Source organism: Mycobacterium triplex, assembly GCF_000689255.1.
In the GTDB taxonomy this organism is placed as follows: domain Bacteria; phylum Actinomycetota; class Actinomycetes; order Mycobacteriales; family Mycobacteriaceae; genus Mycobacterium; species Mycobacterium triplex.
This window is the reverse complement of sequence record NZ_HG964446.1, coordinates 2752197-2867539: the sequence shown is the minus strand read 5'-3', so window position 1 is coordinate 2867539 and position 115343 is coordinate 2752197. Positions and strand designations below refer to the sequence as shown.

Below are 115343 nucleotides of genomic sequence, written 5' to 3'. Positions count from 1 at the left end.
CGTTGCGGTCTTGGTCGCTCTCACACTCACGCCGGCGTTGATTGCCGTCGGAAGCCGGTTCGGCCTGTTCGAGCCGAAGCGGAAGCTCCAGGTGCGCGGTTGGCGGCGAATAGGCACGGCGATCGTTCGCTGGCCCGCGCCCATTTTCATAGCCACATTGGCCGTTGCCCTGGTCGGGCTACTGACGCTCCCGGGATACAACCCGAGTTACGACGACCAGAAGTTCATTCCCGAAGATATTCCCGCCAGCGTCGGAAATGCGGCCGCGGCCCGACATTTTCCCGAGTCGCGAATGATGATGCCGGAAATCCTTTTGGTCGAAGCCGATCACGACTTGCGGAACCCGACCGACATGTTGGTATTGAACCAATTGGCCAAGGGCATCCTCGCGGTGCCGGGCGTGTCGACGGTTCAGAGCGTGACTCGGCCGGAGGGAACTCCGCTCGCGCACACCAGCATTCCCTACATCATGAGCATGTCGCAGTCGTCTCAGCTGACAAATATGGCGTTCCAAAAAGACCGCATGAACGACATGATGAAGCAGGCCGAAGAACTGACCAAGATGATCGCGCTGATGCAGCACATGCTAGGCCTGATGAAAGAGCTCACGGCCACCACCCATGACATGGTCGGCCAGACGCATGAAATTCAAAAAGCCGTTGCGGAGTTGCGAAACAGGGTTTCGGATTTCGAGGATTTCTTTAGACCGTTCCGCAGCTATTTCTACTGGGAAAAGCATTGTTATGATATTCCCGTTTGCTACGCAATCAGGTCGGTATTCGACGCAGTCGATGGCGTCGACGAGGTCAATGACAAATTCACCGAGTTGGTGGCGGACCTCGATAAGCTAGATCTGCTCTTACCGCAGATCCTCGTACAAATCCCACAAATGATCGAGACCATGCAGAGCATGCGAACCATGATGCTGACAATGCACAGCACCATGGAAGGAACCATCGGCCAGATGGAGGTCAACGGCGGCCAAAACCCGAATGCCATGGGCCAAGCATTCGACACCTCCAAGAACGACGATAGTTTCTACATCCCGCCGAGCATTATTGACGGCTCGGACACTTTCAAGCGGGTCATGAAGATCTTCCTGTCGCCGGATGGAAAGAACGCCCGCATGCTGATTTCGCAAAAGGGCGACCCGGCCACGCCCGAGGGCCTTTCGCGAGTCGAACCGATCAGGACGGCGGCAGAGGAGGCGCTCAAGGGCACGCCCCTAGAAGACGCGAAGATTTATCTGACCGGAACCGCCGCGGTAGTCAAGGACTTGGTCGACGGTGCCAAATACGACCTCTTGATCGCCGGAGTCGCCGCCCTCTGCCTCATTTTCATCATCATGCTGATCATGACGCGGAGTTTCCTTGCCGCGCTGGTCATCGTGGGTACGGTTTTGCTCTCACTGGGCGCTTCCTTCGGAATGTCCATCCTCGTTTGGCAGTATTTGCTGGGGCTGCAAATCCACTGGACCGTGCTATCCATGTCGGTGATCGTGCTGTTGGCGGTGGGTTCTGACTACAACCTGCTGCTGGTTTCCCGGATGAAAGAGGAATTGGCCGCCGGCATCCACACCGGCATCATCCGGGCCATGGCAGGGACCGGCAAGGTCGTCACCAACGCGGGCCTGGTGTTCGCATTCACGATGGCTTCCATGGCGGTCAGCGACCTGCGCAGCATCGCCCAGCTGGGCACCACGATCGGGATGGGCCTGCTCTTCGACACCTTGGTGGTGCGCGCCTTCATGACACCGTCCGTCGCGGCGCTGCTCGGGCGATGGTTCTGGTGGCCGCAACAAGTGCGCACTCGCCCCGCAAGCCAAATGCTGCGCCCATTGGGATCGCGTCCGTTGGTGCGCTCCCTGTTGCTGAAGGAAACGCGGTGAGGCGCGGATGACCACGGAACCGATAGCCACCCAACGCGCCGAAACTCCGGTCCAGAAGCCATTCGTCGCCAGAACGCTGCGCAATTTGTCGGTGGTCTTCATCCTCGGCTGGATAGCGCTGACGCTGTTGGTGACCTTCGCGGTTCCGTCCCTTGAGCGGGTGGGCCGGGAGCACTCGGTGCCGTTGGCGCCGCAAGATGCGCCGGCGGTGCAGGCCATGATGCGGATGGGCAAGGTCTTCAAGGAGTCCGACTCGGACAGCTTCGTGATGTTGGTGCTCGAAGGGCAGAACGAGCTCGGAGACGGCGCGCACAAGTACTACGACAAATTGATGCGCCTGTTGAAGGCCGACACGAAACATGTTGAGCACGTTCAGGATTTGTGGGGCGATCGGCTCACCGCGGCGGGCGCACAAAGCGCCGACAGTAAGGCCGTGTACGTCCAGATGAACCTGGCCGGTAACCAGGGCACGACGCAGGGCCAAAACTCCATTGCTTCCGTCCGGGACATCATCGCGAAAAACCCGCCACCCCAGGGCATCAAGGCTTATGTCACCGGTCCGTCGGCACTGTTCTCGGACATGCAGGAGGCCGGTGACAGATCGATTCTGAAGATGACCGCGGTCGGCGCGGTGATCATTTTCGTGGTGTTGCTGTTCGTCTATCGGTCGATCATCACGGTGATCCTGTTGTTGATCACCGTCGGGGTCGAGGTGCTCGCGGCCAGGGGAATAGTCGCCTTCCTCGGCGACCACAGCCTCGTGCAACTGTCGACATTTGCCGTCAACCTGTTGGTGGCGCTCGCGATGGCGGCCGGAACCGACTACGGGATCTTCTTCTTCGGTCGGTACCAAGAGTCGCGTCAGGCCGGTGAGGACCGAGAAACCGCGTACTACAACACCTTCCGCGGGGTCGTCCCCGTTGTCTTGGGTTCCGGTTTGACGATCGCCGGAGCGATGTTGTGTCTGAGCTTCACCAGGATGCCCATCTTCCAGACCATGGGCGTGCCGTGCGCCATCGGCTTGGTCATTTCCGTCGTGATCGCGCTGACGCTGGTTCCGGCCGTCCTTACCGTCGGGGGCCGCTTCGGGCTGCTCGATCCCACGCGAGCCATCCGGTTCGGTCGGTGGCGGCGCATCGGCACGGCAATCGTCCGCTGGCCGGTGCCCATCCTCGTCGCGACCATCGCCGTCGCGCTGGTCGGATTGGTCACCCTGCCGGGTTATCAGACCAGCTACAACAACCGGCTCTACATGCCCGACGACATCCCGGCGAACATCGGCTATGCCGCCGCCGACCGGCACTTCTCCCAGGCGCGGATGCTGCCGGAAATTCTGATGATCGAATCCGATCACGACATGCGCAATCCGGCCGATTTCATCGTGCTGCACCGGCTGGCCAGGGCCATTTTCAAAATTCCCGGAATTGCCCGGGTTCAGGGCATAACCCGGCCCGAGGGGACGCCGATCGAGCACACCTCGATCCCCTTCATGCTGGCCATGCAGAACTCGGCCCAGTCACAAAACATCAAATACATGAAGGCTCGCATGGACGACATGCTCGAGCAGGTCCGCATCATGGACATCCAGATCGCGTCGATGAAGCGCCTTTACGAACTTCAGAAGCAACTCACCGCTCTAACCCACGAGTCGATCACCAAGACCTACGACATGACCCAACTCTTGTATGAGTTGAGAAATCACTTCGCGGACTTTGAAGATTTCCTCAGACCGATCAAGAGCTATTTCTACTGGGAAAAGCACTGCTTCGATATCCCCATCTGCTGGGCCTTGAGGTCGATCTTTGACACTCTCGACGGGGTCGACGAGCTGAGCGACAAACTCGGGGACCTGCTGATCGATCTCCACAAGATGGATGTGCTGCTGCCGCAACTACTCGAGCAGTACCCGCAGCTGCTCGCGTCTATGCAGTTTTTCAAGACGACGACGCTGACGATGCACAGCACGATGTCCGGGATCATCGGCCAGGTCAACGTCGACAACAAAGACGCGACCACGATGGGTCAGGCGTTCGACAACTCGAAGAACGACGATTCCTTCTATCTGCCGCCGGAGATCTTCAAAAACGCGGACTTCCAGAAGGCAATGAATCAGTTCTTGTCACCCGACGGGAAAGCGGCGCGGTTCATCATTTCCCACAAGGGCGACCCGGCGACCCCCGAAAGTGTGGACCGGGTCGACAAGATCAAGACGGCGGCCGAAGAGGCACTCAAGACGACGCCGCTGGAAGACGCCAAGATCTATCTGGCCGGCACCGCGTCGACCTTCAAGGACTTCAAAGACGGGTCGAAATTCGATCTGTTGATCGCGGGAATAGGCGCGCTCTGCCTGATTTTCACGATCATGCTCATCATCACGCGAAGTTTCGTGGCCGCGCTGGTGATCGTCGGCACGGTGGCACTTTCGCTGGGCTCATCGTTCGGGCTTTCGGTGCTGATCTGGCAGTACATTCTGGGCATCAAGCTGTATTGGATGGTCCTGCCGATGTCGGTGATCGTGCTACTAGCCGTGGGATCTGACTACAACCTGCTGCTGGTATCCCGGATGAAAGAAGAAATAGGCGCGGGTATCAACACCGGCATCATTCGGGCAATGGGCGGCACCGGCAAGGTCGTGACCAACGCCGGTCTGGTGTTCGCTTTCACGATGGCCTCGATGGCGACCAGCGACTTGCGCATCATCGGTCAGGTCGGTACGACGATCGGCCTGGGTCTGTTGTTCGACACGTTGATCGTGCGCTCGTTCATGACGCCTACCATCGCCGCTATCCTCGGACGTTGGTTCTGGTGGCCGCAGGTGGTTCGTCCGCGCCCGGCCAGTTCAATGCTGCGGCCGGAAGGTCCGCGTCCGCTGGTGCGCGCTTTGCTGGGCCAGGAGCACCCGGACGACGCGCCCACGGCCGAGATCCCCAGGCAGTCGGTCTAGCCTGAATCATCTTGGCCTACAGGGTCATTCGAGTCGACCAGGCAGAGCTCGCGACCCGGCGTGGTTCAGACGCGGTCACTAGAACCACTGCTGCCCGGCCGATTCGGGGCCTAGGGGAAAGCGCAGCACGTTGGGCACTTCGGCCGTGAGCGGCTCACGCGTGAACAGCAGATCGGCGCCCGTGTAGACCTCGTTGACCACCGCGACGTATCTGAAGCCGTAGTGCTCGGCCGCAGGCAGAATACGTTGCACCCCCTCGAGATCGAGCCAAGTCACCTCGAGGAAGAGATACTGCACGCTCTGCAGTGAGGCTCGGGCGCCGCGCAGCACGGCGCCTTCGAGTCCTTGTACGTCGACCTTGAGTACATCGAGCGGAGGGATCGCGTGTTCGGCCATGAACGAATCAACCGACACGCACCGAATCGTCTCCTCCTCGATCTTGGTGGAATCGAGGAACGCTGTGACGGCGGAGATTTGGAGGCTGTTGGTCTGCTGCGACTGGGGATTCACGTAGAGTGTGGCGACCTCATCCCGCTCGCCCACCCCCAATTCGTGCACCGTGATGTTGGGTGCCGCGCAGTTGAGCGCGAGGATCGGTTGCAGCCCCTTGGCCGGCTCGAAGGCGTGGATGGTTGCCTCTGGAAACTTCCGGGCGCACAGCGCCGCGAAGATCCCGCAATTTGCACCCACGTCGAATATCGACCTGGCGTCGCTGAGCAACCCGACCATCCGCACCAGCTTCGACATCGAGTTGCGCGCGTGATACAGCGCGGTCGGCTCGGAGTTCAGATAGTAAGTTTCCCCATCGACCTTGATACGCAGCGGTTTTCCGCGTCGATTCAGCGAACGAAGCCTCAGCACATCGACCAACGCATTCGCATGATCGAGAAATTGCATCGTCCCTCCAACCGATTCCGCGTCACTTGAGGATAGAGCCCGAAGGCATCACGGTCCGGCGATCCGCTTTCCCAGGCGACGCAGTTCAGCCTTGCAGACCGCCAGCGCACCTGCCGCATCACCAAAGTTGCTCTGAGGGTGCACTTTCCCGTCACCCCATCCCCGCTGTCGCCGCAGCGCAGCAGGCCCGCAGCGCTCCCCGATGGTGTCATGTCCGGCTATTACGGCCAACTACCGGCACCCACCATGAAATACTCCCTTGTGTGAGCCCGCATGCAATAGAGGTTGATGGCCTGACGAAGACTTTCGGAAACGCCACGCCCGCGCTGCGTGGCGTGAGTTTCTCCGTTCCGACCGGGACGGTGTGCGGCGTGCTCGGGCACAACGGCGCCGGCAAGACGACCACCATCAACATCTTGTCGACGCTGATCCGCCCGGACGCGGGCCGCGCGCGCGTCAACGGCTACGACATCCTCAGCGAGCCCGCCCAGGTGCGTGCCAGCATCGGCATGGCCGGGCAGTTCAGCGCGATGGACCCGCTGCTCAACGGCTGGGAGAACCTGGTGCTGTTCGGCCGGCTGCGCGGGCTGGGCCGCAAGCAGGCGAAGGCCCGCGCCGACGAGCTGATCGAGCAATTCGAACTCACCGACGCCGCTCACCGCAGGGCGTCCACGTACTCCGGGGGCATGCGGCGGCGCGTCGACCTCGCCATCGCGCTGGTGGTGCTGCCCGAAGTGCTGTTCCTCGACGAGCCAACCATCGGACTGGACCCGCGCAGTCGCCGCGCCTTGTGGTCTCTGGTCAGCTCGATGGCCCTGCAGGGCGTTACCGTCCTGCTGACCACGCAATATCTGGAAGAAGCCGACCTGCTCAGCGACTCGGTCGTCGTGATCGACCAAGGCCAGGTAATCGCCAGCGGCACCGCCGAGGAGCTCAAGCGCCGGGCGGGTGCGGGCTACTGCCAGGTCACCCCGGCCAATCCGGCCGACCTCACCCAAGTCGCGGCGGCGTTGACCGGCCTGCACGGAATCGACGTCGACGCCGACACGAACTCGGTGTCGGTGCTGGCACCCGACGGAGTCGCCACCCTCAGCGAGGTGTTCCGCCGCGTCGACGCGCTCGGCATCGAGCTGATGGACATCTCGCTGCGCAAACCGTCCTTGGACGAAGCGTTCCTGCACATCACCGAACGCACCGTCACCCAATCATGAGCGCCCTGGGGGCCCTGACCGAACGTTCGCTGATGGGCGCGGCCCGCGACGGCGGGCTGATATTCGAGGTGCTCTCCCCCGTCGCATACCTGGCCGGCTTCAGCGTGGCACTGCACGGCCTGGTCGACACCGGTCACATCAGTTATTCGCAGTATTTGGTACCCGCGGTGGTCGTCCAGTCGGTCGTATTCGTCGGATTGCTGACCGCGGACCGCGCGGCGCGTGACCGCCTGACCGCGGTCGGCGAACGCTTCGCGACGCTGCCGATCTCTACGGCTGCCCCCGTGATCGCCCGCATTGTGGCCACCCTGATGCGGGCCGCGATGGCACTCGCCGTGGCGATCGTCGCGGGCTACGGGTTCGGGTTCCGGATGACCGGCGGGCTGGGCTATGGGCTGGCCTTCGTGTCGATGGCGCTGCTGCTGTGCCTGGCCGTTGCTCTGGGCGCTGACGCGCTGGGGTCGGGTGCGAGCAGTTTGCAGGCCGTCACCCCGCTGCTGTTCGTCCCGCAGGTGCTGCTGTTCATGTTGTCCACCGGAATAGCGCCCGAGAAGACCTTTCCCGGCTGGCTGCGGCCGTATGTGCGCGACCAGCCCGTGTCTCAGGCCGCCGAAACACTGCGCGGCCTCGCCACCGGGCATGTGCCGACCGGCAACCTGACGGCCTGCCTGGCCTGGTGCATCGGCATGGTGCTGGTCTTCGGCACGATCACGCTGAAGCTGCAAAGGCGGACCAAGTGACACCACTCCACCAAGCGACCCGCCCCTCCGCGATGCAAGGCTCACTGCTGACCCAGAGCTGGGTGCAGGCCGCGCAGCTGCTCACCCGCTGGCGACGCGATCAGGGAGTGCTGATGGGGTCGCTGATGCTCCCTATCTTCCTGCTGGTCGTCTACGAGGTGGTGTTGGGCGCACAAGTGCGCCGGGTCACCGGTGTCGACAGTGTGTACGGCCTTGTCCCGTTGTGCACCATATTGTCCGCGGTGTTCGGCGCGCTGGGTGGTGCGGTCGGCATTCAGATGGAGCGCGATTGGCACCTGCTCAGCCGGATGTGGGTGATGCCGATACACCGGGCCAGCGCCCTGATCGGTCGGCTGACCGCGGAGGCGGTGCGGGCGTCGGTCGGGACGGTGCTGATCACGGCCATCGGTGTGGGACTGGGTCTGCGCTTCGCTCATGGCTGGGCTACGGCACTGCTGTTCATCCTGATCCCGTCGGTAGCGGCGCTGGGATACACGGCCGTCGTGCTGGCGGTGGCAATCCGCAGCAACGGCCGCACCATCATGACCTGGCTGGTGGCCGCAACCGTCTCGCTGGCATTCCTCAACCCGGGCACCACCCCGATCAACCAGTTCCCCGAGTGGCTTCGACCGCTGGTCCACCTACAACCGATGTCCGCGCCCATCGAGGCGATGGGCGCGCTGGCTCGCGGCGGACCGCTTTTGTGGCCCATGACGTTGACACTGCTCTGGACGGGGACGCTGCTGGTGGTGTTCGTTCCGATGGCCGTGCGTGGCTACCGGCACGCCGCCGAATCCGGCACGTAACGCGTTACTGCGATTCAGCAGATGCCAAAGGTGTTGCGCTAGCGCAGCGTTGGTTTACCCGGTTTTGATGCCGATGAAGGTGCCGCGAAGATCCGTTTGGTAGCGACGGCCAAGCAGATTCTCCGCGATGGTGGGTTTCAAGTTGTCGAATTGCTCCATGACGAGATCGAATCCCGCGTCGTGCATGGCCTGCAGGAGGTGCTCACGCTGGACCCAGAATGACTTTCGGTTGTCCCACGAGGCCCATCTGTTGGAGTCCCGCTTGGCGAATGACCCCTTGGTCGGGAACTCCGTGAACCACCGTCCGCCAAGGCCTTCGTTCTCGGCGGGCGCCGAGAGGATGAATCTGGTCTTGACCTGGCGCCTCAGCAGCCGGTCGGCGAGCCATGGCAGCCCGGTCGACACCCGGAAAATTCGGTCTCGTCTGCTGACCAGCGCGAAATTCGTCTGAAGAATCAGAAGCTTTTTCGTCACCGCCGACAACGTGTGCAGGTATTCCTTCGGCCGCTCTAGGTGGTAGAACAGCCCACAGCAGAAGACCACATCAAAAAGCCCGTGGTCAGCGATGTTCAGCGCGTTGTCCTGGACGAATTCCAGCCGGGGCAGGTCGACCTTCGATTTCACGTAGTTGCAGGCGGCGATGTTCAAGTCGCGCACCTCGATCCCGAGTACCTGGAACCCCATGCGGGCGAACTCGACGGCGTATCCGCCTTCCAGACAACCGACATCCGCCAAGCGGAATTGACTCTTGTCCCCGGGAAACACGGTCTCCAGAAGTCCGCGCGACGATTTGAACCACGAGAGGTCCACCATCGAATGCGGCGAGTCGGGCATCGTGTACGTTCCGTCATCGAGGCGGATGTTGTGCGCGGTGAATACCGCTGCGGTCTCGGTCTTTTCCACTACCGTGTCACCCTCACGTGCATTGTGCGCTTCCGTCCTTGTGGTGTCCGACGTCCGCGAACAGCGTCGTCGCTAAACCAAATCACTTCTTCGGAGCCGCCGCAATCCGCGATCATTGCCGCGCCGCGTCGGCGTTGGCGCGATACCAGGCAACCGTGGCCTCGATGCCGTCTCGCAGCGCGATCTTGGACTGCCAGCCCGCCTGCCGGAGGATGGAAACATCCAGCAGTTTGCGCGGCGTGCCGTCCGGTTTGCTTGGGTCCCAGCGCGTTTCGCCGCCGTAGCCGACGGCCGCGGCGACCATGTCGGCGATCTCGCTGATGGTGTGGTCGACGCCGGTACCAACGTTGACGTGAGTCGGACCGTCGAAGTGTTCCAGCAGATGCAGGCACGCGGCGGCCAGGTCGTCGACGTGCAGCAGCTCTCGCTGCGGCGTGCCGGTCCCCCAGTTGGTCACTTCCGGCGCGCCACTGGCCTTGGCCTCCTCGTAGCGGCGGATCAGCGCCGGCAGCAGATGCGAACCCGATGGGGAGAAGTTGTCACCGGGGCCGTAGAGGTTGGTCGGCATCGCCGAAATCCAGGACAGGCCATATTGGCGCCGAACCGCCTGCACCTGAAGGATGCCGGCGATCTTGGCGATCGCGTAGGCGTCGTTTGTCGGCTCCAGCAAGCCGGTGAGCAGCGCGCTCTCCGGGATGGGCTGCGGAGCGAATTTCGGGTAGATGCACGACGAGCCGAGGAACAGCAGCCGCGGTACCCGCGCGGCCACCGCTGCGTCGAGCAGGTTGACCTGGATCTGCAGGTTCTCGGACAGGAAGTCGGCGGGATAAGTGTTGTTGGCCATGATGCCGCCGACGCGCGCGGCGGCGTCGATGACCACCTGCGGTCGGGACTCCAGGATGAAGTCGAACGTCGCCGCCCGGTCCGTCAGGTCGAGTTGATCGTGGGACCGCACAACAAGATTGGTGAATCCTTCGGCCTCGAATTTGCGCAACAGCGCGGACCCGACGAGCCCGCGGTGCCCGGCGATGTACACCGGCAAGGCGCGGTCGAGGACGCCGATCGGCGAATTCATGCTCGCGCTCAGCTCCAACCGGGCAGCGTCGGCTTGTCGATCCAGGGTCGGCCGTCGCACTCCAATGCGGCGACGTCCGCGTCCACCATGATTCGCGCCAACTCGCCGGTGTGTACGGACGCCTTCCAGCCCAGCGTTTGGGCGGCCTTGGTGGCGTCGCCGATCAGTGAATCCACCTCGGTGGGCCGCAGATAACGGTCGTCGAATTTCACGTGCTTCTGCCAGTCCAGCCCCGCGTGCTCGAAGGCGGTCTGGGCGAAGTCGCGCACGGAGTAACCGCGACCGGTCGACAACACGAAGTCCTCGGGCTCGGCGGCCTGCAGCATGCGCCACATCCCTTCGACATATTCGGGCGCGTACCCCCAGTCGCGAACGGCGTCGAGGTTACCCAGGTAGACGTCCGCCTGGACGCCGGCTTTGATGCGCGCCACCGCTCGAGTGATCTTTCTGGTCACGAATGTCTCACCACGCCTTGGAGATTCGTGGTTGAACAAGATGCCGTTGACCGCGAACAACCCATAGGCCTCCCGATAGTTGCGGGTGGCCCAGTAGGAGTACACCTTCGCCGCGCCGTACGGTGACCGCGGATAGAACGGTGTCGCCTCGTTCTGGGGAGGTGGCGATGCACCGAACATCTCCGACGAGGACGCTTGGTAGAAGCGGCAGTCCACGCGCGACAGCCGGACGGCCTCGAGCAGCCGGATCGATCCCATGCCGGTGGTGTCGCCGGTGTGCACCGGTTCGTCGAAGCTGACCCGCACATGTGACTGCGCCGCAAGGTTGTACACCTCGTCGGGGTCGATGGTGCTCAGCAAGGTCACCAAGCGGGTTCCGTCGGTGAGGTCGCCGTAGTGCAAGAACAGCCGCGCGTCAGGTTGGTGAGGGTCGACATAGAGGTGATCGATGCGCGACGTGTTGAACGTCGAGGCCCGGCGGATGAGACCGTGCACCTCATAACCCTTGGCCAGCAACAGTTCGGCAAGGTACGAGCCGTCCTGTCCGGTGATCCCGGTTATCAGTGCCCGTTTCACAGAAGATTCCCGCCTCTATCGGTTCATTTGCTGGGACGTCGTTTGCTTCATCGTAGATGCCGAGCACAAGCACTTTGCAGACTGGGCCGCGCTGAGAGCACCTCGGACTTCCGCCCTAAACGGTAGAGTGCAGGCCGTGCGAATTTCCGGGAGGCGACGGCTCAAGTGAAATCGATTCGACAGGTTGCAGCGGGCGTAAAAACGCGCGTCAACGAGTATTTCTACAAGCGCCAACTGCCTATGGTGGTGACGCTGACTGATTTCGAAACCGCAGGTGTGCGATTCGAGATCAGCAATCTGGTGGAGACCTTCCGGGTCCTCGAGCACGGCGGAGAGACCGAATACACCGGCGCGATGCTCCAAGATCTTCGGAACGACGACGTTTTATTCGACATCGGTGCAAATATCGGCATGGTGGCGCTGCACGCCGCGAAGATTTGTCGCACAGTGGCTTTTGAACCCGATCCCGCTATCCAGCGTCGACTCAAAGTCAATAGTGCGCTCAACCCCGATCGCGCGTTCACCCTCGAACCAATCGCCATCAGCGACACCGACGGCAGCGTTGTTCTCTACACCGACGGCGACGACGGAAACAGCCCGAGCCTCGTGCACCAGCGCGGAGAAAGCGGCAGCGTAACCGTCACGGCACGAACGCTGGACAGCCTGTGCGCCGAGGGACGGTTGCCGCACCCGACGGTGCTCAAGCTGGATGTCGAGGGCGCCGAGATTTTGGCCTTGCGTGGCGCGCAACAGCTGTTGACCGGACCGCGACGACCGCGGGCCCTGTTCATCGAAGTCCACGACACATTCCTGCCGGGCTTCGGATCGTCCGCGGACGAGGTCAACAAGATGCTCGAAGACCTCGGTTACACCAACGCCGTCTACCGGGCCGAGCGATGGGACCAGACGCACCTGATCCTGCACGCCTCATGACTCGGCCCACCGCCGGATGCGCATCCGTCTGACCGCGGATTCGCCTGCGCGCTCAACGGATTCAAGCAGGGACGGCTCGACCGCGATGAGGTTGCCCCAGCTGTCGGGGCCAAGCTCCGTCGGGTAGCGCGCAAAACGGCGCCAGGTGTGCCGGACACCGTACTCGGTAATCGGCTCCCACTCGGAAACCAGCACCGCGTACCCACGCTCCTGGACGAAACGAGCGATGTCGTGCACATCGTGGCCAAGCCGGGTGGTCTTGTTGTCCTCGAACTCGCACACCACCGCCGTGGGATGCAAAGTGTCCCAAGGGAATGTACGCAGAGCGAACAGGTCGTAGCCTTCGGTGTCGATCTTCAAGAAATCGACCTGCTTGATGCCCTGCTCCCGAATGTAGGTGTCAAGCCGCACGGTGCGGACCGTCGTGGTCGCCTCGTGCGTTGCGTGGAACGGCGACAGCGTGCTGATGCCCGACGATACGTCGCTGGTGAACAGCGACACCTCGTCGCCGTCTTTCTCTGCGACCGCGCGCGGGTCGATGGTGATGTTGGGAAACCGGTTCGACAGGATCGCACGGTTGGCCGGATCGGGCTCGAACGCGTGAACCGTCCACTTACGCACCAAAAACGGTGCTGCGGAATAGCCTTGGTGTGCCCCGACATCGAGCATCGTCCCGGGCGCCGCGCCGATGACGTGATACACAATCCCGACCTCGTCGAGGTCCCACGGCGGCAATATCCGGCGCGCCAGTGATTTCAGAACCATCTCTCCACCTGCCTGCCGATAGGGTGTGCATTGGGTCTTTCGGGAGTCCCGATTGTCACTTGGCCAGCGCTTCCTCGAGAGACCGCTTGGGAAATATCGTCAACGCGCCATCGACGGTCGCGTCCACGATCCGCCGCCCGTCGGCCTCGAATGCCTGTCGGGCCAACCGATATGCCACCTCGGAATTCTCCAGGTCTGGCAGTTGCCACTTGAAGCCCTTCGGGAAATAGCGCGGGTCGAAATGGCTCGCGTCCGGTCCGGTGGACTCGACGAGTTGGTTGGGCGTTCCACTGACGGCGAAGCGGTGGTCGACGCCGATCAGCACGACCTCCGAAAATCCCATGTAATACGCGAGTTGCATCGCCACGTAAGTGACCGTGTAGCCCTCCCAGACTCCGCGGCTTGCGTCGGGCGAGAAGTACGGCCACAGCCCGACGATGGTGTTCAGGAAGGCGGTGTTGGTTGCGCCGTCCAAGAAGTCGCGGTTGGGGGCCGTCGTGAACAGCGGCGCGTTGATCTTCCGGAAATCGTCCGCGCACTGCTCGACCACGTGCCGGTTGATGACGACGTGGTAGGTGGTCTCGAAGCCGAGTTCGTCGAACATCAAATAGATGCGATTGAGGCCGAAGGTGCACTCGTCGCGCAGCAGGCTCATGTCGGTATTGCGAAGACTGGGGCCGTTACCGATGATCACGCAGCGTTCGCGGGCATGGGTGTTGCGGAACCGGCGTATGAAAGCGGAGTTGGCGCGACCGGCAGAGGTCAGGGTGTCGTTCAGCCACGTTTGGGTGCTGGCGATGGAACGGGTGAGTATGCGGGCCGAGCGGTCACCGAACGAACTCACTGCTTTGCGTCTCCCATCATGTCTCGGGTGCTGCGCGCCTCGGGTGCCTGCTTGCCCGACCTCCGCCACGGTGGGCGATTCTTGTAGCTCATTGCCGGCTTTTCGATCAGGAACCAACTGAGGCTCGCCACCACGTATGTTGCCAGGTAAGTCAGCAGCAGGTAGGTGAGCCAGTTCCAAAACCCGGTGCCATCACCGAACACGCGATGCAGGCCCAAGCACACGGACACGTTGAGCATCAGTGTGCCGTAGATGTAGATACCGTACGAACGGTCGTTGACCGCATTCACCTTGGTGATACGCAATCGCATGCCGAGATACAGTGTCGCGTAAGCCAATGGGATGGGCGCAACCGCATAGAAGACGCCGCCCGAGTACGCCGGCGTGAACGTTCCGACTATCGTGGCGGCCACGATGACGGCGAGCGACAGGGCAAAGAGTTGGCCCTTGACCGGGATCGACGTGCGATAGATGTAGAACAGCGTTCCCGCAAAGAAGAACGTGAATAGCCGCATGCCCGAGGTCACCGCGACGGACGTCTGTAATCCGGGGTGCGAGAAAATCTCCACGGCAAATTCCGCCCAACAAGCCACGAATACCGCCACGACCAACCATCCCCGCTTGAATGCGCCGAGGACGCCGAGGACGCCGAGAAGCAGATACGCCCGAAGTTCCCAGGGTAGGGTCCACAGCGCCCCGTTCACCGATGGGTACGGGTTGTTGGTGAACATCCCCGGAATCGTGTCGATGATGCCCGTGATGAGCGGGGCGTTGAATCCGACGTACGTCGGGTCGACCCCGGACCCGAAGATCGGCGCCAGTACAAAACCCGTCACGGCAATGCACACCCAGTATGCCGGGTAGATCCGCAGGAATCGGTGCCAAGCGTAGACGCGCCAGTCCGCGGTGCGTTCGAAACTCGCCGCGATGAGAAAGCCGCTCAGGACGAAGAAGATATCGACGGGAAAACGTCCTGTCGCGACTTGGTTGTGCGTCAGCTTCATCAACGGATCGGAGCTGCCGAATCCGCCGAAGGGGATGGAGTGGCCGACAATCACAAGTGACGCGGCAACTAATCGAAGAAATCCGATGCTATTCGTCCTGCCCACAGCAGCAAAGGTGGTCATAGCGGGTGCCTCTTCCGTGTAACCCCCGGCGTAGGACCCTAGCAGGACGCTTCCAGCAACCGCGGCCTTTTTGTGGCGTTCGACATCACCCGTTCTTGATGTGTTTCGTACAGCAAAATCCGTGCTGAGCAGTGCTGCACCCGGCCGTTTATACGACGCCGCGACGACGGCGGCGTCGTCCTCACTCATTCCGATCCCAGTCGCGCCGTTGCCCCACCGTCGACGACCAACACCGATCCGGTGATGAAGCGGGCATCATCGCCGATCAAGAACGACACCGCCCCGGCGACATCGTCCGGCTCCCCGATGCGCTGCAGCGCGGTGCGCTGGCGCAGCAACTCCTTGCGCTCCTCGGCGGTTTCTCCCCAGCGCGCGAACCCCTCGCGAAGCTTCGCGGTGTCGATCGCCCCCGGGGCGATCGCGTTGACCCGGATGCCCGGGGCGAGGTCCATGGCCGCCGAACGCACCCAGCCCTCCAGCGCCGCCTTCGTCGTGGCGTACGCCGTGATGCCGCCCGTCGTCGCGCGACCGTGGACGCTGCTGATCACGACGACCGAGCCATCGTTGGCGGCCAGGCTTTCACGTGTCCCCGCGACCAACGCATCCACGGCAAGGACGTTGACACGCAGCGCGTTCGCCCATTCGTCGAACGGTGTATCACCCGCTCCGGCAATGGGTTGCACGGCGCCGTTGTGCACGATGGCCTTCAGCTCGTGGTCCCTGGCCAGGTCCCTGCCCAGTTCCACCAGCAGCTCGGACTCGCTGAGGTCGACCTGAAGGTAGATATCGGCGGCCGGGGCGGCGTTGCGGTCGATCCCGATCGCAAGGTATCCGTCTTTGCGCACGCGCTCGCACAGCGCCGTGCCGATCCCGCCGGCAGCGCCGGTCACAATGATCGCGCCGGTCACCGCGTCAGCTCCTCGATCAGGAAGTCAACGGCCGCGTTGCTGGCCCGCACCACACCCTCGCGGGTGTTCGAACCGTTGTGCGCGCCCAGCACAACGTTAGGCAACGTGCGCAGCTCGCTGTCCAGCGGCAGCGGCTCGACCTCGAACACGTCGAGCGCCGCTCCGGCCAGCCGGCCGCCCTTGAGGGCCGCGATGAGGTCCTGCTCCGCCACGACGGGGCCCCGGGCCACGTTCACCAGGTAGGCATCCGGTCTCGCCAGGGCGAGGCGTTCAGCGTTGATCAGATGGAAGGTCTCCGGCGTCAGCGGACACGCCAGGATGATGAAACGGCTTATCGCCAAGAGCTTCTCGAGGTCGACGATCGGCACGTCGGTTTGCCCGGTGATGAAGGGATCGTAAGCGACGACATCCATGTCGAAACCCTTTGCGCGCTTGGCGATCTCGCGGCCGATCACACCGAAGCCCACGATACCGAGCTGCGCGCCGGCAAGTGTGATGCCCTCCGACTTGGGCCACTCACCGCGACGGACGGCCGCGTCGACCTCGATGTAGCCGCGGACCAGATTCAAGATGTAGCCGAACGCCGAGTCCGCGACTTCCCGACCGAAGACTCCCGGGGTGTTCCGCACCGTCACCCCGTGGTTTCGGGCAGCGTCGTGATCGACGGAGTCCATGCCGATCCCCCAGCGGATCACCGTCTTGAGCTTGGGGGCGCCGTCGAAAAAAGTGCGGTCAAGCTCGTCGTCGCCGGCGATGATTCCCACCAGCCGATCGCCGCCGTACGCGAGTAGCTCCGCAGCGGTGAACTGTTGGCGCCCAGCGAGATCCGGCGCGACAACCTCGTAGCCGAGTTTCTCGATGCGGTCCCGGTGTTGCGGGAGTTCGACCTGCATCTGCCGGCATGTCACCAGGATCAGCGGAACACTCATGTGCTGATCTCGGTGCGCTCGGCGATGGCGGCGGCCAGTGCGAAGTCCTCTTCGATGTCGATGTCAACGGCCTCCAGCGACGTCATTTCCACCATCAGCGGGCGGGCACCGATACGAGTGCCCTTCTCCCGCAACAGCTCCGGAGTAAAGATGAAGAAACAGGAGTTCTCGATGTACAGCGGTGCCAGATCCTGGGTCCGTAGCAGTACCGCCGGATCATGATTCACCGGCCGCGTCTCGGCGTCCCACAACCGCGCCTGCAGGCGCGTGACACTGAACACCGAGTCGAACTCGTTGTCGGGCGCGCTGAACAACTTCAGTGCGGCAGACACGGTGTCGGCCTTGAGAAATGGGTTCGTCGAGTGGGTCTGCAGCACCACATCGGCGGTTACCTGGTCGAGCGTATTGAGCAGCACATCGTTCATCGCGATGCTGCCGTCGCGTAAGTGCTCGGGCCGCAGCAGCACCTGCACCTGCGGGAAGTGCTCGGCGCAGTCGTTGATGATGAAGTCGCTGTCGGTATCGATCACGACGAGATCGATCTGGGGCACCGCGACCAACATCCGGACGACGTGGTGGTACAGCGGAATGCCGGCAAGCAAGCGGTAGTTCTTTCCGGGCACGCGCTCACTGTTGTGGCGCATCGGTACGACGGCGACGGTGCGGCTCATTGCTGCCTAACGGTGGGTGATTCAGGAGTCTTCGGTGTAGACGATCTTGCGGCCCGGGGCGGGCGGGACCTCATTGCTCTGCGTTTCGGCCGGATAGTAGAAGCGTTCCAACAACCGCGCAGATACGTGATCCGGCTCGCGGAAGCCCTGCCACGCCCCGATGAACTGCGCGAACCGAAACTGCGGGATGCTCAGCGCGTTGCTGCGCAACAGATTCGCCTTGATCGCGTCCCGGTAGTCGCTCGCGATGTTCGATAGAGCGAGCCCCAGGGCCCGCTGCAGGGACATGTCCGACCCCTTGACGATGCGGGCGTAGGCCATTGCCTCGCGCCGATAACGGTTTCGGATGGTGCTCCAGGTTTCCTCGTGCACATGGACCACCGGCGCATCCGCGACATAGGCGATCTTGTATCCCCGGTCGAGGGCCTTCTTGGCGAAGTCGAGGTCTTCGAGGCCGGTGAGCGTCTCGTCGTAAGGGTTGTCCTGCCACACCGATTTCAGTACCGCGGCGTTAGCGTTGTTGCTGAACGGGTGGCCCTGGTCCCAGATGTTCTGGTTCGGAAACCATTTCAGCATGACTCGCGATTCGGAGAACTTGGTTCGCTCGTCGCCGACCTGCCGGCCGTAAGCGATGGCCACCCCGTCGCGTTCGAACGCACCGACGATGTGCTCCACGTAGGTGTTGTAGACGGGATAGACATGCGCCGAGGCGAACAACAGGATGTCGCCGGTCGCTGCCGCGCAGCCTCTATTTAGCGCACGCCCAAAAGAGAACTCGCTCTTGGCGATGCGCACGATGGTGCAGCCGGCGGCCTCGGCGATCGCGACGGTGTCGTCGGTGGAACCCGAATCGACCAGGATGATCTCGTCGAGCTTGACGGTCTGCTGCTCGAGTCCCTTCAGCAACCGGCCGATGTGCTTGCCTTCGTTCAAGGCGCGGATGACCGCCGATACCCGGCGTGGCGATTGGTTCTCACTCATCGCTCGCGAGCCTGCCCCATCTCGGTCGACTGTGTGTCTTCTCGGGTGACGAAATCGCCGTTCCCTGAGGTGCTGTCGAGGCCGGACCACACCGAAGGCCGAGCGGGGGCACGTCCCCTGTTGCGGCGCCCGCAACTCTTGCGAAATCCTCCTCGAGCAGCATCGTGGCGTAACGATACCCGCAGGTGGCGGAATTGGAGGGCGTTGCGGACGCAGTGCCTACCATCGTTCATCGCCGCCTCAGCCGGCAAACTGCGGCGCGACGGCCCCCCGCGACCCGGTCTGCACTGCGAATATCGCACCGGCAGAAGGCTCCTGGTCGTCGGGCAGTCCCTGGCGCGATGTGGTGATGAACAGCACGTCACGCTCGTCGCCGCCGAACGCGCACGAACTGACCTGGGTCACGCCCGGCACACCGATGGTCTCGACAAGACATCCCGCCGCGTCGTAGTGGACGACGGCTTCACCGCCCCACAACGCGACCCAAACGCCGTCGTCCTCGTCGATGGCCATGCCGTCGGGATATCCCCGTGCGGAGTCGATATGGATATGGGCCCGGCGCCCAGACCAGGCACCGGTTTCGGCATCGACGTCGAATACATCGACCCGCCGCGTCGGGGTGTCAATGTAATAGGCCTGGGAACCGTCCGCCGACCACTGCACACCATTCGAGATCGACACCGGCGACAGCAGTTCGGTGACCTGATGCTCGGGCGTCACGCGGTAGACAGCTCCCCCGCCCGGCCGTTCGTCATAGGCCATGGTGCCGATGACGAAGCCGCCGAACGGGTCACAGCCTCCGTCGTTGGTCCGCACGTTCGGATCCTCGGTGAGGCCGACGATGTGCTCGAATTCCGACAATTGCTCGTCCGCGCCCAGGAGCCCGTGCTCGGTGGCGATCACGAATCCGCCCGACGCCCGGCGCCTGACCACCGCGGCGACCCGGCTCGGCACCTTGTGCCGGGAAATCCTGCCGGAGGTATCGAGCGCCACGATCTCGCCGGCGAGCACGTCCATCGACAACAGCCGGCCGGTGGGCGCATCCCAGTAGGGCCCTTCGCCATGGTGGGCCACCGGCACGGTCACCCGGTCGGCGGTACGCATCTCGGGCGGCGCCGTCTACAGCTCGTAGGCGAGGCGGATCGCATCCGCGACCGGGCCGCCGGCCCCGCGCCGCAGAAACACGCAGTCGTTCTGCGAGTCGAACGTCCCGTGTGGCGGAAACTCCTTAACCAGGCTGAACCCCAGGTCGTCGACCATCGCCTGGACCTCGGGCCGCAGCGTGATGCCCCGGTACAGCGGCAGCCGGAACAGCTCGAGGTGCAACGCAAGGCAATCGCCACCGGCCAGGTAGTTGGCCGCGCCTTCCAGGATCTGCCGCTCGGCACCCTGGGCGTCGATCTTGAGGACGTGGTAGGGCTCCACCCGGTCGGCCAGCACGGCATCCAGCGTGGTGCACTGGATCTCCTCGATGTGGTCCAGTTGCACTCGGTCGAACCATGTTTCGGCGAGCTGGGGCGGGCCGAGGGTGCGCAGCGTCTCGAAGTTCTGGCGGACGTAGTCCTGGTCCTCACGAAACAGCGACGATCCGTGGCCGGCCTGGCCGGAGTAGATGTAGAACGGCAGCGTCGCCGGTTCGCTCCACAGCGCCGCGTCGACGGTGACAACCCGAGGTTTCTCACCGCGCGGGTCGCGGGGCTCGAACTTCAGGACGTGGCTGACCAGGTCGGAGCGCTGATGCCAAGGATCTGGCAGGGGGCCAACCGAGCCGACGTCGATCAGGCCGACGACGCCGCGGCCGCCGCGGTTGATGACCCCATAACCGTGCACCCTGTCGATCGCGCGTCGCGCGAGTCGATACGCGGCCTCCACCGTCCCCATCCGTTCTCCCTCCGTCAACCCGGCTGGCACGTCACGGCCAAAGTTTGGCACGAACAGAAACTTTCTCGCAGGCAATGCGCGACACGCGCCCTGCCGGGAAACCCCGGTGCGCGGAATCCGGGATCCAGGCTACCGAAGCCACCGCGCCGCGATAGCGCTGATAAATTCTCGGCGTTGATGTTACGATCGCCGCGTGCGCCTGGCATACGTTGAAAATCACTGCCGCCCTGGGCAAATTGCTTTTTGTCGATCTGGCCAAAACGCTAGTTGACGATGCAAAAGTTTCAGAATTTCTGCTTCTCGCTGATTGATTTTGCGTTAGTTCCGGTCACGGCCGCTGCTACCTTTGCCCTCCGCGTGATCCGCCAGACGGGGTTCGGGCGCATGCCGCTGACGTTGCGGGTATTCAGAAAAGTGGGGATCTACCCGCTGCTCGATCATTATTACGAGCCGCTGTTCAACCCTGCTCACTTGCGAAAGCCGCTATCCGAAGACCGCGAACTGCTCGGCATCGACTGGAATGTCGACGAACAGTTGCATCTGCTGAAGAAATTCCATTTCAACGACGAATTGACGAGGTTTCCGCTCGACCAGCAAACCGATCATGAGTTCTTCTACCGAAACGGGTTCTTCGAATCGGGCGATGCCGAGTACCTCTACAACATCATCAGGCTATTCAAACCAAGGCGGATCTTCGAGATCGGCAGCGGTCGGTCGACCCTGATGGCGGCGAGCGCACTCCAAGCCAACCGCGACGAAGACCCCGGTTACCAATGCGAGCACCTGTGTATCGAACCCTACGAGGTCGGGTGGCTCGAGCAGCTCGGCGTACACGTCGTCCGCAAGCCGGTGGAGCTGATCGACACCTCGTTGTTCGGCCAACTAGAGGCCGACGACATCCTTTTCATCGACTCCTCCCACATGATCCGCCCACAGGGCGATGTTCTGTTCGAGTACTTTGAAATCCTGCCGATCCTCAAATCCGGTGTCTTGATCCATATTCACGACATCTTCAGCCCCAAGGACTACCTCGACGAGTGGATACAGTCCGGCTGCTTCTGGAATGAGCAGTACCTGCTAGAAGCCTTTCTCAGCTACAACTCTGAGTTCAAAATCATTGGCGCACTTAACTTCCTCAAGCATCACCATCCGGCTGAACTGACCGCGGCCTGCCCCGTGCTCCGCGAACAATTGGATTCCCGCGAACCGGGTTCGTTCTGGCTGCGACGCGCCTAGCCTGCCCCATTGCGGTCGGAAAATCGTCTGTGTACCAACGCCAAGAAGGCGAAGTAGTTTTCCCAGCCGCATAGGTAGGCGCGAGACAATCGCCGCCCACCCAGCGGATAACGCCCGTGCATGTCCCACATGCGGCGCAGGTCATTGAAGACCTCGCTCGGGGGCCGATTCGTTCCGACGCCGTTCGTGTCGAAATCGCACAGCACGCGCCGCAGCGTGACTGGCTCGCGTAGCAACGCGGCCCGCAGAATGAATTCCTGGTCAGCTGCGATGCCGAAGTCCAGGTCATAGCCGACCAGCTTTTCGACAAGCGATGCCCCGTAGAACGAGGCCTGGTGCGGGACCGTTTGCCAACCGGCGAGAAACTTCCGGATGTTGAAGGGCATCGCACTGCGCACGCGCCCGAGCCCGACGAGGTTGTCCATGCCGTAGCCCCACACCTCACGGGCCGGCCCTTTGCCCGAAATCGCCGCGACGGCGTCGGCCACCGCATCGGGGTCGGGAAAACAATCGCTGGAGTGCATGAACCACAACAGATCACCCGATGCATGGGCAATGCCCTGATTCATCGCGTCGTAACGTCCGCCGTCCGGCTCGGACTGCCAATACGCGAAGCCCGGCACGCACCCGGACAGATACGCCACGACATCGTCGCCGGAGCCACCGTCGATCACAATGTGTTCGATGCGGCCTTCATAGCGCTGGGCTCGCACGCTGTCGACAGTGCGCTTCAACCCGTCAAGGTCCTTGAAGGAAATCGTGATAACGGAGATGGTGGGAGGCCAACCGAGACGCCCCTCTGTGCCGGCGTTCGTCAAGTCGCGCACCATGATTCAATCCCTCCTAAACCCGCAATCCCCCCTTGAGCTGCGTCGCTCGAAGGCGCTCGCCTTTGTCAGCCCCCCGGCGAGCGTGCCGTGTCCCGGTGTCGATCACCTTAAACCCTGGTCGGCACTGGCAAGTCGGTTAGTTGATAGGTGGCGATTGACCATGAGTTCCAAACCCCGCTGTCCGCGCTTCCCGGCCTGTAGGGTGATCGCGTGGGCCGGATTACGAGGCTGCCAATCCAACAACGAGACGAGTTGTGCTCATCAGCCGGCTAATCAAACGATCAGGAGGTGTTGGAGTTCACAATGTTTGGTCTCTTTCGGAAAATCCTGCAAGATAAAGTCGATATTATAGATCAGGCATTCTCCTCCCTGGGTATCAAATCGTTTGCTGATCTCGGCGGTGTCTGGCGGGTGGAAGGCGGTTACACCTTCCACGCGCTCGACAAGCACAAAATCACAGATGCCGCGTTGGTAGATACGCACCCCACCGAGAAGGTGATCAACAAGGCGAAGTCGTATCCCCAACTCCGTCTGATCAAAGGCAACTTCGGTGACCCTGCCGTTGCCGGTGAAGTCGGCGCCGTTGACGCCGTGCTGCTGTTCGATGTACTCCTGCACCAAGTCAAGCCGGACTGGGATGCCATCCTCGAAATGTACGCAAAGAATGTGCGCGCGTTGGTGATCTACAACCAGCAATGGACCGGACCGGGACATAACATCAGGCTGCTGGATTTGGGCGAAGAAGAATACTTCCGCAATGTCCCGCACAATCCGCGTCAGGAAAACTACAAGAATCTCTACGGTCGACTCGACGAGATCCATCCCGACCACAACAGGCCCTGGCGCGACGTGCACCACATCTGGCAGTGGGGTATCACCGATGCCGACCTCGAGGCAAAGGTGGCCGAACTCGGGTTCAAACTGCTCCACAAGAAGAACTGCGGCAGGTTCGGCCGGCTACCGAATTTCGAAAACCACGCGTTTATTTTTGCGCGTCCATAACCTGATCGCCGAGGGGTCGCACGGGATCTCCGGTCGTGTCGGTCTGCCGGTGTTTAAGGCTGAACGGCCAGACATCCACCAGCCCTTTAGGCTTGGGCGCCACCACGGTTAACCTGCGCCACGACGCCTTGCGCCGGCGCGACCGGGAAGCCCAGCGGTGTTTCAGGGCCAGCTCCGCCATCCGGGGGTACTTCGCGATGGTGCCGTCCAGGGCGGCGCGGCCCTCCGGCCCCGGGACGCTGCCGATCTGACGCAAGATCCAGTCGGCCATGGCGGCGATGAGTTCCTCGCGCGCAGGGTCGTCAGGGAACAGGTCGAGCATCGCGTCGAACGTCGCCGCATGGCCGGGCCCTAGCGTCAGCCAGAACTTGGGCGGGTCCGCGACCTGGTTGTGCCACATCCCCTGCGAATGGCGGCGGTACACCGACATGGTGTCGGGCAGCATCGCGATGTCGCCGCGGGCCGCGTGCCGGACGTGCAGATACCAGTCCAGCGGCATGACGTCGGCGGGAATGTCGTCGTACCGCTCCAGACGGCGGTAGACGACCGAATTGGTCTGGATGAAGTTCATCAAGAGCAGCGCGTCGACCGTCAGGTTTCCCCGTAAATGGGGCGGCGGGAACTTCGAATCCTTGGCGTAGCCGTCTTCCCAAACCACGCGCACGGGATGAAAGCACACCGACGCATTCGGATGCCGGTCGAGGTAGGCGACCTGCTTGGTCAGCTTGAACGGATCGATCCAGTAGTCGTCCGCCTCGCAGAGCGCGACGTACTCTCCGCGCGCGGCCGACAGCGCGCCGGTCATGTTCTTGTTCAGACCGAGGTTCTCGGGCCGGAAGATCGGCCGAAACATGTGCGGGTAGCGGTCGGTGTACTCCTGGATGATCGACGGAGTCGAATCGGTCGACGCGTCGTCGGCAACGACGATTTCCACCGGAAAGTTGGTCTGCTGGGCCAGAAAGCTGTCGAAGGCCTGGCGAACGTAGCCCTCCTGGTTGTGGGTGGTCGCCACGATGCTCACCTTGGGCGAGTTCGCTGCCGTGCCTTCGGTCACTGCGAGCCTTCCTTTGCCGCGGCAATCGGGTGTGCGTCGGAGCCATCCGACCCGCAGTATGGCAGCAGGTTCGCCTCTCGGGCAGCAATACCGCCCGCGGACCGGCGAACCCCCAGCCGGCGATCGGCCGAGTAGAGATAATGGCCTCTGGCGTCGCCCACCGTACGGCACCCGAAAGGATCCGTTGTGAAGTTTGCCCTGGCAAGCTATGGGACCCGCGGCGATATCGAGCCCAGCACCGCCGTCGGTCGCGAACTGCGGCGCCGTGGGCACGAAGTCCGATTGGCCGTCCCGCCCAACCTGGTGGGACTGGTCGAGTCCGCCGGGCTGGAGGCGGTGGCCTACGGGCCCGACCAGCAGGAGGGGTTCTGGGACGTCGACTTCCTACGCAAGTTCTGGAAAGTCCGGGAGGTGATCGACTCCTGGCGCGAAGTTCAGGGCCTGTTGACGCAGTCCTGGGCGGAGATGAGTGCCACGCTGGTCGCGCTGGCGGACGGCGTCGACCTGGTCTTTTCCGGGCCGGGTTTTCCCGGGGTTCCCGCGAATGTCGCTGAGTACTACGGCATTCCGCTTGCGACAATGCATTATTTCCCGATGCTGCCCAACGGCCAGGTCGCTCCGGGCGTGCCGGCCCCGCTGGCGCGCGCCGCGGTTCGGGCGCTGGACTGGCCGCAGCGATTCGTGACGAAAAAAGCCGAGGACGCCCAACGGCGTGACCTGGGTCTGCCGAAGGCCACCGGACCTGCGCCTCGGCGGATCACCGCACGCGGATCGCTGGAAATCCAGGCCTATGACCAGGTGTGTTTTCCGGGCCTGGCGGCCGAATGGGCCAAGTGGGACGGCCAGCGGCCGTTCGTCGGCACGCTGACAATCGAGATGTCCACCGACGCCGACGCGGAGGTCGCGTCATGGATCGGCGCCGGCACTCCCCCGATTTTCTTCGGCTTCGGCAGCACGCCGGTGAAATCTCCGGCCGAGACGGTGCAGATGATCGCCGCCGCATGCGGGCAGCTGGGCGAGCGAGCCCTGGTGTGCTCCGGCTGGAGCGACTTCAGTGACGTGCCGCAGTTCGACCACGTCAAGGTGGCGGGCCCGGTGAACTACGCGACGGTATTCCCCGCCTGTCGCGCCGTCGTGCACCACAGTGGCGCCGGCACCACGGCGGCCGGCCTGCGCGCGGGCGTCCCGACGCTCAGCCTGTGGAGCCTGGGCGACCAGAGAATCTGGGCCGGCCAAATCAAACGATTGAAGGTCGGTACCGCCCGGCCCTTTTCGGCCACCACCCAGGAAACACTGGTCGGCGATCTACGCGAGATCCTCGCCCCGGACTGCGTCGACCGCGCTCGCGAGATCGCCACCCGGATGACCACACCAGCCGAGAGCGCCACCAAGACTGCCGATCTGCTGGAAAATTTCGCCCGCGCGCCGGCGACGAAGAACTAGACCACAGGAAGGCTAGGCTCCGGGATGAAATTTGCCCTGGCAAGCTACGGAACACGCGGCGACATCGAACCTTCGGCCGCCGTCGGGCGCGAGCTGCAACACCGAGGGCACGAGGTCTGCCTGGCCGTCCCTCCCGGGCTGCTGGACTTCGCCGCGGCGGCGGGGTTGGCGGCGGTGTCCTACGGACCGACGATCGAGGAGTTCCTCGACGAGGATTTCCTGCGCAACATGTGGACGAATTTCTTTCGCAGCGCCTGGACGATCAGCGGACCGATCAACCTGGTGCGCAAAATTTGGGAGCCCATCATCGTGCACTGGGCCGAGGTGAACACGACGCTGGTGTCGCTGGCGGACGGCGCCGACCTGTTGTCCACCGGCATCAATTTCGAGCAAGCCGCCGCCAATGTCGCCGAGTATTACGGCATTCCGCTGGCCACGCTGCATCACTTCCCGATGCGGGCCAACGGCCGGCTCGTCGGAACCATGCCGGCGCCCCTGGTGCGTTCCTCGATGACGGCGATCGAATGGTTGTTTTGGCGCTCGACGAAAAAGGTCGAGGATGAGCAGCGCCGCGAACTCGGCCTGCCGAACGCGACAAGTCGCTCGCAGCGGCGGATCGCCGACCGGGGATCGCTCGAGGTCCAGTGCTACGACGAGGTGTGCTATCCCGGGCTCGCGGCCGAATGGGCGAAGTGGGACGGCCGGCGACCCTTTGTCGGCGCGCTGACGATGGAGCTGGCCACCGACGCCGACGACGAGGTCACGTCGTGGATCGCCGCGGGAACGCCACCGATCTGCTTCAGCTCGGGCAGCATCCCCGTCGAGTCCCCGACCGAGTTGGTCGAAATGATCGGCGCGACGTGCGCGCAGTTGGGCGAGCGAGCCTTGGTGTGCTTCGGCGGCACGGACTTCACCGACGTGCCGCATCCCGAGCACGTCAAACTGGTGGGCCCGGTGAACTACGCGACGGTTTTTCCGGCGTGCCGTGCCGCGGTTCACCACGGCGGCTCGGGCACCACGGCGGCGAGCCTGCGCGCGGGGATCCCGACGGTGATCCTGTGGAGCTCGGCCGATCAGCCGTACTGGGGAGCTCAGGTCAAACGGTTGAAGGTCGGCGCCGCCCGGCGCTTCTCGACCGCTACCCGGGAAACGCTGATCGACGACCTTCGCGAGATCCTCGACCCGCAATACGCCAACCGAGCCCGCGAACTGGCCACCCGGATGACCACACCCGCGGAAAGCATTGCCCGTGCCGCTGATCTGCTGGAAGACGCGGCACGCAAGAAGGGCTAGGCGGACGAGTTCGCCGGCTTGATCAGCAGACCCTGGCCGGTGGGCAGCGCGACGATCGGCACGCCCAATTCGACGGCCAGAGCATCCATCGCGATGCGCTGTTCGTCGCGCCCCCGATTCGCATAATCGTCAAGGAGCACGAAGGCGCCCGGCGACAGCCGCGGCCAGAAATGGCGCAGTGCCGCGACTTCAGGTGGCGCACAGTTCATGTCGATGTGCAGATAAGCGACCGTGCGGGACTCGACCTGGTCGAGCGTTTCCGGCACGGCGCCGACAATGATGCGCTTGTTTTGCCACTGTTCGAAATTGGCCCGGACGCCGTCGACACCGCTGACGTACATCCCATTGCGCAGCTTCAACTTGCTCCGTTCAACCTCGCCCGATCGCAGTTCGGTGTCGGTGACGAAGCGGGGATCGATTCCCGCGAAGGTGTCGAGCAGATAGAAGGTTTTGCCCAGCCGGTCCCAGTCGAGGTGCTCCATGATGGCGCTGCTCAAGAACCCGTAGCTGACGCCGCACTCGACGAAATCGCCGTTCAGCTTGCTCGCGTTCTCGGCCGCCCAAAGCCCGACGTGCACCCGCCACTGCCACTGGTACCAGTCCGGGTCCGGCAGGGATTGCGCGCCGCGCTTGTACGCGCGCTGAAATGCGGGGTCGTCCAGGAACGCGTCGTTGTGGAAGCTGATCAACCCGTCGCTTGCGTAGACATCGGGCAGTATCGTGCGCGCGAGCCAATATTCGGCGCGCACCCACCACATCAGAAGGCGAGTCTTAGCGTCTAGACCGGTTGCCACGGCGGCAACCATAGCATTGGCGTGCCCCGCCGCTGCGCTAAATCGGATGGGTTAACCGCCAACTTATTTGACCTGTCGGGTGGTGCTATGGAAAAGCAAACCCCTTCGTAGGCATGGATTTACGCGAACGGCGTGCGCCGAACGCTGTGGTGGCGACCTACCGATCGAGCTGTTGCTTTCGGCCGCTTACGAATCCGTTTGTGTAATGGTTATGGCTTACGCCACAGCACACCGGTGCCGTCGATTTCCTCGATCTCAGCGGATATGTCGTGCTTCCCCCGGTAGTCGGCGACGGCTTGCGCACACGCATCCAGCGCGTGGTAGTCGTCGATGATGCAGAAGCCGCCGGAAGACAACCGCGGATACAGGGCATCCAGAGCCTGAATCGTCGATTCGTACAGATCGCCGTCCAGCCTCAATACCGAGATCTGGTCAATCGGCGCATCGGCCAACGTGTCCTTGAACCACCCCGGCAGGAAACAAACCTGGTCGTCCAAAAGCCCGTAGCGCTCGAAATTCGATCGAACCACAGCCTCGGGTACGCCAAGCACATTCGCGTGCCGGTCCAGCCGAATCCCTTTGTCCGCTTTGTACTTCGCGGTGTCGGGTGGCGGCACACCCGCGAACGAATCACACAGCCACACCCGGCGGGTGTCGTCGCCATAGGCAGCCAAGACGGCGCGCATCAAAATCGACGCCCCGCCGCGCCACACGCCGCACTCGACAAGATCGCCGGGGACACCGTCACCCAGCACCGTCTCGACACACTTCTGCAAACTCGTCAGCCGCTGCATCCCGATCATCGTCAACGCGTCGGCGGGCCAGTCCAGGCCCCGATCCCGCGCATATTCGTTGAACGGCCGCTTGCGCACCAGCATGAAATTGCGGGTGTTGAACACCGGTCGGCCCAGGCGGTACATCCCCACCGGCACCAGCTCGTCCTGGCCGTATCGGGTCAGGTCACGGCGGAGTAGGTCGAGGTACGCGGACCGCGAGTCGGTATCGGCCACGGTCAAAACTGCTCCTCTCCTTGCATGCCACCACTCCCAGTCATGGAGCCTAGACGCCGAACGACGTCACCAACGCGTTTCATAGTCTTTCGTCAATCCCCCGCTCGACCGGTCGTCCGATCCCGCACCACCAGGCATCGAGCAACCGTCCATTTCGATCCCAAGCATGCTAGCCCAGTACTCGGCGCCCGACTCCCGAATCGCGGCGTTGAAGTGCGGGATTGCCCGAAACCGCGGCTCCGGAATCGCCGATCAAGCGAACCGCCCAGTGTGCCCGAAATTTTCCAGCAGATCGGCGGCGCGATTGACGCTCTGTTCGGGTGTTGTCATCCGGGTCGAGAGTTCCCGGGCTCGGACGGCGTACTCCGGAGCGAGAATCTTGCGCAGATCCTCGACCAACGTCTCCTTGGTGGTCAATGAAAAACGGCGGCCGGCACCCACCTTCAGCTGCTTGAGATGGCCGCCCCAGAACGGCTGGTCACCCGCGGTCCACAGGATCAGTGCCGGGACTCCCGCACGCAGGGCGGCCGCCGTGGTGCCCGAGCCGCCATGGTGGACCACCGCGCGGCACAGCGGGAAGGTCGCCGCGTAGTTCACCGCGGGCACCACCTTGACGTGTTCGAAATGCGGCACGTCGCTGAAGTCGCTCCAGCCGGCACAAATCAGCGCCCGTTCCCCGAGTTCTTCGGACGCCGCGCTGATCATTTCGATCGTGTCGGCCGGCGATTCACTCACCGGCATGCTGCCGAAGCCGAAACAGATCGGCGGCTTTCCGGCGGCGATCCACGACGCGACCTCCTCGTCGGCGTCGGTCGTCAACCCCATCGTCAACGTGCCCACGAAGGGCCGCCGGTCGCCCCATTTGGCCCATTCGCGAGCCAGCCCGGGGAAACACTCCGCGTCGTAGGCCTGAAGCTCCAGCGACCCGCGCTCGGCGATGCGCTTCGGCGAGGAGGCCGTGGTCTTGGGCAGGCCCAGTTTGCGGCGCTGCTCGTCCTCGGCCCTCTTGTTCATTCGCCAGACCAGCCAGTCGTACGCCGTCATGCCGGCGCGGACCAACGGCGAAGGCAGGTTCGGAATGAGTTGGCCGTTGGGCCGCATCGGGATGTAATGCAGCACTGCCATCGGAATGTCGTAATACTCCGCGACGTTGATCGCGAGGTCCTGGTACAGCTGGCCGGTGAACAACACGTCCGCGCCGGCGGTGAGTGCCGTCAGCGTGGTACTCATGTCCGTCCAGGCGCGCAGCACCGGCTCCCACGCCTCGCGCACCATCTTGATCGGTCCCCGGATCGTCCAGAGTTCACGGCGCAGATCCGACCAGAAGTTGCGGAGGAACTCGTCGTCCCAGAAGGCCTGCATATCCGGCCCGTACGAGACCGCTGACAGCCCAGCGTCCTCCGCGAGGCCAATCAGGTTGGGCGGGATGGCCATGCGCACTTCGTGTCCTCTGCGCAGCAGTTCCCGACCCGCAGCGAGCGACGGCTCAACATCGCCGCGAGTTCCATAACATGCCAGAGCAAATTTCATCGCGAGGCTAGCTCTATCACTTCCCGCCGACCTAGGCAAGCCAAGGCTAGCGTGTTAACCCCTGGTTTACAGCGTTCCGACACGATTCGGCTCGGCACGAAATTCACCGTTGCCACCGATCCCCTCGTATTCACAGTCAGCGGGATAAGACGTCATCAGACGGTGTGATGGCAAGATCAAAACCGTTCTGCCGTTTGATATTCAATCGTCAGCGTATATGGCAACGGACGGCCCGCGCTCGATTAGGCGCAATGCTTCGCGCGCGCGAAGTTCTCGACCAGGTCGGCGGCGGCGCTGACGCTGTCGGCGGGTTTGGTCATCCGGGCGGCCAGCGCACGCGCTCTCGTCGCGTAGTCGGGGTCGAGGATCCGCCGCAGATCCGCGACCAACGATTCGCGGTTGGTGCTCGAAAAGCGCCGGGTGGTACCAACTTTCAGCTTCTTGAGCTGAGACCCCCAGATCGTCTGATTGGGGTCCATCGAGAGAATCAACGTAGGGACGCCTGCTCGCATGCTCGCAGCTGTGGTTCCTGAGCCGCCGTGGTGGACGACCGCGCGGCACGCGGGAAAGACCTTCGCGTAATTGACCGCGCCCACCACTTTGACGTGATCGGGGACTGCGACGCCGCTGAAGTCACTCCAGCCCGCGCACACCAATGCCCGCTCCCCTAACTCCGCGCAGGCGGCACTGATCATGTCGATCGTGTCTGCCGGCGATTCGACCGGCATGCTGCCGAAGCCAAAGCAGATCGGCGGCGTGCCCGCGGCGATCCACGATGCGACCTCGTCATCGACCTCGGTCGTCAACTCCATCGTCAACGTGCCGACAAAAGGCCGGTGCCCGTCCCATTTCGCCCACTCGGTTGCCAGCCCGGGAAAGCACGCCTCGTCGTAGCCCTGGATTTCCAGGGACTGCCGTTCGGCGATCCGGCCCGGGGAGGGCCCGGTCGCCTTCGGCAGACCGAGATCTCGACGCTGTGTGTCCTCGACCTTCTTGTTCAGCCGCCAGCAGAACCAATCGAATATCGTCATCGCGCAGCGGGCCAGCGGTGCCGGCAGAAACGACACCACCTGCCCGTTGGGCCGCATCGGGACGTGGTGCAGCGTGGCCAGCGGAATGTCGTAGTACTCCGCGACATTGGCCGCGGGCTCCTGGTAGCTCAGCCCCGCGAACAGCAGGTCGGCGCCTTCGGCCAGCGACACCAGCGTCGTGTTCATCTGGCGCCAGCATTGATCGCTGAGCTCCCACATCTCGTGCCACAGCCGCCGCAGCTGCCGGACCCGCCAGAACCTGCTGAAGAAAGATGTCCAGAAGTTGCGGTAGACGTCCAGCCACGTCCGTGTGTCCAGCCCGTACGGCACCGCCGGAAGCCCTGCCGCCTCGACGAACTCCATCAGGTCAGGCGCGACGGCCATCTGCACATCGTGGCCTCTGCGCTGCAACTCACGGGCGACAACGAGGGACGGCTCGACATCGCCTCTGGTGCCGTAGTTAGCCAGCACGAATTTCATTGCAAATCCAGGCCTTACGGTTATGCGGTGACTATGGCTTGCGCCAGAGCACACCGGTGCCGTCGATTTCCTCGATGTCCGCAGTTATTCCGTGCTTCGCGCGGTAATCTTTCACGGCCAGCGCGCACGCGCCGAACACGTGGTAGTCGTCGACGATGCAGTAACCACCGGAGGACAAGCGCGGATACAGCGCATCCAAGGCCTGAATCGTCGACTCGTACAGGTCACCGTCCAGCCTCAGCACCGAGATCTGGTCGATCGGCGCATCGGCCAACGTGTCCTTGAACCACCCCGGCAGGAAACAAACCTGGTCGTCCAAAAGCCCGTAGCGCTCGAAATTCGACCGGACCACGGCCTCGGAAACCCCGAGCACATTCACGTGGCGGTGCAGCCGAATCCCTTTATCCGCTTTGTAATTCGCCGTATCCGGCGGGGGCACACCCGCGAATGAGTCACACAGCCACACCCGCCGCTTCTCGTCACCGTAGGCCGCCAACACCGCGCGCATCAAGATGGACGCCCCGCCGCGCCACACGCCGCACTCGACCAGATCACCCGGAACGTCGTCCGCCAGAACAGTCTCCACGCAGTGCTGCAAACTCGTAAGCCGCTGCATCCCAATCATGGTCAACGCATCCGCGGGCCAGTCCAGGCCCCGATCCCGCGCGTACTCGTTAAACGGCCGCTTACGCACCAGCATGAAATTGCGGGTATTGAACAACGCCCGCCCCAGGCGATAGGACCCCACCGGTACTAGCTCGTCCTGACCGTAACGGGTCAGGTCACGACGAAGCAGATCAAGATACGCAGACCGCGAGTCGGTATCGGTCACGGTCAAAACTTTCCCTCTCTTCGGATGTCAGTACTCCCAGTCAAGGAGCCTAGACGCCGAGCGACGTCACCAAGGCGTTTCACAGTTTTCCATCAACCCCCCTTGACCGGCCAGCGCCTGGCCGGTCACCGACTTCGGCCAACCGTCAGAGACTATCGGCACCCAGACTCACCAGGGGCGTTGACCGCCCGCAATCGCGAGCAAGGCTGCGAACACCCGCGGGTTTGCCACCGCGAGACTAGCGAACCCGGGCGAGCTTGCCCAGACCGGTGATCTCCAGGCTGACCGACTTGCGTGAGCCGACGGCGCCGAGCAGGAAAAGTATGTCGCCTACCGGCGCGCCCAACCAGAAACGCCAGAATGGTTTGCGGAAACACATCGACGCAAAGCGCCCCTCACCCAACAGCCAGAAGATCGGGATCGTGACCGAGTAATACAGCATTCGCATCCAGCGGGACTGTACCTGTTCGATGTTCATTTCCATCATTTCGAGACCCCAGGCGCGGTAATTCCATTCGAGTTCGTAGCGGCTCTGAAATTCGTAAAACGCGCGCATTTCGCCGTTCGTGACCAGGTACTCGTCGAAGACGAGAATCGACCCCGGGACGAAGCGGTCCTTGCAGGTCTCGAGCGCGTGCAGGCAGCTCTCGTACGTGTCGAGGTCCATGTGGAAGAGCCTGATCGGTGCACCCGGGTGCTCGGCCAGGAAAGGCGCCAACGTGTCGTAGGTGCTGCCCTTGATGAACTGCACTTTCCGCCCGAGGGCGGCCGGCAGACCGTCCTCCTGGAACACCACGCCGGTGTCTTTGATGAACCGTTGCGCGAAGGGGTCCGACAGCGAAAAGGTTCCACGCTTGACGACCTGGTCCTCGAGTTTCCAGTCCTCGACCAGGCCCTCGAAACTGTCGAAGCCGTACACCATCCGGCCGCTCGCATCCGATATGAGCCGTGTCGACCAACCGATCCAGACGCCGAGATCCAGCAATAATTCGTCGGAATCTCCTAGGGACGGCCCGGCCAGACTCGACGCTTCCGTCAGCAATGTATGGTTGCGAATGCGGAGTCGCCGCAAATCCGACATTGTGCGGCGGATGAATGCGCGATATCCCTCGTCATAGATCCTGGTGTCGCGCGCATACAAGTTGGGAATGTAGCGGTCACGCTGTCCCAGATAAGCCAAGCGCGCAATTACGAGCGACAAAAGGATGACGCCGATGAGGGCGAGCAGGACCGGCACGTAGTAACACGCCGCAGCCACGATAAGCGCGCCGGCAACGACAATCGCTTTCCAGAGGCGATGGACGGTCGTCCGATCCACCGACTGTCCGCCGACTGCCACACCACCCACCGGATCACCTCCCTGTCCTCGGGCTACATTAGAGCGAATCACCCCGATTTACTGAATGAATCACTCGATTGCTTCGAATCGGGCGGCATTCCCATCGCGTCGTGGGCAAACGTTGCGACGCCGCCTCAGCGGCGGAAGTTGATCAGCGCCGCTCACTGTGGTGAGCGGGTAACTTGAGCGTCGACTCATGTTCACGGTCCTAAGACTCGAAGCGGAGATCCCCCGTCAGGGCCGTCCCGCACGCTGGGCTACCGGGTGGTCGGGCTTGAGCGTGGAATCATCTGCCGCCGAAGAGGATTCGAGCTGCTCGCCGATCCACTCGAGCAGTACCCGCAATCCGTCGTCCAGCGACCACTGGGGGCGCCAACGCAGAGCGCGCTGCGCCGGCTCGATGTCGCAGCTGGCGGCACGTACGTCGCCGTCGCGGAATTTCGCGGTGATAACCGGTTCGGGAGCACCGAAGTTGGCGGCGATCTTCGTGGCCAGCTGGTGGATCGTCGTTGCGACGCCCGACCCGATGTCGAGGCACCGTGCGCCCGTCGCGGGATCCTGCACGGTGGCGAAAAGCGCGTCGACGACGTCCTCGATATAGACGAAATCGCGCACGATGCGGCCGTCTTCGTATACCTCCGAGGCGCGTTTCTCGCGTGATACCTGCGCAAAGAACGGCACCACCCCGGTGTACGGATTGGTCAGCGACTGGCCCGGCCCGTAGACGTTCTGCAGCCGCAACACGCTGAGGTTTGTGTCACGCGCCGCAGCCCAGGCAGCCAAGATGTGTTCCTGGGCGAGCTTGGTGGCCGCGTAGATGTTGCTGGGCCGCGGCTCTGTCCGACCCGCGCAGCTGGCAAGTGGCACACCGGTTTCGCCGGTGGGTCCCTGGGCGTCCCACTGACCGGCCACCAGCTGCGCGTGGCTGCGCGGCCCCGGGTAGAAGATCTGCGTGCCGCATTGCCAGGCGCCCTCGCCGTAAACGGCCCGCGACGACGCCAGGACGAGCTGGTCAGGCACGTGTCCCGAGCGGCTCAGGGCATCGAGCAGCGCGGTCGTCCCCACCACGTTCACCGAGCCGTGCCGGGTGGCCTCGGACAGCGATTGCGCCGTTCCCGTCTCCGCAGCCAAATGGACGATCTGGGTGGGGCGGAACAACCGGAGCACGGCATCGCAGTCGGGCGCGTGCGTGACGTCACCGGTGAACACCCGCACGGACGGCGGCAGGTCGAGCGGTTTGCCCGCGGCGTGCACCTGCGGGTGCAAGACATCCATTACAGCGACGTCGTAACCGGCTTTGACCAGGGTATGCGACAGCGCGGACCCGATGAATCCTGCTCCGCCAGTGATGAGCACGGATGTTGACAAGAGCCGACGTCTCCCGTTCGTCTGCAGTGGCACTAGGTCACCGGCATTTTGCCGGGATGTGGTCCGCGTCGATCATATCGGTGACGGCTAGCGCAATAGCCCGGTTTGCGACATCGCCCGGCAATTGCCTTGTGGGTCCGGACGGACGCCGTTGCGGTTGACAAGCGGCCACCACGGGCTGTCAAACGCCGTTCGGCGTGCCCTATTCTCGACATCCTCGAACTAATTGTTGCGAAAAGCCAACGCCCTCAACAAAATTCCGGACGAAGACGCGACGAGCTGGAACTGCGACTCGTTATCGCTTGCGGGACAGAAACTTTCGCTCAAGAGCGAACGGGCCTCAACCGGCGACCGCACCCTGCTCGCTGAATGGCGCCCCGAATTCGGTGACCGGCCGGAAACCGCGCTTGCGGGCCTTGCCGACACCCACCCGGAGCAGATTGCCCAGCGTGGCCACTCCGGAATGATCGAGCACCAAAAACGGAGATAACAGCCGGTTGTGCACGAACGCGAAGGCGAGCCCCGACGCGGGGTCGGCCCACCCGAACGACCCGCCCATCCCGACGTGCCCGAAGCCCGGCATCACATTGCCGAACGGCACGCTGTGATATCCGAGGTGGAATGACAACGGCACCATGATGTTTCGGTCCCGCTTCAGGCTGCGTCGCCCGGTCAGCCCGGCGACGATCTCCGGCGACAGGAACCGGGTGCCGTCGATTTCACCACCGTTGGCGATGGCGCCGTACATCCGCGCCAACCCGCGAGCCGTCGCCACCCCGTTCGCCGCCGGCATCTCGGCGTCCAGCAGCGGAATGTCGCCCTGTACCGCCGCCATGACGCCTTGGAAGTACAGCGACCGGAAGCCACCGGACAGCTCCATGGCGATCTTGCGCGCCGCGTAGCCGATGACCGGATTGCCGATGACGTTCTGCGGCATGATGATTTCCGCGACCCGGGTCGGGGCGTCGGCGGGCGGGCGGCCCAGGTGTAAGCCATCGGTGCCCAACGGCTCGGCCAGTTCTTCGCGAATCAGCGTCCGCATACCCTTGCCGGTGACGGCCCGGGCCAGCCCGGACATCAGCCAGCCGAAGGTCAGCGCGTGGTAGGCCGGTTTACCCAGCAAGCGTCCGGGCGGCGCGGCGGCCAGCCGCTCTTCCATGACCAGGTGATCCAGCAAATCCTCCTGCGTTGCGCCGCGCAAGCCCGACAAACCGCCGCGGTGCCTCATCACCTCGCGAACGGTGAGCGTGGATTTGCCGTTGGCGCCGAACGCCCGCCAGTACTCGGCAACCGGGGCTTCGTAGTCGATCAGGCCCCGATCGGCGAGCCGGTGGATGACAGTCGCAGCCATGCCCTTGGTCGCGGAGAAGACCATCGGCGCGCGGTCGGCCGTCCAGGGCACCTGGCCCGCTCGGTCCGACCAGCCCGTCCACACGTCGACAACAGGTTGGCCATCGAGGTAGACCGCCAGCGCGCCACCGCCGAAGCGGCGGCCGGGGAACATGCTCGAAAAACCGCGTACAACGCAAGAGAAGTTTGGGTCCACCGCACCGAACACACGATGACCTGCGTCAGGGACATCGTGGGAGGGGTTCGTGCGGCGATCGACCCCGTTGTCTACCGTCACAATTTTGAATTTACTTCGGATCGGCCTATCGGATGCACAAATCCGGTTAATTTACCTTTCCGTTAGCGAGACGCGGCGTCCAGTATTTGCTGGGCCGCCATCGCGGGCGTCAGCTCGCCGGCTTTGACTTGACGCTCGAGCTCGGCGCGCATCTTGCGCACCGCCGGGTTGGACAACACCCGATCCAAGACCGTGTCCCGGACCATCTGCCAGGTCCAGTCGACCTGCTGCGCGCGGCGCCGCGCTTCGAACTCCCCGGCCTCGGTGAGTACCTGACGATGGCGTTCGACCGTCTCCCACATCTCGGTCAGACCGCTACCCTCCATCGCGCTCATCGTGAGAACCGGTGGACGCCAAAGGGTTTCGCGCGGGTAGATCAGTCTGATCGCCGACGAGAGTTCCCGGGCGGCCTTGCGCGCCTCGGGCAGGTGCTCACCGTCGGCCTTGTTGACCACCACGATGTCGGCCAGCTCCAGCACGCCTTTTTTGATGCCCTGCAGCTGGTCGCCGGCGCGGGCCAGGGTCAGCAGCAGGAAGGTGTCGACCATGTTGGCCACGGCCACCTCGGACTGGCCGACGCCGACGGTTTCGATCAAAATCACGTCGAAACCGGCCGCCTCCAGCAGCACGACCGTCTCCCGGGTAGCCTTTGCTACACCGCCCAGAGTCCCCGATGTCGGCGATGGCCGGATGTAGGCGTTCGGGTGCGCCGCCAACCGCGACATCCGGGTTTTGTCGCCCAGGATCGAGCCGCCGGTGCGCGTCGAGGAGGGGTCGACCGCCAGCACCGCCACCTTGTGGCCGCGGTCGATCAGATGCATGCCCAGCGCTTCGATGGTGGTGGACTTGCCGACCCCGGGCACCCCGGTGATGCCCACCCGGTGGGCGTTGCCGGAGTCGGGCAGCAAATCCAGCAGCAACTGCTGCGCCCGCTCGCGATGGTCGGCGCGGGTGGATTCCAGCATCGTGATGGCCCGCGGCAGCGCCGCACGGTCGCCGCCGCGAATGGCGTCGGCGAGGTCTCGGGAGCTCATCGCCCTCCCCACCCCGCGAGCCTGCAACTACCGACGCGTTTCGCGAGTGGCGGCGTTGGTAGTTGCAGTCTCGCGGCAGTTCTGCAGCCGGCCATCTAGCTGAGGTCGTAGCCCAACCGCTCGGCGAGCTTGTGCAGCAAGCCGATCGCGGCGTCGGCGATCACCGTCCCGGGCGGGAAGATGGCGGCGGCCCCCGCGGCGTAAAGCTCGTCGAAATCGCCGGGCGGAATGACGCCGCCGACCACGATCATGATGTCGGGCCGGCCCACCTCGGCCATCGCCTCGCGCAGCGCCGGCACCAGGGTCAGGTGTCCGGCGGCCAGCGAAGACACCCCGACCACATGCACGTCGTTGTCGGCGGCCTGGCGGGCCACCTCTTCGGGGGTGGAGAACAGCGATCCGACGTCCACGTCGAACCCGATGTCGGCGAAGGCCGTCGCGATCACCTTCTGCCCGCGGTCGTGGCCGTCCTGGCCCATCTTGGCCACCAGGATCCTGGGCCGGCGGCCGTCGGCCTCGGCGAACTTCTCGACTAGTTCGGTGGCGTCAGAGAAGGACGTCATGTTTCCGCCTCCCGATGCTTCGTCGCGGTAGACGCCGGCGATCGTACGGATCTCCGCCTGATGACGGCCGTACACCTTCTCCAGCGCGTCCGAGATCTCCCCGACGGTGGCCTTGGCCCGCGCCGCGTTGATGGCCAGGGCCAGCAGATTGTTGCCCAGGCCGTCCTCCCCGGCGCGGCCGTGCGCGGCGGCCGCCCGCGTCAACTCGGCCAGCGCGGCCTCGACGGCCTGCGAATCCCGGTTCGCCCGTAGGTCTTTCAACTTGGCCAGCTGCTCGGCGCGCACCCGGCTGTTTTCGACCTTGAGGACCTCGACCTCCTGGTCCTCCTCCACCTGATACTTGTTGACCCCGACCACCGGCTGGATCCCGGAGTCGATGCGGGCCTGGGTGCGCGCGGCGGCCTCCTCGATGCGCAGCTTGGGGATGCCGTCGTCGATGGCCTGGGCCATCCCGCCGTGCTCGGCGACCTCGGCGATGTGGGCGCGTGCCCGTTGCACGAGCTGATGGGTCAGCCACTCCACGTAGTAGGAGCCGCCCCACGGGTCGATCGGCCGCGTGGTGCCCGACTCCTGCTGCAGCACCAGCTGGGTGTTGCGCGCGATCCGGGCCGAGAAGTCGGTGGGCAGCGCCAGCGCCTCGTCGAGTGCGTTGGTGTGCAGCGACTGGGTGTGCCCCTGGGTCGCGGCCATCGCCTCGATGCAGGTGCGGGCGACGTTGTTGAACGCGTCCTGCGCGGTCAGCGACCAGCCCGAGGTCTGCGAATGTGTGCGCAACGACAGCGATTTCGCGCTCTTCGGGTTGAACTGGCTGACCAGTTCACTCCACAACAACCGGCCGGCCCGCAGCTTGGCGACTTCCATGAAGAAGTTCATCCCGATGCCCCAGAAGAAGGACAGCCGCGGCGCGAACTTGTCGATGTCCAGGTCGGCGTCCAGCCCGGCCTTGATGTAGTCGACGCCGTCGGCCAGGGTGTAGGCCAGCTCCAAATCCGCTGTGGCGCCGGCCTCTTGGATGTGATAGCCGGAGATAGAAATCGAGTTGAACTTCGGCATCTTGGCGCTGGTGTAGCCGAAGATGTCGGAGATGATCCGCATCGACGGCTTGGGCGGATAGATGTAGGTGTTGCGCACCATGAACTCTTTGAGGATGTCGTTCTGGATGGTGCCGGCCAGCTTCTCCGGGGGCACCCCCTGCTCCTCGGCGGCCACCACGTACAGCGCCAGAATCGGTAGCACGGCACCGTTCATCGTCATCGACACCGAGACGCTGGAGAGATCGATGCCGTCGAACAGCTGCCGCATGTCCAGAATGGAATCGATTGCCACACCTGCCATTCCGACGTCACCCTGCACGCGGGGATGATCGGAGTCGTAGCCGCGGTGGGTGGCCAGGTCGAAGGCCACCGACAGGCCCTTCTGCCCGGCGGCCAGGTTGCGGCGGTAGAACGCGTTGGACTCCGCGGCGGTGGAGAAACCGGCGTATTGCCGGATTGTCCACGGCTGGTTGACGTACATCGTCGGGTACGGGCCGCGCACGAACGGCGGTTCACCGGGGAAGCTGTGCAACGGGTAGCCGTCGGCCTCGACGGCGGCACGATCGGCGGCAATGTAAACCGGTTTGACGGCAATGTCTTCCGGCGTGTGCCACACCAGGTCCTCGGGCGTGTACCAGTGCGCCGCGGCCGCCGCGGCGACGTGCTCGTCCACGGCGGCCTCGGTGGGGCGGCGCCCCTCCCGATCGCCGTGCAGTGGGATGCCGGCGAAACTGCCGATCACAGGAGTAGACGTCGTCATCGTGTCAGGCCCCCAACCGAGTGAGCAGATCCGAAAGGGCTTCGATCGCATTGATTCTGGCCGTCAGGTATTCGTCGGGCCGGCGCTGCGGATCGGTATCGGCGACCGCCTTCTCCGGTCCGGCCAGATAGACCCGCGACACTCCGGCGTTGCGCGCGGCGTCTACGACCGCCGCCGCCTCGGTCGCGTAGCGCTTGTCGGTGCCGCAGATCACCACCGCCGCATGCGATCCCGCGTCGGACACCGCCGCGGCGACCCCGTCGGCGTCGAGCGTTCCCGGGTTGACCGCCTCGATGCCGCCCGACGCCAGCAGGTTCGCCGCGAATGTGGTGCGGATGTTGTGCTCGGCCAGCGGGCCCAGCGGCAGCAACAGCACCTTGGGGCGGGAATCGGTGCGGGCGAGGAAGGCATCCGAGCGATCGCGCAGCGCCTCGAATCCCGCGGCGTAGCGCCGCAGGTTTCCGACATCGGGCCGGCCGATCGAATCGCTGTGCGGCAGTGCGGGTTCGGAGAGGTTCGGAAATTCGTTGACGCCGGTGATCGCGGTGCGCCGATGCGCGATGTCGTCGGCACGCCGCGCGGCGACGTCGGCGATCGCCTCGGCGATGTGCTCACGCGCCTCGACGAATCCGCCGCGGCCCTCGACGGCCTGGAAATGTTCCCAGGCGCCCTCGGCGATCCGCTTGGTGAGGTCCTCGACGAACCACGATCCGCCGGCGGGGTCCAGCACCCGGCCGACGTGCGACTCCTCCAGCAACAGCAGCTGGGTGTTGCGCGCGATGCGCCGGGCGAAGCTTCGTGCCGTGCCGGGAAAACCGCCCGGGATCGCGATGTCGAACGGGTAGACCAGCACGGTGTCGACGCCGCCGACACCCGCGCCGAACGCGGCCAGCGTGCAGCGCAGCATGTTCACCCAGGGGTCGCGCTGGGTCATCATCGGCAGCGACGTCTCCGCGTGCACGATCGCCCTACCGGCGTCGGGCTCCCCGACGACGTCGGCGACCCGCGCCCAAAGTTGCCGCACGGCACGCATTTTGGCGATCGTCATGAACTGGTCGTCGTCGGCGGCCAGCCGGAAACTGATCTGACCCAGCGCCCGGCGGACCGGCATCCCCGACTCGGTGAGCACGCGCAGGTAGGCGACCGCGGCCGCGATACCGGCGGCCAGCTCCCAGGTCGCGTTGGCGCCCAGGTTGTGGAATGCGGGTCCGTTGACGGTGATCGCCCGGACGCCGTGCTCGCCGGTCACCCGGGAGGCGACCGCGACGACGTCGTCGATCGACGGCGCGGGGCGTCCGCTCAGCGCCGCCGTCAGCGGATCGGCGCCCAGGTCGATCGACAGGGTGGCGCGCTGATCGGATTCGACCTCGGCCACCAGGGACAGCATCGCGTCGGCCGCGGCCGCATAGTCGGCTCCGGCCTCGAGGATGATCGGCGCCATGCTCAGGTAGACGCCTTCGAGCAACACCCCGAGCTCCCGCGGCGCGACGCCGTCCTGCCCGACTCGCAGCAGCAGTGCGCTGACGCCGTCGCCGAGCGCACCCAGCACGGCCGCGTTGGTTTCGGCGGCGGCGGCTCCGGCGCTCGGGAACGCCTCGACCACCTTCCAGCCGGACTTGACGTCGCGCAACGGGTCCGCGCCCCGCAGGTACGGCCACACCCCGGGCAGTGATGGCTCGGGCAGCTCGTCGAACGCGGTGTAGAGCGGGCGGACGGCGAACCCGTCGTAGGTCGGGGTGTCCAGTAGTTGCTCGGGTTGGTCGCCCAACTCGGCGGGTTCCTTGCGGGTGCTCTTGGCAAGCACACCGGCAACCGCGGTGCGCCAGCGCTCACGAACCTGTTCGAGGTCGGCGAGCTCGGGTACATCAATGGACACCGACTGCTCCTGTTTTCGCAGCTATTGGCAACGTTGCGTGAAGTTGCGGAGGACACGCAACTCGCTAATCAGGCTAATTGATTGCCCCCGCCGCCAAAAAACCGCGCGGTGCGTCGATCGGGCCGGGGCAACCGCGAAACACCAGGCCTGGGATACAAGTAATTCATTTCTGGCCCGTAACGTTGGGTGGCGTGACGAGTCCCGCCACCGCCAAAACCACCAGCACGCTGCGCAGTCTCTCGCGCGCGCTGGTGATCAGCGTGCGCCAGCTGTCCCGGCCGCGCGCTCTGGCGGCAGTGGTCGTTATCACAGTCTTGGTTGCCGTGGCGCTGTGGATCCCGCTGCCCGGCGCGCTGCAGCTACGCGATTGGGCCCAATCGCTGGGCCCGTGGTTCCCGTTGGCATTTCTGGTCGCGCACGTCGTCGTCACCGTGGTACCGGTCCCCCGCACGGCGTTCACCCTGGCCGCGGGCCTGCTGTTCGGCCCGGCGCTGGGTGTGCTGATCGCGGTGGTCGCCAGCACGGCCAGCGCGGTGCTGGCGCTGCTGTTGGTCCGCGCCGCGGGATGGCGGCTGAACCGGCTGGTTCGTTACCGCGCGATCCACCGGGCCGACGAACGCCTGCGCGAGCGGGGCTGGGTGTCGGTCTTGTCGCTGCGGTTGATTCCCGTGCTGCCGTTCTCCGTCGTGAACTATGCGGCCGCGGCGTCGGCTGTCGGCATCCTGCCGTACACGCTGGCCACGCTGGCCGGCCTGCTGCCCGGTACCGCCGCGGTGGTCTTTCTCGGCGACGCGCTGGCCGGTCACCCCAGCCCGCTGCTGTTCCTGGTGTCGTTGGTCACCGGTGCCCTGGGGCTCACGGGGCTGTTCCTGGAAATACGGCATTACCGCCGCCATCACCACCGCCCGCAGCCCGACGAGCCCGCCCCCGAACCGGTCATTTTCGGCTAACCGCGCCGTTTTGTTGAGCGCGCCGCCCGTTGCCTGAAAGATCTATGCAATGGAGCGGGTCTACGCGCAGCAGCTGGCGAGCTTCAGCTTGCAGCCGTCGCGCGCCGGGCTCCTCATGCTCTTGCTGGGCGCCCTGGCATCGGTGGCCGTTGCGGTCCTGTCGTTCCTGCTCGACCGGATCAAGCTGTACCGCGTTCCGAACGGCGGCGTGTTCGCCTCGCCGGCGATCCGATACCCGCCGGCACCACGGGATCGCACGCGGGCCTCGTGGCTGACGATCGGCGCCGCGTTCGCAGCGGTGGTGTGTATGACGGCCATCTGGCTGGCGCCCAAGGACGTCGAGCACACTGCGGAGACCGCGCAGCCCGACCTGACGCCGATCGCGTTGCCGGCGTCCGCTGCCGTCGGGCCGGGAGCGGGCATCTACGTCGAATACGCCGACGGTTCCGGCGGAATGGGTTGTACGGCTGGTTTTTTGGTGCGCACCAGCGGCGGCGAGGCCGGCGTACTCACCGCCGGTCACTGCAATCGGCCCCGCAAGCCGACCAAGGTGGTGATGAACCTCGGCGGAATTCTGCCGTACGCAAAGCTGGGCACGTTCGTCCGGACCGTCAACGAGGGCGTCCACGACGAGCAGCACGACATCGGCCTGATCATGCTCGACGGCGACCACATCCCGCAGAGCCCGGCCGTCGCGGCCCGATTGCCGATCACCGGGGTCACCACGGCGCTGTCGGTCGGACAGCAGCTGTGCAAGTTCGGCATGAGCAGCGGTGAGGCCGAATGCGGGGCGATCCTCGACGTCACCGAGAGCAAGGTCTCGTTCGCGGCGGGCGGACAATGCGGGGATTCCGGCGGCCCGGTGTACCTCATGCAAGACGACGGCGCCGCCACCGCCGTCGGCATCGACATCCGCGGCAGCAATCCCGCCAACCCCAACGCGGGATGCCTGGCCCCGGCGAAATTCTCGGTTGCCGAGCTGGTACAGCCGTGGCTGGACCAATGGCATCTGACCGCCATGACCGCACAACCATCCGGACCGCCCTGACGGGAGCGACATGACCTCCGAGAAAACCGACACCGGCGCACCCGGTCGGCGATTTTCCACCGCCGCACTGGTCGCTGCCGGGCTGGCAGGCCTGATCGTCGGCGCGATCGCCGCCTTCGCGGTCACCGGTCTGGTGTTCACGATCCGCGTCCAGCTGCCCCCGCCGCCTTACCCGCCACCGTTCTCGTCCCAAACGCCGGGGTATCCCGCGCCGCCCGCCCCTTCGACGACCAGTTTCGCGCCGACGACCGCACCCGCGCCCAGCGTCGTGCCCGCGCCCCCGCTGCCGCCGGGCCCGCACGCGCAGCCGTCGTCGGCTCCTCTCGAGCCGCAGCCGTGACAACGTAAGTGGCACAAGTACATTCACTCCTCGCCCGAGCGGCCGGGTGGGTGCTGCGGTCCCGCCCGCTGGTCCGCGCGCCGATCTGGATCTATCGAGCCCGGGCGGGCGCGCTGTTCGGCTCACGCATGCTGATGCTCGAGCATCGGGGTCGACCACCGGAGGCCGGACACTTACGTCGTCGCCTCCGGATTCGGCCGAAAAGCGCAGTGGTTCCGCAACATTGAGGTCCTGCCGCTGGTCGAGCTGCGCCTCGACTAGGTGCGGTCCGGACCCTTCACCGTCATCGCGGCGACCAGGGCCAAGAACAGCGCGGCCGGCAGACCGTTGACGACCTTGTCGCGCACCCGAACGTGCGCACCCACCGCCAGCACGAAATACAGCGTCAGCATCGCCGTCGTCAGCCTCGCCAGGGCGGGAAAGCGGGTGACCGACAGCAAGCCGACCGCGGCGGCGGCCTTCACCACCGGCAGCACGGGCCTGACGTTCTCCGGGAGTCCGACGTCATCCAGGATTTTCCGGATCGGGGCGATCTGGACACCGCACAACACGGCGTCGACGGCGTGAAACGCGCCCAGCGCCGTATACGTCTTCGGTGAAGTCAAAACAGTCATCCGGCAATCCTATTGGGTCAATTCCGGCGGCTGGCCGTCGATCGGCTGGCGGGCGATCGCCTCGGCCTTGGCGACCGCCTGGGCGATCTTGGGATCGGTCTCGGTGGAGAACCAATCGGCCACCTCGGCGTCGTCGGCGTCGGCCGCGTGCTTGGCCACGTCCTCGACCGGCGACGGCTGGAAGCGGAACACCCCGTCCTCGCCCGGCGTGCCCAGCAGTCTGGTGAAACCCTGTAGCGCCGCGCTGAAGTCGCTGGGCACCACCCACACCTTGTTGGCGTCGCCGCGCGCCATCTCCGGCAGCGTCTGCAGGTACTGGTAGGCCAGCATCTCCGGGGTGGGCCGGCCGGCCTTGATCGCCGCGAACGTCTTCTCGATCGCCTTGGCCTGGCCCTGGGCCTGCAGGTAGGCCGCGGCGCGCTCACCCTGGGCGCGCAGCATCCGGGATTGCCGGTCGGCCTCGGCGGCCAGGATCGCGGCCTGCTTGGCGCCCTCGGCGGCCAGGATCTGCGCCTGCTTGGCGCCCTCGGCCTGCTTGATCGCCGCCTCCCGGGTGCCCTCGGCGGTCAGGATCATCGCCCGCTTCTCCCGGTCGGCCTTCATCTGCTTTTCCATCGAGGCCTGGATCGACGGCGGCGGGTCGATGCTGCGCAGCTCAACGCGGGCGACCCGCAGGCCCCAGCGGCCGGTCGCCTCGTCGAGCACACCACGCAACTGGCCGTTGATCTGGTCGCGGGAGGTCAGGGTTTGCTCCAGGGTCATGCCGCCGACCACGTTGCGCAGCGTGGTCGTGGTGAGCTGCTCGACGCCGACGATGTAGTTGCTGATCTCGTAGACGGCCGCCTGCGGCACGGTGACCTGGAAGTAGACGACGGTGTCGATGTTGAGCGTCAGGTTGTCCTCGGTGATCACCGGCTGCGGCGGGAACGACACCACCCGCTCGCGCAGGTCGACCCGCGCCCGGACGCGATCGATGAACGGCACCAGCAAGGTCAGCTGTCCGCTGACCGTGCGGCTGTACCGGCCCAGCCGCTCGATCACCGCGGCCTCGGCCTGCGGGATCAACGCGACGGACTTGGCCACCACGATGATCGCAAAGATCACCAGGACGGCCAGCAACACCAAACCTGCAACCGCACCTTCCACCGCAGTTCCTTTCTCTCGCAGCGTCTTCTAGTGCTTGAAGACCACCGCCGTCGCGCCGTCGATGTGCACGACGGTGACCGATTCGCCGGGCTCGTAGACGTCGCCGTCGTTGAACGGACGCGCCGTCCACACCTGCCCGTCGAGTTTCACCTGGCCCTCGTCGCGGGCCACCCGGCCGAGCACCAGGGCGCTTTTGCCCTCCAGCGCCTTGATGCCGGTCGGCAGCGACTTCGGCGTCATCCGCTGCCGCAACGCGGGCCGGACCAGCAGCACGAGCAGGACCGAGACCACCAGGAACACCGCGCCATCGGCCAGGATCGGCCAATCGGTGAACCACGCGGTGGCCGAGGCGGCGAGCGCGCCGCCGCCCAACATCAACAGGAACATATCGCCCGTCAGAGCCTCGGCACCGGCAAGGGCCAGCGCGAAGATCAGCCAGCTCAGCGCGATCGCCATGCCGTCAGAATACGCGTGATCCGCCTTTGCCGGACCGAACAACTACACTGCGAGATCATGTGGTGTCCGAGTGTTTCGCTGTCCGTGTGGGCCAACGCCTGGCTCGCGGGCAAGGCCGCGCCCGACGACGTGTTGGACGCGTTATCTCTTTGGGCGCCAAAACAATCCGTCACCGCGTATGATGCGGTCGCCGCCGGTCACACCGGGCTGCCATGGCCCGACGTCCACGACGCCGGGAGCGTCTCGTTGTTGCAGACGCTGCGCGCCGCGGTTGGCCGGGTGACGCTGCCGGGGGCGGCCGCTCCGTTGCGCGGGACGATCAACGTGGTGTTGCCGGTTCCCGGCGACGTGCGCGGCCTGGCCCCCGGGACCCAGTTCGAGCGCGACGCCCTGGCCGCCGGCGAGGCGGTGATCATCACCCACCCCGACGATCCCACCGCCGCGGTCGGCCTGGTGCCCGAGTTCTCCTATGACGATCTTGACGAGGCCGACGACGCTCCGCCGGAGCTGTGCGCGCTGTCCTGGACGGTGTACTCGCTGCCCGGCGCGCCGTTGTTCGACCATCACGAGCTGGGCGATGCCGAATACTCGCTGCGCTCGGCCGTGCGTTCGGCCGCCGATGCGCTTGGCGCCATCGGGCTGGGATCGGCAAGCGACATCGACGATCCGCGAGGCCTCGTCGAGCAGCTGCTGGAATCCACACGGCAACACCGGATTCCGGACCACGCGCCGTCGCGTGCGTTGCGGGTGCTGGAGAACGCCGCACACGTCGATGCCATCATCGCGGTGAGCGCCGGGCTCAGCCGGGCCGACTCCACCGCGCCGATCGCCGCGGGCCTGGAACCGCTCGGCACGCAATCCTCGTCGGAGGCACGGATCGCCGGCGACGCGCTGCGGCCACTCAACGCGGTGGTGCGTTCGGCGCGGATGGCCGCGGTGAACGCGATCCTGCACTCGGCCTGGACCGACTAACCGTCCGCGCGCGCAACACAATGCGGCGGGCAGCAGGCCGCGCCGTTGACGCTGGCCAGGCAGCCCGGCACCGGATCGGGGCCCGTCACCCGCTCGGGCGCGCGGCCTTCGCGCAGCTCGTCGATCAGGTCCGCGGCCAGCTGAGCGAATCGCGGATGCGCGTTGGGCGTCGAAGCCCGCACCAGCGCCACGCCGGCCGCTTCGGCCTGGGCCGCCAACTCGGTATCGAGATCCCACACCACCTCGATGTGGTCGGCCACAAAACCGACCGGACAGATGATGACCGACTTGGTGCCGGCGGCGGTCAGCGTCGTGAGATGGTCGGCGACATCGGGTTCCAGCCATGGCACCTGCGGCGGCCCCGAACGGGACTGCCAGGCCAGGTCGTACTCGGTGTACCCGGCGGCCGCCGCGACAAGGCTTGCGGCGTAAGCGACTTGGCGGCTGTACAGCCGCGGGCCGACGCGCTCGTCGGCGGCCACCGGAATCGAATGCGCGGTGAAGACCAGACGCGCGCCGGCCTGTTGCTCGGCGGTCAACGCGCCGGAGGCCGCACCGAGGGTGTCGGCGAAGATCCGCACGAAGCGCGGGTGGTCGAAATACGGCCGCAGCTTGACCAACTCAGGCGCATCCGGCCCCGCGGCCGCACGGGCACGGGCGATGTCTTCGCTGTATTGCGTGCAGCTGGAATACCCGCTCCACGCTGACGTAGTGAACACCGCGGCGCGACGAACACCGTTGTCGCGCATTGCCTTTACGGCGTCTTCGACGTAAGGCTCCCAGTTGCGGTTGCCGAAATACACCGGGAGATCAGAGCCGCGATTACGCAGCTCCGCTTCCAGCTGCGCGATCAGCGCCCGGTTGATGCCGTTGATCGGTGAGACGCCGCCGAAATGCAGGTAGTGCTCCGCGACGTCGTCGAGGCGTTCCGGTGGCACATTGCGGCCCCGGGTGACGTTCTCCAGGAAGGGGCGAACCTGCTCAGGCCCTTCTGGGCCGCCGAAGGACAGCAGCAGGACGGCATCGAAATCCATTGCCGGGCTACAGCAATTGGGTGCTGGCGCCGCCGTCGGCGTAGATGATGGTGCCGGTGGTGGCCGGCAGCCAGTCCGACAGCAGCGCGCACACCGTCTTGGCGACAGGCGTCGGGTCCTTCATGTTCCAGCCGATCGGGGCACGCTGATCCCAGCCCTCCTCGAGCAGCTGCATCTGGGCACCGGCCTCCTCGCCGAGCGCGCCACCGACGATCGCGCTCATCGCGAGCGTCCGGATCGGGCCGGCGGCAACGAGATTCGAGCGCACACCGACCTTACCGGCCTCGCGGGCCACGAACCGGTTGACCGATTCCAGCGCGCTCTTGGCGACCGTCATCCAGTTATACGCCGGCATCGCCCGGGTCGGATCGAAGTCCATCCCGACGATCGAGCCGCCCGAATTCATAATCGGCAGCACCGCTTTGGCCAGCGAAGCATACGAGTACGCCGAGATGTGGATGCCCTTCGACACATCCGCGTAGGGCGCGTCGAAGAACGGGTTGATGCCCATGCCGGTCTGCGGCATGAATCCGATGGAGTGCACGGCGCCGTCGAGCTTGTTGCCCTCGCCGATCTCGGCGGTGACCCGGTCGGCAAGGGAGTCCAGGTGCTTCTCGTTCTGCACGTCGAGTTCGATCAGCGGAGCCTTCTCCGGCAGCCGGTCGGCGATGCGCTGGATCAGCCGCAACCGGTCGAACCCGGTCAGCACCAGTTGCGCGCCTGCCTCCTGCGCCGCCTTGGCGATGTGAAACGCGATCGACGAGTCGGTGATGATCCCCGTGACGAGGATCCGCTTGCCTTCGAGCAGTCCTGACATTTCCGTCCTTCTCTCAGTGGCCCATGCCCATGCCGCCGTCAACCGGAATCACGGCACCGGCGATGTAGCTCGCATCTTCGGACGCCAGAAAGCTGACCGCCCCGGCGACCTCTTCCGCGGTGCCGACCCGCTTGGCCGGGATGAATTCCAGGGCACCCTCTTGGATCCGCTCGTCGAGCGAGCGGGTCATCTCGGTGTCGATGTAGCCCGGGGCCACCACGTTCGCGGTGACGCCGGCCTTGGACAGCTCCCGGGAGATCGAGCGGGCCATGCCGATCAGACCGGCCTTGGCCGCCGCGTAGTTTGACTGGTTGCCGATACCCCAGCTGCCGGAGACCGAACCGATGAAGATGATCCGGCCAAATCGGTTGCGCTGCATGCTGCGTGACGCGCGCTGGGCCACCCGGAACGCCCCGGTGAGGTTGGCGTTGATGACCTCCTCGAACCGTTCCTCGGTCATCCGGATGAGGAACGCATCCTTGGATATGCCGGCATTGGACACCAGCACCTCGACCGGACCCTGGTGCTCCTCGACCTCTTTGAAGGCGCGGTCGACGGCGTCGTTGTCGGTGACGTCGCACACGACACCGAACAGCCCCTCGGGCGCACCCGAACCGCGGTGCGTGATGGCGACCTTGTGCCCGTCGGCGGCCAGCCGCTGCGCGATCGCCAGACCGATCCCCCGGTTTCCGCCTGTCACCAGGACCGAACGGGATACGAATGGGGGTCTTCCGCCGGCGGTAGCGGCCTTGGTGGCTTTCTCAGTGGCCATGTCAGTCACCTGGCCAACTTATCGCCTCGGTGTTGGGGATGCTGGGGCCCCCCTCGTGCGACCCCCTTGGGTCGCGAGCGTAACGGCACGCTGCGATATCGCGGCGTACAGCAACGTGGCGCTACGCTCGCGCATTGGTGTCGGGGGTTGTCGGCACACTTCCGGCATGACTGACCCGTTTTTGGGTAGCGAAGCCCTCGCCGCAGGCAGGCTGTCACGCCATGAGCTCGAAAAGCGCTACATCGCCCTGCACAAGAACGTCTACGCGCCTCGGGATGCCCAGCTGACGTCGGTGTTGCGAGCGAAGGCATGTTGGCTGCGCTCGAGGCGCCGGGGCATCCTCGCCGGCTTCTCGGCGTCTGCATTGCATGGCGCAAAGTGGATCGATGCGGCTCTGCCCGCCGCGATCATCGACACCAACCGTCGTCGCACTGCCGGGGTGGACGTCTGGGAAGAGCGGATCGAGACCGACGAAATCGTCATCGTCGACGGCATGCGCGCGACAACGCCAGCGCGCACGGCTCTTGATTTGGCGCGACGCTATCGGTTAGGCATCGCCGTTGCAGCGGTCGACGCACTCACACAGGCAACCGATCTCAAGCAAGCCGATATCGATTTGCTGTTCGACCGCTATCGCGGCCGTCGGGGCATGAAAGCCGCGCGAACCGTCCTCGACCTCGTCGATGGCGGAGCGCAGTCCCCGAAAGAAACCTGGCTGCGTCTGCTGTTGGTGAGTTCCGGATTCCCACCGCCGCAGACTCAGATCGCGGTTCGCAACGAATGGGGTTGGGCAGAGGCGTATTTGGATATGGGGTGGGAGGAGATCAAGGTCGCGGTGGAGTACGACGGTGACCAACACCGGTCCAGTCGGGCCCAGTACGTCAAGGACATTCGCCGGCTGGAGATGCTCGAGCAGATGGGCTGGATCGTCGTTCGCGTCGTTGCCGAGGACCACCCCGACGAGATCAACCGCCGCGTTCGTGCGGCTCGAGCCCGTCGAGCGTAACGGCACGCTGCGAAATCAAGCGATCCAGCAGCGTGGCGTTACGCTCGCGGGCAAGAGGGCGCGCCGCTCGCGGGGCAAAGCCTCGCGAGGCCAGAGGGCTAGGTGGGCAGACGGCGGTTGATCAGCAGCGCCGCCAGCGCAGCGAGTGCCAACACCAGCGCACCCAGTCGCAGCCAGCCCACACTCGCGTCGCCCTTGATCGTCTCGTAGCCGATCTGCTGTTGCAGCGACGAGTAGACGGCCTTGAGCTCCTGCAGGGTCGCGGCGTTGTAGGACGTCCCGCCGGACAGCTGAGCGACCTTCTTCAGGGTTTCGTCATCCACCGGCACCGGCTGGCGCTGGTCGTTGATCTCGACGAAGCCGTACGGCGTGCCGAACGAGATCGTCGAGATCGGCACGCCCTGGTCCTTGGCGGTGCGCGCGGCGGTGAAGGCGCCCTTGGGGTTGTCCGGGTTGGTCGGCATCGTCTCCTTGCCGTCGGAGAACAAGACGATGCGCGCCGGGGGCGGCTTGTCGCCACCACCGATGACCGCGCCGACGGTCGCGATGGCCTGCAGCGCGGTGAAAATGCCCTCCCCGGTGGCGGTGCGGTCGGCGAACTGCAGCTTGTCCAGCGCGACCTTGGTCGCTTCGCGATTGGTCGTCGGCGACACCAGCACCGTCGCGGTCCCGGCGTAGGCGATCAGCCCGAGGTTGATGCCGGGGGTGAGCTCGTCGGCGAACTGCTTACCGGCCTCCTGCGCGGCGGCCATCCGGTTGGGCTCGACGTCGGTGGCCCGCATCGATTGCGACACGTCGATCACCAGCATCACCACCGCGCGGTTGCGGGGAATCCGGACGTCGTTGGTCGGCCCGGCCATCGCGACGGTCAACAACACCAGCGAGGCCACCAGCAGGATCGCGGGCACATGCCGCCATTTCGCGGGCCGCTTCGGGGCCACGCTTTCCAGCAGCTCCATGTTGGCGAACCGCAGCATCCGCCGCTGGCGGGCCAGCTGCATCAGCACGTACAGCACAGCCAACCCGACGACGACGAGCAGGAAGAGGAACCACCACGCGTGAGCGAACCCGGACAGCGACATCGCGCCGAGCAAAGGCATCGTCATAGCAGACCCGTCACCGCCTTGGAAGAAGCGCGAGTCACTGGCGCCCCGCCATAGCCCCACGCCGGCGGGACTCCACGAAGCGGACGATGTCGGCGATCCAGTCGCGGTCGGTGCGCAGCGTCAAAACCGGTGCGTCACAACCGCGAATCGTTCGGGCCACGTCGGCACGATGCGCCGCCGCCGCCTTGGCGAAGTCGTCCCGCAGTTGCGCATCGACGGTGAATTCGCGGGTCACACCCGTTTCGGTGTCCTGCAGCACGACATCGCCCACATCGGGCAGTTCGATATCGCGCGGGTCGAGCACCTCGATGGCCAGCACCTCGTGGCGGGCCGCGATCGCGCGCAGCGGGCGCATCCAGTTGATCGGGCCCAGGAAGTCGCTGATGATCACGGCCATGCCCCGGCGGCGTTCCGGCCGGCGCAGCGCGTCGATGGCCACCGCCAGGTCGCCGCGCACGCCCGTCGGGGCTTTGGGCATGGTCGCGATCGTGCGCAACAGCGTCTGCTCGTGTTGACGCCCAGACCGGGCCGGTACCCGAACCGTCGTCGCCCCATTGCTGATCAGCGCACCGAGCCGGTTGCCGCCACCGCTGTTGAGAAACGTGATCGCCGCGGCGGCGGCCACCGCCAGGTCACGCTTCTCGCAGACCGTGGTCCCGAAGTCCAGGCTGGCCGACATGTCGACCACCATCCAGGTTTCCAGCTCGCGGTCGGCGATCATCTGCCGGACGTGCGGGTGGGTGGTGCGCGCGGTGACCGCCCAGTCCATCCGCCGGACGTCGTCACCGGGCTGATATTCGCGCGACTCCCCCGGCTCCGAACCCGGCCCGGGGATCAGGCCGAGGTGGTCGCCGTGCAGGACGCCGTCGAGCTTGCGCCGGACCGTCAGCTCCAGGGTGCGCAGCGCCGCCGATAATTTCGGGTCGTCGATCTGCCCGCGCTGAAATGACGGCGGATGTAGCGCCGCGGGCTTGGCGGCGGGGTTTGGATCGGTCACCGATTGCTAGCCGCGCCCGCAGCCTGCATCACCGGCGGAACCGAATGCCCTTGTTGCGGAACGGCATTCACTTGCGGAAGGGAAACGGTCTGCAGGACCCTGTTGATCACGATCTCGGGCGAGATCTCGTCGGCCAGCGCGTCGTAGGTCAGCACCAACCGGTGGCGCAGCACGTCGGGGATGACCTCGACGACGTCTTGCGGGATCACGTAGTCGCGACCGCGCACCAACGCCAGCGAACGGGCCGCGGCGATGATGCCCAGCGAGGCGCGCGGCGATGCGCCGAACGAGATCCAGGTCTTGACGTCGTTCATGCCGAGCTGCTCGGGATGACGGGTCGCGGTGACGACGCGCACCACGTAGTCGACCAGCGCGTGGTGGACGAAGTTGTTGGCGGCGATCTCCTGCAGCCGCAGCAGGTCGCCGGTGTCCAGGATCTGCTTGGGCTGCGGCGGCTTGACGCCCATCCGGTAGATGATCTCGCGCTCTTCCTCGGGTGAGGGGTAGCCGACGTTGATCTTGAACAGGAAGCGGTCGCGCTGCGCCTCGGGCAGCTGGTAGACGCCCTCGTGCTCGATCGGGTTCTGCGTCGCCATCACCAGGAATGGGTTGGGCAGCGGGAACCGCTTACCACCGATCGACACCTGACGCTCGGCCATGACCTCCAGCAGCGCCGACTGCACCTTGGCGGGCGCCCGGTTGATCTCGTCGGCGAGCAGGAAGTTGACCACGACCGGACCGAGCTCGGTGTCGAACTCTTCCTTGCCCTGCCGGTAGATGCGGGTACCGATGATGTCGGTGGGCACCAGGTCGGGCGTGAACTGGATACGCGCGAACGTCCCGCCGACCACCTTCGCGAACGTTTCGACGGCCAGCGTCTTGGCGACGCCGGGCACACCTTCGAGCAGCACGTGCCCCTTGGACAGCAGACCGACCAGCATTCGCTCGACGAGCTGGTCCTGGCCCACGATGATCCGCTTGACCTCGAAAATGGCCCGTTCCAGGGTGTGCACTTCGGCAGCCAATCCGTCGGCGCCACCCGAGGGCGCCGCATGGGCTCCGGGGCCAGACTGTCCGCCCGGACCCGAGTAACCGCTGGCGCCCGGGGGCGGCCCACCTGCTGCTGTCATCTACTACAACCTCTTCTGTTCATCACGACGAATGTCGTGGGGCAGCGGCGCGCCCTCGTCCAACTATTCCAGGCCCCTGGGATTCCGTCGACGTCACGGTTCGCTGACGAGCAAATCAGGGTCAGTACTCGATGATCCTAGTCAGGTACGGCGTCATACCGGGCTTGCGCACGGGGCTCACCGTCACTTTGCCCGCGCTTCCGGATGCCTCCAACATCTGGCCGTTGCCCAGATACATCGTGACGTGCTGGCCGCCGCCGGGACCGTAAAAGATCAGGTCGCCGCGACGGGCCTCGCTGGGCGGGATGTGGCGCCCCGCGTTGTACTGGTCACCGGAGAACCGCGGGATCAGCACCCCGACCCCGGCGAACCCGTACCGCATCAGGCCCGAGCAGTCGAACCCGGTGATGTTGGCGCCTTCGTCGATGCCCTTGCTCGGGCCCTGCAGCGAGCCGCCGCCCCACGAATACGGCACACCCATCTGGGAGCCCATCCGCTTGATCACGTACTCGATGGCCTGGCGGCCGTAGACGCGCGGGATCTTGCCGCCCGGGTTGGTGGGCGTGGCGGCGGCGGGCGCGGGGTCACCGAGGATGTTGATCCCGAGACCGCCGAGGAATTGCCGGCCCAGGTCCATCGTGGTCTGGGTGGCCTGCGCGGTGGCTTGCAGCGAAGCGTTGGCGACCGCGAGCGGATCACCCGGGGCGCCGGCGCTGATCTGGGCGGGCAGCGTCGGATCCCAGGCGCCGGGGTCGGCGTCGGCCGGGGCGGCGACAGACAACATCAGCCCGGTCACCAGTGTGGTGATACAGGCCAAGTTGGTCAGGCGAAAACGCTTGTGCCGCATGGCTCCTCGTCAGTATTCGATGTAGCGGACCACGTAGGGGGTCATGCCGCTGGTGCGCACTGGCGCCACCCGCACCTTCAAGCCGACGTCAGGGGCCTCGAGCATCTGGCCCTGACCGAGGTAGATCGTCACGTGCTGGCTGCCGCCCGGGCCGTAGAAGATGACGTCGCCGCGACGCATCTGGGAGGACGGGATCTTGCGGCCCAAGTTGTACTGCGAGCCCGAATAGTGCGGCAGCTTGATGCCCACCCCGGCGAACGAGTACAGGACCAGGCCCGAGCAGTCGAAACCGGTGATGCCGGCACCGGAGTCGATGCCTTTACTCGGGCCGGCCGCGTTGCCACCGCCCCAGGAGTAGGGCACGCCGATCTGCGACATGCCGCGCCGGATCACGTATTCGGACGCCTGCCGCCCGTAGACACGCGGGATGCGTCCGCCGACCCCGTTCGGCGTGGCGTTGGTGATGCCGGTGTCGTCGGGCTTGAGAATGCCGATCGACTGCAGGAAGCCCTTGCCCATTTGCGCGGTGACCTGTGTCGAGGTCGCCGAGATGCCCAGCACCTGGTTGATCACCGCGATGGGGTCACCCGGCACGTTGGCACTCGGCACCATCGGCAGCGTGGGATCCCAACCGTCCCAGCGCCTTCCCCCGGACGGGGCCGTCCCGGCCGGCGCTCCCGGGTCCCAGCGGTCACCCGAGGCCGGCGCGCTTGCCCCGCCGCCGGTCGACCAATGCGCGGACGCGAGTTGGGCCTGCTGAAGTTTGGCCTGTGCCTCGTCGCGCTCGGCGGCCAGGCGGGCGATCTGCGCACGCTGTTCTTCGAATTTGTGCTTCGAGTTGGTCAGCGCGGCGACCGCGGCATCCTGGCTGGATTTCGCGTCGGCAGCGGCCTTTTCGGCCTTCTGCTTGGCCAGCCGCGCGGCCGACTCCTTGTTCACCTGCTCGGTGCGGGCCCGCTGCAGGTTGTCCATCACCGTCTGGGCGCTGGCCGCCAGGGTCCTCGAGGCGCTTTCGGTGGCGATGATGTCCTCGGGACTGCGCGCGGTCAGGTAGCTGCCCGACGGGCCGTTCATATAGGTGGCCGCCGCGAAGGTGTTGAAACGACGTTGTGCCGCAGCGATTGCCGCGTTGGCATCCTTGACCGATTGCCGACTGACCTCGAGGTCGTGCTCGGCCGCGGTCACGTTGTCCCGGGCGGTCTCCACATCGACGAGGGCCTTGTTGACGGCTTCTTGCTCGCCCTGGATTTCGGCGCTCAGGTCTTCCAGGCGCTGGTTGGCCTTGGCGACGTTGGCGATCAGCGCGCCGAGGCTGTCGGCGCTCGGATCGGCCTGCGCCAGACCCGGTGTGGTGAGGAGGACGACCACACTCAGGACCGACGGAAGGACCGGGCGGACCAGCCTGGCGAATGGTCGCGCAGCAGAGCCCCGGCGTGTGAGTCTCATTCGACTTAGCTCCCCTTGGGCTCAACGCGGACGGCGGCGCCAGCCCCTTTTTTCACTACAAGCGCCAAAGACAACACGAGCATCATTTGCACCGTACGTCACAGGGATCGACGAAGATATGCTCGTCACGAATCGCAACCGTCTACGTGCGTTTAATGTGACCGAACGGTGACCTACGGGATTTGCCGTGCCGAGTCGTGAATTCGCCCGGCCGAATCGGATGCGCTTGGTTAGCCGCCCTCAGCGGGCTTTTCCGAGGGCGAGTCGGCCGCCTCCGCCGAGGTTGCTGACCGCCTACTGCGCGACTGCAGGAACCGGGCGCCGACGGCGGCGGCGAGCACAGCGATCAGCAAGAAAATGGTCAGCCCGGTCCAGGGAAATTCGGGCGTCTGTAGCTCGTGCAGAAAGTGCTGCGCCGAGACCACCGGATTGCCCGTCTTGGCGATGTCCTCGCCGGCCTCCAGGGTGACGCGCGGGAACTGGGTGCTGTAGGTGCCGACGAAGTTCGGGCTGAGCGTCAAGACCGTCGCGTTGGGATAGTCGGCGCCGACCACGGTGGAGATGTCGCGTAGCGGTGTGTCGTTGGGCGGGTTGTGGTCGAGCAGCACGATTTTCAGGTCGATGCCGGCGGCATGCGCTTGGTCGACCACGACGAGCAGGGCCGGCTTGATGTTCGGGGGCGCGCTGACGCCGGAGGCGGCGACCTGCGCTTTGACCTCCGCCATGTCGACGTCTTGCGGGATGTAGGCCGGCAGGACCGGGTGCATGAAGAAGGTGTTCTGCGGCAACTGGTCGAACGAACCCTGCCCGGTCACTGTGTGCCTCCTCCCGCTAAACAGCCCAAGCGCTACAGGCACCGTACGCGAACAGTAGGGAAATGGGGTTTCGACCCGGCCCAGACCCGACAAGACTGAAAATTGATGTGCCGCTGTATTGCAGGACAAGCGTACTGTTAAGGTTGGCGATGCGCCGCCGACACGGCCCGTCGGCGGAAGAACTTAATCCGAGGGAGTTGATGTGACCAGCAAAGATTCTGTGAATTCGTTCGGAGCCCGCGACACCCTGAAGGTCGGCGACAAGAGCTATGAGATTTATCGCCTCGACGCCGTCCCCAATACGCAGAAGCTCCCCTACAGCCTGAAGGTTCTGGCCGAGAACCTGCTGCGCAACGAGGACGGCGCCAACATCACCAAGGACCACATCGAGGCGATCGCGAATTGGGATCCCAAGGCGGAGCCCAGCATTGAGATCCAATACACCCCCGCCCGCGTGGTCATGCAGGACTTCACCGGCGTGCCGTGCATCGTCGACCTGGCCACCATGCGTGAGGCGATCGGCGAGCTGGGCGGCAAGGCGGAGAAGGTCAACCCGCTGGCGCCGGCCGACCTGGTGATCGACCACTCGGTGATCGCGGACCTGTTCGGCACCCCCGACGCGTTCGAGCGCAACGTCGAGATCGAATATCAGCGCAACGGTGAGCGCTACCAGTTCCTGCGCTGGGGGCAGGGCGCTTTCGACGACTTCAAGGTCGTCCCGCCGGGCACCGGCATCGTGCACCAGGTCAACATCGAGTACCTGGCCAGCGTCGTGATGTCCCGCGCAGACGGCGCGGGAAAAGTCACCGCATACCCCGACACCTGCGTGGGCACCGACTCGCACACGACGATGGTCAACGGCCTCGGCGTGCTCGGCTGGGGCGTGGGTGGCATCGAGGCCGAGGCCGCGATGCTCGGCCAGCCGGTGTCGATGCTGATCCCGCGCGTCGTCGGTTTCAAGCTGACCGGCGAGATTCAGCCGGGCGTCACCGCCACCGATGTGGTGCTGACCGTCACCGAGATGTTGCGTAAGCACGGGGTGGTCGGCAAGTTCGTCGAGTTCTACGGCAAGGGCGTTTCGGAGGTGCCGTTGGCCAACCGCGCCACGCTGGGCAACATGAGCCCCGAATTCGGTTCCACCGCAGCGATTTTCCCGATCGACGAGGAGACCATCTCCTACCTGAAGTTCACCGGCCGCACCGACGAGCAACTGGCACTGGTCGAGGCCTACGCCAAGGAGCAGGGCATGTGGCACGACCCGGCCCACGAGCCGGCGTTCTCCGAGTACCTCGAGCTCGACCTGTCCACGGTGGTGCCGTCGATCGCCGGGCCGAAGCGCCCGCAGGACCGAATCGCCTTGTCGGCGGCCAAGTCCACGTTCCGCGAACAGATTCTGAGCTACGTCGACGGCGACGAGGACGGCAAGCAGGGTTACTCGAAACTGGACGAGTCGGTCGAGGAGACGTTCCCGGCCAGCGATCCGGGCGCGGTGTCCAACGGGCACGCCGACGACGTCCCCCAGGTGCATTCGGCGGCCGCCCATTCCAAGGGTCGACCCAGCAGCCCGGTGACGGTCAAGTCCGACGAGCGTGGCGAATTCGTGCTCGACCACGGCGCGGTGGTGATCGCGGCGGTCACGTCGTGCACGAACACCTCCAACCCCGAGGTGATGCTGGGCGCAGCGCTGTTGGCCCGCAACGCCGTCGAGAAGGGCCTGGCGTCCAAGCCGTGGGTCAAGACCACGATGGCGCCGGGTTCCCAGGTGGTCAACGACTACTACCACAAGGCCGGCCTCTGGCCCTACCTGGAGAAGCTCGGCTTCTATCTGGTCGGCTACGGCTGCACCACGTGCATCGGCAACTCGGGCCCGCTGCCGGAAGAAATTTCGAAAGCCATTAACGACAACGATCTTTCGGTGACGGCGGTGTTGTCGGGCAACCGGAACTTCGAAGGCCGCATCAACCCGGACGTGAAAATGAACTACCTGGCTTCACCGCCGCTGGTGGTGGCCTACGCACTGGCCGGGACCATGGACTTCGACTTCGAGAGTCAGCCGCTGGGCAAGGACAACGACGGCAACGACGTCTTCCTCAAAGACATCTGGCCGTCGCAGCAAGACGTCTCCGACACCATCGCCTCGGCGATCAATCAGGAGATGTTCACCAAGAACTACGGTGACGTGTTCAAGGGTGACGAACGGTGGCGCAATCTGCCCACCCCGAGCGGCAATACCTTTGAGTGGAACGCGGATTCGACGTATGTGCGCAAGCCCCCGTACTTCGAGGGCATGCCCGCCGAGCCCGAGCCGGTCGGCGACATCACCGGCGCCCGGGTACTGGCGCTGCTGGGCGACTCGGTGACCACCGACCACATCTCCCCCGCCAGCAGCATCAAGCCGGGCACCCCGGCCGCGCAGTACCTCGACGAGCACGGCGTGGACCGCAAGGACTACAACTCCTTCGGGTCGCGGCGCGGCAATCACGAGGTGATGATCCGCGGCACGTTCGCCAACATCCGGCTGCGCAACTTGCTGCTCGACGACGTGTCGGGCGGATACACCCGCGACTTCACCCAGGACGGCGGTCCGCAAGCGTTCATCTACGACGCGGCGCAAAACTATGCGGCAGAAAACATTCCGCTGGTGGTGCTGGGCGGCAAGGAGTACGGGTCGGGGTCGTCCCGCGACTGGGCAGCCAAGGGAACCCGGCTGCTGGGCGTGCGGGCGGTGATCGCCGAGTCCTTCGAGCGCATCCACCGCTCCAACCTGATCGGGATGGGCGTGATTCCGCTGCAGTTCCCCGAGGGCAAGACGGCCCAAGAGCTGGGGCTGGACGGCACCGAGGTGTTCGACATCACCGGCATCGACGCGCTCAACGACGGCAAGACGCCGAAAACGGTGCATGTCAAGGCCGGAGACATCGAGTTCGACGCGGTGGTGCGCATCGACACCCCCGGTGAGGCCGACTACTACCGCAACGGTGGCATCCTGCAGTACGTGCTGCGCAACATGCTCAAGTCCGGCTAGCCGAAGCCGCCGGTGCCCAAAGTCAGCGAGGACCATCTGGCGGCGCGCCGCCGCCAGATCCTCGATGGTGCTCGTCGTTGCTTCGCCGAACACGGCTATGACAGAGCCACGGTGCGGCGGCTGGAACAGGCGATCGGGATGTCGCGCGGTGCCATCTTTCACCACTTCCGGGACAAGGACGCGCTGTTTTTCGCGCTCGCGCACGAGGACGCCGAGCGGATGGCCGACGTCGCGTCGCGCGAGGGCCTGATCCAGGTGATGCGCGACATGCTCGCCGCGCCGGAGCAGTTCGACTGGCTGGCCACGCGGTTGGAGATCGCGCGCAAGCTGCGCAACGACCCCGCGTTCAGCCGCGGATGGTCGGAGCGTTCCGCGGAACTGGCGGCGGCGACACACGATCGACTGCAACGGCAGAAGGAAGCCCACCGGGTGCGCGACGACGTACCCGGTGACGTGTTGCAGTGCTATCTGGAACTGGTCCTGGACGGATTGGTGGCCCGGCTAGCCTCCGGCGAGGATCCGCAGCGGCTGGCTGCCGTCCTCGACCTGGTCGAAAACTCGGTGCGCCGCAACGATTCTGGGCCCGAGGCTAGGTCCGCAGAAGTCTAGCGGTGCCGAGCCGTGTGGTTGGGCCCGCCCCGGCTGCGCATCGTGGTACCCGACTCGCGCAGCATGCTGTGAATCGACCCGTACGACCTGCCGGTGTTGGCAACGAGCGTCCGGATGCTCGCTCCGCCCTCGTAGGCGTTGCGCAGCTCGTGCAACAACTCGGTGCGCATCTCTTTGGACTTTGACACTGACCCCTCCACGCTTGAAACACAAACTCAAGCACCAAGAGTAAGAAGCAGTTGTCATACGCGTGTCGATTTCGCCGAATTCGCGTGCGATGAGTTGTAGCGCTCAAGCGAGTTCGATCAGATCCCGATACTCCTCGGACCAATAGTCCTCGGTGCCGTCGGGCAACAGGACCACGCGTTGCGGGTCCAGGGCTTCGGCCGCCCCCGGATCGTGGGTCACCAACACCACCGCGCCCTGATAGCTCCGCAGCGCGTCGAGCACCTGTTCCCGCGACGCGGGGTCGAGGTTGTTCGTCGGTTCGTCGAGCAGCAATACATTCGCCGTGGAAGCCACCAGGCCGGCCAACGCCAGCCGCGTCTTCTCGCCACCGGACAGGGTGCCCGCCGGCTGGTCGAGCTGCGGGCCGCTGAACATGAACGCTCCGAGCAGCCCGCGCAGGTCTTGCTCCCCCGACTCGGGTGCGGCGTGCCGGGTGTTCTCCCACACAGTCGCGTCGTTGTCGATCGTGTCGTGCTCCTGCGCGAAATAGCCCAGCCGCAAACCGTGTCCGGGCTCCAGCCCGCCGGTGTCGGGCGTCTCGACGCCGGCCAGCAGGCGCAGCAGCGTCGTCTTGCCCGCGCCGTTGAGCCCCAGCACCACCACCCGCGAACCCCGGTCGATCGCCAGGTCGACCCCGGTGAACACCTCGAGCGATCCGTAGGACTTGCTCAGCCCCTTGGCCACCAGCGGGGTGCGCCCGCACGCGGCCGGGGTGGGGAACTTGATCCGGGCCACCCTGTCGGCGACGCGTTCCTCGTCGAGGGAGGCCATCATCCGATCGGCACGCCGCAACATGTTTTGGGCCGCAACGGCTTTGGTGGCCTTAGCGCCCAGCTTGGCCGCCTGCGTACGCAGCGCGGCGGCCTTGCGCTCGGCATTCGCGCGTTCGCGGCGACGGCGCTGTTCGTCCGTGGCCCGGGCGTCCAGATACTTCTGCCAGGTCATGTTGTAGACGTCGACCTCGCCGCGCACGGCGTCGAGAAACCAGACCCGGTTGACGACGTCGGCGAGCAATTCGACGTTGTGGCTGATCACCACCAGGCCACCGGTGTGCGACCGCAAGAAATCCCGCAGCCAGCCAAGCGAATCCGCGTCGAGGTGGTTGGTCGGTTCGTCGAGCAGCAGCGTGGTCGACGAACCCGCGCCGGTGTCGGAGGCGGCGAACAGGATGCGCGCCAGCTCCACCCGGCGGCGTTGACCACCCGACAGGGTGCGCAGTTGCTGCGTCATGACACGTTCCGGCAGACCGAGACTCGCGCAGATGCGGCCGGCTTCGCTCTCGGCGCCGTAGCCGCCCAGCGCGACGAACCGCTCCTCCAGCTGGCCGTAGCGCCGGATCGCGCGGTCGCGCGCTTCGTCGTCGGCGACCTCGGCCATCAACGCCTGCTGCTTCTCCAGATCGGTGAGCAGGACGTCCAACCCGCGGGCCGACAGTACCCGGTCGCGGGCCAGCACATCGAGGTCGCCCTCCTTGGGATCCTGTGGCAGGTAACCGATTTCGCCGCTGCGGGTGACCGATCCGGCGTACGGTTCGCTTTCCCCGGCCAGGATGCGCAGGGTCGTGGTCTTGCCCGCTCCGTTGCGCCCGACCAGCCCGATGCGGTCGCCGGGCTGGATCCGGAGGTCGGGGCCGTCGGGTGAGAGCAAGATGCGCGCGCCAGCGCGGACCTCGAGGTCCGTAGCCGTGATCACGATCGCTCTCCTTGTCGCACGCTATTTGTCGTCGGTGAACACCGGGGGCCGCCGCTCGGCGCGCGCGGCAACCGCTTCTTCGAAGTTGGCGGTGAGCAGACGGACGAAAAGCTGTCCCAAGCCTTCGGCTTGCATGTGTCCTTCCAGGCTACCGGCGTCCAGCCCACTCCACAGTGTGCGCTTGGTCAACTCGACTCCGGGCCGGGAGAACGCGGCGATCCGCGCGGCGATCGCGTAGCAGGTGTCCAGCAGCTGGTCGTCGGGCACCCGGCAGGACACCAGCCCGATGCGCTCGGCCTCCTCGGCGCTGACGTCGCGACCGGTGAGCATGATCTCGAAGGCCCGCGACGCTCCGATCGCCCGGGGCAGCAGGTAGGACAGGCCCAGCTCGCTGGCCGTCAACCCGTTGTTGATGCCGGCGGCCCGGAAATAGGCGCTGGTGGAGGCCACCCGGATATCGGCGGCCAGGGCCAGGCACAACCCACCGCCGATGGCCGCGCCGTTCACCGCGGCGATGACCGGCTGGTGCATACGCCGCAGCGCCAGGATCACGTCGTCGAGAACCTCCATGGAGCGCAGCGCGTACGTCGGGCGGGTCAGCCCGTCCACATTCGGCACCGTGCCCGCGGATTTGTGATCGGCGCCCGAGGAGAACCCCCGACCCGCCCCGGTCAGCACGACCACCCGCACGGAGTTGTCGTAGGTGACCTCTTCCAGGGCCGCTTTCAGCGGCACCATGACGTCGAACGCCATGGAATTCATCCGCTCGGGCCTGTTGAGGGTGATCAGGGCCACGCCGGGCCGCGCGTGTTCGACGAGTACCAAACTCACCCGTGCACGGTATCGCGACCGAAGCCGGCGACCTATTCGGCGGCGCGCGTCAGGATTGGTCTGGTTGAGCAGCCTCGACGTCGAAGTCCCTGATTTGCTGCACCAGATCCTCCAGGGCCGCCGGCGGCAGTGCGCCCGGCTGGTTGAACAGCAGCTTGCCCTTCTTGAACGCCATCAGCGTCGGGATGGAGCGGATCTGGGCGGCGGCGGCCAGCTGTTGTTCGGCCTCGGTGTCGACCTTGGCGTGCACGATGTCCGGGTGTTTCTCCGACGACGCGTGAAAAGTCGGCCCGAACTGGCGGCATGGCCCGCACCAGGAAGCCCAGAAGTCGACCAGCACGATGTCGTTGTTCTCGATGGTCGCGTTGAACTGCTCCGCAGTGAGATCCTGTGTTGTCACATTTGGCCTAACGCCCGGTCCTGCTCGGATGTTCCCGCGCGAATGTCGACCATTAGCGCACCCCCATACTGCTCCCGTCAGCGGCAATTGGCCAGTGCAACGGCTTCCCAATGAACAGTTGGGTTTTCGTTTGCGGGCCACGACCGCCGGTGCGCCGAGGTTACGGTTGCGGAGGTTTTCGGTGCTCGGACAGACTTAGGGCTGATGCACCAATCGAGGGAGATGTTTTGGGCCACTACATCGCTAACGTCCGTGATCTCGAGTTCAACATCTTCGAAGTTCTCGAGGTAGGCGAGGTTCTCGGTGCCGGGCAGTACAGCGAGCTGGACGCCGACACGGTGCGGACCATTCTGTCCGAAGCCGCTCGCCTGGCCGAAGGCCCGGTCGCCGAAACGTTCGCGTTCGCCGACCGCAACCCGCCGGTGTTCGATCCCGACACGCACACGATCAGCGTGGCACCGGAATTGGCCAAGACCGTGCAGGCGATCAAGGACGCCGAGTGGTGGCGGCTGGGCCTGGCCGAGGAGATCGGTGGCATGCCCGCGCCGCCCCCGCTGGCGTGGGCGGTCAACGAAATGATCTTCTGCGCCAATCCGTCCGCGAGCTTCTTCTGCCTGGGTCCCTTTATGGCGCAAGCGCTTTACGCGGAGGGCGACGAGGAGCAGAAGCGTTGGGCGGCAGAGGGCGTCGAACGCGGCTGGGCCGCCACGATGGTGCTCACCGAGCCCGATGCGGGTTCCGACGTCGGCGCGGGCCGCAGCAAGGCCATCGCGCAACCGGACGGCACCTGGCACATCGAGGGGGTCAAGCGGTTCATCTCCGGAGGTGACGTGGGTGACACCGCCGACAACGTGTTTCATCTGGTGCTGGCTCGCCCGGAGGGTGCCGGACCCGGCACCAAGGGGCTGAGCCTGTTCTACGTGCCCAACTACCTTTTCGACCCCGACACGTTCGAACTCGGCGCCCGCAACGGCGTTTTCGTCACGGGGCTGGAACACAAGATGGGCATCAAGTCCTCCCCCACCTGCGAGCTGACCTTCGGCGCCACGGATGTGCCCGCGGTGGGGTATCTGGTCGGCGGCGTGCACAACGGGATCGCGCAGATGTTCACCGTGATCGAGCACGCGCGCATGACGATCGGCGTCAAGGCCGCCGGCACCCTTTCCACCGGATACCTCAATGCGCTGGCCTACGCCAAGGAGCGGGTGCAGGGCGCCGATCTGACCCAGATGACCGACAAGGCCGCGCCGCGGGTCACGATCATGCACCACCCCGACGTGCGCCGCAGTTTGATGACCCAGAAGGCCTACGCCGAAGGGTTGCGGGCGCTCTACATGTACGCCGCCGCACATCAGGATGATGCTCTCGCACAACAAGTTTCGGGCGCCGATCACGAGATGGCGCACCGGGTCGACGATCTGCTGCTGCCGATCGTCAAGGGGGTCAGTTCCGAGCGGGCATACGAGATCCTGACCGAGTCGTTGCAGACGCTGGGCGGCTCCGGTTTCCTGCAGGACTACCCGCTGGAGCAGTACATCCGCGATTCCAAGATCGACTCGCTCTACGAGGGCACCACCGCGATCCAGGCCCTGGACTTCTTCTTCCGCAAGATCGTCCGCGACCACGGCGCGGCCCTGCAGTTCGTCACGGCGCAGATCAGCCAGACCATCGACGACTGCGACGAGGCGCTGAAATCCCAAGCGCAGGCGGTGCAATCCGCGCTCGACGAGGTCACGGCGATGACGGGCGCGTTGACCGGCTACCTGATGTCCGCGACGCAGCATCCGACGGAGATCTACAAGGTGGGGCTCGGTTCGGTGCGCTACCTGCTCGCGGTCGGCGACCTGCTGATCGGCTGGCGGTTGCTGGTGGGCGCCGGGGTCGCGCACGCCGCACTGGCCGACAATCCCGGCGACCAGGACAGGGCGTTCTACCAGGGCAAGATCGCGACGTCGGCGTTCTTCGCCAAGAACATGCTGCCGAAACTTTCCGCGCTGCGCCGGGTCATCGAATCCATCGACGACGACGTGATGCGGATTTCCGAAGAGGCGTTCTGAGCGCTACGGCGTCACGGGCCTGTTGACGTCGTTGAACCTGACGATCACCCGCTCGAGCCGTTTGACGCGTTCGACTTTCGCCCCCTTCGCGTAGGTCCGCCGATCGGCCGGGGTGAGTTCGGCGTCGTCGCTGAACGCGCCGAGCAAGGCCCGCGGGTACAGCCGCTCGACCAGGACGACGTTCAGCTCGGCGCACAGCACCAGCGCCGTCGACACCAGATACAGGAAGGCAAGCAGACCCAGCACCAACGCGAAAATGCTGTTGGTGGCGCTGGCCGTCTTGACGGTGTGCTGGATATAGCCGGCGCCGAACCACTGCAGTATCTGCCAAATGAACGCTGCCGCAACGGCTCCCGGTAGCACCTGCCGGTAGGTGAGTTCTCTTGCGGTGGTCACCCGGAAGGCCACCAGACAGATCAGCGCGTTGATCGCCACGGCGGTCAGCGTGACACCGATCTTTCCGAAGACACCCAATTCCGCGGTCGTCTGCGCGATCCCGGACAGCACGGTGGCCGCGATCACCGCCGAGCCGAGAACGAACAGCAAACCGAAACTGCGCACGCGGGCCCGAATCGGGTTGGGGCGCTTGTTCTTCGGCACGGCCCACACCGAGTCCATCGCGTTCTGCACGGACTGGCCGACGCCCAGACCACCGTAGAGCGCACCGAGGATTCCGACGACGACGGCGACCGTCCCCCCGCTCAGCCCCTCGGGCTGATGCAGCTGACTGCCGATCACCGGGAACTGGCTCAGCGCGCTGTGCAGCACCTGCTCTTGCAGATCGGGGCGGCCGGCGAGCACCACCCCCAGCCCCGTGGTCAACAGCAGCAGCATCGGAAATAGCGACACGAAGCCGTAGTAGGTGATCAGTGCGGCCAGGTAGCCGCCTTGGTCATCGAGGTATTTGTAGATGACGGCGACGGTCACACTCGCGCCGCGGTTGCGTTGCTGCAAATCGTCCAGCCAGCCGACCATCGCCGATCACTCATCCCCCCGGAAACCGACACCCAATCGAACGATGGGCGGGGCATACCCCGATTCGACGGCGGCCAACCGCCCGGGCGGCCGAATCCGTGCGGTCAGACGGTGAAGCCGAGGGCGCGCAGCTGTTCGCGGCCCTCCTCGGTGATCTTGTCCGGTCCCCACGGCGGGTTCCAGACCCAGTTGATCCGCAGGTCGCTGACCAGACCGCTGCCGACCAGCGCGCTGCGCGACTGGTCTTCGATCACATCGGTCAGCGGACAGGCCGCCGACGTCAGCGTCATGTCGATGGTCGCGACCTTTCCCCCGTCGCCGTCTTCGACGTCGAGGCCGTAGACCAGCCCCAGATCGACCACGTTGATCCCCAGTTCGGGGTCGACGACGTCGCGCATCGCCTCCTCGAGGTCGGCGATGAATTCCTGGTCGGGTGCGGTGGTTTCGCTCATCGTTGGTCCTCCTCGAAAGCATGGCTGGCCTGGGCCAGTGCGTCTTTGCACGCCATCCACCCCAGCAGAGCACATTTCACCCGGGCCGGGTACTTGGCAACTCCGGCGAAGGCGATGCCGTCGCCCAGGACGTCCTCGTCGCCTTCGACCGTTCCGCGCGAGGACACCATTTCGGTGAACGCGGTGATGGTCTTCAGCGCCTCCCCCACGCTCTGGCCGATCACCTGCTGGGTGAGCACCGAGGTGGCCGCCTGGCTGATCGAACAGCCTTGGCCGTCATAGGAAACGTCGGCGACGGTCTGGCCGTCGTCGGACAACGTCACCCGCAGCGTGACCTCGTCGCCACAGATCGGGTTGACGTGGTACACCTGCGCGCCGAACGGCTCGCGCAGACCGCGGTGCTGCGGGTGCTTGTAGTGATCGAGGATCACGTCCTGATACATCTGCTCCAGGCGCACGGCTCACACTCCGCCGAAGAATTCTGTCGCCCGACGCACACCGGCCACCAGCCGGTCGACCTCTTCGGCGGTGTTGTAGACGGCGAACGACGCCCGCGCCGTGGCGGCCACCCCGAACCGGCGATGCAGCGGCAACGCGCAGTGATGGCCGACCCGCACCGCGACGCCCTCGTCGTCGAGCACCTGCCCGACGTCGTGGGCGTGCACGCCGTCGACGACGAAGGCGACCGGGGAGCCACGGTTTTCCATCGACGTCGGCCCGATGATGCGCACGGCGTCGATACCGGACAGCCCCTCGAGTGCCGCGGCAACCAGCTCGTGCTCGTGGGCTTGCACGGCGTCCATCCCGATGGCGCCGAGGTAGCGCGCGGCCGCGGCCAAGCCGACGACCTGAGAGGTCATCGGGGTACCGGCCTCGAATCGCTGCGGGGGCGCGGCGTACGTGGTGGCCTCCATCGTGACCGTCTCGATCATCGAACCGCCGGTGATGAACGGCGGCAACTCCTCGAGCAATTCACGCCGCCCGTAAAGCACCCCGATTCCGTTGGGGCCCAGCATCTTATGGCCGGAAAACGCGCCAAAGTCGACGTCGAGGGCATGGAAGCCCACCCGCTCGTGCGGCACCGACTGGCAGGCGTCCAGCACGGTCAGCGCACCCACCGCCTTGGCCCGGGCGACCAACTCGGCCACCGGCGCCACCGCGCCGGTGACGTTCGAATGATGGCTGAACGCAACGACTTTGACCCGCTCGTCGAGTTCCAGCGAGTCCAGGTCGATGCGCCCGTCGTCGGTCACGCCGTACCAGCGGAGCGTGGCCCCGGTGCGCCGGGCCAGTTCCTGCCACGGAACCAGGTTGGCGTGGTGTTCGAGCTCGGTGATGACGATGACGTCACCCTCACCGACGGCGCGGTCGAATCGCTGGTCGCCCAGCACGTAGGACACCAGGTTGAGCGATTCGGTGGCGTTCTTGGTGAAGATCAGCTCTTGCGCGTCGGCACCGACGAATGCCGCGATGTCGGCCCGGCCCTGCTCGTAGGCGTCGGTGGCCTCTTCCATCAACTGGTGCGCGCCGCGGTGCACCGCGCCGTTGGACGTCAGCAGGAATTCCCGTTCGGCGTCGAGCACCTGCAACGGGCGCTGGGACGTCGCGCCGGAATCCAGGTACGCCAACTGGTTTCCGCTGCGCATGATGCGCTTCAGGATCGGGAAATCGGCACGGATCGCCGCGAGATCCAGTGGAGTCACGGAGGCCGACATCGTTACGCCCCCGTGGCAGCCGATTGTGTGAAGCGCTCGTAGCCATGCTCTTCGAGCTCGTCGGCCAGTTCGGGGCCGCCAGCCTCGACGATGCGCCCGCCGACGAAAACGTGCACGAACTGCGGCTGGATGTAGCGCAGGATTCGGGTGTAATGGGTGATCAGCAGGACACCGCCGTGCTCGGCTTCGGCGTAGCGGTTCACGCCCTCGCTGACCACCCGCAGCGCGTCGACGTCCAGCCCGGAGTCGGTCTCGTCGAGGATCGCGATCTTGGGCTTGAGCAGCGACAGCTGCAGGATCTCGTGGCGCTTCTTCTCACCGCCGGAAAAGCCTTCGTTCACACTGCGTTCGGAGAACGCCGGATCGATCCCGAGATCGTCCATCGCGCCCTTGACTTCCTTGACCCAGTGCCGCAGCTTCGGTGCCTCACCGCGCACGGCCGCGGCGGCGGTGCGCAGGAAGTTCGACATCGACACCCCGGGCACCTCGATCGGGTATTGCATGGCGAGGAACAAGCCGGCCCGCGCCCGTTCGTCGACGCTCATCGCCAGCACGTCGGTGCCGTCCAGCGTGATCGAGCCGGACGTCACCTCGTATTTCGGGTGCCCGGCGATCGCGTAGGACAGGGTGGACTTGCCGGACCCGTTCGGGCCCATCAGCGCGTGCGTCTCCCCCGACTTCACGGTGAGATCAACACCTTTGAGGATTCCGATGGCCTCGGCCTCATTGGCGGGCGAGACGCTGACGTGCAGATCCTTGACTTCGAGCGTGGTCATCAGTTCTTGATTCCTTCGGTTAACTCAAGTTCGTGTTCGATGGCCTCGGTCAGCCGATCCCGCACGGAAGCCACGGCGATCTTCTGGATGATCTCGGCGAAAAAGCCGCGCACGATCAGCCTGCGGGCCTGGTCTTCCGGGATGCCGCGAGCACGTAGATAGAACACCTGCTCGTCGTCGAATCTTCCCGTGGCACTTGCGTGTCCGGCGCCGACGATCTCGCCCGTCTCAATTTCGAGATTGGGCACCGAGTCGGCGCGGGCACCGTCGGTCAGCACCAGATTGCGGTTCGCCTCATACGTGTCGGTGCCGGTGGCCTCCGCGCGGATCAGTACATCGCCGATCCATACCGTGTGGGCGTCGGGCCGCTTGGAGTCCGGATCGCCTTGCAGCGCACCCTTGTACAACACGTCCGAGCGGCAGTTGGGGTACGCGTGGTCGACGAGCAACCGGGATTCGAAGTGCTGGCCGTCGTCGGCGAAGTAGGTGCCGAGCAGCTGCGCGTCGCCGCCCGGGGCGGTGAAACGCACCGTCGTCGAGGTGCGAACCAGGTCGCCGCCGAGCGTCACGTTGACGTGGCCGAGCACCGAATCCTTGCCCAGCCGTGCGTGATGCGCGCTGACGTGGACCATGTCGTCGGCCCAGTCGGCGATCCAGATCACCCCGAGGGCGGCCGCATCGCCGACGATGATCTCGACGTTGTCGGCATAGGTGCCGCTGCCGCGCAGGTCGATGACGACGATGGCGCGGGCGAGTTCCTCGACGCGGATCTGCAGGTGCCCGTAGGCGACCGCGCCCTCGCCGGGCCCGGTGACGGCGATCTCGATCGGCTTGGCGACCTCGGTGTCGCGCGCCACCGTCACCACCGTCGCGGAGTTGAACGACGAGAACGCTTGGGCCGCAACGCGGTCGGCGGGGACGCCGCCCTGCCCCAGTCGCTCGTCGCCGCGGCGCACGGTTTCGGTCCGCACGCCGGGCTGCTCGTCGACCGTGATCGTGGCCTTACCGTTGGCGACGGCAGAGCCGTCGTGCAGGCCGCGCAACCGCTTCAGCGGGGTGAATCGCCACAGCTCGTCGCGGCCGCCGGGCACCTCGAAGGCGTCGACATCAAACGAACTGAACTGCTCGCCCTTGTTCTTGATGATCCCTTCGGCAGCTTCAGTGAGATTCTGAACCACTATCCGACAGCACCTTCCATCTGCAGCTCGATCAGCCGATTGAGCTCCAGTGCGTATTCCATCGGCAGTTCCTTGGCGATCGGCTCGACGAAGCCGCGAACCACCATCGCCATCGCCTCGTCCTCGGTCATGCCGCGGCTCATCAGGTAGAACAGCTGGTCCTCGCTGACCTTGGACACGGTGGCCTCGTGACCCATCGTCACGTCGTCCTCGCGGATGTCGACGTACGGGTAGGTGTCGCTGCGGCTGACCGTATCGACAAGCAGCGCATCGCATTTCACGCTGGAGCGCGACCCGTGGGCGCCCTTGTTCACCTGCACCAGGCCGCGGTAGGACGCGCGGCCACCGCCGCGTGCCACCGACTTGGAGACGATGTTGCTCGACGTGTTGGGCGCCAGGTGCAGCATCTTGGCACCGGTGTCCTGGTGCTGGCCCTCGCCGGCGAACGCCACCGAGAGCACCTCGCCCTTGGCGTACTCGCCGGTCATCCAGACCGCCGGGTACTTCATCGTGACCTTGGAGCCGATGTTGCCGTCGACCCACTCCATGGTGGCGCCGGCTTCGGCGCGGGCCCGCTTGGTGACCAGGTTGTAGACGTTGTTCGACCAGTTCTGGATGGTCGTGTAACGGCAACGGCCACCGGGCTTCACGATGATCTCGACCACCGCGGAGTGCAGCGAGTCGCTCTTGTAGATCGGCGCCGTACAGCCCTCGACGTAGTGCACGTAGGCGCCCTCGTCGACGATGATCAGTGTCCGCTCGAACTGGCCCATGTTCTCGGTGTTGATCCGGAAGTAAGCCTGCAGCGGGATGTCGACGTGCACGCCCGGCGGCACGTAGATGAACGAACCACCCGACCACACAGCGGTATTCAGCGCGGAGAACTTGTTGTCGCCGGCCGGGATCACGCTGCCGAAGTACTGCTTGAAGATCTCCGGGTGCTCCCGCAGCCCGCTGTCGGTGTCGAGGAAGATGACGCCCTGGCTCTCCAGGTCCTCACGGATCTGGTGGTAAACAACCTCGGAGTTGTGCACCACCAGGCCTTCGGCGATGAAGTTGTGCGGGCCGTCGACCTCTATGTCGTAAACCGGCTCGACCAAATACGGTTCGACGGACTTGACCCGCTCAAAGCCGAGCCAATCGTTACAGTGCGCCCGGATGGTGGTTCCGTGCGCTCCGTTGGAAGAGTGCATGTAGCGGCGACGGCCGAAGCGCGCGGTCCGCTTGGGGTTACGGCATCCCAGGCGCTCGAAATCGCCGGAGATGCCTAGCCTCCAAGCGATTTGCATGCGCTCCGGAGCGTGCCGATAGGGCTGGGTGAACGACCACGGCCCACCCGCGCGCAAACCCGACAGTTCGGCCAATTCACGCGCCTGACCCAACAATGATTCGTTGGCGCACGTCAAAAGCACCGAACCGCTATTGGCAGGTCCCACATAGCCGTCGGCGTCGACCCATCCACCGAGAAAAGCCAGCCGCTGATCGATCGGCAATCCGTAGACCCAGTCCGGCACATGCTTAGTCAGCGACACGCCACCAAAGCCCACTTGCACTATCCACTCGGTCAGCGCTTTGGAGTTCACTACCACGCGGTACTCATCGGCGTCGATGCAGCGCAAGCCGAACAGGTCCTTGACCACCCGGGTCAACTCGGCCCGGACCTCGACATCCGTTGCGGGGATGGCGAACTGCACACGATACGTCTTTGTCGACAGATGCAGGTTCCCGTCGCCGATGTAAAGGCCGAGCAGCCACATCAGGTCGGTTGAACTGACCGTGGGGGAAGTCAATCCGGCAACACCCGGAAGTTGAGCGGCCACACCTGCGTCCGGAATTGCCCTGGGGACCGCGATGAAGTCGCCCGGGTTGAGCTCGCCCACCGTGACCCACCGCCGGACGTACCGGGCGCGCTGTCGACCCGGCTTGCGCTCGTCGCGCAGCACTAGCATCGGGTGGTTGTCGGTAGCGCGGATGCTGCGACGGGTCGTTTTGACAGCGTAGGTCAGCCGCGTGTCCGTCTGCGCCGACGCCTTGACCGGTGCCACGATGAATCGCTCGGCGTCCTCGTCGTACGCGAAGACCCGGTCACCCGACTCGATCTGCTTGATCGGGACCTGCCCACGATTGGCCGTCCACACCAGGGTTTCCCCCGCCAAGCACTCGTACTGCGCGGCCACACCGGCGACCAGGCGCTGCTTCTCCGCCTCGGGGATGCCCAGCCGGTCGTAGGTGTTGCGGATGTCCTCGGGCAGGTCCTCCCAGGAGGCCGCCTGCTTCTCGGTGGAGCGCACGAAGTACTTGATGTTGTCGAAGTCGATGCCCTCGAGGTTGGAGCCCCAGTGCGGCATCGGCTTGCGGTCGAAGATACGCAGCGCCTTCAGCCGGCTCTGCAGCATCCACTCCGGCTCGTTCTTCTTCGCCGAGATGTCGCGGACGACCGCCTCGGACAGGCCTCGCTGGGCGCTGGCACCCGCGACGTCGGAGTCCGACCAGCCGTAGCCGTACTTGCCCAGCGATTCGATCGCCTGCTCCTGGGTCAACGGCGCAGCGGGCGTGGCCTCTGGCGTGAGTGTCATTCGGACGCTCCTTCGGTGTCGGTGCTGGCGCGGGCTGGGCGCCGCTTGATGCTAGGTCTTGCTTGCTGCCTTGCTCGCAACCGGTGCGAGCGGCACATGGGTGGTACAGGCGCAGTCGCCGTTGACGATCGTCGCCAGCCGTTGCACGTGGGTACCGAGGACTTCGGCCATCGCCTCCCGCTCGGCTTCGCACAACTCCGGGAATTCCTCGGCGACATGCGATACCGGGCAGTGGTGCTGGCAGATCTGCACGCCGTGCAGCGGCGGACCCACCCGGGTCGTGGTGGCGACGTAGCCGGCCTTGGTCAGCGCGCCGGCCACCCGCTCGGCGGCGGCCTCGACGTCGGCGTCGGCGGCACTGTCGGCGGGCTCCACGTCGGCCAGGATCGTGTCGATGCGCCGTCGGGCGAACGTCTGCAGCGCGCCCTGTCCGCCGATCTCACGCAGTTGGCGCATCGCCGCGACCGCCAGGTCGTCGTAGGCGTGGTCGAGCTTGGCCCGCCCGGCCGCCGTCAACCGGAAACGCTTGGCGGGGCGCCCGCGTCCGGCCTGCTGCCATGCCGCGGCGGCGGCCGATTCCGCGTCGCCCGCTTCGATCAGCGCGTCCAGGTGACGGCGCACACCGGCGGCGGCCAGACCCAGCCGGTCACAGATCTCGCTGACGGTGATCGACCCGGATTCCAGCAGCAGCCGCACGATGGCGCGGCGGGTGTGACCATCCGGCAGCACGGTAGGAGCCACCGCGCCGGTTGCGGGCGCGGCGACGGCTTCCTCGGTGGTTCGGATTTTCACAACACCAGTGTGACGCAATTCCGGAATTCGGTCTAGCAAGGCTGCCCTCAGTGCCGCGTCGTGCCGAGCGCACCGCGAGCACCGGGCCGCGACTTCCCGACATGCCGCTACGCTGCACTGATGGCAGAGCGCCACCACTCGCTGAGCTCGTCGATCGCCGCGTTGCACGGCGACGAGAGGCCCGTGGGCTCACCGCTCAATGAGACCGAACTCACCGCACTACGGCGCACCCGGCTGTTCGGCGCCACCGGCACGGTCCTGATGGGGATCGGCGCGCTGGGCGCCGGGGCCCGTCCCGTCGTGCAGGACCCCACGTTCGGCGTGCGGCTGCTGAACCTGCCGTCCCGGATCCAGACGGTGTCGTTGACCATGACCACGGTCGGGGCGGTCATGATGGCGCTGGCCTGGTTGATGCTGGGCCGGTTCGCGCTGGGCAACCGGCAGATGTCGCGCGGCGAGCTGGATCGCACCCTGGTGCTGTGGATGCTGCCGCTGCTGATCGCGCCGCCGATGTACAGCAAGGACGTCTACTCCTACCTGGCGCAGAGCCAGATCTCGCTCGAGGGGCTCGACCCCTACCAGGTCGGTCCCGCGTCCGGGCTCGGTCTCGGCCACGTCTTCACCCTGTCGGTGCCCAGCGTGTGGCGGGAGACGCCGGCGCCCTACGGTCCGTTGTTCTTGTGGATCGGGCGCGGCATCTCGGCCCTGACCGGTGAGAACATCGTCGCCGCCGTGCTCTGCCACCGCCTGGTGGTGCTGGCCGGGGTGGCGATGATCGTGTGGGCCGTGCCGCGGCTGGCCCGGCGCTGCGGCGTCGCCGAGGTCAGCGCGCTGTGGCTGGGCGTGGCCAACCCGCTGCTGCTGATGCATCTGGTCGCGGGCATCCACAACGAGGCGCTGATGCTCGGGTTGATGCTGATCGGGGCCGAATATGCGCTGCGCGGCATCGATTCGCCCCGGCTGTGGCCCACCTCGTGGCGCCGGCTCGGCCCCGACTGGGAGCCGCTGGGCATGCTGCTGGCCGGCTCCATCCTGATCACGCTGTCCTCGCAGGTGAAACTGCCGTCGTTGCTGGCGCTGGGCTTCGTGACGATGGCGCTGGCCTACCGCTGCGGCGGCAACCTGCGGGCGCTGCTGCTGGCCGGCGGCGGGATCGGGTCGTTGTCGCTGGCGGTCATGGCCTTGGTGGGCTGGGCCAGCGGACTCGGATTCGGCTGGATGTTCACCCTCGGCACCGCCAACGTCGTGCGCAGCTGGATGTCTCCGCCGACGCTGCTGGCCCTGGCCACCGGGCAGGTGGGGATCCTGCTGGGTCTGGGCGATCACACCACCGCCGTGCTGGCCCTGACCCGTTTCATCGGCGTGCTGATCATCATGGTGCTGGTCAGCTGGTTGCTGTACGCGGTGTTCCGCGGCCGGCTGCACCCGATCGGCGGCCTGGGCGTCGCGCTGGGCATTTGCGTGATGCTGTTTCCCGTCGTACAGCCCTGGTATCTGCTGTGGGCGATCATTCCGCTGGCCTGCTGGGCGACCCGCACCGGCTTCCGCGAGACGGTCATCGTGATCACGCTCGTCGTCGGCATCTTCGGTCCGACGGCCAACGGCGACCGGTTTGCGCTGTTCCAGATCCTGGATGCCACCCTGGCCAGCGCCGCCGTGATGGCCGTGCTGATCGCGCTGACCTACACCCGGCTGCCCTGGCGACCGCTGCAGTCGAACGACAACGGCGACGGGGCGCCCGGCGCCGAGACCCCCGCGCCGGTCCAGGCCCCGCGGGCCACCCCTCGATCCGAGGCGGCACCCGACGCCTACGCTGACTCGACGTGAGTTCGGGCCAGCATGTCCCCCAAGCCCCCGAAACAGTGGTGCGGCTGCGCGGGGTGAGTAAGCAGTACGGCTCGACGACAGCTGTGTCCAACCTCGATCTGGAAGTGCACGCCGCCGAGGTGCTGGCGCTGCTGGGCCCCAACGGCGCCGGCAAGACGACGACGGTCGAGATGTGCGAGGGCTTCGTGCGCCCGGATGCCGGCACGATCGAGGTGCTGGGGCTCGACCCGGTCGCCGACAACGCCCGGCTGCGCGCGCGCATCGGGGTGATGCTGCAGGGCGGCGGCGGTTATCCGGCGGCCCGCGCCGGCGAAATGCTCAATCTGGTGGCCTCGTACGCGGCCGACCCGCTGGACCCGCAGTGGCTGCTGGCCACCCTGGGCCTCACGGATGCCGCCCGCACCACCTACCGGCGGCTCTCCGGCGGGCAGCAACAACGGCTCGCGCTGGCCTGCGCGCTGGTCGGGCGTCCCGAACTGGTTTTCCTCGACGAGCCCACCGCCGGCATGGACGCGCATGCCCGGCTGCTGGTCTGGGAACTGATCGACGCACTGCGCCGCGACGGCGTGACGGTGGTGCTCACCACGCATCAGCTCAAGGAGGCCCAGGAGCTCGCCGATCGGATCGTCATCATCGACCGCGGGGCGACGGTGGCGGAGGGCACCCCGACCGAGCTGATGCGCTCCGGCGCGAAGGACCAGCTGCGGTTCACCGCGCCGCCGCGACTTGACTTGTCGCTCTTGGCTTCTGCACTACCCGAGGACTACAAGGCCACCGAGGTGACACCGGGCGAATACCTGGTCGAGGGCCCGGTCGACCCGCAGGTGCTGGCGACCGTGACGGCATGGTGCGCCCAAATCAACGTGCTGGCAACCGATATGCGCGTCGAGCAACGCAGCCTCGAAGATGTGTTCCTGGAACTCACCGGCCGGAAGTTACGATCGTGACCGACACCAATACCCCGGCGTTCCCCCCGGGAACCTTCACCCCCGACCCGCGCCCGAGCGCGGTGCCCAAGATGCTTGCCGCCCAATTCGGGCTCGAGCTGAAACTGTTGCTGCGCAACGGCGAACAGCTGCTGCTGACCATGTTCATCCCGATCACGCTGCTGGTCGGATTGACGCTGCTGCCGTTTGGCTCGTTCGGCCACAACCGCGCCGCGACGTTCGTGCCGGCCATCATGGCGCTGGCGCTGATCTCGACGGCATTCACCGGGCAGGCGATCGCCATCGCGTTCGACCGCAGGTACGGGGCGTTGAAACGGCTTGGGGCCACGCCACTTCCGGTATGGGGCATCATTGCCGGCAAATCGCTGGCGGTGATCACCGTCGTGTTCTTACAGGCAATCATTTTGGGCGCCATCGGTTTTGCGCTGGGGTGGCGGCCGGCCCCGCTGGCTCTCGCCATGGGCGCGGCGGTCATCGCGCTGGGCACCGCGGGGTTTGCGGCCCTCGGGCTGCTGCTGGGCGGGACGCTGCGGGCCGAGATCGTGCTGGCCGTGGCCAACCTGATGTGGTTCGTCTTCGCCGGACTGGGCGCGCTGACCCTCGAGACGAACATGATCCCGACGGCCGTCAAGTGGGCGGCCCGGCTCACCCCGTCCGGCGCGCTGACCGAGGCGCTGTCGCAGGCGATGACGCTGTCGGTCGACTGGTTCGGCGTCGTCGTCCTGGCGGCGTGGGGCGCGGTGGCCGCGCTGGGCGCACTGCGCTGGTTCCGCTTCACCTGACGCCCTTTCGACCCCGCCGACCGCGACACATAAACCATGCACACGACCCGCCGCGGCGGATGTACGTGGGTTAAGTTTCGGCGCACATAGACCTGTACTACAGGTCGTAGTTGTCGTTGGCCTACGATCGGGCGGTGGCGAGACGAGTGCTGATGCGGCTGGTGGACCTGCTCCCCGACCCCAGCCTGCGCGTCCAGCGGATCATCGCCGCCACCGTGATTTTGTCCCAGGGCGGTATCGCCGTCACCGGCTCGATCGTGCGGGTCACCGCGTCGGGGTTGGGCTGTCCCACCTGGCCACAGTGTTTCCCGGGCAGTTTCGTCCCCGTCGCGGTCGCCGAGGTGCCGCGGGTGCATCAGGCCGTCGAGTTCGGCAACCGGATGTTCAGCCTCGCGGTGGTGGTCACCGCCGCGCTGGCCGTGCTGGCGGTCTACCGGGCGCGCCGGCGGGCCGAGGTGCTGGCCTACGCGTGGCTGATGCCGGTGTCGACGGTGGTCCAGGCCGTGATCGGCGGCATCACGGTGCGCACCGGGCTGCTGTGGTGGACGGTGGCCATTCACCTGCTGGTGTCGATGACGATGGTGTGGCTGTCGGTGCTGCTCTACGTCAAGGTCGGCGAGCCCGATGACGGCGTGGTGCACGAGCGCGTGGCCAAGCCGCTGCGCCTGCTCACCGCGCTGACCGGAATGAACCTGGCAGTGGTGCTGGTCACCGGCACGCTGGTGACCGCCGCCGGCCCGCACGCCGGAGACCGCAGCCCCAGCCGGACGGTGCCGCGGCTGAAGGTCGAGATCACCACGCTGGTGCACATGCACTCGACGCTGCTGGTCTCCTATCTCACGCTGTTGGTCGGGCTGGGCTTCGGGCTGCTGGCAGTCGGCGCGACGCGGGCCATCATGCTGCGGCTGGGCGTGCTGCTGGTGCTGGTGTGCGCGCAAGCCGCCGTCGGCACCACGCAGTACTTCACCGGTGTTCCCGCCGTTTTGGTCGCCGTCCACGTCGCGGGTGCCGCCGCGTGCACGGCCGCGACCGCGGCGCTATGGGCGTCGATGCGAGAACGGGCCGAGCCCGAACCGCTCGCAGGCTGACTCCACGCTTAGCGCGAACTCGCGCTGGGCCAGCTCGCGCTCGCCGGCGTCCAGCTGCCGCCAGCCCAGCGACGGCGCCACCACGTCCAGCCCGGCCACCCGGCCCCCGCTGAGCTCGACGCGCGCGTACAACAGCTCGCCGGTGACGATTCCGGCGTGTTGGGCCGCCACGGCAATGGCGGCGTAACCGAGGTCCCACGAATCGAACTCCGGCTCGACCGGCCAAGCGTGGGACTGCTGCCCTCCGAGAAAGATCAACACCGACTGTGCCGTCGCGCCGGGCAGCGTTGGCACACCCGCCTTCTCGATGTCGTCGAGGTACCGCGCATCGAGATTCCAGGCGATCACCGCGGGCGGATTCAGCAGGTTCTTGACGCGGCGGGTCCAGGCGAGGAACTCGTCGCGCCGCTCGGCGTCCGCGGTATCGCGCAGGATCACCAGGTCGGCGCCGACAGTCTCCGGGTCGTCCCACTGCAGCCAGCGCGCGTGCAGCCCGCGTGTTCGTAGCGCGGATACCAGGCCCGCGTCGTCGGGATGCCGGGGACATCCGGCCAGCACGATGCGGGGGTGGAAGACGTCCGGGCGGGCAAGCTTCATGCCCGGGCATGATATCCACATGCACGCAATCGAAATCAGTGAAACCGGCGGCCCCGAGGTCCTGCGCTACGTCGAGACGTCCCAACCCTCGCCGGGGCACGGCGAGCTGCTGATCCAGTCCGAGGCCATCGGCGTCAACTTCATTGATACCTATTTCCGATCCGGGCAATACCCGAGCGAGTTGCCGTTCGTGCTCGGTTCCGAGGTGTGCGGCACCGTCGCGGCCGTCGGCGAGGGCGTCACAGAGTTCCGGGTCGGTGATCGGGTGGTGTCCGCCGCGGCGTCCGGCGCCTACGCTGAATTTGTCACTGCGCCAGCATATTTGACCGCCAGCGTGCCCGACGGTGTCAGCTCCGAGGTGGCGGCCTCGGCGTTGCTGAAAGGCCTGACCGCGCACTATTTGCTGAAGTCGGTGTATCCGGTGCAGGCCGGCGACGTGGTGCTGGTGCACGCCGGCGCCGGCGGCGTCGGGCTGATCCTGACGCAATGGGCGCACCTGCTCGGTGTCCGGGTCATCACCACCGTCTCCACACCCGAGAAGGCCGCGCTGTCCAAGAAGGCAGGCGCCGACGAGGTGCTCTCCTACCCCGACGACCCTGCCCGGTTCGGGCAGCAGATTCGTGAACTCACCGGGGGTCTCGGGGTGGCGGCGGTGTACGACGGCGTCGGCGCCACCACGTTCGACGCCAGCCTGGCCAGCCTTGCCATCCGCGGCACCCTGGCGTTGTTCGGCGCCGCAAGCGGACCCGTGCCGCCGGTGGATCCGCAGCGACTCAACGCCGCCGGCTCGGTGTTCCTGACCCGCCCCACGCTGGCCCACTTCATGCGCACCGGCCAGGAATTCAGCTGGCGCGCCGACGAATTGTTCGAGGCGGTCGCCGGCGGGGCGATCAACATCGAAGTCGGAGGCCGCTATCCGCTGGCCGAAGCGACACGCGCCCATCAAGACCTACAGGGGCGCAAGACCGCCGGCCCGATTGTGTTGCTGCCCTAGAACCCCAACGGTCAGGGACACATGAACGAGATCGGTGGGCAGACGAACGTGCCCGGCGGCAGCGGCCCCTCAGCGTAATTCCAGCCCGATATCTGGTGGAATTCGTGGCAGGTGTTCATGTCCCAACGCGATGCCAGATCACGGATCTGGCCCCACACCGGATCTCCCGGGCACCAGGTGCCGTGGCAGACCGGGTCGCATCGGAAGTCGGCATGCGCGGTTGCCGTGCCCGGCCCCAAGGCAGCGAGCCACATAGCGGCCACCGCGCCGAAGCCTGAAATCGATGCTGCGGCCAAAGTCCGCTTCACCGTTGTGACCATCTGTGTTTCCTTTCCTCGGGTGCCCGTCGTCGGGCATCGGAATCGTTGCGGTCAAGTACACGTCCGGCGCACCGCTACCGATCCCAAGAAGCCGCGATCAGGCCTTGGGGCAGAAGATGCCCAGAATCTGCTGGCAGTTGTCCTTGTTGATCAGGCCCGGCGGCGGCGGTGGAGGCGGCGGCGGCGGATTCTCGCCGTCCCAAATGTTTTGGGCCACATTGCCTTGCCCGAAGTAGACGTAGTAATAGGTATGGCAAATGTTGTTGTCCCACACCACCGGGTTGGTGACGTGGTTGCCGGTCGGCGGCAATGGTTGCCCTGGGCACCAGTGGCACGGCCCCGCCGGGTGGTCGTTGGGGCAGCCGGGCCAGGCGTCCAGGGGCATCGGGACGGGCTGGGCCCCGGCGATGGCCGCGGTCAGGCCGAAATCGGACAATGCCAGACCGCCCGACAGCAGCGCCGCGGCGATCACCTTCCTGACGATGTGGGGGTGTGCCATGGCGCCACGTCCTTTTCTGCATGCTTTGCTGCTGAGGCTCAGTATTGAGCTGCGTCCTTTGCGCTGCATAGGTTTTGGCTATGTGAATCAGCCAAGCCATCACATCCGCGGCGGCCGGCTACCGATCCCAAGAAACGGTGCCCACTTCGGCGGTGCCGAAGTGGCGGATGTGATTTACGCCGACGGGATCAGAGCAGCGTCGGCAAGGCGATCACCGAGTCGATCGCCAGCGCGCAGAACACCACCGCGAGGTAGTTGTTCGATTGCAGGAACAGCCGCAGCGGCTTGACCGGCTCGCCGGCGCGGACCCCGGCGTACAGCTGGTGGGCCATCGCCAGGAACCAGACCCCGGCCACCACGGCGACCGCCGCGTACAGCCAGCCGGTGGCCAGCGCCAGCACCATGGTCGCCAGCACGGTCAGCCAGGTGTAGATCAGGATCTGCTTGGTGACCTGACGCTCGGTCGCAACGGCGGGCAACATCGGCACGCCGGCCGTCTTGTAGTCGTCCTTGTACCGCATCGCCAGCGCCCAGGTGTGCGGCGGCGTCCAGAAGAAGATGATCGCGAACATCGCCAGCGCCGGCCAGCCGATGGTGCCGGTGACGGCCGACCAGCCGATCATCACCGGCATGCAGCCCGCCGCGCCGCCCCAGACGACATTCTGCGAGGTGCGGCGCTTGAGCAGCAACGTGTAGACGAACACGTAGAACGCGATCGTGGCGATCGCGAGCAGGCCCGACAGCAGGTTGGTCGTCCACCAGAGCCAAAAGAACGAGCCGACGGTGAGCAGCAACCCGAGGACCAGGGCATTCCGCGTGGGCACCGCGGCCCGGGCCAACGGCCGACGCGCGGTCCGCTTCATCAACTTGTCGATGTCGGCGTCGGCCACGCAGTTGAGCGTGTTCGCCCCGCCGGCGGCCAGCATCCCGCCGATCAGCGTGTTGAGGATCAGCAACGGGTCGACGTGACCCCGGTGAGCCAGCAACATCGCGGGAATCGCCGTGACCAGCAGCAGCTCGATGACGCGCGGTTTCGTCAGCGCCAGGTAAGCCAGCACCGTGCCTCGTATTCGGCTCGGCGCTCGGGTTGGCTCTAGGCGCCCGCGAACGCTCACGCAATAACTCCTCGGGTCGCAGCGGGGCGCAGGATCTACTACGCACGATGGTAGACCGCGTTGGCACCGCGTTCCGCCTCCAGGGTCTATTCACACAGAATTTCCCGACGGCGGCACTGCTCGCAAGCTCGGCGACGCTCGGGTGTCATGTCCGCGGAAGCGCGCAGGAATACCCCCGATCCCGCACTGCAAACGCTGCCACTGGCGCACTAGGGTGAGGATTGATCAGCGCAACACGCCCGGCCATCCCCAAGGACTGACGTCTGTGACCACACTCGAAGAGATCTCCACGCTTACCGATCCCCACCACCCCGACGATTGGACCGAGCTCGATTCGGCCGCCGTCGACACCGTGCGGGTGCTGGCCGCCGACGCCGTCCAGAAAGTCGGTAACGGCCATCCCGGCACCGCGATGAGCCTGGCGCCGTTGGCCTACACACTGTTTCAACGCGCGATGGTCCACGACCCCAGCGACGAGCATTGGTTGGGCCGCGACCGGTTCGTGCTGTCGGCCGGCCACAGCAGCCTGACCCTGTACCTGCAGCTGTATCTCGGTGGGTTCGGCCTGGAGCTGTCCGACATCGAGGCGCTGCGCACCTGGGGATCCAAGACGCCCGGACATCCGGAGTTCCGGCACACCAAGGGTGTGGAGATCACCACCGGCCCGCTGGGTCAGGGCTTGGCGTCGGCGGTCGGCTTCGCGATGGCGGCGCGCTACGAGCGGGGCCTGTTCGACCCGGACGCCGCCCCCGGCGAAAGCCCGTTCGATCACTACATCTACGTGATCGCCTCCGACGGCGACATCGAAGAGGGCGTGACCTCCGAGGCGTCTTCGCTGGCGGCCGTCCAGCAGCTGGGCAACCTGATCGTCTTCTATGACCACAACGAAATCTCGATCGAGGACGACACCAACATCGCGTTGTGTGAGGACACGGCCGCGCGTTACCGCGCCTACGGCTGGCATGTGCAAGAGGTCGAGGGCGGCGAGAACGTCGTCGGCATCGAGGAGGCCATCGCCAACGCCAAGGCCGTCGTCGACAAGCCGTCGTTCATCTCGCTGCGCACCATCATCGGCTACCCGGCGCCGAAGCTGATGAACACCGGCAAGGCGCACGGCGCCGCCCTGGGCGACGAAGAGATCGCGGCCGTCAAGAAGATCCTCGGGTTCGACCCCGACAAGACCTTCGAGGTCCGCGACGAGGTCATCGCCCACACCCGCAAGCTGGTGGATCGGGGCAAGGAAGCCCACCAGAAGTGGCAGTCGTCGTTCGACGCATGGGCGCAGCGCGAACCCGAGCGCAAGGCACTGCTGGACCGGCTGCTGGCCCAAAAGCTGCCCGACGGCTGGGACGCGGACGTCCCGTACTGGGAGCCGGGATCCAAAGCGCTGGCCACCCGGGCGGCGTCGGGCAAGGTGCTGTCCGCACTGGGACCGAAACTCCCCGAACTGTGGGGCGGCTCGGCCGACCTGGCTGGCAGCAACAACACCACCATGGATGGCGTCAAATCGTTTGGGCCACCGTCGATTACGACGAAGGACTACACCGCCGACTGGTACGGCCGCACCCTGCACTTCGGGATCCGCGAGCACGCCATGGGCGCGATCCTGTCCGGCATCGTGCTGCACGGGCCGACCCGCGCCTACGGCGGCACCTTCCTGCAGTTCTCGGACTACATGCGCCCGGCGGTGCGGTTGGCTTCGCTGATGGACATCGACACCATCTACGTCTGGACGCACGACTCGATCGGTCTAGGCGAGGACGGTCCGACCCACCAGCCCATCGAGCACCTGGCGGCGCTGCGGGCCATCCCCCAGCTGTCGGTGGTGCGTCCGGCCGATGCCAACGAGACGGCTTACGCGTGGCGCACGATCCTGGCGCGCGGCAACGGCAGCGGCCCGGTCGGACTGATCCTGACCCGCCAGGGCGTGCCGGTGCTCGAGGGCACCAGCTTCGAAGGTGTCGGGCGCGGCGGCTACGTGCTGGGCGAGATCGACGACGAAGAGCCCGACGTCGTCCTGATCGGCACCGGCTCCGAGGTCCAGCTTGCGGTAGAGGCCGCAAAGCTGTTGGCGGACAAGGACATTATCGCGCGGGTCGTGTCTATGCCCTGTGTCGAATGGTTCGAGTCGCAGCCGGCCGAGTACCGCGACAGCGTGCTGCCGCCGTCGGTCTCGGCGCGGGTGGCCGTCGAGGCGGGCATCGCGCAATCGTGGCACAAGCTGGTCGGCGACACCGGCAAGATCGTTTCGATCGAGCACTACGGGGCATCCGCCGACGCCAAGACATTGTTCCGTGAGTTCGGCTTCACCGCGGAGGCCGTCGCTGCCGCCGCGGAAGAAGTAGTCGACAACTGAGAAAGGCTGATTCAGATGACCCAGAACGCCAACCTCGCCGCGCTGAGCGCCGCCGGGGTATCCGTGTGGCTCGATGACCTGTCGCGTCAGCGGCTACAGTCGGGCAACCTGCAGGAGCTGATCGACACCAAGAGTGTCGTCGGCGTGACCACCAACCCGTCGATCTTCCAGAAGGCGTTCGCCGAGGGCGACTCCTACGACAGCCAGATCGCCGAGCTGGCCGAGCGGGGCGCCGACGTGGACGCCACCATCCGCACCGTCACCACCGACGACGTGCGCACCGCGTGCGATGTGCTCGCACCGCAGTGGGAGTCCTCCGACGGGATCGACGGCCGGGTGTCCATCGAGGTCGACCCGCGGCTGGCCGGCGAGACCGACAAGACCGTCGCGCAGGCCGTCGAGCTGTGGAAGATCGTCGACCGGCCCAACCTGTTCATCAAGATCCCGGCCACCGAGGCCGGTCTGCCTGCCATCACCGCCGTTCTGGCGGAAGGAATTTCGGTCAACGTCACGCTGATCTTCTCCGTCGAGCGGCACCGCGCGGTGATGGACGCCTACCTGGCCGGGCTGGAGAAGGCCCGCGAGGCGGGGCACGACCTGTCCAAGATCCATTCGGTGGCTTCGTTCTTCGTTTCCAGGGTGGACACCGAGATCGACAAGCGACTGGAGAAGATCGGTTCGCCCGAAGCGCTCGACCTGCGCGGCCAGGCCGGTGTCGCCAACGCCCGGCTGGCGTACGCGGCATACCAGGAGGTCTTCGAGGGCGGTGCCCGTTTCGAGGCTTTGAAGGCCGACGGAGCCCGGGTGCAGCGTCCGCTGTGGGCGTCGACCGGTGTCAAGAACCCGGACTACTCCGACACCCTCTACGTCACCGAGCTGGTCGCGGCCAACACGGTGAACACCATGCCGGAGAAGACAATTGACGCGGTCGCCGACCACGGCGTGATCACCGGGGACACGATCCGCGGCACGGCCCAGGAGGCCCAGGGCGTGTTCGACAAGCTGTCGGCGATCGGCATCGACGTGACCGATGTGTTCGTCGTGCTGGAGAACGAGGGCGTGGAGAAGTTCGTCGAATCGTGGACCGAGTTGCTCGACGAGACACAGAAGCAGCTGAATTCCACCACCAAATGACGCCCGGCGCTGATGGCGCGCAATGGCGCAACCCATTGCGGGACAAGGACGACAAGCGGCTACCCAGGATCGCCGGCCCGTGCGCCATGGTGTTGTTCGGCGTCACCGGCGACCTGGCGCACAAAAAGGTGGTGCCCGCGGTCTACGACCTGGCCAACCGCGGGTTGCTGCCACCGACCTTCTCGCTGGTCGGCTTCGGCCGACGCGACTGGGATCACGACGCCTTCGCCCGGGTGATCCACGATGACGTCAAGCAGTACTGCCGCACCCCTTTCCGGCAGGCCATTTGGGAGCGGCTGGCCGAGGGACTGCGGTTCGTGTCGGGCGCCTTCGACGACGACGCCGCGTTCGCCCGGCTGGCCGAGACGCTGGACAAGCTCGACGCCGAGCGCGGTATCGGCGGCAATCACGCGTTCTATCTGGCGATCCCGCCGAAGTCGTTCCCGGTGGTGTGCGAACAACTGCACTCCTCCGGTCTGGCCCGCCCGCAAGAGGATCGGTGGAGCCGGGTTGTCATCGAGAAGCCGTTCGGCCACGACCTGAAGAGCGCGTGCGATCTCAACCACGTAGTGAACTCGGTCTTTCCGGAGGAGGCGGTGTTCCGCATCGACCACTACCTGGGCAAGGAGACGGTCCAGAACATCTTGGCCCTGCGTTTCGCCAATCAATTCTGGGACCCGATCTGGAACGCGCACTACGTCGACCACGTGCAGATCACGATGGCCGAGGACATCGGGCTGGGTGGACGGGCCGGGTATTACGACGGCATCGGCGCGGCCCGCGACGTCATCCAGAACCACCTGATGCAGCTGTTGGCGCTGACGGCGATGGAAGAGCCGGTCAGCTTCAACGCGAAAGCGCTGCAGGCCGAGAAGATCAAGGTGCTCTCGGCCACCCAACTCGCCCAGCCGATCGACGAGACCACCAGCCGCGGCCAATACGTGGCCGGCTGGCAGGGCGGCGAGCAGGTGGTGGGATTGCTTGACGAGGAAGGGTTTTCGAAGGAATCCAGCACCGAGACCTTCGCGGCGATCACGCTCGAGGTGGACACCCGCCGCTGGGCCGGGGTGCCGTTCTACCTGCGTACCGGAAAACGCTTGGGCCGCAGGGTGACTGAGATCGCATTGGTCTTCAAACGCGCCCCCCATCTGCCGTTCGACGCCACCATGACCGACGAGCTCGGCGCCAACGCGCTGGTCATCCGGGTGCAGCCCGACGAGGGCATCACGCTGCGGTTCGGTTCCAAGGTCCCGGGCGCGATGGAAGTCCGTGACGTCAACATGGACTTCTCCTACGGCTCGGCGTTCGCCGAAGACTCCCCCGAGGCGTATGAACGGCTGATCCTGGATGTGCTGCTGGGCGAGCCGTCGCTGTTCCCGGTGAACGAGGAGGTCGAATTGGCTTGGCAGATACTCGATCCCGTCCTCGATCACTGGGCAGCGGACGGAAAACCCGACCCGTATGAGGCGGGCACCTGGGGCCCAGCCTCGGCCGACGAGATGTTGCGCCGAACCGACCGGGAATGGCGGCGGCCGTGATCGTCGATCTGCTCGACACCACCACCACCGCGGTCAACAAGAAGCTCGACGCGCTGCGCGAAGAGGCCGGCGTGGTGATGATGGGCCGGGTCGGGACGCTGATCATCAAGTCGGACAACGACACTTTGCTGGAAGAGGCGATCGAGGCGGCCAACGCCGCCAGCCACGAACACCCGAGCCGGGTGCTGGTCGTGGCGGCCGGTGATACCGACGGCCGTGACGCACGCCTGGATGCTCAGGTTCGAGTCGGTGGTGACGCCGGCGCCGGGGAGGTCGTGGTGCTGCGCCTGTCCGGCCCGCTGTCCGGTCACTCCGCGAGCGTCGTCATCCCGTTCCTGCTTCCCGACATCCCGGTCGTGGTGTGGTGGCCCGATGTCGCTCCCGCGGTGCCCGCTCAAGATCCGTTGGGCAAGTTGGCGATTCGCCGCATCACCGATGCGACCAACACCGACGACCCACTTTCGGTGATCAAGAGCAGGCTCCCCGGATACACCGCCGGGGACACCGATCTGGCCTGGGCGCGGATCACGTACTGGCGGGCGTTGCTCACCTCGGCGGTCGACCAGAAGCCGCACGAGAAAATCGAATCCGCGCTGGTTTCGGGTCTGCGCACCGAACCCTCACTCGACGTGCTGGCCGGGTGGCTGGCCAGCCGGATCGACGGGCCGGTACGCCGGGAGGTCGGCGAACTCAAGGTCGAACTGGTGCGCAAGACCGAGACCATCACCTTGAGCCGCCCGCAAGAGGGAACGACGGCCACCCTGAGCCGGACCGGCCGACCGGATGCTCTGGTTCCGTTGGCGCGCAGGGAAACCCGCGAATGCCTGGCCGAAGACATGCGCCGCCTGGACCCCGACGAGGTCTACTTCAGCGCGCTCGAAGGAATCGATAAGGTGCAATACGCGTGAGCACAACCGTTGAAGTCTTCCCGGACAGCGACAAGCTGGTCGAAGCCGCAGGACGCCGGCTGGTCGAGACCATCCGCACCGCCGTGGCGGCGCGCGGACGCGCCCTGATCGTGCTGACCGGCGGCGGCAACGGCATCGGGCTGCTGAAGTACCTGCGCGCCCAGGCCGGCCAGGTCGACTGGTCGAAGGTTCACCTCTTCTGGGGCGACGAACGCTACGTCCCGTTAGCCGACGGCGAGCGCAACGAGAAGCAGGCCCGCGACGCCCTGCTCGACCACATCGACATCCCGTCGAGCAACGTGCACCCGATGGCCGCCAGCGACGGCGAATTCGGCAGCGATCTCGTCGCCGCGGCGCTGGCCTACGAACAACTGCTGGCGGCCAACGCCGAACCGGGCGAGCAGGTACCGAATTTCGACGTCCACCTGCTTGGCATGGGCCCCGAGGGCCACATCAACTCGCTGTTCCCCGACACCGCTGCGGTGCGTGAGACCACCCGCATGGTGGTGTCCGTCGACGACTCCCCCAAACCACCGCCGCAACGAATCACCTTGACATTGCCCGCTATTCAGCGGTCTCGCGAGGTGTGGCTGATGGTGTCCGGGGCCGCCAAGGGCGATGCCGCCGCCGCCGCCATCGGCGGCGCCCAGCCCGTCGACATCCCGGCCGCGGGGGCCGTCGGCATCGAGACCACGCTGTGGCTGCTCGACGAGGACGCCGCCGCCAAGCTTCCCGGGCAGTCGGCCTAGGACCCCGCCCGCTCCGCCTTCCGGTCGGCGTAGCCGGCCGCATACTCGCCCAACCGCCGCGTGACCTCGCACCCGCAGCCCCGGGTCAGGTGGCCACGCCAGCCACCGTCACAGTGATGTCTTTGCACATCCAATTCGATGCTTAGAGGTTTTCCCGAGTTCCGTCGCGGTCATAATTACCGTCATGGCGGACAGAACGGCGCGCGGCGGGCCCGAGCGAAACCGGATCAAGACGCTCACCCAGGCGGCGTTGAACGCCGACAAGACGGTCGAGCAGGTCGAGGACGTCCTCGACGGCCTCGGCAGAACCATGAACGAGCTGAGCAGTTCCCTGACCCGGTTGAACGGCACCGTCGAGCGCCTGGACGGCGGCTTGGACCACCTCGAGGGAACCATGGAAAGCCTCGATGAACTCGCCAAACGCCTGATCTCGCTGGTCGAGCCGGTGGAGGCGATCGTCAAGCGCATCGATTACATCGTCGGCATCGGCGAGACGGTGATGTCGCCGCTATCGGTGACCGAGCACGCGGTGCGCGGGGTGGTGGACCGGCTGCGCAACCGGCCGACGCGATAGGCCGCGACCGGCGCCGACCCAAACCCCAGTCGACTACGTCTCGTGGTCCACGGCGTCGAAAACCTCGAGCGCGTGCTGAAACGGCTCGGCCGTGATTCCCCGATCGGTTTCAAATGGATGGTCGAGGGTGAAGACGATGCACAACAGCAGGCCGAGGAGCACCGCGATGGTGCTGGTCACCACCGCATGACCGACGGTGCTCTGCATGCTCAGAAACGCCGTGAGCCCGACCAACACAATCCCGCCGAATATCAGGCCCGCCCAGAGCAGCGGGGGTATCCGCGGCTCGGTGTCGATGATGCGCTGGGTACGGTCGGCCGCCAACGTGCTCAACTCGCTGAGATACTCCGCGTTGATCGGGCTGGACGCGGTGCCGGTCGGTTGGGTGCCGACGATGCGGTACATGGTGGTGATCGCGGATCGCGCGGTGTCGCTGGGAGCGTCACCGCTTCGGGTAGTCGATTCGCTCGACGCCACCGCGCTCGCGTAACTGCGCAACAGCTGCCGAAGCTGGGACCGCTCCGGTTCTGGCATCGCGACGGTCTGGCGGTACATCGTCGTCAGGGCGGACGCCTCGTTGGCGGCCACCACCTCGGCGGAGGAGAACTGTTGCCACGCGACGACCACGGTGAATCCGAGCAGCGCGCCGTAAACGAGCCCGACGATCGCGATGAACGGCGACATCGTCGAATTATGGTCTTGACCAACCTGTTTCATCGTCCGATTGGCAAATACTATGCAGCCCACCGCGATCAAAATCGCGCCGCCGACGACACAGAGGAGAAGCAGCCAAAGTGGTAGTCCGAGTCCGTCCAACGATCTCCCTGCCAGCTATCGCTCCGATGCGAAGGGACCGCGAGTTGGTCGGCGCACTTCGGCGCAATTCGGCCCGGCGCCAGCGTATTCGCGACCGGTGCGGCACAGCGCTCGGTTCAGCTGCTGTTAACCGCTATTTCTCAGCGCGCTTGCCAGCCCGTTCATCGTCAGCAGGATGCCGCGCTGCACCAATTCGTCGTCGTCTCCCGAGCGGTACCGCCGCAGCAGCTCCACCTGCAGGTGATTCAGCGGCTCCAGGTAGGGGAAGCGGTTGAACACCGAACGGGCCAGCGCCGCGTTGTCGGCCAGCAAGTCTTCGTGACCCGTGATCAACCGGTGCATGGCAATCGTTCGCTGATGCTCCTCGGCGATCTTGTCGAACACCCTGCGCCGCAACGACTCGTCGGCCACCAATTCCGCATACCGTGCCGCCAGTCCCAGGTCGCTCTTGGCCAGCACCTGCGCCATGTTGGACAGCACGCTGCGGAAGAACGGCCACCGCTGATAGAGGTCGTGCAGGACTTCGACTCGCTCGCTTTCGCTTTCGGGCCCGGCCGCGATCCACTGCGCGAACGCCGATCCGGTGCCGTACCAACCGGGCAGCATGACCCGCGACTGGCTCCAGGCCAGCACCCACGGGATGGCGCGCAGGTCAGCGATCGACTCGGTGGGCTTGCGCGATGCCGGACGGCTGCCGATGTTCAGCGACCCGATCTCGCTGACCGGCGTGGACGCCTTGAAATACTCGACGAAACCCGGTGTCTCGTGCACCAATTCGGAGTAGGCGTCCCGGGCCAGCGTCGCGATCTCGTCGAGCACCGCGTAGGCCGGCTCGGCCGCGTGGCCGAGGCCCTCCACGTCCAGCAGCGTCGACTCCAGCGTCGCCGCCACCAGGCTTTCCAGGTTTCGTCGCGCCAACAGCGGTTCGGCGTACTTGGCGGCGATCACCTCACCCTGCTCGGTCAGCCGCAGCGAACCGTTCACCGCCCCGGGCGGCTGCGCGAGGATCGCCTGATAGCTGGGGCCGCCGCCGCGGCCGACGGTACCGCCGCGACCATGAAAGAGCCGCAACCGGATTCCCGTCTTGCGGGCCACCTCGGCCAGCGCCAGCTCGGCCCGGTAGACCGCCCAGTTCGCGGTCAGATAGCCACCGTCCTTGTTCGAGTCGGAGTAGCCGAGCATGACCTCTTGGCTGTCGCCCCGGGCGGTCACCACCGCGCGATAGATCGGGAGCTCGAGCATCGCGTGCAGGATCTGAGCCCCGTTGTGCAGGTCGTCGATCGTCTCGAACAGCGGGGAAATGCCTACCGGGCAATAGGGTTCGGACCCGGAGACATCCAGCAGTCCCGTTTCTTTGAGCAGCAGCGCGGCCTCCAGGACGTCGGAGACGGACTGGCACATCGACACGACGTAGTTGGGCACCGCCGCCGGGCCGTACCGCTGGACGGCGAACGCGGCGGCCTCGACCACACTCAATTCCTTATGAGCCAGTTCCGACAGCCGCGCGCGGTCGGACAGCAGTGGTCGCCGCGTGCTCAATTCGCCGGCCAACAGCTCGACCCGCTCGTCTTCGGGCAGCGAGCGATAGTCCGCATGCACGCCGGCCCAGGCCAGCAGCTCGCCGACCACTTCCTCATGCACGTCGGAGTTTTGCCGCATGTCCAGACCGCTCAGGTGAAACCCGAAGACGTGCACGCCTTCTCGTAACAGCCCCAGCCGGTCCTCGGCCAGCAGTGCGCTGCCGTGGGTGCGCAGCGAAGCGTCGACGATGTCCAGATCGGCCCGCAGGTCGTCCGGCGTGGCGTACGGCGCCAACCCCAGGTCGAGCAGGTGCTGCGGTTCGTCGTCCAGGATCTCGCCGGCCGTGGCGCTGAGCCGGGCACGTATCACCCGCACGGCCCGCCGATACGGTTCGTCGGCCCGGGCCCGTTCCGGGCAGCTCTGCTCCAGCTTCGTCAATTCCGTTGTGACACTGACCAATCGGGCGGACATCGAGAGCTCCTGCTCGAGATCGGTCAGCTCGGACAGGTAATGCGCCAGCGCGGTGAACGCGGCGCTGCCGGTGGCCCGCCGCACCACCTCGGCGGTCACGTTCGGGTTCCCGTCGCGGTCGCCCCCGATCCACGAGCCCGGCTGCAGGATGGGCGCCGACAGCAGCTCGGCGTCGGGCCAACGGGCGCGCAGCGCGTCGCGCACCTCGGAGTTGACCTGCGGGATCACCTCGAACAGCGCAGCCTGGTAATACCGCAGGCCGACGTCGATTTCGTCGGTGATCTGCAGCCGGTGCAGCCGGATCAGCGCCGTCTGCCACAGCGTGAGCACCTGGCGGCGCAGCTCGCGGTCGATGCTGCGGCCCTCGCTGGTCTCCCGGTGGCCCTCGGCGTGCAGCCGCATCAGCTCGGTGATCCGGTGCTGCGCGACGAAGACGGTGCGCCGACGGGTCTCGGTGGGGTGGGCGGTGATGACCGGAGAAACCAGCGCACCCCGCAGCGCCTCGGCCACGGTGGCCGAATCCAGTTCCGCGGAGTCGAGTTTCGCGTAGGTGGCGGCCAGGCTGCTGTCCTGCGGTGGTTCGCCCGCGTCGACGTGAACATGACGCCGGCGTTCGCGGTGGATGTCCTCGGCGACGTTGGCCAGCAGCGCGAAGTGGCTGAATGCCCGGATGATCGGGATCGCCAAGTTAATGTCGATGCCGTCGAACATGTGGGAGATCTCGGCCCGGTCGATCTCGGAGCGACGCACCCGGAAGGACTCCACCCGCGCGCGTTCGACCAAGTCGAATACCTCGTCGCCGTTCTGCTCGCGCACGGTGTCGCCGAGGATGCTGCCCAGCATCCTGATGTCGGCGCGCATCGGCTCGGTCGCCTCGCGCCCGACCCGGGTCCGCTGCACGGCACCGATCGGCGCCAGCGCGGCCTCAGAAACAGGCTCAGAAACAGGCTCAGAAACCTCAACCATGCGATCCAGTATCAGGGCGGATCGGCTGGCCCGCCTGCCGACGGGAATGCGTCAGCGGTACTTGATCTGCAGCGCCATGCCGATGATGCACACCAGCCAGATGCCGACCACGAACACCGTCAGCCGGTCCAGGTTCTTCTCCACCACGGTGGACCCGGACAGGCTGGACTGCACACCACCACCGAACAGCGTGGACAGCCCGCCACCCTTGGCGCGGTGCAGCAGCACCAGCAGCACCACCAGGATGCTGGTGACCACCAGGGTGATCTGTAGGGCCAAAACCATGACGGACAGCTTACCGGTTGCCGCTCGGCCGGCCGTAACCGACGCTCGGAGTGCTCAGGGCAGCGGACCACCGGCGGCGATGGCGGCGAGCGTCGCGAATTGCTCGCCCTCCAGCGACGCTCCCCCGACCAGCCCGCCGTCGACGTCGTCCTGCGCGACGATCTCGCCGACGTTCTTGGCGTTCACCGAGCCGCCGTAGAGCACCCGCACGGTCTCGGCGATCTGGGGTGACGCCAGCTCGCCCAGCTGCGCGCGGATCGCCGCACAGACCTCCTGGGCGTCCTCGGCACTGGCCACCCGGCCGGTGCCGATCGCCCACACGGGCTCGTAGGCGATGACGACCTGGCCGATCTGCTCGGCCGACAGCCCGGCCAGCGACTCGCGCACCTGCGCCGCACAGTGGCTGACGTGCTTGCCGGCCTCACGGATGTCGAGGTGCTCGCCGACGCACACGATCGGGGTCAGGCCGTTCTTGAGTGCGGCCGCGGCCTTGGCGGCCACCAGCGCGTCGTCCTCGTTGTGGTAGGTGCGCCGTTCGGAGTGCCCGACGACGACGAACGTGCAGCCCAGCTTGGCCAGGAAGGTGCCGCTGATGTCGCCGGTGTAGGCGCCGGACTCGTGCGGGGACAGGTCCTGGGCACCGTAGGTCAACCGCAGCTTGTCGCCGTCGACCAGCGTCTGCACACTGCGCAGGTTGGTGAACGGCGGCAGCACCGTGACGTCGACCTTGTCAAAGTACTTGTCCGGCAACGCGAATGCGATCTTCTGCACCAGCGCGATGGCCTCGAAGTGGTTGAGGTTCATCTTCCAGTTGCCGGCGATCAGCGGCTTACGGCTCACTTCTGCTCCCCTTCGCTCGGCTGCGGGCGACTCAACACCTCGATGCCCGGTAGCTGCTTGCCCTCCAGGTATTCCAGCGATGCGCCGCCGCCGGTGGATATGTGCGAGAAGTCGTCCTCGGGAATGCCGAGCGCGCGCACGGCCGCCGCGGAATCACCACCGCCCACCACGCTGAAGGCGCCCTTGCCGGTCGCCGCGACGATCGCCTCGGCGACACCGCGGGTGCCGGCGGCGAACCCCGGGAATTCGAAGACGCCCATCGGGCCGTTCCAGAACACCGTCTGGGCGTTGGACAGCAGCGCCGCAAAGCGTTTCACCGACCCGGGCCCGATGTCCAGACCCATCTGGTCATCCGGGATGGCGTCAGCCGCGACCGTTTGCGGTGACGCATCGGCGGCGAATTTGTCGCCGACCACGATGTCCATCGGCAGACGCAATACGTCGACGTAGGTGTCCAGCAGCCGGCGGCAGGTCTCGACCATGTCCTCTTCGAGCAGCGATTTGCCCACCGAAAAGCCTTCTGCGGCAAGGAAGGTGAAGCACATCCCGCCGCCGATCACGATGCTGTCGGCCTTGGTCGCCAGCGACTCGATGACGCCGAGCTTGTCGGACACCTTCGACCCGCCGAGCACCACCGCGTAGGGCCGGGTGGTCGAGCTGGTCAACTGCTCCAGCACCCGGATCTCGTCGGCCACAAGTGTGCCGGCGTAGTGCGGCAGCAGCGTGGCGACGTCGTAGACCGAGGCCTGCTTGCGATGGACCACGCCGAAGCCGTCGGAGACGAAAGCACCTCCCGGCCACACCAATTCGGCCAGTTTCTTGGCCAACACCAGCCGCTCGGCGTCGTCTTTACTGGTCTCGCGGGCGTCGAAGCGGATGTTCTCCAGCAACATGATGTCGCCGTCGGTCAGCCCCTCGGCACGCGCCAACGCGTCGGTACCGACGACTCCGGTTTGATCGAAGCCCGCCAGCTGCACGTGCCGGCCCAGTTGCTCGCCGAGTGCGGCCGCGACCGGCGCCAGCGACAGCTTCGGGTCGGGCCCGTCCTTGGGGCGACCCAGGTGCGCGGCCACCACCACCTTGGCGCCGCCGTCCAGCAGCGCCTTCAGCGTCGGGACCGACGCGGTGATCCGACCCGGGTCGGTGATCTCGCCGGTATCGTTGAGCGGGACGTTGAGGTCGGAACGCACCAGCACGGCACGGCCCGAAACACCCTCGGACAGAAGGTCTTCGAGGTTTGGGACGGCCACGATCTACAGCGACTTGCCGACCAGTGCGACCAGGTCAACGAGCCGGTTGGAGTAGCCCCACTCGTTGTCGTACCACGAGACCACCTTGGCCTGGTTGTCGATCACCTTGGTCAAGCCCGAGTCGAAGATCGAGCTGTGCGGGTCGGTGACGATGTCGCTGGACACGATCGGCGCGTCGTAGTACTTCAGGATGCCCTTCATCGGACCCTCGGCCGCCGCCTTCATCGCGGCGTTGATCTCGTCGGCGCCGGCGGACTTGCGCAGCTCGGCGGTCAGGTCGGTCACCGACCCGGTGGGAATCGGCACCCGCAGCGCGTAGCCGTCCAGCTTGCCCTTCAGCTCGGGCAGCACCAGGCCGATGGCCTTGGCGGCGCCGGTGGAGGTCGGCACGATGTTCAGGCCGGCGGCGCGGGCGCGGCGCAGGTCCTTGTGCGGGCCGTCCTGCAGGTTCTGGTCCTGGGTGTAGGCGTGGATGGTGGTCATCAGGCCCTTGACGATGCCGTACTCGTCGTTGAGGACCTTGGCGATCGGGCCGAGGCAGTTCGTGGTGCACGACGCGTTGGAGATGATGTTCTGGCTGCCGTCGTACTTGTCGTCGTTGACGCCCAGCACGATGGTGATGTCCTCGTCGCTGGCGGGTGCGGAGATGATCACCTTCTTGGCGCCGGCGTCCAGGTGGCCCTGCGCCTTGGCGCGGGCGGTGAAGATGCCGGTGGACTCGACGACGACGTCGACACCCAGGTCACCCCACGGCAGCGCGGCCGGGCCCTCGCGCACCGCCAGCGCCTTGATCTTCGCCGGACCCACCACGATGGTGTCCTCACCTTCGAGGCTGACGTCGTGCGGCAACCTGCCCAGGATGGAGTCGAATTTCAGCAAGTGCGCCAGGGTGCTGTTGTCGGTGATGTCGTTGACCGCCACCACTTCGATGTCAGCACCGCCCTGCTCCTGCTGCGCCAACAACGCACGGTAGAAATTGCGTCCGATTCGACCGAAGCCGTTGATGCCTACTCGGACCGTCACTTGTATCTCCCTCGGTAAGTCTGGTGTTGAACCCCTGGGCGTCAGCCTAGATCAGTAGGAGCAACGGTTGCTGGGCCGGTAACAGTCCCGAACCCCAGCGGGCCAAACGTCGAGCTAGATGGCCCCGGACCCGACCCGTGGCGCGATCGTTGGACGTAGTTGCGGTCCTAGCGGACCACAAGGCGCGGTCCCCGCGGAACCTCGGCTGTGGGCTGAACCACAAATCGGCGCTGCAGCTTCTCGATCAGGTCGTCGAGCGCCTTGCGTTCCTGCTCCTCGACGCGCGCCGTGCGCCGGAAGACGATTGCGCTTTCGCCGTCGCCTCTGGCTTCAGCGACGGCAATCGCCTTGCGGTAGCCGTCGATCCGTTGGTCGAGCAGCCGGCGGTTCGCGGTGAGCAGACGCAGAAAGTAGTCGGCCTGACGCTGATCGGCCGTGTCGGCCGCAACCGCGGAACGATCCAACCCAACGAGCGGACGGCCAGTCGTGATCGAGGATCCCGATTGTCGGACATACCCCGGACCGGGACGGACTGCGGCGCCGCGAGGGTGACGCCCGCGCCGGTCACGGGCACCACTTGATGTGTGCGCAGCGACCGAGCGTGCATCACGCTCGTCAGACAAACCAGCGAAGTCCATCATTTCTTCTCTCAACTGGCAGTTCACTGTTTAGCGCGGTAACCATAACCCCCCGAATCCGGCCAGCGCCATATGCTTCGGCGACTAACCGTATGTCGCTTTTGCTAGTACGGCATAATCGCCAGGTCAGCCGCTCGGAGGCCGTGACTACTTCAACGGGTCAGAGACGGTGGCTGCTAAGGACATTCGTGGGCCATGTGCAACACCGCCGGGGCCATCCACCGGCAGGCCTCCAGCGCGATCTGCAGTCGCAACGTCGCGTCGGGGTCGCCGAAACGCTGCCCGCACAGCTGCCCGGCCCGCGCCACGGCTTCCTGAATGATGTTGGGCGGCAACTGCATTGCGTCGGCTGTCGCTACGTGATCGCGATTGCGGGACAAGTACTCGCGCAACGTCTCGCGCAGCCACCCGGTGCGCTCGTCGTCGTGTCCGAGCTCGCCGAGCGCATCTGCGACGAAGGAGCGCAACTCGTCCAAGTCGCCTGCCATCAACGCAATTGGCGCGACCTCGCGGTAGAAAACCGCACGGGCATCGCCGCTGCCACCGCCGGCAAAAGCGACCGTCTTCACCCGCTCCGCCTGTTTCAGCGACGCCCGGAAGCCGACTTGCCCGTCTTCGACCCGACCGACCGCCAGACCGGCCCGTACGCCCGCGGACTCGAAAGCCGCGCGCACCCGCGCCTGGTCGATCTCCCGTTTGCCAGATTCGTCGAGCGCAAACCACAACCGCGCCTCGCGGTCACCCGTCGGCACCATCAGCGTGCCGTTGACCGCGCCCACCGCGGCCCCCACGGCGCGTCGCACCCGCTCGAACGACGTCACCACGTCCTGGATCGGTACCGTCTCGTGCACCCACAGCGCCGCGGCGACGTGCACACCGTCCAGCGGATAGGTCAGTACGCTGTCGGCCACCGCGGCGGCGACCGGAATGGTGTCCCGCACCTCGCCGCCCGCCAGCGGCCGCCGGCCGCTGTGATCGCTCGCGCATTCGTCGCGCTCCAGCTCGTAAGAGACCGTCAGCTGATCGGCCACGGCGTCGACGAAACTCGCCGAGCGAGACACCAGGTCGACGATCGTCGGCACCTGCCGGGCCGGGTCCACCAGCGCCACGAACCGTATCGCCGCTTCCAGGAACCGCGAGTGCACGATGCGGTGTGCCCGCACCAACACCGACAGCGGAACGTCGCGCCGCGCGGCCGCGCGCACGTAGGCCACCGACGCCGCCGGGGCCTCCAGCCACTCGGCCGTCGCGCCTTGGGCCAGGAATTCGATGCCGGCGAGCACGCTGTCGGTGAGGCTGGCCCGCCACAGATCCACCATTGCGGCGTCGTAATTGAGGTCGCGATTTTCGGCCTTGATCTCCTCGAAGACCTCGGCGATGAAGTCCTCCCGAATGCGATCCATCTCCCGCGCGATCACCGACATCGGGTCCACAATGACGTCGACCATGCCGCCACCTTCCATCCGGTTCTCCCCCACCCATCACTGTGCGCGACCGGAAGCCGCAAGGTAAGCGTGTTTGCCTGTTGGCCATCCAAATGAGAGCCCTGGCTACCATCGAGGGACTCAACACGGGACGGTCGAGCGACGCCAAAGGGGGCATCGGTGAGCGAAGTGGGCGATAGCGACGGCCGAGATGTGGGGGACCCCGAGATCGGCCAATTCGACCCGGGCCTGACCCAACGCCTGATGGGTGTGCTGCGCCCGGTCCTGAAGAGGTACTTCCGCTCGGAGGTGCACGGCCTGGACACCTTCCCGCCCGGCGGGGCGCTGGTGGTCGGCAACCACTCCGGCGGCATGTTCCCGATGGACGTCCCAATCTTCAGCGTCGACTTCTACGAGAAATTCGGCTACCAGCGGCCGGTCTACACGCTGAGCCACGACATCCTGTTCCTGGGCTTCACCGGCGGGCTGTTCCGGCGCGCCGGCTACATCCGGGCCAACCGGCGCAACGCCGCCAAGGCGTTGCGGTCCGGCGGCGTGGTCGTCGTCTTTCCCGGCGGTGACTACGACGCCTACCGGCCGACCGTCGCGGAGAACGTCATCGACTTCAACGGCCGCAAGGGATACGTCAGCACCGCGATCGAAGCGGGCGTGCCGATCGTTCCCGCGGTGTCCATCGGCGGCCAGGAGACACAGCTGTACCTGACCCGCGGCACCTGGCTGGCCGAGCGGCTGGGCATCAAGCGCCTGCTGCGCAGCGCCATCCTGCCGGTCTCGTTCGGCTTCCCGTTCGGGTTCAGCGCCGTCGTCCCGCCAAACGTCCCGCTGCCCACCAAGATCGTCACGCAGGTGCTCGAACCCATCGACATCGCCGCGCGGTTCGGCGAAGATCCCGACGTCGACGAGGTCGACGCGCACGTGCGAGCGGTCATGCAGGAGGCCCTCAACGACCTCGCCGCCAAGCGCCGCTTCCCGATTCTGGGCTGAGCCATGCCGTCTCCCCTGGATCAGGCTCGCGGCGCCTTGGGCGTCCTGGCGACGCTGCGACGCGCCCGGATGATCGCGCCGATGCGGCCCGACCGCTACCTCAAGATGGCCGCGGCGATGCGTCGCGAGGGCATGGGCATGACGGTCGGTTTCGCCGGCGCCGCGCAGCGCTGCCCGGACCGCCCCGCCCTGATCGACGAACTCGGCACGCTGACCTGGCGCCAGCTCGACGATCGGATCAACGCGCTGGCGGCCGCGCTGCAGCGGCTGCCGTCGGGCCGGCCGAAGGTGCTCGGAATCATGTGCCGCAATCACCGCGGCTTCGTCGAGGCGGTGGTGGCGGCCAGCCGGATCGGCTCCGACGTGGTACTGCTGAACACGTCGTTCGCCGGGCCGGCGATGGCCGAGGTGGTCAACCGCGAGGGCGTCGACGCCGCGATCTACGACGAGGAGTTCACCGCGACGGTGGACCGCGCGCTGGCCGACAAGCCGGACGCCACCCGGATCGTGGCGTGGACCGAAGGCCCGCATGACCTGACGGTGGAGCAGCTGATCACCTCGCATGCCGGACTGGGGCCGGAGCGCACCGGCGGCAAGGGCAGGATGATCCTGCTGACCTCCGGGACCACCGGAAGTCCCAAGGGCGCCAAGCAGTCTGGCGGTGGCGCCGGCATCGGCACGCTCAAGGCGATTCTGGACCGCACGCCGTGGCGGGCGGAGGAGACGATCGTGATCGTCGCGCCGATGTTCCACGCCTGGGGGTTCTCACAGCTGATCTTCGCCGCGTCGATGGCCTGCACGATCGTCACCCGTCGCAAGTTCGACCCGGAGGCGACGCTGGAGCTCGTCGACCGGCACCGGGCGACCGGCCTGGCGGTGGTGCCGGTGATGTTCGACCGCATCATGGACCTGCCCGACGACGTCCGGAACCGCTACAGCGGCAAGTCATTACGGTTCGCCGCGGCGTCGGGTTCGCGGATGCGGCCCGACGTCGTCACCGCGTTCATGGATCAGTTCGGCGACGTGATCTACAACAACTACAACGCGACCGAGGCGGGCATGATCGCCACGGCCACACCGGCGGACCTGCGTGCCGCACCCGACACCGCGGGCAAGCCGGCCGGCGGAACCGAGATCCGGATCCTGGACCCGGAATTCAACGAAATGCCCACCGGCGAGGTCGGCACCATCTACGTCCGCAACGACACCCAGTTCGACGGGTACACCTCCGGCACGACCAAAGACTTCCACGCCGGGTTCATGTCCTCGGGCGACGTCGGCTATCTCGACGAGGCCGGGCGACTGTTCGTCGTCGGCCGCGACGACGAGATGATCGTCTCCGGCGGCGAGAACGTCTACCCGATCGAGGTGGAGAAGACCCTTGCCGCGCACCCGGACGTGGCCGAGGCCGCGGTGATCGGCGTGGACGACGAACAGTACGGCCAGCGGCTGGCGGCGTTCGTGGTGCTCGCACCCGGCGCCACCGCCACGCCCGATACGCTCAAGCAACACGTCCGCGACAACCTCGCCAATTACAAAGTGCCGCGCGAGATCTCGGTTCTGCACGAGCTGCCCCGCAGCAGCACCGGCAAGATCGTGCGCGCCGAGCTGCAATCACGGGTGAACGACTGATGCGCCGCCGCAGGCCGCTGTTGCGCGCGGCCATCGAATTGGCCAACGCCGCCAACGGATTACGGCCGCTGGCCCGCAAGGGTTACCGGACCGTGCTGGTGTTCTGGTTCGGCTGGCCGACCTCGGAAGTGCCCGGCCTGTACTTCGCCGGTTCGTTGGCCGACGTCCTGCGGCGCGGCCGCCGCGGCGACTTCGCCGGACGCCGGGGCAAAGCGGCGCTGGCCCTGACGGCGGCGTCGTGGGCGATCCTCGCGGTGATCCGCCATCGCAACGTCACCACCCCGGGCCCGGTGCTGGAGGCGGGGCTGGCCGAACAGCTGGGTCCCGATTATCGCGAGGCGGTGGCCGCATTGCCGCAAACCGCGCCGGAGCGCCGGGGACGGCTCAGCCTGCCGCTGGGCATCACCGTGGCTCGGCGGCACTATGTCGAGAAGACCAACGTCGTGGCCTACGGGCCGCACCGCGCCAACCGGGCCGACATCTGGCGGCGCCGCGACCTGCCGCGCGACGGCAAGGCGCCCGTGCTGGTGCAAGTCCCCGGTGGCGCCTGGGTGATCGGGATGCGCCGCCCGCAGGCCTATCCCCTGATGAGTCATCTGGCCGCGCGCGGCTGGGTTTGTGTGTCGGTCGGCTATCGGGTTTCTCCGAAGCACACCTGGCCCGACCATATCGTCGACGTCAAACGGGCACTGGCGTGGGTGAAGGAGAACATCGCCGCCTACGGCGGGGACCCGAATTTCGTTGCCATCACCGGCGGTTCGGCGGGCGGGCACCTTTCCGCGCTGGCCGCGCTGACGCCCAATGACCCACAATTCCAGCCGGGTTTCGAAGACGCCGACACCTCGGTGGTCGCCGCAGTTCCGGTGTACGGACGCTACGACTGGTTCTCCACCAGCGGCGAAGGGCGCCGCGAGTTCGTCGAGTTGCTCGAAAAGTTCGTCGTGAAACGCAAATTCGCCTCCCACCGCGACGTCTACCTCGACGCGTCGCCGATCCGGCAGCTACGCGCCGATGCGCCACCGTTCTTCATCCTGCACGGCCACGACGATTCGCTGATCCCCGTCGGCGAGGCGCAGGAGTTCGTCGAGGAACTGCGCGCGGTGTCGAAATCCCCGGTCGCGTATGCCGAATTGCCATATGCGCAGCACGCTTTCGACATCTTCGGCTCCCCGCGGGCGCACAAATCGGCCGAGGCGGTCGCGCGGTTCTTGTCCTGGGTGTACGCGACGACCTACCTGCGCCGCGACTAACCCGCCTCCATCGCCTTCTCGAGTTCGGTCAGCGCCGGCTCGATGGCATCGGCCATGTCGTCGATGTCGCTGGCCACCTCCGGTGTCGTCACGAAACCGAAGTCCAGGTAGTCCGTGTAGGAGAAGCAGGTGATGTTCAGCGCGATGTCCATCACCGGCGGGCCCAGTGGCACCAGCGATTCCAGCTTCGCCCCGGCCATGTACAGCGGCATCGGCGGACCGGGAACATTCGACACAACCAGGTTGAGCGGAGCCAGGTTTCGCGACAGCCCGGTGGCGGTGTACGCGCGTGCGGCCAACTGCAACAGTCCGGGCGGGGTCGTCTCGGTGAGCCCCATGATCTGATGCGCCGACAGCGCCTCGGCCATGACCTTGGCGCTTTGCGTGCTTTCGTGGATGGCGCGCAGCCGCTCGGCCGGGTCCTCGATGTCGGTGGCAAGCGAGGCCGTCATCGAGCTGATCTTGTTGCCGACGTCGTCCTTGTCGGCGTCGGTGCGGGTGGAGACCGGGATCTGCGCGATCAGCGGTTTGGCCGGCAGCTCACCGCGCTTCTGCAGATATTCGCGGGCGGCACCGGCCACCAGCGCCAGTACGACGTCGTTGAGCTTGACGCCGTAGGCGTCCTTGACGACCTTGGCGCGCGCCAGCTCGACACGGGCCCCGGTGACGCGGCGGTGCGGCGAAACGGGTGCGTTGAACCGGGTTTTGGGTGCCTCGAAGAAGCGCGGCGGCCGACTGGCGAGACCCAGCGCGGCGACCTGCTGGCGCACCGTCTGCTCCACCAACCGGGCGATCCGGAACGGCGTCTTGACGCCGATGTTGACCAGCGCGCCCACCGCGCGGCGTTCGATCCCCGGAATCTGGATGCCGACCAGCGATCCGACCGTCTCCCGTTGCGGCGGACGAGGTTCCGGCGTGACGTCCAACAGGATTTCACCCAGCCCGGCCCCGGAGACACCGTCGACGATCGCGTGGTGCATCTTGGTCAGCGTCGCGATGCGGCCACCTTCGACCCCCTCGATCACCCACAGCTCCCATAGCGGGCGCGCGCGGTCCAGCTTGTACGACATCAGCCGGCCGACCAGCTCCTCCAGCTCGCGCCGACCCCCGGGACCGGGAACGCCGATGCGGCGGACATGGAAGTCGATGTCGAGCTCGGAGTCCTCGACGAACCACGGCCGGTCCAGCCCCAGCGGCGCCCCGGTGACCCGCCAGCGCAATTGCGGCAGCTCGGGCAGCCGCTCGATCAGCACTTCCCGAAGGCGCTGAAAGCTGAACTGCGGCGTATCGCTGGGATCGCACAGCGCCAGTGCACCGACATGCATATGCCAGCCCGCGGTTTCCGCAGACCAAAACGCCGCATCAACGCTCGAAAGCCGCTTCATGCGATGACCGTAGTCCTCGCCAGCAAATCAAGTCGAGCATTGGTCAACAAACCCGCCACGCGCCCCCCGTTTCCCCCGCCGCGTCGTGGCTAGTTAAGCATCCTCCAGCAGATCCGGCGTCACGGCCGACTCGGTGTCGGGGATGCCTTCGACCTTCGCCTTACGATCGGCCATCGACAGCAAGCGCCGAATACGGCCTGCCACAGCGTCTTTCGTCATCGGGGGGTCCGCAAGCCGGCCCAGCTCCTCCAGCGAGGCCTGCCGGTGCTCGACGCGCAGCTTGCCGGCCGAGGCCAGATGGTCGGGGACGGTGTCGCCGAGGATCTCCAGCGCCCGCTCCACCCGGGCCGCCGCGGCGACCGCGGCCCGTGCCGAGCGGCGCAGGTTGGCGTCGTCGAAGTTGGCCAGCCGGTTGGCCGTCGCGCGCACCTCGCGACGCATCCGGCGTTCCTCCCAGACCAGCCGGGTGTCCTGGGCACCCATCCGGGTCAGCAGCGCGCCGATCGCCTCGCCGTCGCGCACCACCACGCGATCGGCGCCGCGCACCTCGCGGGCCTTGGCGCTGACCCCGAGCCGGCGGGCCGCGCCGACCAGCGCCAGCGCCGCTTCCGGGCCGGGGCAGCTGACCTCCAGCGCCGACGAACGGCCGGGCTCGGTCAGCGACCCGTGCGCCAAGAAGGCGCCCCGCCACGCGGCCTCGGCGTCCCCGATGCTGCCGCCGACGACCTGGGCGGGCAGACCGCGCACCGGACGTCCGCGCATGTCGAGCAGCCCGGTCTGGCGGGCCAGCGCCTCGCCGTCGTTGGCCACCCGCAGCACATACCGGGTGCTCTTGCGAATCCCGCTGGCCGACAACACATGCACGACCGCGTTGTAGCCGTAGAGGTCGAAGATGTCCTTGCGCAGCCGGCGGGCGATGTTGCCCAGGTCCACCTCGGCCTCGACGACCACGCGGCCGCCCACGATGTGCAGCCCGCCGGCGAACCGCAGCAGGGAGGTGACCTCGGCTCGACGCGCGCTGACCGATTTCACTACCAAGCGGCTCAGTTCGTCCTTGACTTCGGTCGTCATCGCCACGCGTCGTCACCCCTTGGTCCGCTGCCAGCTGGTCCGTTCACGCCCGTCGTTGAACTTTCACCGTCGACCCGAATCTCTGCGGTGGCCTTGGCCGAAGGCGCTGCCGGACCCGTGCGGCCCGTTCGGACCCCGTCCAGGGCCGCCGCAAGCTTGCCCGGATCATGTAAAGGTGTACCAGGTCGGGACACGTCAGCGAACTGGACCTCGGCCTTCAGCAGGGTCGCGGTGCGGCGCAGTTGCTCGCGTTCGCGTTCGCTGGGCACCCGATCCGCGTCGATGATGATGTCGTTGACGGTGAATCCGGGCGCGTGCTGGGCCAATACGTGCAGATGACGCTCCACCGAGAACCCGGCGGTCTCCCCCGGCTCGGCCACCAGGTTCAGCACCAGGGCGCGGCGGGCCGAGGTGGCGCGCAGGGCAGCGACCAGTTCCGGGACCAGCACGTGCGGGATCACGCTGGTGAACCAGGATCCGGGCCCCAGCACCACCAGGTCGGCCGCCATGATCGCGTCGACGGCCTGCCGGGTCGCCGGCGGATCCGGGGGCAGCAGCCGCACCCGGCGCACCTTGCCCGGTGTGGTCGCGATGGCGACCTGACCGCGAATCAGCCGGAACATCCGCGGGTCGGCCTCCAGGCCGGACACATCGGCCTCGATCTGCAGCGCGATCGGGCACATCGGCAGCACCCGGCCCTTGACGCCGAGGATGCGCCCCAACTCGTCGAGCGCGGCGACCGGATCGGCCAGCACCTCGGACAGCCCGGCCAGCAGCAGGTTGCCGATCGGGTGTCCGGCCAGGGCGCCGGTGCCGCCGAACCGATGCTGCAGGATGGTCGCCCACAGCCTCCCGTATGGACTGTCAGATGCCAACGCCGCCAACGCCATTCGCAGATCACCGGGTGGCACCACGTCCAATTCGCTGCGCAGCCGGCCCGACGAGCCGCCGTCGTCGGCCACGGTCACCACGGCGGTGACGTAGGGCGTCAGCCGACGCGCCGCGGACAGCGTCGCATACAAGCCGTGCCCACCGCCCAGCGCGACGATGCCCTCGCTCCGTGGCGGATTCATTCGCGGCCCAGATCCCGGTGCAGCACCCGCACCGACAGTTGTGCTCCGGTCTCCGAGGCCCGCAACAACCGCATCAACGCCTCCGCGATCGCGACGCTGCGGTGTTTGCCGCCGGTGCAGCCGATCGCGACCGTCATGTAGCGCTTGCCCTCCCGGCGGTAGCCGTCGACAACCAGAGTTAGCAGTCGATGGTAAGCGTCGAGGAACTCCCCCGCCCCCGGTTGTCCCAACACATAGTCCCGCACGGCGGGGTGCTGGCCGGTGTGCGGCCGCAGTTCGTCGACCCAGTGCGGATTCGGCAGAAAGCGCACATCCATCACCATGTCGGCGTCCATCGGCAGCCCGTACTTGAAGCCGAACGACTCGACGGTGACGCTCGTCGAGGTGCTCGCGTCGCCGCCGAAGGCACGCTCGATGCTCTCCCGCAAACCCCGCACCGACAGCGTGGAGGTGTCGATGATCAGATCCGCCGTCGCGCGCACCGGTGCCAGCATCCGGCGCTCGGCGGCGATGCCCTCGGCCAGCGTCTGCTGGCCCTGCAGCGGGTGACTGCGGCGATTCTGTTCGTAGCGCCGCACCAGCATGTCGTCGGAGGCTTCCATGAACACCACGCGCGGGTTGATGTTGCGGGTGGCCAGTTCGCTGCGGACCTCGTCGAGGTCGCCGGTGAAGCCGCGCGACCGCACGTCCATCACGACCGCGAGCTGGGTGATCCGCGAGCCGGCCGCCAGCCCGAAATCCACCATCCGGGTGATCAGCTGGGGTGGCAGGTTGTCGGCGACGTACCAGCCGAGGTCCTCGAGCACCTTGGCGGCGGTACCCCGCCCGGCGCCCGACAATCCGGTGACCAGAACGACGTCGATCCCGGCGGCGTCGCCCGCGTGCGCGGACCGCTGCTCGCTGTCGTGACTGGTCATGCCGAGGCTCCGGGTTGTTCGGGCGGCTCGGGTCGCAGCGCCTCGAGGACGGCCGTGGCCGTCGCCACGCCGATGCCCGGCACGGCGGTGATCTGGTCGACGGTGGCCTCCTTGAGGCGGGCTATCGATCCGAAGTGAGTGACCAGCGCCTTGCGGCGATGTTCTCCCAATCCTGGCACCGAATCCAGCGCTGAGGCGGTCATTCGCTTGGATCGCTTGCTGCGATGGTAAGTGATCGCGAACCGGTGCGCCTCGTCACGGACCCGCTGCAGCAAATAAAGTCCCTCGCTGTTGCGCGGCATGATGATGGGATCCGGCTCCGACGGCACCCACACCTCTTCGAGCCGCTTGGCCAGCCCGATCACCGCGACATCGGTGATGCCGAGCTCCTCGAGGACGGCACTGGCCGCATTGACTTGCGGCGCGCCGCCGTCGACGACGAACAGATTGGGCGGATACGCGAACCGGCGTGATTTGCCTTCCGGGGAAAGCATATTCGGGTCGCTTTGGTCGGACAGATGGCGCAGGAAGCGGCGCCGGGTCACCTCGGCGATGGACGCGACGTCGTCGGAGCGGCCCTGCCCGGCGGCTTCCCGGATTCCGAAGTGCCGGTAGTCCGACTTGCGGGGCAAGCCGTCCTCGAATACCACCAGCGAACCCACCACGTCGGTGCCCTGCACGTGGCTGACGTCGACGCACTCGATGCGCAGCGGCGCATCCGCCAGACCCAGCGCGTCCTGAATGTTCTGCAGCGCCGCGGATCTGGCGTTGAAGTCGCCGGCTCGCTTCAGCTTGTGTTGCTGCAGCGCTTCTTTGGCGTTGCGCGCTACGGTCTCGGCCAGCGCCCGCTTGTCGCCGCGGCGCGGCACCCGCAGCGCGACCCGGGATCCACGCAGCCCGGTCAGCCAGTTGGCCAACTCGTCGGCGTTGGACGGCAGGCACGGCACCAGCACCTCGCGCGGAACCGGATTGGCGGCTTCGTCTGTGACCTCTTTCAAGGCGCCACCCAGCGCCGCCTGATCGCCGTAGAACTGCGTCAGGAACTGCTCGACCAACTGCTCTTCGCCGGAATCGCCTGGGTCGGCAGACTTTTCGACGATCCACCCGCGCTGGCCGCGGACCCTGCCGCCGCGGACGTGAAACACCTGCACGGCGGCCTCGAGCTCGTCGTCGGCGAACGCCACCACGTCGGCGTCGGTGCCGTCGCCGAGCACCACGGCCTGCTTCTCCATCGCCCGCTTGAGCGCACCGAGGTCGTCGCGTAGCCGGGCTGCCCGCTCGAAATCGAGTTGATCGGACGCGGCGTGCATCTGCTGTTCCAGCTCGCGGGCAAACCGGTCGGTCTTGCCGGACAGGAAGTCGCAGAAGTCGGTGACGATTTGGCGATGTTGGTCGGCACTGACCCGGCCGATGCACGGGGCCGAGCATTTGTCGATGTAGCCGAGCAGGCACGGACGATCGATCTGCTTGTGCCGCTTGAACACTCCGCCCGAGCAGGTGCGCGCAGGAAACACCCGGGTGAGCAGATCCAGCGTCTCGCGGATTGCCCACGCGTGTGAGTACGGGCCGAAATAGCGCACCCCCTTGCGCCGCGGGCCGCGATAGACCATCAGCCGGGGAAACTCCTCGTTGAGGGTCACGGCCAGCACCGGGTAGGACTTGTCGTCGCGGTAACGAACGTTGAAACGTGGATCGAATTCCTTGATCCAGTTGTATTCCAGCTGCAGCGCCTCGACTTCGGTGTTGACCACCGTCCACTCGACCTTGGCCGCGGTGGTCACCATCTGCCGGGTGCGCGGGTGCAGATTCGCGACGTCGGCGAAGTATGACGTCAGCCGGCTGCGCAGGCTCTTGGCCTTGCCGACGTAGATCACCCGCCCGTGCGTGTCCCGGAATCGGTACACGCCCGGCTCGACCGGAATGGATCCGGGAGCCGGACGATACGTGGCGGGATCTGGCACGTATCCAGGCTAGTAGCCGCCAAAGACGTCGACGCCGATCGGGATCGCGTGGTGCGAAATCGACCGCTTTTCGCCCGGCGCAAACACGGTGGACGGTTTGGCGGGCGCTCGTTCGGGCTAAGCACCCGGTTAGCTGTGACGCTACAGTGGGTGGCAACAGCTGAAGGGAGCTTACAAAATGAGCAGACGACCGTTGGCCGGACTGGCCGTGGGGGTTGGCTGTCTGGCATTGTCGGTGAGCGCCGGGGCGGGGATTGCATCAGCTACACCCGATATCGGTCCGATGGTGAACACGACCTGCACGTATGACCAAGCGATGCGGGCGGTGCACGCGGAAAACCCGATGGCCGCGCAGTACCTCGATCAGTCGCCGCCGAACCAGCAATTCCTGCAGCAGTTCATGGCTTCGACGCCGGACCAGCGGGTGAACCTGCTCAAGGCGATTCAGAACAACCCGGGAGCCGACCAGGCGTTCCCGATCTTCCGGCAGATGATGATCAGCTGCAAGAACTACTGAGCAAACCTCAGGTAGGCCGACTGTCCAACTGCGCGCGTCGTTTCGCCGCCCAGTCGGCCATCGGGAATCCGGGTTTGGCGTCGCAGGCCGAGAGCATCAGCGCGATGCGCGGGACCACGACCAGCCCGTAGTCGCAGGTCCAATCCGGTCGGGTCATCGTCCATACCAGGACACCGGTGGACGGTATGCCGAAGGAACCGAGCCGCATCGGCCGAAAGTCCCCTTGGGACGTATGGCCGATGGCATCGCCGTGGCACTTCGACACGGAGCCAAAGCCCTTCGACACCACCTCGTGGGGGTTCAGCTTCTTGTCGTAGACATCGGCCGATTCCGCGTACAGCGCCGGGCCGCTGAACGTGTAGCCGGATTCGGCATGGTCCGACGAGCGCGCCGGCGGCAGCGGTGAACCCTTGAACAGCAGCGCCGCCGAGCATTCGGGCGGCTGCACGCTGGTGAAGTAGGTGGTGCCCACCGGCACCGCCGTGGCCGCACCGAACGGCGTGGTGTCGCCGTCCTGCAGCAGCAAGTCGCGCGCCGGGATCCGCCCGGGCGACGCCGACGTCGGAGCGCCGGAGGCGGACTGCTCGGGAGCCCGCAGCGCGCGGCCGCCGACCGATGTGGTGCACGCGCATACCGTCGACGCGATCAGCAACGACGCGACGGCCCCCGGCAATTGACGTGCCATCGGGCGATCCTACGACAATGTCGTCGGTCCCGTTGTTCAGCGCGTGCGCAGGTCGGGCCGATAGCGGGCCAGCAGCGACCGCACGGAGTCCATCGCGTCGACGGCCCGCTCCTTGTCGACGGACTGGATCGCCATCACCGGGATGTACTCGTCATCGGGCAGGTCGATGTGGGCCCACCGGCTGCCGGCCGGAAACGACACGCCGACCAGCTCCGACCATGGAACTAGCCGGTCTCCCAACAGGTTTCGCACCGACAGCCCGGTGGGCCCGACGCGCAGCCGGGGCCGGGCGAACAGGAGTATGACGCCGGCGATGACCAGACCCAGAATTGCCATCGCCACCTGGTCGGCGGTTTGGAAGACCACGCCGCTGGCGCTCATCTTGAGTAGCAAGCCGACGGCAATGTGCGCCGCAGCGACCAGAAATGCTGCACCGTAAGCGAATAGCGGTGTCCAATGCGGACGCAGTTCGACATCCCATTGCTCGCGGGACGACGGTCGGGTCACGACCGAGCGCGCAAGTCACGCAAGGTCAGCGCGGCGGTCAACGCGGCGCCGGCCGCCTGAGCCCCCTTGTCCTCGGCGGACGTCGGCAGTCCGGCCCGGTCCAGCGCCTGCTCCTCGGTGTTGGTGGTCAGCACCCCGTTGGCCACCGGCGTCGAAGCGTCCAGGGAAACCCGAGTCAGGCCCTGGGTTACCGCGTCGCAAACATACTCGAAATGCGGTGTGGCACCCCGGATCACGACGCCGAGGGCGACGACGGCGTCGTGGTTGCGGGCCAGCTCCTGGGCCACCACCGGAATCTCGATCGCGCCGTGCACCCTGACCACCGTCGGGTTGTCGATGCCCGACTCCGCGGCGACTTTCTGGGCGCCGGCCAGCAGCGCGTCACAGATGGTGCGATGCCAACTGCTCGCCACGATGCCGAGCCGCAGGCCGGACGCGTCGAGCCCCGTCACCTCCGGGACGCCGACTCCGCTCATGCGCGCCGCTTCTCCGCGTCGTGGCCGGCGCGGCTCACAAAGCACCGCCGAATTCACCTGGCAGATGGACGGATTCGTGAAAGTCGTCCAGCCCGGCCAAATCGTGTCCCATCTTGTCCCGTTTGGTCATCAGGTAGCGGATGTTCTCGGCATTGGCCCGCACCGGCAGCGAGACGCGCTCGATGATGTGCAGCCCGTACCCGTCCAGCCCAACCCGTTTGGCCGGGTTGTTGGTCAGCAGCCGCATCGAGCGCACCCCCAGGTCAACCAGGATCTGCGCGCCGATTCCGTAATCCCTTGCATCGGCCGGCAATCCGAGCTTGAGGTTGGCGTCCACGGTGTCTTCGCCGGCGTCTTGCAGCTGATAGGCCTGCAGCTTGTGCATCAGGCCGATGCCGCGGCCCTCATGGCCGCGCATGTAGAGCACCACGCCGCGGCCCTCCCGCGCGACCATCGCCATCGCCGCGTCGAGCTGGGGTCCGCAATCGCATCGGCGTGAGCCGAATACGTCGCCGGTCAGGCACTCGGAGTGCACCCGCACCAACACGTCGTCGCCCTCGCCGTTCGGCCCGGCGATGTCACCGCGCACCAGTGCGACGTGCTCGACTTCCTCGTAGATGCTCGCGTAGCCGATGGCGCGGAACTCGCCGTGCCGGGTCGGGATGCGCGCCTCGGCGATGCGCTCGATGTGCTTTTCGTGCTTGCGCCGCCATTCGATGATGTCGGCGATGGTGATCAGCGCCAGGTCGTGTTCGTCGGCGAAGACGCGCAGCTCGTCGGTCTGGGCCATCGAGCCCTCGTCCTTTTGGCTGACGATCTCGCAGATCGCGCCCGCGGGTTGCAGGCCCGCCATCCGGGCCAGGTCGACGGCGGCCTCGGTGTGGCCGGGCCGGCGCAGGACGCCGCCGTCCTTGGCGCGCAACGGAACCACATGGCCGGGTCGGGTGAAATCCTCGGCGACGCTGGTGGGGTTGGCCAGCAGCCGCATGGTGGTGGCGCGGTCGGAGGCCGAAATCCCGGTGCCGACACCGTTTTTTGCATCGACGGTGACGGTGTAGGCGGTCCCGTGCTTGTCCTGGTTGACCGCGTACATCGGCAGCAGGCCCAGCTTGTCGCAGATCGCGCCGTCCAGCGGAACGCACAGGTAGCCCGAGGTGTAGCGCACCATGAACGCCACCATCTCCGGCGTCGCCTTCTCGGCGGCGAAGATCAGGTCGCCCTCGTTTTCGCGTTCCTCGTCATCGATGACGACCACGGCCTTGCCGGCGGCAATGTCGGCAACCGCCCTTTCGACGGAGTCCAACCTCGTCATCTGTGCTGCCTTGCTGTCGTGCCGAGCAACACGCGAAGCCCGCGCATTGCTTCAAGTATGAACCACGCCGGGCGCAGGGTTGTTGCCCGTTCTTTGGGCACCACCTGGATAGTGACATCAACGTTGCTGCCGGCTGCGCGAAACGGGTGCCGTCGTGCCTGCGTGCAGCGGGGTTCCGCGTCGTCAGCACCCGCACTGACCAGCGGTGACCGCCTGCCGGCCGGCCTGAAAGACAAGGCGCGTTGTGACGATTCTTACGGGAATCTGTTCGGCGCATGACGATCGATATCGTCGGCAGGCCTGGAAGCGGCAACGCGTGTGCATTCACGGCGTTCGGTGTGCCCCGGCGGCGGGATGTCTCGGCGTGTTGCCACCCTGAGTGCACACGCGACGCCGTCACTGCACACGCGGCCGGACTGAGGCCGGTGCCGGAACTGCTACACGCCGCGCCGCATCGGCATCTGGATCACCACACCGCCGCCGCAATCGACCGCGTAGTGGGCCAGCCACCGGCCGACCGAACCACCGGCCTCGATGAAGTGCGTCCACTTGCTGACCGCGGCGGTGGCCGCGGGGTAGCTGGAAAACCGCCCGAGCGACACGTCGCGCCCGTCGTCGCCGACCAACTCGTAACTGGTGTAGTCGCGCACCCGGTGCTCGACGATCGTCAGCATGGTGTCGTTGACTTCCCGGCTCCACACCGCTCGCGATTGCGCCTCGGCCTTGCGGCCGGCAAGCGTCGCCACCGCTTCAAATGCGAGGTCTTCGTAGACGGCCTCGGCCAACCTCTCGACGGACATTTCTGCAGCTCCTTCGCGTAGTACAGGCGGCCGGCCTATGCGATTGAGTATGGACCTGCAAACGGCTGCGCGGGGATTTAGAACAGGCGTGTCGCCATGGTGTAGTGGGATCGTGACTATTGTTACCAAAATGAAATCTTTCGCCCGGGGCAATATTGCGACCGGGGATCGCCCGAAAAGGGCATGAGGCCAACGGATCACCGCACCCGCGCCTGCTCTTCGGCAACCACCCACACCCCCACCGAAGCTCTGGATTCGCTTGCGGTAGAGCGGGTTTCGCTTCTTATCGCCAGCCGGCGGGCAGGTCGATGACGTGATTAGGGCAGAAATCCTGGGTCGCCAGCGAGATCACGTTTCGGGCCTCGCCGGCCGTCATCTTGGCGCGCAACACCATGAAGGCGTATTCGGCGGGCTGATAGCCCAAATCGTGGCCGGCGGGATCATCCATCAGCTGACACGCCTCTTGTTCCTGGTTCGCGTCGGCATGAGCGGCACCGGCGCCACATAGCGACGCCGCGCAGACCAAGGTGGCGACCGCGGCTATGGCCCTCATTGGTTTCTTGCGGTCATCAGTCGCTCGACGTATTTGGCGATCACGTCGACTTCGAGGTTCACCTG

General features: G+C 66.0%; 105 protein-coding genes and 3 pseudogenes (2 of these 108 cut by a window edge). 34 read left to right on the top strand and 74 right to left on the bottom strand.

What is annotated here, in order from left to right; translation table 11 throughout:
- A protein-coding gene (locus BN973_RS13450; RefSeq protein ID WP_036468743.1) for an MMPL/RND family transporter crosses the window boundary here: on the top strand, window positions 1–1888 show its 3' portion. Its footprint begins 1007 nt before the window's first position; only the last 1888 of its 2895 coding nucleotides appear in the window; the start codon falls outside the window, past its left edge; it ends in the stop codon at window positions 1886–1888.
- A gap of 7 nt (window positions 1889–1895) precedes the next feature.
- The gene (locus tag BN973_RS13445; protein WP_036468741.1) at window positions 1896–4832 is read left to right on the top strand and encodes an MMPL/RND family transporter; all 2937 of its coding nucleotides are present in this window, start codon (window positions 1896–1898) and stop codon (window positions 4830–4832) included.
- Window positions 4833–4910: 78 nt separating this feature from the next.
- On the opposite strand, the gene BN973_RS13440 is transcribed toward BN973_RS13445, so the two are convergent.
- Window positions 4911–5729, bottom strand: a complete 819-nt coding sequence (locus BN973_RS13440) for an FkbM family methyltransferase (protein WP_036468740.1) — start codon at window positions 5727–5729, stop codon at window positions 4911–4913.
- 263 nt (window positions 5730–5992) lie between these two features.
- Here BN973_RS13440 and BN973_RS13435 point away from each other — a divergent pair, with 263 nt between their 5' ends.
- From BN973_RS13435 to BN973_RS13425, 3 genes are read left to right on the top strand one after another with little or no spacing between them, the layout of a single operon-like run.
- Window positions 5993–6940 (top strand): daunorubicin resistance protein DrrA family ABC transporter ATP-binding protein, encoded by a 948-nt coding sequence (locus BN973_RS13435; RefSeq protein WP_036468739.1) that lies wholly within the window; start codon window positions 5993–5995, stop codon window positions 6938–6940.
- Window positions 6937–7680: an ABC transporter permease gene (locus BN973_RS13430; protein WP_036468738.1), complete on the top strand. Its 744-nt coding sequence runs from the start codon at window positions 6937–6939 to the stop codon at window positions 7678–7680. Before BN973_RS13435 ends, BN973_RS13430 begins: the two co-directional genes overlap by 4 nt.
- Window positions 7681–7712: 32 nt before the next feature.
- Window positions 7713–8486, top strand: a complete 774-nt coding sequence (locus BN973_RS13425; protein WP_036468737.1) for an ABC transporter permease — start codon at window positions 7713–7715, stop codon at window positions 8484–8486.
- Between the two features lie 54 nt (window positions 8487–8540).
- Here BN973_RS13425 and BN973_RS13420 read toward each other — a convergent pair whose 3' ends face one another.
- The 3 genes from BN973_RS13420 to gmd form a co-directional block, all read right to left on the bottom strand.
- On the bottom strand, window positions 8541–9389 hold the full coding sequence (locus BN973_RS13420; RefSeq protein ID WP_036468736.1) for a class I SAM-dependent methyltransferase: 849 nt from the start codon (window positions 9387–9389) through the stop codon (window positions 8541–8543).
- 112 nt (window positions 9390–9501) lie between these two features.
- Entirely contained in the window at window positions 9502–10464 is a 963-nt protein-coding gene (locus tag BN973_RS13415) for a GDP-L-fucose synthase family protein (protein ID WP_051641584.1), read from the bottom strand.
- A gap of 8 nt (window positions 10465–10472) precedes the next feature.
- On the bottom strand, window positions 10473–11495 hold the full coding sequence (gmd, locus tag BN973_RS13410) for a GDP-mannose 4,6-dehydratase (RefSeq protein ID WP_036468734.1): 1023 nt from the start codon (window positions 11493–11495) through the stop codon (window positions 10473–10475).
- A gap of 246 nt (window positions 11496–11741) precedes the next feature.
- Here gmd and BN973_RS13405 point away from each other — a divergent pair, with 246 nt between their 5' ends.
- Window positions 11742–12428 (top strand): FkbM family methyltransferase, encoded by a 687-nt coding sequence (locus BN973_RS13405; RefSeq protein ID WP_036472375.1) that lies wholly within the window; start codon window positions 11742–11744, stop codon window positions 12426–12428.
- On the opposite strand, the gene BN973_RS13400 is transcribed toward BN973_RS13405, so the two are convergent.
- The 9 genes from BN973_RS13400 to BN973_RS31680 all read right to left on the bottom strand — a co-directional run bounded on the left by BN973_RS13400 (window position 12423) and on the right by BN973_RS31680 (window position 20534).
- Window positions 12423–13193 (bottom strand): FkbM family methyltransferase, encoded by a 771-nt coding sequence (locus tag BN973_RS13400; protein ID WP_051641244.1) that lies wholly within the window; start codon window positions 13191–13193, stop codon window positions 12423–12425. The genes BN973_RS13405 and BN973_RS13400 overlap by 6 nt on opposite strands.
- 55 nt (window positions 13194–13248) lie before the next feature.
- Window positions 13249–14037, bottom strand: coding sequence for a 6-hydroxymethylpterin diphosphokinase MptE-like protein (locus BN973_RS13395; RefSeq protein ID WP_232232075.1), 789 nt, complete (start codon window positions 14035–14037; stop codon window positions 13249–13251).
- Window positions 14034–15353 carry an acyltransferase family protein gene (locus BN973_RS13390; RefSeq protein ID WP_084163385.1) on the bottom strand — a complete coding sequence of 440 codons (1320 nt, stop codon included), beginning with the start codon at window positions 15351–15353 and terminating at the stop codon, window positions 14034–14036. Before BN973_RS13390 ends, BN973_RS13395 begins: the two co-directional genes overlap by 4 nt.
- Window positions 15350–16072, bottom strand: a complete 723-nt coding sequence (locus BN973_RS13385; protein ID WP_036468730.1) for an SDR family NAD(P)-dependent oxidoreductase — start codon at window positions 16070–16072, stop codon at window positions 15350–15352. Before BN973_RS13385 ends, BN973_RS13390 begins: the two co-directional genes overlap by 4 nt.
- Window positions 16069–17001: a phosphoglycerate dehydrogenase gene (locus BN973_RS13380; RefSeq protein WP_036468728.1), complete on the bottom strand. Its 933-nt coding sequence runs from the start codon at window positions 16999–17001 to the stop codon at window positions 16069–16071. The genes BN973_RS13385 and BN973_RS13380 overlap by 4 nt, the downstream gene beginning before the upstream one ends.
- Window positions 16998–17672 (bottom strand): acylneuraminate cytidylyltransferase family protein, encoded by a 675-nt coding sequence (locus BN973_RS13375; protein ID WP_036468725.1) that lies wholly within the window; start codon window positions 17670–17672, stop codon window positions 16998–17000. Before BN973_RS13375 ends, BN973_RS13380 begins: the two co-directional genes overlap by 4 nt.
- A gap of 21 nt (window positions 17673–17693) precedes the next feature.
- Complete coding sequence (locus tag BN973_RS13370; RefSeq protein ID WP_036468724.1) at window positions 17694–18653, bottom strand: glycosyltransferase family 2 protein; 960 nt, start codon at window positions 18651–18653, stop codon at window positions 17694–17696.
- Between the two features lie 240 nt (window positions 18654–18893).
- Window positions 18894–19757 (bottom strand): SMP-30/gluconolactonase/LRE family protein, encoded by an 864-nt coding sequence (locus tag BN973_RS13365; RefSeq protein ID WP_036468722.1) that lies wholly within the window; start codon window positions 19755–19757, stop codon window positions 18894–18896.
- A 15-nt stretch (window positions 19758–19772) separates the two neighbouring features.
- Window positions 19773–20534, bottom strand: a complete 762-nt coding sequence (locus tag BN973_RS31680) for an FkbM family methyltransferase (protein WP_232232074.1) — start codon at window positions 20532–20534, stop codon at window positions 19773–19775.
- Between the two features lie 273 nt (window positions 20535–20807).
- Between BN973_RS31680 and BN973_RS13355 the strand changes: the two genes are divergently transcribed.
- The gene (locus tag BN973_RS13355) at window positions 20808–21770 is read left to right on the top strand and encodes a class I SAM-dependent methyltransferase (protein WP_036468721.1); all 963 of its coding nucleotides are present in this window, start codon (window positions 20808–20810) and stop codon (window positions 21768–21770) included.
- Here the strand turns inward: BN973_RS13355 and BN973_RS13350 are convergent.
- Window positions 21767–22600, bottom strand: a complete 834-nt coding sequence (locus tag BN973_RS13350; RefSeq protein WP_084163384.1) for a glycosyltransferase family 2 protein — start codon at window positions 22598–22600, stop codon at window positions 21767–21769. The genes BN973_RS13355 and BN973_RS13350 overlap by 4 nt on opposite strands.
- Window positions 22601–22903: 303 nt before the next feature.
- Between BN973_RS13350 and BN973_RS13345 the strand changes: the two genes are divergently transcribed.
- A complete protein-coding gene (locus BN973_RS13345; RefSeq protein ID WP_036468719.1) occupies window positions 22904–23602 on the top strand; it encodes a hypothetical protein in 699 nt (232 codons plus the stop codon).
- Here BN973_RS13345 and BN973_RS13340 read toward each other — a convergent pair.
- Window positions 23583–24656 carry a glycosyltransferase gene (locus BN973_RS13340; RefSeq protein WP_139830211.1) on the bottom strand — a complete coding sequence of 358 codons (1074 nt, stop codon included), beginning with the start codon at window positions 24654–24656 and terminating at the stop codon, window positions 23583–23585. The genes BN973_RS13345 and BN973_RS13340 overlap by 20 nt on opposite strands.
- A 186-nt stretch (window positions 24657–24842) precedes the next feature.
- Here BN973_RS13340 and BN973_RS13335 point away from each other — a divergent pair, with 186 nt between their 5' ends.
- Together BN973_RS13335 and BN973_RS13330 are read left to right on the top strand one after the other, a co-directional pair.
- Window positions 24843–26099, top strand: coding sequence for a glycosyltransferase (locus BN973_RS13335; protein ID WP_036468717.1), 1257 nt, complete (start codon window positions 24843–24845; stop codon window positions 26097–26099).
- Window positions 26100–26123: 24 nt separating this feature from the next.
- Window positions 26124–27392 carry a glycosyltransferase gene (locus BN973_RS13330; RefSeq protein ID WP_036468716.1) on the top strand — a complete coding sequence of 423 codons (1269 nt, stop codon included), beginning with the start codon at window positions 26124–26126 and terminating at the stop codon, window positions 27390–27392.
- On the opposite strand, the gene BN973_RS13325 is transcribed toward BN973_RS13330, so the two are convergent.
- The 11 genes from BN973_RS13325 to mutA form a co-directional block, all read right to left on the bottom strand.
- Window positions 27389–28186 carry a TylF/MycF/NovP-related O-methyltransferase gene (locus tag BN973_RS13325; RefSeq protein WP_407067579.1) on the bottom strand — a complete coding sequence of 266 codons (798 nt, stop codon included), beginning with the start codon at window positions 28184–28186 and terminating at the stop codon, window positions 27389–27391. The two genes, BN973_RS13330 and BN973_RS13325, sit on opposite strands and share 4 nt — an antisense overlap.
- A 209-nt stretch (window positions 28187–28395) precedes the next feature.
- Window positions 28396–29202 carry a TylF/MycF/NovP-related O-methyltransferase gene (locus tag BN973_RS13320; RefSeq protein WP_036468712.1) on the bottom strand — a complete coding sequence of 269 codons (807 nt, stop codon included), beginning with the start codon at window positions 29200–29202 and terminating at the stop codon, window positions 28396–28398.
- A gap of 246 nt (window positions 29203–29448) precedes the next feature.
- On the bottom strand, window positions 29449–30726 hold the full coding sequence (locus tag BN973_RS13315) for a glycosyltransferase (RefSeq protein WP_139830212.1): 1278 nt from the start codon (window positions 30724–30726) through the stop codon (window positions 29449–29451).
- Between the two features lie 242 nt (window positions 30727–30968).
- Window positions 30969–32237 (bottom strand): glycosyltransferase, encoded by a 1269-nt coding sequence (locus BN973_RS13310; RefSeq protein ID WP_036468710.1) that lies wholly within the window; start codon window positions 32235–32237, stop codon window positions 30969–30971.
- 31 nt (window positions 32238–32268) lie between these two features.
- Window positions 32269–33075 carry a TylF/MycF/NovP-related O-methyltransferase gene (locus BN973_RS13305; RefSeq protein WP_036468709.1) on the bottom strand — a complete coding sequence of 269 codons (807 nt, stop codon included), beginning with the start codon at window positions 33073–33075 and terminating at the stop codon, window positions 32269–32271.
- A 232-nt stretch (window positions 33076–33307) separates the two neighbouring features.
- Window positions 33308–34408 carry a class I SAM-dependent methyltransferase gene (locus BN973_RS13300; protein WP_051641581.1) on the bottom strand — a complete coding sequence of 367 codons (1101 nt, stop codon included), beginning with the start codon at window positions 34406–34408 and terminating at the stop codon, window positions 33308–33310.
- 234 nt (window positions 34409–34642) lie between these two features.
- A complete protein-coding gene (locus tag BN973_RS13295; RefSeq protein WP_036468707.1) occupies window positions 34643–35764 on the bottom strand; it encodes an NAD-dependent epimerase/dehydratase family protein in 1122 nt (373 codons plus the stop codon).
- Between the two features lie 352 nt (window positions 35765–36116).
- Window positions 36117–37403, bottom strand: coding sequence for an esterase/beta-lactamase LipL (gene lipL / locus BN973_RS13290; RefSeq protein ID WP_036468706.1), 1287 nt, complete (start codon window positions 37401–37403; stop codon window positions 36117–36119).
- Between the two features lie 62 nt (window positions 37404–37465).
- A complete protein-coding gene (meaB, locus tag BN973_RS13285; protein ID WP_036468704.1) occupies window positions 37466–38437 on the bottom strand; it encodes a methylmalonyl Co-A mutase-associated GTPase MeaB in 972 nt (323 codons plus the stop codon).
- A gap of 95 nt (window positions 38438–38532) precedes the next feature.
- On the bottom strand, window positions 38533–40794 hold the full coding sequence (gene scpA / locus BN973_RS13280) for a methylmalonyl-CoA mutase (RefSeq protein ID WP_036468702.1): 2262 nt from the start codon (window positions 40792–40794) through the stop codon (window positions 38533–38535).
- Window positions 40795–40798: 4 nt separating this feature from the next.
- A complete protein-coding gene (gene mutA / locus BN973_RS13275; RefSeq protein ID WP_036468700.1) occupies window positions 40799–42670 on the bottom strand; it encodes a methylmalonyl-CoA mutase small subunit in 1872 nt (623 codons plus the stop codon).
- Window positions 42671–42861: 191 nt separating this feature from the next.
- On the opposite strand from mutA, the gene BN973_RS13270 reads away from it, so the two are divergent.
- The 4 genes and pseudogenes from BN973_RS13270 to BN973_RS30490 all read left to right on the top strand — a co-directional run.
- On the top strand, window positions 42862–43620 hold the full coding sequence (locus BN973_RS13270; protein ID WP_036468698.1) for a TVP38/TMEM64 family protein: 759 nt from the start codon (window positions 42862–42864) through the stop codon (window positions 43618–43620).
- Between the two features lie 49 nt (window positions 43621–43669).
- Window positions 43670–44668, top strand: a complete 999-nt coding sequence (locus BN973_RS13265; protein WP_036468696.1) for a S1 family peptidase — start codon at window positions 43670–43672, stop codon at window positions 44666–44668.
- A 10-nt stretch (window positions 44669–44678) separates the two neighbouring features.
- On the top strand, window positions 44679–45008 hold the full coding sequence (locus BN973_RS13260; RefSeq protein WP_051641243.1) for a hypothetical protein: 330 nt from the start codon (window positions 44679–44681) through the stop codon (window positions 45006–45008).
- Between the two features lie 8 nt (window positions 45009–45016).
- Window positions 45017–45257, top strand: a pseudogene (locus BN973_RS30490) (PNPOx family protein); the annotation flags it as partial.
- A gap of 8 nt (window positions 45258–45265) precedes the next feature.
- Here BN973_RS30490 and BN973_RS13255 read toward each other — a convergent pair.
- From BN973_RS13255 to BN973_RS13245, 3 genes are read right to left on the bottom strand one after another with little or no spacing between them, the layout of a single operon-like run.
- Window positions 45266–45622, bottom strand: coding sequence for a DoxX family protein (locus BN973_RS13255; protein WP_036468694.1), 357 nt, complete (start codon window positions 45620–45622; stop codon window positions 45266–45268).
- A gap of 9 nt (window positions 45623–45631) precedes the next feature.
- A complete protein-coding gene (locus BN973_RS13250; RefSeq protein ID WP_036468692.1) occupies window positions 45632–46768 on the bottom strand; it encodes an SPFH domain-containing protein in 1137 nt (378 codons plus the stop codon).
- Between the two features lie 27 nt (window positions 46769–46795).
- Entirely contained in the window at window positions 46796–47224 is a 429-nt protein-coding gene (locus tag BN973_RS13245; protein ID WP_036468690.1) for an NfeD family protein, read from the bottom strand.
- A gap of 57 nt (window positions 47225–47281) precedes the next feature.
- On the opposite strand from BN973_RS13245, the gene BN973_RS13240 reads away from it, so the two are divergent.
- Window positions 47282–48196 carry a hypothetical protein gene (locus BN973_RS13240; protein WP_036472367.1) on the top strand — a complete coding sequence of 305 codons (915 nt, stop codon included), beginning with the start codon at window positions 47282–47284 and terminating at the stop codon, window positions 48194–48196.
- On the opposite strand, the pseudogene BN973_RS13235 reads toward BN973_RS13240, so the two are convergent.
- The 3 genes and pseudogenes from BN973_RS13235 to fabG1 form a co-directional block, all read right to left on the bottom strand.
- A pseudogene (locus BN973_RS13235) lies at window positions 48126–49230 on the bottom strand (ferrochelatase). The gene BN973_RS13240 and the pseudogene BN973_RS13235 sit on opposite strands and share 71 nt — an antisense overlap.
- A 7-nt stretch (window positions 49231–49237) precedes the next feature.
- Window positions 49238–50047, bottom strand: coding sequence for an NADH-dependent enoyl-ACP reductase InhA (gene inhA, locus BN973_RS13230; RefSeq protein ID WP_036468686.1), 810 nt, complete (start codon window positions 50045–50047; stop codon window positions 49238–49240).
- Between the two features lie 13 nt (window positions 50048–50060).
- Window positions 50061–50819: a 3-oxoacyl-ACP reductase FabG1 gene (fabG1, locus tag BN973_RS13225; protein WP_036468685.1), complete on the bottom strand. Its 759-nt coding sequence runs from the start codon at window positions 50817–50819 to the stop codon at window positions 50061–50063.
- Between the two features lie 166 nt (window positions 50820–50985).
- On the opposite strand from fabG1, the gene BN973_RS13220 reads away from it, so the two are divergent.
- On the top strand, window positions 50986–51825 hold the full coding sequence (locus BN973_RS13220) for a DUF559 domain-containing protein (protein ID WP_036468683.1): 840 nt from the start codon (window positions 50986–50988) through the stop codon (window positions 51823–51825).
- A gap of 98 nt (window positions 51826–51923) precedes the next feature.
- Here the strand turns inward: BN973_RS13220 and BN973_RS13215 are convergent, their stop codons facing one another.
- The 6 genes from BN973_RS13215 to BN973_RS13190 form a co-directional block, all read right to left on the bottom strand.
- Window positions 51924–52931 (bottom strand): VWA domain-containing protein, encoded by a 1008-nt coding sequence (locus tag BN973_RS13215; protein WP_036468681.1) that lies wholly within the window; start codon window positions 52929–52931, stop codon window positions 51924–51926.
- A gap of 34 nt (window positions 52932–52965) precedes the next feature.
- Complete coding sequence (locus tag BN973_RS13210) at window positions 52966–53928, bottom strand: DUF58 domain-containing protein (protein WP_036468680.1); 963 nt, start codon at window positions 53926–53928, stop codon at window positions 52966–52968.
- Window positions 53925–55058, bottom strand: a complete 1134-nt coding sequence (moxR1, locus tag BN973_RS13205) for a chaperone MoxR1 (RefSeq protein ID WP_036468678.1) — start codon at window positions 55056–55058, stop codon at window positions 53925–53927. The genes BN973_RS13210 and moxR1 overlap by 4 nt, the downstream gene beginning before the upstream one ends.
- A 121-nt stretch (window positions 55059–55179) precedes the next feature.
- Window positions 55180–55905 carry an NlpC/P60 family peptidoglycan endopeptidase RipB gene (ripB, locus tag BN973_RS13200; protein ID WP_036468677.1) on the bottom strand — a complete coding sequence of 242 codons (726 nt, stop codon included), beginning with the start codon at window positions 55903–55905 and terminating at the stop codon, window positions 55180–55182.
- Between the two features lie 9 nt (window positions 55906–55914).
- Window positions 55915–57351 (bottom strand): NlpC/P60 family peptidoglycan endopeptidase RipA, encoded by a 1437-nt coding sequence (gene ripA, locus BN973_RS13195; RefSeq protein ID WP_036468676.1) that lies wholly within the window; start codon window positions 57349–57351, stop codon window positions 55915–55917.
- A 230-nt stretch (window positions 57352–57581) separates the two neighbouring features.
- Window positions 57582–58118, bottom strand: a complete 537-nt coding sequence (locus BN973_RS13190) for an Rv1476 family membrane protein (RefSeq protein ID WP_036472366.1) — start codon at window positions 58116–58118, stop codon at window positions 57582–57584.
- A 250-nt stretch (window positions 58119–58368) separates the two neighbouring features.
- Between BN973_RS13190 and BN973_RS13185 the strand changes: the two genes are divergently transcribed.
- A complete protein-coding gene (locus BN973_RS13185; RefSeq protein ID WP_139830213.1) occupies window positions 58369–61191 on the top strand; it encodes an aconitate hydratase in 2823 nt (940 codons plus the stop codon).
- Window positions 61192–61203: 12 nt separating this feature from the next.
- Entirely contained in the window at window positions 61204–61800 is a 597-nt protein-coding gene (locus BN973_RS13180; protein ID WP_036468675.1) for a TetR/AcrR family transcriptional regulator, read from the top strand.
- Here the strand turns inward: BN973_RS13180 and BN973_RS13175 are convergent.
- From BN973_RS13175 to trxA, 4 genes are all read right to left on the bottom strand, one after another.
- Complete coding sequence (locus tag BN973_RS13175) at window positions 61797–61988, bottom strand: helix-turn-helix domain-containing protein (RefSeq protein WP_036468674.1); 192 nt, start codon at window positions 61986–61988, stop codon at window positions 61797–61799. The genes BN973_RS13180 and BN973_RS13175 overlap by 4 nt on opposite strands.
- Before the next feature lie 103 nt (window positions 61989–62091).
- Complete coding sequence (locus tag BN973_RS13170; protein WP_036468673.1) at window positions 62092–63720, bottom strand: ABC-F family ATP-binding cassette domain-containing protein; 1629 nt, start codon at window positions 63718–63720, stop codon at window positions 62092–62094.
- Window positions 63721–63741: 21 nt separating this feature from the next.
- On the bottom strand, window positions 63742–64587 hold the full coding sequence (locus tag BN973_RS13165) for an enoyl-CoA hydratase (RefSeq protein WP_198048987.1): 846 nt from the start codon (window positions 64585–64587) through the stop codon (window positions 63742–63744).
- A gap of 13 nt (window positions 64588–64600) precedes the next feature.
- On the bottom strand, window positions 64601–64951 hold the full coding sequence (gene trxA, locus BN973_RS13160; protein WP_036468669.1) for a thioredoxin: 351 nt from the start codon (window positions 64949–64951) through the stop codon (window positions 64601–64603).
- Between the two features lie 227 nt (window positions 64952–65178).
- Between trxA and BN973_RS13155 the strand changes: the two genes are divergently transcribed.
- Window positions 65179–67008, top strand: coding sequence for an acyl-CoA dehydrogenase (locus BN973_RS13155; RefSeq protein WP_036468667.1), 1830 nt, complete (start codon window positions 65179–65181; stop codon window positions 67006–67008).
- Between the two features lie 3 nt (window positions 67009–67011).
- Here BN973_RS13155 and BN973_RS13150 read toward each other — a convergent pair whose 3' ends face one another.
- The 8 genes and pseudogenes from BN973_RS13150 to BN973_RS13115 form a co-directional block, all read right to left on the bottom strand.
- Window positions 67012–67983, bottom strand: a complete 972-nt coding sequence (locus tag BN973_RS13150) for a YihY/virulence factor BrkB family protein (RefSeq protein WP_036468665.1) — start codon at window positions 67981–67983, stop codon at window positions 67012–67014.
- A gap of 104 nt (window positions 67984–68087) precedes the next feature.
- On the bottom strand, window positions 68088–68435 hold the full coding sequence (locus BN973_RS13145; RefSeq protein ID WP_036468664.1) for a metal-sulfur cluster assembly factor: 348 nt from the start codon (window positions 68433–68435) through the stop codon (window positions 68088–68090).
- Window positions 68416–68878: pseudogene (sufU, locus tag BN973_RS13140) on the bottom strand (Fe-S cluster assembly sulfur transfer protein SufU); the annotation flags it as partial. The gene BN973_RS13145 and the pseudogene sufU, both read right to left, overlap by 20 nt.
- 18 nt (window positions 68879–68896) lie before the next feature.
- Window positions 68897–70150, bottom strand: a complete 1254-nt coding sequence (locus tag BN973_RS13135) for a cysteine desulfurase (protein WP_036468660.1) — start codon at window positions 70148–70150, stop codon at window positions 68897–68899.
- 2 nt (window positions 70151–70152) lie between these two features.
- Window positions 70153–70926, bottom strand: coding sequence for a Fe-S cluster assembly ATPase SufC (gene sufC, locus BN973_RS13130; protein ID WP_036468658.1), 774 nt, complete (start codon window positions 70924–70926; stop codon window positions 70153–70155).
- A complete protein-coding gene (sufD, locus tag BN973_RS13125; RefSeq protein ID WP_036468656.1) occupies window positions 70926–72104 on the bottom strand; it encodes a Fe-S cluster assembly protein SufD in 1179 nt (392 codons plus the stop codon). The genes sufC and sufD overlap by 1 nt, the downstream gene beginning before the upstream one ends.
- Window positions 72104–74680 (bottom strand): Fe-S cluster assembly protein SufB, encoded by a 2577-nt coding sequence (sufB, locus tag BN973_RS30485; protein WP_198048925.1) that lies wholly within the window; start codon window positions 74678–74680, stop codon window positions 72104–72106. The genes sufD and sufB overlap by 1 nt, the downstream gene beginning before the upstream one ends.
- 51 nt (window positions 74681–74731) lie before the next feature.
- Window positions 74732–75523 (bottom strand): helix-turn-helix transcriptional regulator, encoded by a 792-nt coding sequence (locus BN973_RS13115; RefSeq protein ID WP_139830222.1) that lies wholly within the window; start codon window positions 75521–75523, stop codon window positions 74732–74734.
- 69 nt (window positions 75524–75592) lie between these two features.
- Here BN973_RS13115 and mptB point away from each other — a divergent pair, with 69 nt between their 5' ends.
- The 4 genes from mptB to BN973_RS13095 all read left to right on the top strand — a co-directional run bounded on the left by mptB (window position 75593) and on the right by BN973_RS13095 (window position 80116).
- Entirely contained in the window at window positions 75593–77299 is a 1707-nt protein-coding gene (mptB, locus tag BN973_RS13110) for a polyprenol phosphomannose-dependent alpha 1,6 mannosyltransferase MptB (protein WP_036468652.1), read from the top strand.
- The gene (locus BN973_RS13105; RefSeq protein WP_084163381.1) at window positions 77296–78246 is read left to right on the top strand and encodes an ABC transporter ATP-binding protein; all 951 of its coding nucleotides are present in this window, start codon (window positions 77296–77298) and stop codon (window positions 78244–78246) included. The genes mptB and BN973_RS13105 overlap by 4 nt, the downstream gene beginning before the upstream one ends.
- Window positions 78243–79028, top strand: a complete 786-nt coding sequence (locus tag BN973_RS13100; RefSeq protein ID WP_036468650.1) for an ABC transporter permease — start codon at window positions 78243–78245, stop codon at window positions 79026–79028. Before BN973_RS13105 ends, BN973_RS13100 begins: the two co-directional genes overlap by 4 nt.
- A gap of 116 nt (window positions 79029–79144) precedes the next feature.
- The gene (locus BN973_RS13095; RefSeq protein WP_407067581.1) at window positions 79145–80116 is read left to right on the top strand and encodes a COX15/CtaA family protein; all 972 of its coding nucleotides are present in this window, start codon (window positions 79145–79147) and stop codon (window positions 80114–80116) included.
- On the opposite strand, the gene BN973_RS13090 is transcribed toward BN973_RS13095, so the two are convergent.
- The gene (locus BN973_RS13090) at window positions 80066–80713 is read right to left on the bottom strand and encodes an ATP-grasp domain-containing protein (protein WP_036468649.1); all 648 of its coding nucleotides are present in this window, start codon (window positions 80711–80713) and stop codon (window positions 80066–80068) included. The two genes, BN973_RS13095 and BN973_RS13090, sit on opposite strands and share 51 nt — an antisense overlap.
- Before the next feature lie 19 nt (window positions 80714–80732).
- Here BN973_RS13090 and BN973_RS13085 point away from each other — a divergent pair, with 19 nt between their 5' ends.
- A complete protein-coding gene (locus BN973_RS13085) occupies window positions 80733–81707 on the top strand; it encodes a quinone oxidoreductase family protein (protein ID WP_036468647.1) in 975 nt (324 codons plus the stop codon).
- Window positions 81708–81718: 11 nt separating this feature from the next.
- Here BN973_RS13085 and BN973_RS13080 read toward each other — a convergent pair whose 3' ends face one another.
- The 3 genes from BN973_RS13080 to BN973_RS13070 form a co-directional block, all read right to left on the bottom strand.
- The gene (locus BN973_RS13080) at window positions 81719–82027 is read right to left on the bottom strand and encodes a hypothetical protein (protein WP_036468646.1); all 309 of its coding nucleotides are present in this window, start codon (window positions 82025–82027) and stop codon (window positions 81719–81721) included.
- 97 nt (window positions 82028–82124) lie between these two features.
- Window positions 82125–82526: a hypothetical protein gene (locus BN973_RS13075; protein ID WP_139830214.1), complete on the bottom strand. Its 402-nt coding sequence runs from the start codon at window positions 82524–82526 to the stop codon at window positions 82125–82127.
- A 188-nt stretch (window positions 82527–82714) separates the two neighbouring features.
- Window positions 82715–83641, bottom strand: a complete 927-nt coding sequence (locus tag BN973_RS13070) for a heme o synthase (protein WP_036468644.1) — start codon at window positions 83639–83641, stop codon at window positions 82715–82717.
- 265 nt (window positions 83642–83906) lie between these two features.
- Between BN973_RS13070 and tkt the strand changes: the two genes are divergently transcribed.
- The 6 genes from tkt (at window position 83907) to BN973_RS13040 (ending at window position 90900) form a co-directional block, all read left to right on the top strand.
- Window positions 83907–85997 carry a transketolase gene (gene tkt, locus BN973_RS13065; RefSeq protein ID WP_036468642.1) on the top strand — a complete coding sequence of 697 codons (2091 nt, stop codon included), beginning with the start codon at window positions 83907–83909 and terminating at the stop codon, window positions 85995–85997.
- 15 nt (window positions 85998–86012) lie between these two features.
- Window positions 86013–87131, top strand: coding sequence for a transaldolase (tal, locus tag BN973_RS13060; protein WP_036468641.1), 1119 nt, complete (start codon window positions 86013–86015; stop codon window positions 87129–87131).
- Window positions 87128–88669, top strand: a complete 1542-nt coding sequence (gene zwf, locus BN973_RS13055; RefSeq protein ID WP_036468639.1) for a glucose-6-phosphate dehydrogenase — start codon at window positions 87128–87130, stop codon at window positions 88667–88669. The genes tal and zwf overlap by 4 nt, the downstream gene beginning before the upstream one ends.
- On the top strand, window positions 88666–89577 hold the full coding sequence (gene opcA, locus BN973_RS13050) for a glucose-6-phosphate dehydrogenase assembly protein OpcA (protein WP_036472360.1): 912 nt from the start codon (window positions 88666–88668) through the stop codon (window positions 89575–89577). Before zwf ends, opcA begins: the two co-directional genes overlap by 4 nt.
- Entirely contained in the window at window positions 89574–90326 is a 753-nt protein-coding gene (gene pgl, locus BN973_RS13045; protein ID WP_036468637.1) for a 6-phosphogluconolactonase, read from the top strand. Before opcA ends, pgl begins: the two co-directional genes overlap by 4 nt.
- 175 nt (window positions 90327–90501) lie before the next feature.
- Window positions 90502–90900: an ATPase gene (locus tag BN973_RS13040; protein WP_036468635.1), complete on the top strand. Its 399-nt coding sequence runs from the start codon at window positions 90502–90504 to the stop codon at window positions 90898–90900.
- 33 nt (window positions 90901–90933) lie between these two features.
- Here the strand turns inward: BN973_RS13040 and BN973_RS13035 are convergent, their stop codons facing one another.
- From BN973_RS13035 to BN973_RS13000, 8 genes are all read right to left on the bottom strand, one after another.
- The gene (locus tag BN973_RS13035) at window positions 90934–91716 is read right to left on the bottom strand and encodes a bestrophin-like domain (RefSeq protein ID WP_036468634.1); all 783 of its coding nucleotides are present in this window, start codon (window positions 91714–91716) and stop codon (window positions 90934–90936) included.
- Window positions 91717–91842: 126 nt separating this feature from the next.
- Window positions 91843–94674 (bottom strand): phosphoenolpyruvate carboxylase, encoded by a 2832-nt coding sequence (ppc, locus tag BN973_RS13030; RefSeq protein ID WP_036468632.1) that lies wholly within the window; start codon window positions 94672–94674, stop codon window positions 91843–91845.
- A gap of 51 nt (window positions 94675–94725) precedes the next feature.
- Entirely contained in the window at window positions 94726–94959 is a 234-nt protein-coding gene (gene secG, locus BN973_RS13025; protein WP_036468630.1) for a preprotein translocase subunit SecG, read from the bottom strand.
- A gap of 54 nt (window positions 94960–95013) precedes the next feature.
- Window positions 95014–95799 (bottom strand): triose-phosphate isomerase, encoded by a 786-nt coding sequence (gene tpiA, locus BN973_RS13020; protein WP_036468628.1) that lies wholly within the window; start codon window positions 95797–95799, stop codon window positions 95014–95016.
- Entirely contained in the window at window positions 95796–97049 is a 1254-nt protein-coding gene (locus tag BN973_RS13015; protein WP_036468627.1) for a phosphoglycerate kinase, read from the bottom strand. The genes tpiA and BN973_RS13015 overlap by 4 nt, the downstream gene beginning before the upstream one ends.
- 3 nt (window positions 97050–97052) lie before the next feature.
- A complete protein-coding gene (gene gap / locus BN973_RS13010; protein ID WP_036468626.1) occupies window positions 97053–98072 on the bottom strand; it encodes a type I glyceraldehyde-3-phosphate dehydrogenase in 1020 nt (339 codons plus the stop codon).
- A 167-nt stretch (window positions 98073–98239) separates the two neighbouring features.
- On the bottom strand, window positions 98240–98536 hold the full coding sequence (locus tag BN973_RS31675; protein ID WP_051641241.1) for a hypothetical protein: 297 nt from the start codon (window positions 98534–98536) through the stop codon (window positions 98240–98242).
- Window positions 98537–98886: 350 nt separating this feature from the next.
- The gene (locus BN973_RS13000; protein ID WP_036472358.1) at window positions 98887–100158 is read right to left on the bottom strand and encodes a helix-turn-helix domain-containing protein; all 1272 of its coding nucleotides are present in this window, start codon (window positions 100156–100158) and stop codon (window positions 98887–98889) included.
- Window positions 100159–100398: 240 nt separating this feature from the next.
- On the opposite strand from BN973_RS13000, the gene BN973_RS12995 reads away from it, so the two are divergent.
- Genes BN973_RS12995 through BN973_RS12985 form a run of 3 tightly spaced genes read left to right on the top strand, consistent with a single transcriptional unit; the run spans window position 100399 to window position 104021 of the window.
- Window positions 100399–101139, top strand: coding sequence for a 1-acyl-sn-glycerol-3-phosphate acyltransferase (locus BN973_RS12995; protein WP_139830223.1), 741 nt, complete (start codon window positions 100399–100401; stop codon window positions 101137–101139).
- A gap of 3 nt (window positions 101140–101142) precedes the next feature.
- Window positions 101143–102771, top strand: coding sequence for an acyl-CoA ligase FadD12 (gene fadD12, locus BN973_RS12990; protein WP_036468625.1), 1629 nt, complete (start codon window positions 101143–101145; stop codon window positions 102769–102771).
- Window positions 102771–104021, top strand: coding sequence for an alpha/beta hydrolase (locus tag BN973_RS12985; RefSeq protein ID WP_036468624.1), 1251 nt, complete (start codon window positions 102771–102773; stop codon window positions 104019–104021). The genes fadD12 and BN973_RS12985 overlap by 1 nt, the downstream gene beginning before the upstream one ends.
- Here the strand turns inward: BN973_RS12985 and BN973_RS12980 are convergent.
- The 5 genes from BN973_RS12980 to uvrC form a co-directional block, all read right to left on the bottom strand.
- Window positions 104018–105406: a WS/DGAT/MGAT family O-acyltransferase gene (locus BN973_RS12980; protein WP_036468623.1), complete on the bottom strand. Its 1389-nt coding sequence runs from the start codon at window positions 105404–105406 to the stop codon at window positions 104018–104020. The two genes, BN973_RS12985 and BN973_RS12980, sit on opposite strands and share 4 nt — an antisense overlap.
- Window positions 105407–105499: 93 nt before the next feature.
- On the bottom strand, window positions 105500–106477 hold the full coding sequence (gene whiA, locus BN973_RS12975; RefSeq protein WP_036472355.1) for a DNA-binding protein WhiA: 978 nt from the start codon (window positions 106475–106477) through the stop codon (window positions 105500–105502).
- On the bottom strand, window positions 106474–107550 hold the full coding sequence (locus BN973_RS12970) for a YvcK family protein (RefSeq protein ID WP_036468622.1): 1077 nt from the start codon (window positions 107548–107550) through the stop codon (window positions 106474–106476). The genes whiA and BN973_RS12970 overlap by 4 nt, the downstream gene beginning before the upstream one ends.
- Entirely contained in the window at window positions 107547–108467 is a 921-nt protein-coding gene (gene rapZ / locus BN973_RS12965; RefSeq protein WP_036468620.1) for an RNase adapter RapZ, read from the bottom strand. The genes BN973_RS12970 and rapZ overlap by 4 nt, the downstream gene beginning before the upstream one ends.
- The gene (uvrC, locus tag BN973_RS12960; RefSeq protein WP_036468619.1) at window positions 108464–110428 is read right to left on the bottom strand and encodes an excinuclease ABC subunit UvrC; all 1965 of its coding nucleotides are present in this window, start codon (window positions 110426–110428) and stop codon (window positions 108464–108466) included. Before uvrC ends, rapZ begins: the two co-directional genes overlap by 4 nt.
- A gap of 178 nt (window positions 110429–110606) precedes the next feature.
- Here uvrC and BN973_RS12955 point away from each other — a divergent pair, with 178 nt between their 5' ends.
- On the top strand, window positions 110607–110945 hold the full coding sequence (locus tag BN973_RS12955; RefSeq protein ID WP_036468617.1) for a hemophore-related protein: 339 nt from the start codon (window positions 110607–110609) through the stop codon (window positions 110943–110945).
- A 7-nt stretch (window positions 110946–110952) separates the two neighbouring features.
- On the opposite strand, the gene BN973_RS12950 is transcribed toward BN973_RS12955, so the two are convergent.
- The 7 genes from BN973_RS12950 to BN973_RS12920 form a co-directional block, all read right to left on the bottom strand.
- Window positions 110953–111630, bottom strand: a complete 678-nt coding sequence (locus BN973_RS12950) for a sensor domain-containing protein (protein ID WP_036468615.1) — start codon at window positions 111628–111630, stop codon at window positions 110953–110955.
- 36 nt (window positions 111631–111666) lie between these two features.
- Window positions 111667–112137: a PH domain-containing protein gene (locus tag BN973_RS12945; RefSeq protein ID WP_036468613.1), complete on the bottom strand. Its 471-nt coding sequence runs from the start codon at window positions 112135–112137 to the stop codon at window positions 111667–111669.
- Window positions 112134–112613, bottom strand: a complete 480-nt coding sequence (ribH, locus tag BN973_RS12940) for a 6,7-dimethyl-8-ribityllumazine synthase (protein ID WP_036468611.1) — start codon at window positions 112611–112613, stop codon at window positions 112134–112136. The genes BN973_RS12945 and ribH overlap by 4 nt, the downstream gene beginning before the upstream one ends.
- A gap of 34 nt (window positions 112614–112647) precedes the next feature.
- Complete coding sequence (locus BN973_RS12935) at window positions 112648–113925, bottom strand: bifunctional 3,4-dihydroxy-2-butanone-4-phosphate synthase/GTP cyclohydrolase II (protein WP_036468609.1); 1278 nt, start codon at window positions 113923–113925, stop codon at window positions 112648–112650.
- 437 nt (window positions 113926–114362) lie between these two features.
- Window positions 114363–114725, bottom strand: a complete 363-nt coding sequence (locus BN973_RS12930; RefSeq protein WP_036468607.1) for a hypothetical protein — start codon at window positions 114723–114725, stop codon at window positions 114363–114365.
- A gap of 283 nt (window positions 114726–115008) precedes the next feature.
- The gene (locus BN973_RS12925) at window positions 115009–115278 is read right to left on the bottom strand and encodes a hypothetical protein (RefSeq protein ID WP_036468606.1); all 270 of its coding nucleotides are present in this window, start codon (window positions 115276–115278) and stop codon (window positions 115009–115011) included.
- A protein-coding gene (locus tag BN973_RS12920) for a riboflavin synthase (protein WP_036468604.1) crosses the window boundary here: on the bottom strand, window positions 115275–115343 show its 3' end. It continues 540 nt past the right edge of the window; only the last 69 of its 609 coding nucleotides appear in the window; its start codon lies beyond the right edge, outside the window; its stop codon occupies window positions 115275–115277. The genes BN973_RS12925 and BN973_RS12920 overlap by 4 nt, the downstream gene beginning before the upstream one ends.

Bases quoted from the DNA above. Each gene is read 5' to 3' on its own strand.
- BN973_RS13445 (WP_036468741.1), top strand. From the start codon at position 1,896: ATGACCACGGAACCGATAGCCACCCAACGCGCCGAAACTCCGGTCCAG.
- BN973_RS13440 (WP_036468740.1), bottom strand. From the start codon at position 5,729: ATGCAATTTCTCGATCATGCGAATGCGTTGGTCGATGTGCTGAGGCTT.
- BN973_RS13430 (WP_036468738.1), top strand. From the start codon at position 6,937: ATGAGCGCCCTGGGGGCCCTGACCGAACGTTCGCTGATGGGCGCGGCC.
- BN973_RS13425 (WP_036468737.1), top strand. From the start codon at position 7,713: ATGCAAGGCTCACTGCTGACCCAGAGCTGGGTGCAGGCCGCGCAGCTG.
- BN973_RS13415 (WP_051641584.1), bottom strand. From the start codon at position 10,464: ATGAATTCGCCGATCGGCGTCCTCGACCGCGCCTTGCCGGTGTACATC.
- BN973_RS13400 (WP_051641244.1), bottom strand. From the start codon at position 13,193: ATGGTTCTGAAATCACTGGCGCGCCGGATATTGCCGCCGTGGGACCTC.
- BN973_RS13390 (WP_084163385.1), bottom strand. From the start codon at position 15,353: ATGAGTGAGGACGACGCCGCCGTCGTCGCGGCGTCGTATAAACGGCCG.
- BN973_RS13380 (WP_036468728.1), bottom strand. From the start codon at position 17,001: ATGAGTGTTCCGCTGATCCTGGTGACATGCCGGCAGATGCAGGTCGAA.
- BN973_RS13375 (WP_036468725.1), bottom strand. From the start codon at position 17,672: ATGAGCCGCACCGTCGCCGTCGTACCGATGCGCCACAACAGTGAGCGC.
- BN973_RS13370 (WP_036468724.1), bottom strand. From the start codon at position 18,653: ATGAGTGAGAACCAATCGCCACGCCGGGTATCGGCGGTCATCCGCGCC.
- BN973_RS13365 (WP_036468722.1), bottom strand. From the start codon at position 19,757: ATGCGTACCGCCGACCGGGTGACCGTGCCGGTGGCCCACCATGGCGAA.
- BN973_RS31680 (WP_232232074.1), bottom strand. From the start codon at position 20,534: ATGGGGACGGTGGAGGCCGCGTATCGACTCGCGCGACGCGCGATCGAC.
- BN973_RS13355 (WP_036468721.1), top strand. From the start codon at position 20,808: ATGCAAAAGTTTCAGAATTTCTGCTTCTCGCTGATTGATTTTGCGTTA.
- BN973_RS13350 (WP_084163384.1), bottom strand. From the start codon at position 22,600: ATGGTGCGCGACTTGACGAACGCCGGCACAGAGGGGCGTCTCGGTTGG.
- BN973_RS13345 (WP_036468719.1), top strand. From the start codon at position 22,904: ATGTTTGGTCTCTTTCGGAAAATCCTGCAAGATAAAGTCGATATTATA.
- BN973_RS13330 (WP_036468716.1), top strand. From the start codon at position 26,124: ATGAAATTTGCCCTGGCAAGCTACGGAACACGCGGCGACATCGAACCT.
- BN973_RS13315 (WP_139830212.1), bottom strand. From the start codon at position 30,726: ATGAAATTTGCTCTGGCATGTTATGGAACTCGCGGCGATGTTGAGCCG.
- BN973_RS13310 (WP_036468710.1), bottom strand. From the start codon at position 32,237: ATGAAATTCGTGCTGGCTAACTACGGCACCAGAGGCGATGTCGAGCCG.
- meaB (WP_036468704.1), bottom strand. From the start codon at position 38,437: ATGAGCTCCCGAGACCTCGCCGACGCCATTCGCGGCGGCGACCGTGCG.
- scpA (WP_036468702.1), bottom strand. From the start codon at position 40,794: ATGACGACGTCTACTCCTGTGATCGGCAGTTTCGCCGGCATCCCACTG.
- BN973_RS13265 (WP_036468696.1), top strand. From the start codon at position 43,670: ATGGAGCGGGTCTACGCGCAGCAGCTGGCGAGCTTCAGCTTGCAGCCG.
- BN973_RS13260 (WP_051641243.1), top strand. From the start codon at position 44,679: ATGACCTCCGAGAAAACCGACACCGGCGCACCCGGTCGGCGATTTTCC.
- BN973_RS13255 (WP_036468694.1), bottom strand. From the start codon at position 45,622: ATGACTGTTTTGACTTCACCGAAGACGTATACGGCGCTGGGCGCGTTT.
- BN973_RS13245 (WP_036468690.1), bottom strand. From the start codon at position 47,224: ATGGCGATCGCGCTGAGCTGGCTGATCTTCGCGCTGGCCCTTGCCGGT.
- BN973_RS13240 (WP_036472367.1), top strand. From the start codon at position 47,282: ATGTGGTGTCCGAGTGTTTCGCTGTCCGTGTGGGCCAACGCCTGGCTC.
- inhA (WP_036468686.1), bottom strand. From the start codon at position 50,047: ATGTCAGGACTGCTCGAAGGCAAGCGGATCCTCGTCACGGGGATCATC.
- fabG1 (WP_036468685.1), bottom strand. From the start codon at position 50,819: ATGGCCACTGAGAAAGCCACCAAGGCCGCTACCGCCGGCGGAAGACCC.
- BN973_RS13220 (WP_036468683.1), top strand. From the start codon at position 50,986: ATGACTGACCCGTTTTTGGGTAGCGAAGCCCTCGCCGCAGGCAGGCTG.
- BN973_RS13215 (WP_036468681.1), bottom strand. From the start codon at position 52,931: ATGACGATGCCTTTGCTCGGCGCGATGTCGCTGTCCGGGTTCGCTCAC.
- moxR1 (WP_036468678.1), bottom strand. From the start codon at position 55,058: ATGACAGCAGCAGGTGGGCCGCCCCCGGGCGCCAGCGGTTACTCGGGT.
- ripB (WP_036468677.1), bottom strand. From the start codon at position 55,905: ATGCGGCACAAGCGTTTTCGCCTGACCAACTTGGCCTGTATCACCACA.
- ripA (WP_036468676.1), bottom strand. From the start codon at position 57,351: ATGAGACTCACACGCCGGGGCTCTGCTGCGCGACCATTCGCCAGGCTG.
- BN973_RS13190 (WP_036472366.1), bottom strand. From the start codon at position 58,118: ATGCACCCGGTCCTGCCGGCCTACATCCCGCAAGACGTCGACATGGCG.
- BN973_RS13150 (WP_036468665.1), bottom strand. From the start codon at position 67,983: ATGGTCGGCTGGCTGGACGATTTGCAGCAACGCAACCGCGGCGCGAGT.
- BN973_RS13145 (WP_036468664.1), bottom strand. From the start codon at position 68,435: ATGAGCGAAACCACCGCACCCGACCAGGAATTCATCGCCGACCTCGAG.
- BN973_RS13135 (WP_036468660.1), bottom strand. From the start codon at position 70,150: ATGTCGGCCTCCGTGACTCCACTGGATCTCGCGGCGATCCGTGCCGAT.
- sufC (WP_036468658.1), bottom strand. From the start codon at position 70,926: ATGACCACGCTCGAAGTCAAGGATCTGCACGTCAGCGTCTCGCCCGCC.
- sufB (WP_198048925.1), bottom strand. From the start codon at position 74,680: ATGACACTCACGCCAGAGGCCACGCCCGCTGCGCCGTTGACCCAGGAG.
- mptB (WP_036468652.1), top strand. From the start codon at position 75,593: ATGGCAGAGCGCCACCACTCGCTGAGCTCGTCGATCGCCGCGTTGCAC.
- BN973_RS13090 (WP_036468649.1), bottom strand. From the start codon at position 80,713: ATGAAGCTTGCCCGCCCGGACGTCTTCCACCCCCGCATCGTGCTGGCC.
- BN973_RS13085 (WP_036468647.1), top strand. From the start codon at position 80,733: ATGCACGCAATCGAAATCAGTGAAACCGGCGGCCCCGAGGTCCTGCGC.
- BN973_RS13080 (WP_036468646.1), bottom strand. From the start codon at position 82,027: ATGGTCACAACGGTGAAGCGGACTTTGGCCGCAGCATCGATTTCAGGC.
- BN973_RS13075 (WP_139830214.1), bottom strand. From the start codon at position 82,526: ATGGCACACCCCCACATCGTCAGGAAGGTGATCGCCGCGGCGCTGCTG.
- tal (WP_036468641.1), top strand. From the start codon at position 86,013: ATGACCCAGAACGCCAACCTCGCCGCGCTGAGCGCCGCCGGGGTATCC.
- zwf (WP_036468639.1), top strand. From the start codon at position 87,128: ATGACGCCCGGCGCTGATGGCGCGCAATGGCGCAACCCATTGCGGGAC.
- ppc (WP_036468632.1), bottom strand. From the start codon at position 94,674: ATGGTTGAGGTTTCTGAGCCTGTTTCTGAGCCTGTTTCTGAGGCCGCG.
- secG (WP_036468630.1), bottom strand. From the start codon at position 94,959: ATGGTTTTGGCCCTACAGATCACCCTGGTGGTCACCAGCATCCTGGTG.
- BN973_RS13000 (WP_036472358.1), bottom strand. From the start codon at position 100,158: ATGGTCGACGTCATTGTGGACCCGATGTCGGTGATCGCGCGGGAGATG.
- BN973_RS12995 (WP_139830223.1), top strand. From the start codon at position 100,399: ATGGGTGTGCTGCGCCCGGTCCTGAAGAGGTACTTCCGCTCGGAGGTG.
- fadD12 (WP_036468625.1), top strand. From the start codon at position 101,143: ATGCCGTCTCCCCTGGATCAGGCTCGCGGCGCCTTGGGCGTCCTGGCG.
- BN973_RS12985 (WP_036468624.1), top strand. From the start codon at position 102,771: ATGCGCCGCCGCAGGCCGCTGTTGCGCGCGGCCATCGAATTGGCCAAC.
- BN973_RS12980 (WP_036468623.1), bottom strand. From the start codon at position 105,406: ATGAAGCGGCTTTCGAGCGTTGATGCGGCGTTTTGGTCTGCGGAAACC.
- whiA (WP_036472355.1), bottom strand. From the start codon at position 106,477: ATGACGACCGAAGTCAAGGACGAACTGAGCCGCTTGGTAGTGAAATCG.
- BN973_RS12970 (WP_036468622.1), bottom strand. From the start codon at position 107,550: ATGAATCCGCCACGGAGCGAGGGCATCGTCGCGCTGGGCGGTGGGCAC.
- rapZ (WP_036468620.1), bottom strand. From the start codon at position 108,467: ATGACCAGTCACGACAGCGAGCAGCGGTCCGCGCACGCGGGCGACGCC.
- BN973_RS12955 (WP_036468617.1), top strand. From the start codon at position 110,607: ATGAGCAGACGACCGTTGGCCGGACTGGCCGTGGGGGTTGGCTGTCTG.
- BN973_RS12950 (WP_036468615.1), bottom strand. From the start codon at position 111,630: ATGGCACGTCAATTGCCGGGGGCCGTCGCGTCGTTGCTGATCGCGTCG.
- ribH (WP_036468611.1), bottom strand. From the start codon at position 112,613: ATGAGCGGAGTCGGCGTCCCGGAGGTGACGGGGCTCGACGCGTCCGGC.
- BN973_RS12935 (WP_036468609.1), bottom strand. From the start codon at position 113,925: ATGACGAGGTTGGACTCCGTCGAAAGGGCGGTTGCCGACATTGCCGCC.
- BN973_RS12930 (WP_036468607.1), bottom strand. From the start codon at position 114,725: ATGTCCGTCGAGAGGTTGGCCGAGGCCGTCTACGAAGACCTCGCATTT.
- BN973_RS12925 (WP_036468606.1), bottom strand. From the start codon at position 115,278: ATGAGGGCCATAGCCGCGGTCGCCACCTTGGTCTGCGCGGCGTCGCTA.